At 61.7% G+C, this 109,799-nt stretch carries 86 protein-coding genes, 3 tRNA genes and 3 pseudogenes; 49 read left to right on the plus strand and 43 right to left on the minus strand.

From position 1 onward, the window contains the following. The first annotated feature begins 111 nt into the window (after positions 1 to 111). Positions 112 to 1,365 carry a Glu/Leu/Phe/Val family dehydrogenase gene (locus BGC09_RS07285; RefSeq protein ID WP_069803312.1) on the plus strand — a complete coding sequence of 418 codons (1,254 nt, stop codon included), beginning with the start codon at positions 112 to 114 and terminating at the stop codon, positions 1,363 to 1,365. An 80-nt stretch (positions 1,366 to 1,445) separates the two neighbouring features. Here the strand turns inward: BGC09_RS07285 and recJ are convergent, their stop codons facing one another. The 6 genes and pseudogenes from recJ to rpsF all read right to left on the minus strand — a co-directional run bounded on the left by recJ (position 1,446) and on the right by rpsF (position 8,291). Further along, on the minus strand, positions 1,446 to 3,260 hold the full coding sequence (gene recJ, locus BGC09_RS07290) for a single-stranded-DNA-specific exonuclease RecJ (RefSeq protein ID WP_069803239.1): 1,815 nt from the start codon (positions 3,258 to 3,260) through the stop codon (positions 1,446 to 1,448). Between the two features lie 28 nt (positions 3,261 to 3,288). After that, complete coding sequence (hemW, locus tag BGC09_RS07295) at positions 3,289 to 4,515, minus strand: radical SAM family heme chaperone HemW (RefSeq protein WP_176728868.1); 1,227 nt, start codon at positions 4,513 to 4,515, stop codon at positions 3,289 to 3,291. A 178-nt stretch (positions 4,516 to 4,693) separates the two neighbouring features. Further along, positions 4,694 to 6,151: a peptidylprolyl isomerase gene (locus BGC09_RS07300; protein WP_069803240.1), complete on the minus strand. Its 1,458-nt coding sequence runs from the start codon at positions 6,149 to 6,151 to the stop codon at positions 4,694 to 4,696. A 454-nt stretch (positions 6,152 to 6,605) separates the two neighbouring features. Continuing rightward, a pseudogene (gene rpsR, locus BGC09_RS07305) lies at positions 6,606 to 6,830 on the minus strand (30S ribosomal protein S18); the annotation flags it as partial. A 252-nt stretch (positions 6,831 to 7,082) separates the two neighbouring features. Then, positions 7,083 to 7,490 carry a single-stranded DNA-binding protein gene (locus tag BGC09_RS07310; protein ID WP_069803241.1) on the minus strand — a complete coding sequence of 136 codons (408 nt, stop codon included), beginning with the start codon at positions 7,488 to 7,490 and terminating at the stop codon, positions 7,083 to 7,085. A gap of 177 nt (positions 7,491 to 7,667) precedes the next feature. Further along, positions 7,668 to 8,291, minus strand: coding sequence for a 30S ribosomal protein S6 (rpsF, locus tag BGC09_RS07315; RefSeq protein WP_069803242.1), 624 nt, complete (start codon positions 8,289 to 8,291; stop codon positions 7,668 to 7,670). A gap of 987 nt (positions 8,292 to 9,278) precedes the next feature. On the opposite strand from rpsF, the gene rpmI reads away from it, so the two are divergent. The 4 genes from rpmI to BGC09_RS07340 all read left to right on the plus strand — a co-directional run bounded on the left by rpmI (position 9,279) and on the right by BGC09_RS07340 (position 11,461). Continuing rightward, the gene (rpmI, locus tag BGC09_RS07325; protein ID WP_069803244.1) at positions 9,279 to 9,485 is read left to right on the plus strand and encodes a 50S ribosomal protein L35; all 207 of its coding nucleotides are present in this window, start codon (positions 9,279 to 9,281) and stop codon (positions 9,483 to 9,485) included. Between the two features lie 117 nt (positions 9,486 to 9,602). Beyond that, positions 9,603 to 9,986 (plus strand): 50S ribosomal protein L20, encoded by a 384-nt coding sequence (rplT, locus tag BGC09_RS07330; RefSeq protein WP_069803245.1) that lies wholly within the window; start codon positions 9,603 to 9,605, stop codon positions 9,984 to 9,986. 153 nt (positions 9,987 to 10,139) lie between these two features. Continuing rightward, the gene (locus tag BGC09_RS07335; protein ID WP_069803246.1) at positions 10,140 to 10,994 is read left to right on the plus strand and encodes a TrmH family RNA methyltransferase; all 855 of its coding nucleotides are present in this window, start codon (positions 10,140 to 10,142) and stop codon (positions 10,992 to 10,994) included. A 248-nt stretch (positions 10,995 to 11,242) separates the two neighbouring features. Beyond that, positions 11,243 to 11,461 carry a hypothetical protein gene (locus BGC09_RS07340; protein WP_069803247.1) on the plus strand — a complete coding sequence of 73 codons (219 nt, stop codon included), beginning with the start codon at positions 11,243 to 11,245 and terminating at the stop codon, positions 11,459 to 11,461. Positions 11,462 to 11,512: 51 nt separating this feature from the next. Here BGC09_RS07340 and BGC09_RS07345 read toward each other — a convergent pair whose 3' ends face one another. The 4 genes from BGC09_RS07345 to rny form a co-directional block, all read right to left on the minus strand. Next, positions 11,513 to 13,831 (minus strand): methyl-accepting chemotaxis protein, encoded by a 2,319-nt coding sequence (locus BGC09_RS07345; RefSeq protein ID WP_069803248.1) that lies wholly within the window; start codon positions 13,829 to 13,831, stop codon positions 11,513 to 11,515. 685 nt (positions 13,832 to 14,516) lie between these two features. Next, the gene (gene lepB, locus BGC09_RS07350) at positions 14,517 to 15,104 is read right to left on the minus strand and encodes a signal peptidase I (protein WP_069803249.1); all 588 of its coding nucleotides are present in this window, start codon (positions 15,102 to 15,104) and stop codon (positions 14,517 to 14,519) included. Positions 15,105 to 15,259: 155 nt separating this feature from the next. Then, positions 15,260 to 16,147: a PHP domain-containing protein gene (locus BGC09_RS07355; protein WP_069803315.1), complete on the minus strand. Its 888-nt coding sequence runs from the start codon at positions 16,145 to 16,147 to the stop codon at positions 15,260 to 15,262. Positions 16,148 to 16,282: 135 nt separating this feature from the next. After that, positions 16,283 to 17,848: a ribonuclease Y gene (rny, locus tag BGC09_RS07360; RefSeq protein ID WP_176728869.1), complete on the minus strand. Its 1,566-nt coding sequence runs from the start codon at positions 17,846 to 17,848 to the stop codon at positions 16,283 to 16,285. Between the two features lie 256 nt (positions 17,849 to 18,104). Here rny and BGC09_RS07365 point away from each other — a divergent pair, with 256 nt between their 5' ends. Then, complete coding sequence (locus BGC09_RS07365) at positions 18,105 to 18,575, plus strand: NUDIX domain-containing protein (protein ID WP_084658102.1); 471 nt, start codon at positions 18,105 to 18,107, stop codon at positions 18,573 to 18,575. A 62-nt stretch (positions 18,576 to 18,637) separates the two neighbouring features. On the opposite strand, the gene BGC09_RS07370 is transcribed toward BGC09_RS07365, so the two are convergent. After that, on the minus strand, positions 18,638 to 20,203 hold the full coding sequence (locus tag BGC09_RS07370) for a bifunctional ADP-dependent NAD(P)H-hydrate dehydratase/NAD(P)H-hydrate epimerase (RefSeq protein ID WP_069803250.1): 1,566 nt from the start codon (positions 20,201 to 20,203) through the stop codon (positions 18,638 to 18,640). Positions 20,204 to 20,431: 228 nt separating this feature from the next. Here BGC09_RS07370 and BGC09_RS07375 point away from each other — a divergent pair, with 228 nt between their 5' ends. After that, on the plus strand, positions 20,432 to 21,394 hold the full coding sequence (locus tag BGC09_RS07375) for a TRM11 family methyltransferase (RefSeq protein ID WP_141727675.1): 963 nt from the start codon (positions 20,432 to 20,434) through the stop codon (positions 21,392 to 21,394). 42 nt (positions 21,395 to 21,436) lie between these two features. Here the strand turns inward: BGC09_RS07375 and BGC09_RS07380 are convergent, their stop codons facing one another. From BGC09_RS07380 to BGC09_RS07395, 4 genes are all read right to left on the minus strand, one after another. After that, entirely contained in the window at positions 21,437 to 22,576 is a 1,140-nt protein-coding gene (locus BGC09_RS07380) for a LolA family protein (protein WP_141727676.1), read from the minus strand. A 205-nt stretch (positions 22,577 to 22,781) separates the two neighbouring features. After that, on the minus strand, positions 22,782 to 23,213 hold the full coding sequence (locus BGC09_RS07385) for a FixH family protein (protein WP_069803253.1): 432 nt from the start codon (positions 23,211 to 23,213) through the stop codon (positions 22,782 to 22,784). Positions 23,214 to 23,228: 15 nt separating this feature from the next. Then, positions 23,229 to 24,176 carry a QcrA and Rieske domain-containing protein gene (locus BGC09_RS07390; RefSeq protein ID WP_069803254.1) on the minus strand — a complete coding sequence of 316 codons (948 nt, stop codon included), beginning with the start codon at positions 24,174 to 24,176 and terminating at the stop codon, positions 23,229 to 23,231. A 57-nt stretch (positions 24,177 to 24,233) separates the two neighbouring features. Further along, complete coding sequence (locus tag BGC09_RS07395; RefSeq protein WP_176728870.1) at positions 24,234 to 24,806, minus strand: RNA polymerase sigma factor; 573 nt, start codon at positions 24,804 to 24,806, stop codon at positions 24,234 to 24,236. Between the two features lie 967 nt (positions 24,807 to 25,773). On the opposite strand from BGC09_RS07395, the gene sdhC reads away from it, so the two are divergent. From sdhC to BGC09_RS07420, 5 genes are all read left to right on the plus strand, one after another. Next, positions 25,774 to 26,154 carry a succinate dehydrogenase, cytochrome b556 subunit gene (gene sdhC, locus BGC09_RS07400; RefSeq protein WP_084658106.1) on the plus strand — a complete coding sequence of 127 codons (381 nt, stop codon included), beginning with the start codon at positions 25,774 to 25,776 and terminating at the stop codon, positions 26,152 to 26,154. A gap of 424 nt (positions 26,155 to 26,578) precedes the next feature. Then, entirely contained in the window at positions 26,579 to 26,998 is a 420-nt protein-coding gene (sdhD, locus tag BGC09_RS07405; protein ID WP_069803319.1) for a succinate dehydrogenase, hydrophobic membrane anchor protein, read from the plus strand. Positions 26,999 to 27,014: 16 nt separating this feature from the next. After that, on the plus strand, positions 27,015 to 28,751 hold the full coding sequence (gene sdhA / locus BGC09_RS07410; protein WP_084658109.1) for a succinate dehydrogenase flavoprotein subunit: 1,737 nt from the start codon (positions 27,015 to 27,017) through the stop codon (positions 28,749 to 28,751). Positions 28,752 to 28,796: 45 nt separating this feature from the next. Next, on the plus strand, positions 28,797 to 29,504 hold the full coding sequence (locus BGC09_RS07415) for a succinate dehydrogenase iron-sulfur subunit (RefSeq protein ID WP_069803256.1): 708 nt from the start codon (positions 28,797 to 28,799) through the stop codon (positions 29,502 to 29,504). A 283-nt stretch (positions 29,505 to 29,787) separates the two neighbouring features. Continuing rightward, on the plus strand, positions 29,788 to 30,696 hold the full coding sequence (locus tag BGC09_RS07420) for an alpha/beta fold hydrolase (RefSeq protein WP_218103986.1): 909 nt from the start codon (positions 29,788 to 29,790) through the stop codon (positions 30,694 to 30,696). A 15-nt stretch (positions 30,697 to 30,711) separates the two neighbouring features. On the opposite strand, the gene BGC09_RS07425 is transcribed toward BGC09_RS07420, so the two are convergent. Continuing rightward, entirely contained in the window at positions 30,712 to 32,352 is a 1,641-nt protein-coding gene (locus BGC09_RS07425) for a molybdopterin-dependent oxidoreductase (protein ID WP_069803257.1), read from the minus strand. Positions 32,353 to 32,800: 448 nt separating this feature from the next. Here BGC09_RS07425 and BGC09_RS07430 point away from each other — a divergent pair, with 448 nt between their 5' ends. The 12 genes from BGC09_RS07430 (at position 32,801) to BGC09_RS07485 (ending at position 44,589) form a co-directional block, all read left to right on the plus strand. Next, positions 32,801 to 33,871 (plus strand): ROK family protein, encoded by a 1,071-nt coding sequence (locus tag BGC09_RS07430; RefSeq protein WP_084658111.1) that lies wholly within the window; start codon positions 32,801 to 32,803, stop codon positions 33,869 to 33,871. A gap of 96 nt (positions 33,872 to 33,967) precedes the next feature. Next, positions 33,968 to 34,717, plus strand: a complete 750-nt coding sequence (locus BGC09_RS07435) for a TlyA family RNA methyltransferase (RefSeq protein WP_069803258.1) — start codon at positions 33,968 to 33,970, stop codon at positions 34,715 to 34,717. 546 nt (positions 34,718 to 35,263) lie between these two features. Next, positions 35,264 to 36,880: a benzoate-CoA ligase family protein gene (locus BGC09_RS07440; protein WP_069803259.1), complete on the plus strand. Its 1,617-nt coding sequence runs from the start codon at positions 35,264 to 35,266 to the stop codon at positions 36,878 to 36,880. 149 nt (positions 36,881 to 37,029) lie between these two features. Further along, entirely contained in the window at positions 37,030 to 37,881 is an 852-nt protein-coding gene (locus tag BGC09_RS07445) for a Clp protease/crotonase-like domain-containing protein (RefSeq protein ID WP_069803260.1), read from the plus strand. Further along, positions 37,878 to 38,486, plus strand: coding sequence for an NUDIX hydrolase (locus BGC09_RS07450; protein WP_069803261.1), 609 nt, complete (start codon positions 37,878 to 37,880; stop codon positions 38,484 to 38,486). Before BGC09_RS07445 ends, BGC09_RS07450 begins: the two co-directional genes overlap by 4 nt. A gap of 313 nt (positions 38,487 to 38,799) precedes the next feature. Then, on the plus strand, positions 38,800 to 39,561 hold the full coding sequence (locus tag BGC09_RS07455; protein WP_069803262.1) for a response regulator: 762 nt from the start codon (positions 38,800 to 38,802) through the stop codon (positions 39,559 to 39,561). After that, positions 39,558 to 41,168 (plus strand): sensor histidine kinase, encoded by a 1,611-nt coding sequence (locus tag BGC09_RS07460; protein WP_069803263.1) that lies wholly within the window; start codon positions 39,558 to 39,560, stop codon positions 41,166 to 41,168. Before BGC09_RS07455 ends, BGC09_RS07460 begins: the two co-directional genes overlap by 4 nt. A gap of 318 nt (positions 41,169 to 41,486) precedes the next feature. Further along, entirely contained in the window at positions 41,487 to 41,906 is a 420-nt protein-coding gene (locus BGC09_RS07465; protein ID WP_069803264.1) for an FAS1-like dehydratase domain-containing protein, read from the plus strand. A gap of 55 nt (positions 41,907 to 41,961) precedes the next feature. After that, positions 41,962 to 42,043, plus strand: a tRNA-Leu gene (locus tag BGC09_RS07470). A gap of 132 nt (positions 42,044 to 42,175) precedes the next feature. Then, positions 42,176 to 42,257: transfer RNA gene (locus BGC09_RS07475), tRNA-Leu, on the plus strand. 85 nt (positions 42,258 to 42,342) lie between these two features. After that, positions 42,343 to 42,416 (plus strand) — tRNA-Val (locus BGC09_RS07480). A 523-nt stretch (positions 42,417 to 42,939) separates the two neighbouring features. After that, positions 42,940 to 44,589 (plus strand): acetolactate synthase, encoded by a 1,650-nt coding sequence (locus BGC09_RS07485; RefSeq protein ID WP_069803265.1) that lies wholly within the window; start codon positions 42,940 to 42,942, stop codon positions 44,587 to 44,589. Positions 44,590 to 45,125: 536 nt separating this feature from the next. Here the strand turns inward: BGC09_RS07485 and BGC09_RS07490 are convergent. The 3 genes from BGC09_RS07490 to BGC09_RS07500 form a co-directional block, all read right to left on the minus strand. Further along, positions 45,126 to 45,776, minus strand: a complete 651-nt coding sequence (locus tag BGC09_RS07490; RefSeq protein WP_069803266.1) for a LysM peptidoglycan-binding domain-containing protein — start codon at positions 45,774 to 45,776, stop codon at positions 45,126 to 45,128. Positions 45,777 to 46,267: 491 nt separating this feature from the next. Further along, a complete protein-coding gene (locus BGC09_RS07495; RefSeq protein ID WP_084658113.1) occupies positions 46,268 to 47,437 on the minus strand; it encodes an ABC transporter ATP-binding protein in 1,170 nt (389 codons plus the stop codon). Positions 47,438 to 47,835: 398 nt separating this feature from the next. After that, positions 47,836 to 48,123: a helix-turn-helix domain-containing protein gene (locus BGC09_RS07500; RefSeq protein WP_069803267.1), complete on the minus strand. Its 288-nt coding sequence runs from the start codon at positions 48,121 to 48,123 to the stop codon at positions 47,836 to 47,838. 627 nt (positions 48,124 to 48,750) lie between these two features. Here BGC09_RS07500 and BGC09_RS07505 point away from each other — a divergent pair. The 16 genes and pseudogenes from BGC09_RS07505 to BGC09_RS07580 all read left to right on the plus strand — a co-directional run bounded on the left by BGC09_RS07505 (position 48,751) and on the right by BGC09_RS07580 (position 67,494). After that, on the plus strand, positions 48,751 to 49,995 hold the full coding sequence (locus BGC09_RS07505) for a Gmad2 immunoglobulin-like domain-containing protein (RefSeq protein WP_069803268.1): 1,245 nt from the start codon (positions 48,751 to 48,753) through the stop codon (positions 49,993 to 49,995). A 313-nt stretch (positions 49,996 to 50,308) separates the two neighbouring features. Beyond that, positions 50,309 to 51,160 (plus strand): sulfurtransferase, encoded by an 852-nt coding sequence (locus tag BGC09_RS07510; RefSeq protein WP_069803269.1) that lies wholly within the window; start codon positions 50,309 to 50,311, stop codon positions 51,158 to 51,160. Between the two features lie 379 nt (positions 51,161 to 51,539). Then, the gene (locus tag BGC09_RS07515; protein WP_069803270.1) at positions 51,540 to 51,896 is read left to right on the plus strand and encodes an NADH-quinone oxidoreductase subunit A; all 357 of its coding nucleotides are present in this window, start codon (positions 51,540 to 51,542) and stop codon (positions 51,894 to 51,896) included. Positions 51,897 to 51,964: 68 nt separating this feature from the next. Next, a pseudogene (locus tag BGC09_RS07520) lies at positions 51,965 to 52,373 on the plus strand (NADH-quinone oxidoreductase subunit B); the annotation flags it as partial. Between the two features lie 311 nt (positions 52,374 to 52,684). Further along, entirely contained in the window at positions 52,685 to 53,302 is a 618-nt protein-coding gene (locus BGC09_RS07525; RefSeq protein ID WP_069803272.1) for an NADH-quinone oxidoreductase subunit C, read from the plus strand. Between the two features lie 465 nt (positions 53,303 to 53,767). Then, a complete protein-coding gene (gene nuoD / locus BGC09_RS07530) occupies positions 53,768 to 54,928 on the plus strand; it encodes an NADH dehydrogenase (quinone) subunit D (protein WP_369695677.1) in 1,161 nt (386 codons plus the stop codon). Continuing rightward, positions 54,925 to 55,449 (plus strand): NADH-quinone oxidoreductase subunit NuoE, encoded by a 525-nt coding sequence (nuoE, locus tag BGC09_RS07535; RefSeq protein WP_069803274.1) that lies wholly within the window; start codon positions 54,925 to 54,927, stop codon positions 55,447 to 55,449. Before nuoD ends, nuoE begins: the two co-directional genes overlap by 4 nt. A gap of 48 nt (positions 55,450 to 55,497) precedes the next feature. After that, positions 55,498 to 56,796: an NADH-quinone oxidoreductase subunit NuoF gene (gene nuoF, locus BGC09_RS07540; RefSeq protein WP_069803275.1), complete on the plus strand. Its 1,299-nt coding sequence runs from the start codon at positions 55,498 to 55,500 to the stop codon at positions 56,794 to 56,796. A gap of 59 nt (positions 56,797 to 56,855) precedes the next feature. After that, positions 56,856 to 59,024, plus strand: a complete 2,169-nt coding sequence (nuoG, locus tag BGC09_RS07545) for an NADH-quinone oxidoreductase subunit NuoG (RefSeq protein ID WP_069803276.1) — start codon at positions 56,856 to 56,858, stop codon at positions 59,022 to 59,024. Next, on the plus strand, positions 59,017 to 60,282 hold the full coding sequence (nuoH, locus tag BGC09_RS07550) for an NADH-quinone oxidoreductase subunit NuoH (protein WP_069803277.1): 1,266 nt from the start codon (positions 59,017 to 59,019) through the stop codon (positions 60,280 to 60,282). Before nuoG ends, nuoH begins: the two co-directional genes overlap by 8 nt. A gap of 219 nt (positions 60,283 to 60,501) precedes the next feature. Then, positions 60,502 to 61,158, plus strand: a pseudogene (nuoI, locus tag BGC09_RS07555) (NADH-quinone oxidoreductase subunit NuoI); the annotation flags it as partial. Further along, the gene (locus BGC09_RS07560) at positions 61,155 to 61,691 is read left to right on the plus strand and encodes an NADH-quinone oxidoreductase subunit J family protein (RefSeq protein WP_069803279.1); all 537 of its coding nucleotides are present in this window, start codon (positions 61,155 to 61,157) and stop codon (positions 61,689 to 61,691) included. The pseudogene nuoI and the gene BGC09_RS07560, both read left to right, overlap by 4 nt. 43 nt (positions 61,692 to 61,734) lie before the next feature. Next, the gene (gene nuoK, locus BGC09_RS07565; RefSeq protein ID WP_052890597.1) at positions 61,735 to 62,043 is read left to right on the plus strand and encodes an NADH-quinone oxidoreductase subunit NuoK; all 309 of its coding nucleotides are present in this window, start codon (positions 61,735 to 61,737) and stop codon (positions 62,041 to 62,043) included. Between the two features lie 4 nt (positions 62,044 to 62,047). Further along, the gene (gene nuoL / locus BGC09_RS07570; protein WP_069803280.1) at positions 62,048 to 64,108 is read left to right on the plus strand and encodes an NADH-quinone oxidoreductase subunit L; all 2,061 of its coding nucleotides are present in this window, start codon (positions 62,048 to 62,050) and stop codon (positions 64,106 to 64,108) included. Positions 64,109 to 64,114: 6 nt separating this feature from the next. After that, positions 64,115 to 65,665 (plus strand): complex I subunit 4 family protein, encoded by a 1,551-nt coding sequence (locus BGC09_RS07575; RefSeq protein WP_069803281.1) that lies wholly within the window; start codon positions 64,115 to 64,117, stop codon positions 65,663 to 65,665. 77 nt (positions 65,666 to 65,742) lie between these two features. Beyond that, a complete protein-coding gene (locus BGC09_RS07580) occupies positions 65,743 to 67,494 on the plus strand; it encodes an NADH-quinone oxidoreductase subunit N (protein ID WP_069803282.1) in 1,752 nt (583 codons plus the stop codon). A 301-nt stretch (positions 67,495 to 67,795) separates the two neighbouring features. On the opposite strand, the gene BGC09_RS07585 is transcribed toward BGC09_RS07580, so the two are convergent. From BGC09_RS07585 to BGC09_RS07620, 8 genes are all read right to left on the minus strand, one after another. Continuing rightward, positions 67,796 to 69,190 (minus strand): pentapeptide repeat-containing protein, encoded by a 1,395-nt coding sequence (locus tag BGC09_RS07585; RefSeq protein WP_069803283.1) that lies wholly within the window; start codon positions 69,188 to 69,190, stop codon positions 67,796 to 67,798. Positions 69,191 to 69,250: 60 nt separating this feature from the next. Further along, positions 69,251 to 70,561: a pentapeptide repeat-containing protein gene (locus BGC09_RS07590; RefSeq protein ID WP_069803284.1), complete on the minus strand. Its 1,311-nt coding sequence runs from the start codon at positions 70,559 to 70,561 to the stop codon at positions 69,251 to 69,253. A gap of 81 nt (positions 70,562 to 70,642) precedes the next feature. Beyond that, the gene (locus tag BGC09_RS07595; protein ID WP_141727678.1) at positions 70,643 to 72,184 is read right to left on the minus strand and encodes a hypothetical protein; all 1,542 of its coding nucleotides are present in this window, start codon (positions 72,182 to 72,184) and stop codon (positions 70,643 to 70,645) included. 12 nt (positions 72,185 to 72,196) lie between these two features. Further along, entirely contained in the window at positions 72,197 to 72,718 is a 522-nt protein-coding gene (locus BGC09_RS07600; RefSeq protein WP_069803286.1) for a hypothetical protein, read from the minus strand. Between the two features lie 502 nt (positions 72,719 to 73,220). Continuing rightward, positions 73,221 to 73,529, minus strand: coding sequence for a co-chaperone GroES (gene groES, locus BGC09_RS07605; protein ID WP_069803287.1), 309 nt, complete (start codon positions 73,527 to 73,529; stop codon positions 73,221 to 73,223). A gap of 182 nt (positions 73,530 to 73,711) precedes the next feature. Further along, positions 73,712 to 74,515 carry an ABC transporter permease gene (locus BGC09_RS07610; RefSeq protein WP_069803288.1) on the minus strand — a complete coding sequence of 268 codons (804 nt, stop codon included), beginning with the start codon at positions 74,513 to 74,515 and terminating at the stop codon, positions 73,712 to 73,714. A gap of 22 nt (positions 74,516 to 74,537) precedes the next feature. Continuing rightward, positions 74,538 to 75,338, minus strand: coding sequence for an ABC transporter ATP-binding protein (locus BGC09_RS07615; protein ID WP_069803289.1), 801 nt, complete (start codon positions 75,336 to 75,338; stop codon positions 74,538 to 74,540). Then, positions 75,335 to 75,907 carry a MarR family winged helix-turn-helix transcriptional regulator gene (locus BGC09_RS07620; protein WP_069803290.1) on the minus strand — a complete coding sequence of 191 codons (573 nt, stop codon included), beginning with the start codon at positions 75,905 to 75,907 and terminating at the stop codon, positions 75,335 to 75,337. The genes BGC09_RS07615 and BGC09_RS07620 overlap by 4 nt, the downstream gene beginning before the upstream one ends. 578 nt (positions 75,908 to 76,485) lie before the next feature. Here BGC09_RS07620 and BGC09_RS07625 point away from each other — a divergent pair. Together BGC09_RS07625 and radC are read left to right on the plus strand one after the other, a co-directional pair. Beyond that, the gene (locus tag BGC09_RS07625) at positions 76,486 to 78,858 is read left to right on the plus strand and encodes an ATP-dependent helicase (RefSeq protein WP_069803291.1); all 2,373 of its coding nucleotides are present in this window, start codon (positions 76,486 to 76,488) and stop codon (positions 78,856 to 78,858) included. 455 nt (positions 78,859 to 79,313) lie between these two features. After that, entirely contained in the window at positions 79,314 to 79,973 is a 660-nt protein-coding gene (gene radC / locus BGC09_RS07630; RefSeq protein WP_218103987.1) for a RadC family protein, read from the plus strand. A gap of 206 nt (positions 79,974 to 80,179) precedes the next feature. On the opposite strand, the gene lon is transcribed toward radC, so the two are convergent. Then, positions 80,180 to 82,999: an endopeptidase La gene (gene lon / locus BGC09_RS07640; RefSeq protein ID WP_218103988.1), complete on the minus strand. Its 2,820-nt coding sequence runs from the start codon at positions 82,997 to 82,999 to the stop codon at positions 80,180 to 80,182. A gap of 74 nt (positions 83,000 to 83,073) precedes the next feature. After that, entirely contained in the window at positions 83,074 to 83,556 is a 483-nt protein-coding gene (locus BGC09_RS07645) for an Hsp20/alpha crystallin family protein (protein ID WP_081838977.1), read from the minus strand. 1,303 nt (positions 83,557 to 84,859) lie between these two features. Between BGC09_RS07645 and BGC09_RS07655 the strand changes: the two genes are divergently transcribed. Next, positions 84,860 to 85,447, plus strand: a complete 588-nt coding sequence (locus tag BGC09_RS07655) for a hypothetical protein (protein ID WP_141727679.1) — start codon at positions 84,860 to 84,862, stop codon at positions 85,445 to 85,447. Positions 85,448 to 86,023: 576 nt separating this feature from the next. Here BGC09_RS07655 and BGC09_RS07660 read toward each other — a convergent pair. The 9 genes from BGC09_RS07660 to BGC09_RS07700 all read right to left on the minus strand — a co-directional run bounded on the left by BGC09_RS07660 (position 86,024) and on the right by BGC09_RS07700 (position 94,150). Beyond that, the gene (locus BGC09_RS07660; RefSeq protein ID WP_069803295.1) at positions 86,024 to 86,482 is read right to left on the minus strand and encodes a hypothetical protein; all 459 of its coding nucleotides are present in this window, start codon (positions 86,480 to 86,482) and stop codon (positions 86,024 to 86,026) included. Positions 86,483 to 86,848: 366 nt separating this feature from the next. Further along, positions 86,849 to 88,108 (minus strand): 1,4-dihydroxy-2-naphthoate octaprenyltransferase, encoded by a 1,260-nt coding sequence (menA, locus tag BGC09_RS07665; RefSeq protein ID WP_069803296.1) that lies wholly within the window; start codon positions 88,106 to 88,108, stop codon positions 86,849 to 86,851. Between the two features lie 227 nt (positions 88,109 to 88,335). Beyond that, positions 88,336 to 88,989 (minus strand): translin family protein, encoded by a 654-nt coding sequence (locus BGC09_RS07670; protein WP_069803297.1) that lies wholly within the window; start codon positions 88,987 to 88,989, stop codon positions 88,336 to 88,338. 218 nt (positions 88,990 to 89,207) lie between these two features. Then, on the minus strand, positions 89,208 to 89,606 hold the full coding sequence (locus tag BGC09_RS07675) for a hypothetical protein (RefSeq protein ID WP_141727680.1): 399 nt from the start codon (positions 89,604 to 89,606) through the stop codon (positions 89,208 to 89,210). A gap of 343 nt (positions 89,607 to 89,949) precedes the next feature. Next, entirely contained in the window at positions 89,950 to 90,315 is a 366-nt protein-coding gene (locus BGC09_RS07680) for a translation initiation factor (RefSeq protein WP_069803299.1), read from the minus strand. A gap of 62 nt (positions 90,316 to 90,377) precedes the next feature. Beyond that, positions 90,378 to 91,268 carry a metal ABC transporter permease gene (locus BGC09_RS07685; protein WP_069803300.1) on the minus strand — a complete coding sequence of 297 codons (891 nt, stop codon included), beginning with the start codon at positions 91,266 to 91,268 and terminating at the stop codon, positions 90,378 to 90,380. A gap of 39 nt (positions 91,269 to 91,307) precedes the next feature. Next, positions 91,308 to 92,186: a metal ABC transporter permease gene (locus BGC09_RS07690; protein ID WP_069803301.1), complete on the minus strand. Its 879-nt coding sequence runs from the start codon at positions 92,184 to 92,186 to the stop codon at positions 91,308 to 91,310. Positions 92,187 to 92,249: 63 nt separating this feature from the next. After that, positions 92,250 to 93,107: a metal ABC transporter ATP-binding protein gene (locus BGC09_RS07695; RefSeq protein WP_218103989.1), complete on the minus strand. Its 858-nt coding sequence runs from the start codon at positions 93,105 to 93,107 to the stop codon at positions 92,250 to 92,252. A gap of 107 nt (positions 93,108 to 93,214) precedes the next feature. Further along, on the minus strand, positions 93,215 to 94,150 hold the full coding sequence (locus BGC09_RS07700) for a metal ABC transporter solute-binding protein, Zn/Mn family (protein WP_069803302.1): 936 nt from the start codon (positions 94,148 to 94,150) through the stop codon (positions 93,215 to 93,217). 418 nt (positions 94,151 to 94,568) lie between these two features. On the opposite strand from BGC09_RS07700, the gene BGC09_RS07705 reads away from it, so the two are divergent. The 4 genes from BGC09_RS07705 to hemH all read left to right on the plus strand — a co-directional run bounded on the left by BGC09_RS07705 (position 94,569) and on the right by hemH (position 99,032). Further along, positions 94,569 to 95,708, plus strand: a complete 1,140-nt coding sequence (locus BGC09_RS07705; RefSeq protein WP_069803303.1) for a dipeptidase — start codon at positions 94,569 to 94,571, stop codon at positions 95,706 to 95,708. Between the two features lie 39 nt (positions 95,709 to 95,747). After that, positions 95,748 to 96,533: a class I SAM-dependent methyltransferase gene (locus tag BGC09_RS07710; RefSeq protein WP_069803304.1), complete on the plus strand. Its 786-nt coding sequence runs from the start codon at positions 95,748 to 95,750 to the stop codon at positions 96,531 to 96,533. 200 nt (positions 96,534 to 96,733) lie between these two features. Continuing rightward, positions 96,734 to 97,825, plus strand: coding sequence for a uroporphyrinogen decarboxylase (gene hemE, locus BGC09_RS07715; RefSeq protein WP_084658119.1), 1,092 nt, complete (start codon positions 96,734 to 96,736; stop codon positions 97,823 to 97,825). A gap of 220 nt (positions 97,826 to 98,045) precedes the next feature. After that, a complete protein-coding gene (gene hemH / locus BGC09_RS07720) occupies positions 98,046 to 99,032 on the plus strand; it encodes a ferrochelatase (protein ID WP_069803305.1) in 987 nt (328 codons plus the stop codon). A gap of 430 nt (positions 99,033 to 99,462) precedes the next feature. Here hemH and BGC09_RS22810 read toward each other — a convergent pair whose 3' ends face one another. The 4 genes from BGC09_RS22810 to BGC09_RS07740 all read right to left on the minus strand — a co-directional run bounded on the left by BGC09_RS22810 (position 99,463) and on the right by BGC09_RS07740 (position 103,532). After that, positions 99,463 to 100,128 (minus strand): TolB family protein, encoded by a 666-nt coding sequence (locus BGC09_RS22810; protein ID WP_176728871.1) that lies wholly within the window; start codon positions 100,126 to 100,128, stop codon positions 99,463 to 99,465. 434 nt (positions 100,129 to 100,562) lie between these two features. Next, positions 100,563 to 101,921: a hypothetical protein gene (locus BGC09_RS07730; RefSeq protein ID WP_069803307.1), complete on the minus strand. Its 1,359-nt coding sequence runs from the start codon at positions 101,919 to 101,921 to the stop codon at positions 100,563 to 100,565. Positions 101,922 to 102,039: 118 nt separating this feature from the next. Next, complete coding sequence (locus tag BGC09_RS07735; protein WP_069803308.1) at positions 102,040 to 102,384, minus strand: hypothetical protein; 345 nt, start codon at positions 102,382 to 102,384, stop codon at positions 102,040 to 102,042. 407 nt (positions 102,385 to 102,791) lie between these two features. Next, the gene (locus BGC09_RS07740; protein WP_069803309.1) at positions 102,792 to 103,532 is read right to left on the minus strand and encodes a hypothetical protein; all 741 of its coding nucleotides are present in this window, start codon (positions 103,530 to 103,532) and stop codon (positions 102,792 to 102,794) included. Positions 103,533 to 104,095: 563 nt separating this feature from the next. Between BGC09_RS07740 and BGC09_RS07745 the strand changes: the two genes are divergently transcribed. Further along, positions 104,096 to 104,347: a helix-turn-helix domain-containing protein gene (locus BGC09_RS07745; protein WP_084658121.1), complete on the plus strand. Its 252-nt coding sequence runs from the start codon at positions 104,096 to 104,098 to the stop codon at positions 104,345 to 104,347. A 29-nt stretch (positions 104,348 to 104,376) separates the two neighbouring features. Here the strand turns inward: BGC09_RS07745 and BGC09_RS07750 are convergent, their stop codons facing one another. Beyond that, positions 104,377 to 108,387: an Eco57I restriction-modification methylase domain-containing protein gene (locus tag BGC09_RS07750; RefSeq protein ID WP_069803311.1), complete on the minus strand. Its 4,011-nt coding sequence runs from the start codon at positions 108,385 to 108,387 to the stop codon at positions 104,377 to 104,379. Between the two features lie 410 nt (positions 108,388 to 108,797). Here BGC09_RS07750 and BGC09_RS07755 point away from each other — a divergent pair. Further along, positions 108,798 to 109,799, plus strand: a 1,002-nt coding sequence (locus tag BGC09_RS07755) for a serine/threonine-protein kinase (RefSeq protein ID WP_176728872.1), incomplete at its 3' end; no start/stop codon positions are given.

Genomic DNA, 109,799 nt, shown 5'->3' on the forward strand with positions numbered 1-109,799 from the left:
GAAAGGAAGGAAGGAAGAGGCGCAGCGCAGCATAGGCTGGCTGGCCTGGCTGACGGGCTGGCAGCGGTCTCTCTCCTGGCCGGGCGCATTTCAGAGGAGGTTCCAAACACAATGGCTGTTGACATCCTCAACCCTTATGAAGTAGCGGTTGCTCAATTTGACGAAGCCGCCGAGATCCTTGGCCTCTCGCAGGCCATGCGGGCCATTCTGCGCAAGCCCAAACGAGAACTCATTGTCAATTTTCCCGTGCGGATGGATAACGGTGACGTCCAGATGTTCACCGGCTACCGTGTTCAGCACAATATCAATCGTGGTCCCGCGAAAGGCGGTATTCGCTTCAGTCCCGAGGTCTCCCTGGATGAAGTGCGAGCTTTGGCCATGTGGATGACCTGGAAGTGTGCGGTGGTGGGCATCCCCTTTGGCGGCGCCAAGGGGGGGGTCGTCTGTGATCCACATAAGCTCTCGCGCAACGAGCTAGAGCGGCTCACGAGGCGCTACGCAACCGAAATCTCCATTCTGATTGGCCCCAATAGCGATATCCCGGCCCCCGACATGAACACGAATCCCCAGATTATGGCCTGGATCATGGATACCTATTCCATGCATCGCGGCTATTCGGTTCCCGAGGTCGTGACGGGGAAGCCGCTCTCGATCGGGGGGAGCGAGGGGCGCCTGGAAGCGACGGCGCGCGGTGTGCAGGTTGTGACGCGCGAGGCCCTGCTGAGTCTGGGCATGCAGGTAGAAGGAGCCAGGGTAGTCATCCAGGGCTTTGGCAACGTGGGAGGCAATTCGGCCCGCCTGCTGCAGTCCCTCGGCTGCAAGATTGTCGGCCTGAGCGACATCAGCGGTGGCGTTTATAATCCCAACGGCATTGATGTCATGCGCGCGCTACGCTACTCACAGGAACATGGTGGCCTGCGTGGTCTGCCCGACAGTGAGCAAGTGACCAATCAAGAGCTGTTGGAATTGCCCTGTGATGTACTGATCCCGGCTGCCCTGGAGAATCAACTGACGGCCCAGAACGCGCCGCGTGTCAAAGCGGGTCTGATCATTGAAGCCGCCAATGGTCCAACGACGCCCGAGGCCGACCGCATCTTCCAGGATCGGGGTATCACGGTGGTGCCTGACATCCTGGCCAATGCTGGAGGCGTAACGGTCAGCTATTTCGAATGGGTCCAGGATTTGCAGCGCTTCTTCTGGTCGGAGGACGAGATCAATCAACGCCTGGAGCGGATCATGGTGCGTTCGTTCCAGGCAGTGCAAGACCGGGCTGAGCGTCAGCGCACCAGCCTGCGCATGGGGGCTTACCTGCTGGCTGTGGCGCGTGTCGCCGAGGCCACCGAAGCGCGTGGTATCTATCCCTGAGCTGGAGGGGCAGGAACCCTTTGGCCTGGCTGGCGGGCTGACTAACGGGCCGGCCAGCTCTTCCGTTCGAGGCAGGCAGCTCAGGTTGAGGGCGAGGGTGTGATAGCAAGAATCTTGAGCGTGATCTCGCGCGTGCTCTCGCCCTCCTGGGGACTCCAGGCTGGTTCGATGCGGAAAATCACGTCGACGTGTGATGCGCCGTTGAGAGCGCTCATGTGGGTAGCTCCACGCACGAAAGTTCCCATGACCTGCAGATTGCCGATGCCGAGGCGCACCCGCAAGTTGCGTCCTGCCGGCCCACTGCTCCAGTAGTTGAGCAGGCGCATCTTCTCGGCTTTGAAGACCGGCTCAGGATTAGCGGCTCCGAAGGGGCCAAGCTGGCGAATGCGGCTATAGGTTTGGTACTGGAAATATTCGGGGCGGCGCAGCACCAGATCGACCATGAGGCTATGGGCAGGGGGTGGGGGCGTGCTCTCCTGCTCGGCGAGGGGGGCCCTGGTCTCGCTCGGTAGCAGGGCCGACTCCAGGCCGCTGCCGTTGCTCTGGCCATCGTGCCAGTTCAGCAGGTGCTGGTGGAGGGCTTCCACATAGTGGTTGGCGATCGTAAAGCCAGCGGCCTGAGCATGACCGCCGTAGCGCTCGAAGAGATGGGCGCAGCCGCGCAAGGCTGCAATCATATTGAAACCCTCGCGACTTCTGGCCGAGCCACGGCTGAAGTCCTTGCCGCGACTCAGGACCAGCACAGGGCGGCGAACCTCCTCAGCCAGCTTGCTGGCGACCAGACCAATGATTCCTTCGGGCCAGTTGTCGCCGCTGACCAGGACCACAGCGTCATCCGGGCGGCGCGCTGCCTCCTCGCGCGCCAGACTCATCAGCTCCTCAGTCTGAGCCTGGCGCAGGTGATTCAGGTGCTCCAGGCGGGCGGCGTAGGTCTGAGCCTCAGCCGGGTCGTCCGTCATCAGCAGTTCGCAGGCCAGACGGGCATCTTCCATGCGTCCAGCGGCGTTGAGGCGTGGCCCCAGGACAAAGGCAACGTCGCGCTCGCGGACCTGGCCAGGCTGCAGCCCGGCGCTTTTCATCAGTGCCAGCAAGCCTGGACACCTCGTCTGATTGAGACGCTCCAGTCCCAGCCGTACCAGCGTATGATTCTCGCCGAGCAGCTCGGCCACGTCGGCGATCGTGCCGATGGCCACCAGATCGAGCAAGGCCAGCTCCTCCTCGCGTGGCAGATCAAAGGAGCGGTAGAGCGCCTGCACCAGCTTAAAGGCCACTCCGACTCCACAAAGCACACGTTCGGGATACGTCGAGTCAGGACGCCAGGGGTTCACCAGGGCATAGGCTGCTGGCAGCTCATCCGGGGGGCGATGATGATCGGTAATAATCACATCGATGCCGAGAACCTCGTGGGCATAGCGCACCTGAGCCACGTCGGAGCTGGCGCAATCGGTCGTAATCATCAACGACGTTCCCTGACGCTTGAGCCAGTCGAGAGCGCCAACATTGAGGCCGCAGCCCTCATCGATCCGTGACGGAATGTAGTAGTCGAGGGGAGCCTCAGCACGCTTCAGCCGGCGCAAGGCCCGCATCAAGAGCGCGGTGGCAGTCACCCCATCGGCGTCGAAGTCGCCATAGACCGTGATGTGCTCGCCTGCCAGCAGTGCGCGGCGAATGCGCTCCAGAGCGCGCGGAAGGTCGATCAGCGTCAGAGGATCAGGCGTCTGCTCATACCGTGCCTCCAGGAAAGCCTTCATCTCCTCTGGCGTGCGCAGACCCCGGTTGTAAAGCAATTGGGCATGCAGGGGTTCGATGCCCGCCGCCCGGAAACGACGGAACTGACTGGCACTTAACAGCTCACAGACACGCCAGCCGAGGCGTGATACTCTCTCCGACTCCACGGGTATATCCTTCTCTCTCCGCTCTCAGCTAATCTTCGTCGGGAAGCAGGCACAGAAAGACCTCGTTGCCTAGCAGGCGCCCACGTTTGCTCAGGCGGAGCCAGGTCCCATCGTCGTACTCCAACAAGCCGGCCTCAGAGACATGGCGCAGGCGCTGCCCGGCAAACTGCCAAAAGTCCAGGCCGAAGCGCTCGCGAAAAGAAGGGAGATGGAGACCGCGAGCGGTGCGCAGGGCCAAAAAGGCTGTTTCGGCCATCTGCTCCTCAAGGGAGAGCGTTTCGCTCTCCGCCTCGGGGCGCTGACGGGAAGCGAGGAGGCGCATATACTGGCGTGGCTCGCGCACATTCGAAAAACGGCGTCCGGCAAAGCAAGAATGGGCGCCGGCGCCCAGGCCCAGGTAAGGGAGATTGAGCCAATACGTCAGATTGTGACGGCACTCGTGACCGGGACGAGCCCAGTTCGAAATCTCGTAGTTCGCATAGCCCGCCTCCTGCAGCAGCGCGTCGGCATACTCATACATCTCAGCGCAGAGATCCTCATCGGCAGGGGCCAGCCGTCCCTCCTCTACCCAGGTAAAGAAGGGCGTTCCCTCCTCCACGATCAGCGAATAGAGTGACAGATGATCGGGTTCCAGCTCCAGCGCCCGCAGCAGGGTCTCGCGCCAGTGAGCCATCGTCTGCTCTGGCAGACCGAACATCAGATCGAGATTCAGCGAAGCGAAGCCAGCGGAGCGGGCTGCTCGTACGGCCTGCTTCACATCCTCTGGAGAGTGGGTGCGCCCAAGCAGCTTCAGCAGGTGAGGGTCGAAGCTTTGCGCCCCCAAACTCAGGCGGTTGACCCCTGCTGCGCGCAGGGCCTGCAGGTGCTCGCTGGAAAGTGTGCCTGGGTTAGCCTCCAGCGAGATTTCTGCCGCCGGATCAACGGCAAAAGCCGCCCGGCAGGCAGCGAGCAATCGGCGAATCTGCTCAGCGCTCAAGAGGCTGGGAGTGCCTCCACCGAAGTAGATTGTTCGGGCGCGGCGCGGGCCGCCTGAGACTGGGCGGACCATCTCGCCTGCCAGCTCAATCTCGGTTTGTAAGGCGCGCACGTATGGCTCACGAAGCGACAGCAGACCTGCATACGTATTAAAATCGCAATAGTAGCAGCGCGTATGGCAGAAAGGGATATGCAGGTAAAGTGAAACGCTCTCCAGCAAAGAAGAGAGCGGTTCGTCGAAGAGTACCGTATCTGGAGCGCTGCAGAGAGAAGCTGACATACTTTCCTGCCTACTTGAGAGAGAGAAAGCGCCAGACCAGGACAGTCCTGGCGCTGCCATCCTCCTCTCCAGCATTGAGAGAAGGAATGGAAGGGAGCTGCCGGCCTGATCGCTGCTTGCTGGTCTGGATAGGCCAGAGCCGGCCAGCTCCCTGATAATGACACAGCCTTTGAGACGACTACTGGCTCGGTGCCGTCAAGCCGCTGCCGTTCTGGGAAGGACCGCTCACAGGCAGCTCAGTCGGCATATTGATTGGATCAAAGAGCCGGTTCTGATCGGCGGGTGTGATATGGGTTGTTGGCAAGGCCCGGATCTCAAGGGACCAGTTCGAGAGAGCGTTGTCCTTCAGGGTCTGAAGGGTGCTCTTATCCAAGGCACGGGAAGGATCGATCCCGAGGATCTGGACGATATGGTAAGAGCCATTCTCCATAATGATGGGGCTGATCTCATTGACAGTCCGGGCGGGGTCGAAGAGCCAGTTATCGATGTAGGCTTGGCCCTCCTGATGGGCATACTGGCCGCGGGCCAGCCAGCCGAGGTAACCGCCCTTCGTATTGGTCGTCGTATCGACCGACTTCTGGCGAGCCAGAGTAGCGAAATCGGCGCCCTTCTTCAGCTGATCCAGGATCTTCTGGGCATCGGCCTTAGTACTGAGCGTTATGGTACGGGCCAGCACCTGGTATGTCGGCGACGTAATCTGCGAAGCCAGATAATTCTGCATATTGTCGCGGCGCAGCTTTAGCGCCATCATCTCATGCATATCGGCATCAGTGACGCTGTCCTGAGAGAGCATCTGCTGATAGCTGCGCGCGTACTGGCCTGATTTCGGCATATTGGCCTTCAGATCGTTAAGGGCACGCTCGACCTGAGCGGCGGTCGGCTCGATGCGGGCGCGGATCGAGGCGGGCTGTGTTTGAAGCCACTCGCGGATCAGCTCATCATCCTGGAGCCAGGTCGCGCTATCGTTACCGATCTGGGACTGAGTGAAAGGACCTTGCTGCTCGAAAGGAATGGTATTTTGGGTCAGATCGTTCAGCTGGGATTGCAGCTTATCGTGCTGGGACTGAGCGTTAGCGTAAGCCTGCTTGGCCGCGTTCAGCTCCTTGGTCAGCTGAGTGCGCTGGGGACTGGAGCCAGCGGGTAACTTACTGAGTTGCTTATTGAGATCGTCGATCTGCTTGGAAGCGTTATTCATCGCCTGCTGTTGCTGAGCGATCTGCTTTTCGAGATTGGTGCGCTGGGCGAAGAGGCCATTTGGTCCGTAGAGCTTATTGATCTCCAACTGTGTCTGCAGGACCACCAGCTTGTGGTACTCGGACTGGGGGATGTCGTGGCCATTGACCGAGGTAATCGGCAAGCTTGGCACGATCACGTTGATGTTGATCCAGAAACCGATGAGAACGCCGACGATGGTGAGCAAGATAAGGACCGTGAGAGCCCAGGTAGCCCGAACGCGGATACGGTTTTTCTCGCTCTGAGAGAGGTGGCTACCCCAGCCGAAGATCAGGGGTTTGCCATCTCGTCGGGCCGCCACAAGGGCAGTCTGGCGGACATAGCGCCTGGACTTGGCCTTCTCCGGGCGGCTTGCTCGCGTTGACCGCTGGTTTTGGGGTTCACGCGCTGTTTGACTCGTCATAGTGGAAGAACCCTTTCCTGCCTTCAGCAATGGCTGCTCATGGCTCCATGATACACAGGAACAGTCTATGAGACAAGAGGGCAAGCCTCGACTCAGCTTTCAGGCTTCTTGTCCCCCTATTCTCATGGCTGTATCCCCCTCGCTGTATCCTCGGGCGGATCGTTGGCAGAGGCGCCCAGCCCGACTGTGACCGTGCCAGTCGCCGTTTGCCTCTCCTTTCTCCTTGCCACTCTGCTCTGCCACTTTGGCGTTGCTTGGCCCAGAGTAGCAGGAGCGGAGAGATGGAGAGCCGGGCGAGCCTCCATCTCTCTCGTCCCTCTCTGGTTGACAGCCTATCTGTCTCTCTGCCACCCGGGCGAGCGGCGCAACCATTTCGCAGCCATTGCTGGCAGCGAAGCGTGCCTCTTGCTTGCTTGGGCTAAGCTGAAGGTCTTGGTCTTGCTCGCTACATGCTGCGCATATGCTCTGCGGTATAGGGCAGCAGAGCCATAAAGCGGGCCTGCTTGAGCGCGCGGCTCAGAGCGCGCTGGTGCTTGGCGCAGGTGCCCGTCTTGCGGCGGGGCTCGATCTTGCCGCGATCGGAGATGTAGCGCTTCAGGAAACGGGCGGCATCCTTATAGTCGATCTCGCGCACGCGGTCGTGGCAGAACTGGCAGACCTTGCGCCGGGGGCCACGGATGCCCTCGCGGCGAGGTGGGCGAGCGCTCGTCTGGGGCTGAGCAGGCGCCTGGCCCTGGCCCGGGGCTTGAGCGCTGGCGCCGCCGGCCTGCGCTGCCTGGCCCTGAGTATTCTGCTGGGCGGCTGGGGCTGTTGACTGGTTTGCCGCTTCGTTACGCTTTTGCACGGATTGTCCTCTCCTCCTTCGAACACACAACGGAGTATGTCTCGTTAAGGGGGCGATTCGCCAGCTCTTCTGCCCTGGAGGGAGGGATTAGAAGGGCTGAGAATCGTCCAAATCTTCAAGGAAATCACCGCTGTCGGTTGGGAACTCGTCCGAGACATCGGCCTCTTGTGGCTTAGGCGAGAGGAAGCGCAGATCGCTGGCGATCACATCGAAGGCGGTGCGTTCGACACCGTTCTTATCGGTATACTTGCGCTGTGCGACTCGCCCTTCCACATAGACCTTGCTGCCCTTGCGCAGGTACTGATAGCAGCGCTCGGCCAGCGAGCGCCAGGCGACCACATTGAACCATTCAGTTTCCTCGCGCTTCTCGCCGCTGGGGGTCTTGTAGGTACGGCTGACTGCCAGCGAAAAGCGAGTGACAGCTGTCCCATTATCGGTGTAGGACATTTCCGGGTTACGGCCCAGGTTGCCGATCAGCATGATTTTGTTCAGCATCGCTTAGATCCTTTCGTCGCACTGGGAGACGCCGCACCATCCTTCGCTGAAGCCAGATGGGAGCAGGGCTGACCCTCTCCTGACTGTGTCACTGGCTGGCTGCTCGCCGGTGTTCTGGTGGAGCGAGCCATTGTCTCGTTGGTCGTGTGCTCATTCCCGAACCGATCGCTAGAGCGCCTAGGCTTGCTCAGCCTCGGAGGCTGGGGCTGGCTGCTCATCGAGGGCGGGAGGGGCACTCTCCATCTCCTCATGCGAGACGGCGGGCGCCTCTTGCTCTCCTACTGCTGATTCTGATGACTGTGATTCCGAAGATTCTTCTGATGACTGGGTAGCTGCTTCAGAGGCGTCGGCAGGAGCCTCGGCTCCCGCTTCGGAGGTGCTGCCTGCTGTGGCCTCGGCCTCCGCGCTGGCGCCGGCAAGCTCTTCGCTCGCGACGCTGGCAGGGGCCGGGGCCGGGGCAGCTCCGGCGGCGCTGGCGGCGGCGTAGGCCTCGCGCTCCTTCTGTACCACCCGCGGATCGCGTCGTTTGATCAGATGCCGCAGCACCTCCTCTGATACCTTGAGGGTGCGGTCCAGTTCCGGGAGGGTCTCAGCGGAGACACTCATATCAACAAAGATATAGATGCCATCGCGTTGATGCTCGATGGGGTAGGCCAACCGTCGCCGCCCCCAGTAGTTCACCCTGACAACCTGGCCGTCATGCGCGGTGACGATCTGCTCGATCCGTTCAAGAATAGTACGTGTTCGCTCTTCACTGACTTCGGGATGGAGAATAAAGCCAAGCTCGTAGTCTCTCCTCACGAAGCCACCTCCTTCCTATGGGTTTGCTCGCGGTCAGTCGCGGGTATGGGTGCTTGTTTTGCTGCCGGAGCAGGTGGAGTATGGCGATCTCTATTTTCGCCATCCGCTCTGCCGCTGTCTTTTGCCCTCTCTTGCTCTTGCCAACCAACCACTCTTGCTCTCGTCCCTTCTCACGTTCACCAGGGAGCAGCGCGGTGCCTGGGTCCCGCCTGAGAAGGTCGAAGCGCTCTCTGCTCGTTGGGCGGGCAGGCGTGGCCTCTGTATGGCTTTTGAGAGAGTCGCTGTCGCTATAGTGCCCCGCTATTATAGCATTGTCCTCCCTCTCTGGCAAGAGAAGGCTCGTCTTGCTAAGTGGTGGCTCTCCCTTCCGCGCAGCGGTGCGCTGACAGGGCGACGCAGCTGGACGGGACGGACGGGCGAAGGCCGTTCCCCCTTCACCAGAGCGAGGGCCGCGGCCAGTACCAGGGCGGCTCTGCCTTCCGGCCTGGCTCTGTCTGGGCCTCTTGTCTATCTCTCCTGCTTTTCTATTCTTGGAACTGCCCGCCAAGGTGGAAATTGACCAGAGCAGAGGCCAGCGAGCTCGCTTCCTTTTCCGCTCGCTCGGGCTGCCAGATAAGCAGGTAGTCTCTGGCTCTTGAGCCAGAAGACCCAAGAAGGGCCGTCTCCTACTGGACAGCGGGAGCAATCTGTGCTATACTCGCAGACGGCATGCGGGGCTTCTTCGCTCTTGAAAAAGGCTTCTCTGCGCCTTCGATGGAGCCGCTCTTCTCTAGAATGCTGTGATGCGCGCCATCAGTGGCTGGCATGGCAAGCTCGCCAGTCCAGGTCGCGCCGGGCGCACAAGCTCCTCTCTCGTGTGAGTCGACCGCCTCGTCTTTCGTTGGTCTCGGTCTCCCTTTGTTCCCAACAGGCGGACCGGCAGGGAGAGGTCAGTTGCTGCGTTACCCACTGCCCCGCACGAGAAGAAAGAAAGAGAGTGTGTATCTCATGAAGCAGAAACTGAAGACGCACAAGGCCATCTCTAAGCGCGTTAAGATCACGGCTACTGGTAAGCTTTTGCGCCGCAAGGTTGCGATTAGTCACCTGCGCCGTAACAAGTCTTCTCGCTCGGTTCGTGCTGCTGACAAGGCTTTTGCCCTGGCCCGGGGTGATGCTCGTCGCGTTCGGCGCCTGCTCCCCTATGCCGGTCGGTAGGCGCCTGGCCCTCTGGCTGGCGGCTGGCTGGTCGGCAGCGGGGGGTCTTGACTGCACAGACTGCATCGACTTCATAATCTGCCAGGAAGAAGAAGAAGAAGGAAGGATGAGGACGCTATGCCAAGAGTGAAGCGAGGCGTTACGGCGCGTCAGAAGCATAAAAAGGTATTGAAGTTTGTGGAGGGCCATCGTGGCACACGCCGCCGTCTGATCAAGAAGGCGCGTGAATCCATGATGCATGCCCTGTCCTATGCCTATCGTGATCGACGCAACCGCAAGCGTGATATGCGTCGGCTCTGGATCACACGCATCAACGCTGCCGCTCGCATGTTCGGCGTGACCTACAGCCAGTTGATGCATGCGATTCGTGTAGCCAATATCAGCGTTGATCGTAAGATTCTGGCTGAGATGGCGGTCAACGATCGGCCTGCCTTCGCTGAACTGGTGAAGACAGCCCTGGCTGCAGCCCAGAGTCAGGATCAGCCTCAAACGCAGGCATAAGGCTAGCAACAAAGCTGGTGCTCTGTTCGAGCTATCCCTTCTGGAAAGCCGAGGTGACAGCCGGTTTGGCCAGGCGGGACAGCCCAGAAGCAGGGTAGGGGCGACTGCTCCGGCGGTCGCCCCTTCTGCATGATAAAGGGAGGTGACGCTCCCATGCCGGTCATTAGCAGCCCGCTGAATCCCCGTATTGCTCGCCTGCGTGAGCTACACACACCGCGTGGACGTAAGAAGCATGGCCTCTTTCTCATGGAAGGGCCGCATTTACTCAAAGAGCTGCTTGACCGGGCCGTGACGCCGCTCGAAGTCTACTATCAGCCCGACCTGCTGGCGCGTACGGCTGAGGGGCAGGCCCTGTTAAAGCGGCTATTGAAGGGGGAGGTGGCGGAGCGGGCGCTGGTGCAGGTCAGTGTGCGTGTCATTGAGGCTTTAGGCGAGGTGCAGACCTCCCAGGGGGTTGTGGCCGTGCTGCCGCTTGCGGCCTTCAGCTATGAAGAGGTGGCGGCGCGCCGGTCTCCGGCTTTACGCCCCACGCTGCTGATTCTCGATCGGCTGGCCGACCCGGGCAACCTTGGGACAATCCTGCGCACAGCCCTGGCGGCAGATGTGGCGGCGGTCCTGTTGACGCCAGGCTGTGTGGACGCCTTTAGTCCCAAGGTCGTGCGGGCGGCAGCTGGGGCCCATCTGGCCTTGCCGCTCGCAGAGGAACAGCCCTGGGACGAGATTGCGAGGCGGGTGAGAGAGCACTGTGGTCCCCAGCTGCGTCTCTTTCTGGCTGAGGCTGGGGCGCCGCAACTCTATTATGAGCAGGATCTGTCTCAGCCGTTCGCCCTCATCATTGGCAACGAGGCCCACGGTCCTTCAGAGGCAGCTCGCGCCCTGGCGACCAGTTCTGTGAGTATCCCTCTTGCCAACGGGGTTGAGTCGCTCAATGCGGCGATGGCGACTGGCATCTTGCTCTACGAAGCCGTGCGCCAGCAACGCCAGGGGGGCTCTCATCGCAGAAAGTGACGGATCTGTCTGGATAGAAGAACAGAGGCGGCAGGGCCTACGGCGCCGACGCTCGTCGTAAGCCCTGCCGCTTCTGCGGGTAAGAGGGGGCAGTGTCGTTAGCCAGAGAAGAAGTAGTCTGCAAGAGGTGGTCGGCAGTCTGCCGGCTCTCGCTAACTATAACCTACATCATCAGTCTAACAGAGGAATTAGACGCTTGTCTATGAAAAAAGATAGAGGTTGCGGATACTATCTATAACAAAAAAGTTATGAGAGGGAGGGAGGGAGAGAGGGAGAGCGAGGAAGAGAGCCAGGTCGCAGAGCGGTGGGGTGGGGGACTGAGTGCGCTCGACCTGGCTGGTCCCAAAGACCAGAGGGAGCAGGAAGCAGTTCCTCGGAGCCGCTTCCTGCTCCCTCTGCCGGTTGATCTCCTGCCCATCTTTCCATCCGACTATCCCGACTATCCCGACTATCCGACTGTCTATTGATTGCTTCAGATTGGTTGCTTCCTTGGGAAGCACTGGTCTGGCGAATAGTGCTTATGGGCGACCGCTGCCGTTGCTGGTCCCGGGGTTCCAGGGGTCGTACGGCGACTGCTCGAAGGGGGCGGCCTTGGGGCCTGGGGTCGGAGGGAAGCCCGTTGCTGGCGGCGAGTAAGGCCAGCCTGACTGCGGGCCACCGCCTCCGGCTGGCATCGAAGGCAGCGGCTGGCTCCACTCGCTATTGCTCGTGGGGGAGGGAGAGGGCGAGAGCGGCTGGAAGGATGAAAAGCCCTCGGGGCTCGGGCTGGCGCCTGGCTGGCGGGCCGGGGGGAGAGCATTATAGATCCCGGCGGGGGTTGGCGTTGGCTGAGCCTGAGCGGTGGCCGTGACTGTACGGAAAGCGCCGCTCAGAGACTGCTGGCCCTCTGCGCCGTCCTGGATCGTCAGCGCATCGGTAAAGCCTGTAGTAGACAGGTAGCTCTGGTCCTCATTCAGCTTGAACGCCTCCACCGAAGCACGCAGGCGCTCGACCAGGCGAGCCAGGCGTCCCATAGCCTGGGCGGACTCGCGTGTTGTCGTGCTGCTGCGCTGGGTTGCCTCCGAGACACTGTGCATGATCTGCACCACGGAGCTAGAAGACTCCAGCTGCTGATTCGCCATCTGGTTAATCGTTTCGATTTCGTGGGCCTGTTGCTCGATCACCGCAAAGACTGTCTCCAGAGCGCTGCCGGCCTCCTGAGTCAGGCGTGCTCCGGCCTCCGTCTCGCGCTCTGTATCCTGCATGGCCACAGCCACCGCCCCGATGTCTTCGCGGACGCTGCGGACGATGCGTGTTACATTGCTGGCCTGCTCTTTAGCGCGCTCGGCCAGGCGGCGGATATCGGCGGCGACGGCTCCGAAGCCTTTGCCGTGCTCGCCGGCCATTGCGGCCTGGATAGCGGCGTCGAGCGCCAGACGGTTGGTCTGATGGGCGATGCTGGAGATCGCCTCCACGATATTGTTGATCTCGCGCGAGCGATCGCCGAGCACCTGGACCTTCTTAGCGGTCGCCTGCACGTTCTCGTGAATGCGGCCCATCCCAGCGACGGCCATCTCCACTGCCTCACGGCCCCCTTGGGCATCTTTGCGCGCCTCCACGGCGACGTTGTGGAGCAGCTGGGCGCGCTCAGCCACGCGGCGGCTGGCCTCGGCCATCTGCTCGACCTCGACCGCAGCCTCGCTGATCTGGCGGATCTGCATATCATCCTCTTCCACTAGTTGGGTCATGCCATCGATCAGCTGGCTTGTCGTCTGCTCCACCTCGCGGGCCACCGTCTTCACGCGGATCACCAGATTCCCCAGCTCCTCGACCATGTAGTTAAAGGAGTCCGCGAGCACGCCGAGGGCATCAGCCGTCACCTCGGCCTGCACGCGCAGGTCGCCCTCACCGACGCCACTGACCTCGCTCACCAGCTTCTCCACCTGGGCTTGCAGGTTATCGCGTTGGGCCTGGGTCTCCTGGATCAAGCGCACGATGTTATCGAGCATGTTGTTCATCGAATTCGCCACAATGTAGATCTCATCGCGGCTATTAATCTTGACGCGGGCCGTGGTATCGCCCTTGCTGATGCGCTTGGTCAGGTTGGCGAGCTGGCGCAGGGGGCGGGTGATTGTCAGGTTAATGATATAGCCGATGGTGATCACCACCATAGCCGTGGCCAGGATAGCGATGACCGTTCCCAGGGTGATCATCCCAATCTGATTAGAGCCGATGGTGGTCACCTCATTGCTGATCGTTTGGGTGGTGGTCACAAGCTGCTGCCAGCTTTTGAGGAGCGAGGCGTACCTGGTGTTGGCCTGTTCGAGGAGGCTGTGGGTCTGGCCGTGCGGGAGATTGGCTTTCAGCGCTGTCAGCTCGGCGTCCTGGGCCTGCTTATAATCCGACCATTGCTGACTGGCCATGTGGAAGATCTGGGCCTGGTTGGCGACCAGGGTATTGATATCTCCCGGGAGGCTCCGGCGCACGCTGTCCATGTTAGGAGACGACCCCAACATGAAATTCTGCTGGTAGGTGCTCAACTCGTTGCCGAAGCTATGCTCCAGGTCGAGGATCTCGGTCTCGGCAGAGGTGGCCATGCGGGTCATGGCGCTATTGTTGAGGCCGTAGGGACCCTCGTTGGCATAGAGCGTTGAGTGGTACTGGCCCAGCAGCGCATTCATGCGCTCAAGGTCAGACATGGCCTGCATGGAGACCGTCGTCGCCTGGTTGGCTACCTGCATGGCCTGGCCGTGGACGGTCAGGGTATTCAAAAAGAAGGTTCCCAGCACAATAATCACGATGGCGGGAATGATCGCAGCCAGCGCGAAGGCCAGGAAGAGCCGGAGGAAAATAGGCATTCGCGTAATTGCTCTCATGACAGCTCTCGCCCCCTCTAAGAAGGTACGCAATGATCTGTATTGCTGAAAGGAATGGACCTTGCCGTTGCCAGCCTGTTGTTGATGTATGGGCAAACGTCAATGAGACCTGGAACAACCTGACAAAAGACTCCCAAGGTAGTGTACTCCACCCTGGGCAATTTTGAAACTCTCTTATGAGAGAGTACCCTCTTTTTCCTAGATGCGTGGCGCCGACAGCCTGGGGGTAGAAAGCGATCAAGCTCTGCCGCCAGAGAGGCGACGGAGGTGGGCGAACCGCTGCCTGCGCTACACTGTATTAACGATAGCCGAAAAGGCTGCTTCCAGCAAGCACCCTCCCCTCATAGGGTGCTTGCTGCTGGCTGCCGCGCCTCCTTCCTTCTGGCGAGCTCCCTTCATCTCGGCCCAGCCGTTCCCTTTTTGCCCATGAAGAGCAGCAAGGGGCTATCTGGCTCTTCCTCCGGCTGTGGGATTTCCTGCTGGGGCTGTGCTTGCTCGGGCATGTGACCCCAAAAAAGCCAGTGGCAGAGGAGCCGCAGGCTCTGTCATTCGTGGGGGGGCAGAACCGGTAGCTCCTCTGCCAGGGATCAGCGGCGGCGGCGGCGGGCCTGGCTTGTGCGTGGGGCCTGCATTGCCTGTGGTTCACGGCATGGGATCTGTCGCCTCTTCATTTAATGCCGGCAAAGACGCTGCTCTCGTCGGGTAGCAGGCCGAAGTTATTGGCTCCCAGCGGCCAGTAGACCAGGGTAGCCTTGCCGACGATGTCCTGTTTGGGCACGGTCCCCCATTGACGCGAGTCGGAGCTGTCGCCGCGATTATCGCCCATCACGAAGTACTGGTCGGGGCCGATTACCAGGTTGCGAATCGGCGGATAGACTGCCAGACTGGCTGGATCGTCGGGATTCGTGTACGGTTCGCGCAAGGTGACCCCATCGACAATGACGGTCTGGCCGATGACAGTGATCGTGTCGCCGGGAATGGCAATAATCCGCTTCACATAGTCTACGCTCGGGTCGCGTGGGTAGTGAAAGACAATGATGTCACCGCGCTGAGGCGGATGAAAAAGGTAGGCGAGTCGATCGACAAGGATATATTCCTGGTTGTGCAGTGTCGGCTCCATGCTTGGTCCATCGATATAGTAGTGCTGGACCGTCAGGCGTACCACGAGGAGTAACAGTAGCGTCAATGCCACCGTTTCCAGGAGGTCGCGCAGGAGCCGACGGCCCCGCTCCTCTTTCTCTGGTTTCGCGCTCAAAACCCTTGCCTTGCCTCCTGTTCTATCGTAAGGTCGAGTCGATGCTGGCTGGGTGATCTTGCTGGAAGAAGGGTCGCCAGGGGAGGCCCTTCTTCCCTGGTCCGCTAACAAAAAAGAAAGCGTGCCTGTGGGCGTTGGGAAGGTGGCAGCCAGACTTAGTCAGCAGCTGATTCCGGCAACCTGAATGGGGGCGGCGTCTGCTGGCTGCGAGCCGCTGCTGCGTCTTTTAAACGCGCCACGCTCTCGGCAGGCACGGGGTGGCCCCCCAAGGGCGTCGGATGGATGCCAGGGCCGTGGTAGTCGCTGCCCCCTGTGGGGATGAGATCGAACTGGCGCGCCAGGGAGAGCAGCAGCTCCTCCTGCTCGGCGGTATAAGGGCCATAGTAGACCTCCAGGCCCACCAGCCCTAGCGCGCATAGCTCAGGGAGCCACTGCCGCAGGATCTCAGGGCCTGGTAATTCCAAGGGGTGAGCGATTACTGGCAGACCCCTGGCGCTGACAATGAGGCGCACCGCGTCCTGGGGCGACAGCTTGTAGCGCGGTACATAGGCCGGGCAACCTTTGCTGAGGTAGCGCGCAAAGGCTTCCTCAATGCTCTGAACATAGCCGGCCTCGACCAGGGCCTGGGCCACATGAGGCCGTCCAACTGCTCCCTTGGCCAGCTCGCGCACGCGCTCCCAGCTGATGGCGATACCCTGCTCGTTGAGCAGCTCGACCATCCGTTGGCCACGGCGCTGGCGGGCGTTGCGCAGAGTGCGCAGAGCCTGCTGAAAGGCCTCCTGCTGGTAGTGTAGAAAATAGCCAAGGATATGGACCTCGCCCGCGGGGGTTTCGGTGTTGATCTCAATGCCTGGGATGAAATCGATGCCTAGCTGGGCGGCAGCCTCCGCGGCCTCCGCCACTCCTTCTGTGCTGTCGTGATCGGTGAGGGCCAGCACGTGCACCCCCACCTCGCGAGCCTGCTGGACCAGGTCCCGCGGCGTATAGAGGCCGTCCGAGGCGGTTGAGTGCGTGTGCAGATCAATGGCGGCGTAATCGGTCATATCTCCTCCAGCCTGATTGACCCGGCGTGATCGCAGCTGAGGGCAGCGAGCAGACCACAGCTGTGGTCTGCTCGCGCTCGCCGCTGGCCACATCAGGCGCTTTCCTTGCTCCTGGTTTCGAGCAGGCCAGGCGATTTACCTGGCATAGTCAACGGCGCGCGTCTCGCGCACCACACAGACCTTAATCTGGCCGGGATAGTCAAGGCTCTCTTCGATCTTGTGAGCGATCTCGCTGGCCAGACGATTGGCACCGTATTCGTCGATCTCTTCGGGCTTGACGATAATGCGCACCTCGCGCCCAGCCTGAATGGCAAAGGACTTCTCGACGCCGGGGAAAGAGTTAGCAATGCTCTCCAGGGCCTCGAGGCGCTTGAGATAGAGATCGATGGTCTCACGCCGCGCCCCGGGCCGGGCCGCCGAGATGGCATCGGCAGCCTGGACAATAGCAGCCTCCAGGCTCTGAGGCTCCATCTCGCTGGCATGGTGGGCCACCATCGCATGAATAATCTTGGGCGACTTGCCGAAACGACGGGCAATCTCACCGCCAACAACAGCGTGCGGCCCCTCGACCTCTTGATCGATGGCCTTACCAATGTCGTGTAGCAACGCAGCGGTCTTGCAGACGTTGACGTCGGCCCCCAGCTCGTGGGCGATGGTGCCCGCGAGGATGGCCACTTCGACCGAGTGCGCCAGGACGTTCTGACCGTAGCTGGTGCGGAAGTGGAGCCGGCCCAGGATCTTGAGCAGCTCGGGCTGCAGGCCGTGAACATTGGCCTCCATCGCCGCCCGCTCGCCAGCCTCACGGATGATAGTATCGACCTCCTGCTGGGCCTTGGCTACGACATCTTCGATGCGCGTGGGATGGATGCGCCCGTCGAGGATCAGACGGTTAAGGGCCAGGCGCGCCACTTCGCGACGCACAGGATCAAAGCCCGAAAGAATGACCGCTTCCGGTGTGTCGTCAATAATGAGATCAACGCCGGTCGCGGCCTCCAGGGCGCGAATATTGCGACCCTCCCGCCCAATGATGCGCCCCTTCATCTCTTCATTGGGCAGGGGGACAACCGAGACAACGGCTTCTGAGACCTGGTCGGAGGCGCAGCGCTGGATGGCCAGGGTGATGATCTCGCGCGCCCGCGCCTCGGCCTGCTCGCGCGCTTCCTCTTCAATGATGCGCGCCCGCCGCGAGGCTTCGGTCCGAACCAGGGCCTCCATGCGACTCAAGAGCAGCTCGCGGGCCTCCTCTTCGCTCAGGTGGGAGATGCGCTCGAGCTCGACCTCCTGCTGGCGCTTCAGCTCGTCGACCTCCTGACGCAGCTCCTCGACGGCTCGCTCGCGCGCCTGCAGCCGCCGCTCGCGTTGCTCCAGCGCCTCGATCTTCCGCTCCAGGCTCTCTTCCTTCTGCTGCAGTCGCCGCTCCTGACGCTGCAGCTCGGTCCGCCGCTCGGCGTTTTCTCTCTCAATGGTAGCGCGGAAACGGGCTGTCTCTTCTCGCGCCTCACGCAGGGCCTCTCGCTGTTGCTGCTGCATTTCGAGGAGAAGACGCTCGCTGGCCTCTTTCTCCAGCCGGAGACGCTCCTCAAACTTGCTTTTATTTCGTGCCTCCCCTAAACGGTATCCGATGACGAGTGCGATCCCGGCTCCAAGGAGCGCCGCCAGGATAATGCCCGCTGCGAGGATGGCGATGATGGTCGGCGTCACGTTAGCCTACCTCCAGAGTGATAAAGGGCAAACAGGCCCGCCTGCCGGGCTTGTGGTGACCGAGTGCTATGTTCCATCGTATCGAGAGACGGTATATGCTAAGTATACTATATAGAAGGCGTATAGTACGCCAAGCATACTATATAAGAGCGTTGAGAGGCTGTCAAGAACGCTCAATTGAGAAGATCGATTGTTTCTCTAGCAGGTTCGCAGCCTTTTCTAGTTTCGTGCAATCAATCTCTACGGGAGTCACATCATGACACAGCAACCAGCGGAGTCCACTGCTCCCCTGCGTCCCACGCCCGTTGTCACCAGCTTCCTCCTGCGTTTCGACCAGCCTGGGGGGCCCCGGCTGCTGATCGTCCAGCGCAGCCAGCGGGTTGGCAGCTATCAAGGACGTTGGGCCGGCATCAGTGGCTTTATCGAGCCGGGGGTCAGTCCCGAGGAGCAGGCTTACACGGAGATCCGTGAAGAGACCGGCCTGGGGCCGCAGCAGGTGCGTCTGCTGAAGCGTGGAGCGACTATTGAGCATCGCGATCAGGAGCTGGGCCGTCACTGGATTATTCATCCGTTCCTCTTCGAGGTCTTGACCCCCGAGGCCATTCGGACTGATTGGGAAGCGGTGACCATGCGCTGGATTCCCCCGGAGGAGCTGGAGCACTATGAGACGGTGCCCCTGCTCAAAGAGGCCTACGCATCGGCGCAGCAAGGTGAGGGCCAGCCCTGAGCAGGGCCAGGGACTGGCCCGCCGTTGTGACTCTCGATCTCGATCGAGATCTGCCCGCGGGCTCAGGTGGGCTGGAGCAGTCGCAGGCGAGCGGCAGGGATCTGCGGCAGGAGATCTGAGGCCAGCAGACCGGCGTCGCCGCAGTGCTGGCTGACCAGCTGGGAGGCAGCCACATGCAAGTAGACGGCCAGGCTGGCGGCGTCAAAGGGAGTGAGGCGTTGCGCCAGATAACCGGCGATCATGCCAGCCAGGACATCGCCGGTACCAGCGCTAGCGAGGGCCGGGTTGCTGTCCCAGTTGATGCGCAACCGCCCTGCTGGCTCGCTGACCAGCGTACAGGCCCCTTTGAGGACAAGGGTGACGTTCCAGGTCTGGGCGCAATCGCGCGCGATCTGCAGGCGGTCGATGCCGCCGCCTGAGACCCTGGTCCCGCCCAGCAGACGGCTCATCTCGCCCGGATGGGGGGTGATGACGGTGCCCGGCGGCAGCCGCTGCCACCAGCTCTCAACGTCGGCCAGGTTGTTGAGGCCGTCGGCGTCGATGACCAGTGCTGGGCGCTCGCTCTCGGGCAGGCTGCGCAGACCGTCGAGCAGCGTCAGAAGAGCGCTGCGCATGGCCGGTGTGCGACCAAGGCCGGGCCCGACCAGCAGGGCCCGGTAGCCGCTCAGGTGCTCTAAGAGCGCACGGGCCTGCTCCTGGCCGGGTTGCTCGCTCGACTCTCCGGTGGGCAGCAAGACGTACGTGGCCTCGTGCAGCGAGGAGGCGTAGATGGGCAGCAGATCAGGCGTGACAGCCAGCGTCACTAAGCCTGCGCCGACCCGCAGGGCGGCACTGCCGGCCAGGTAAGCCGAGCCTGGATAAGGGGGTGAGCCGCAGAAAAGCATGACGCGCCCAAAGGTTCCTTTATTGCTTTCTAAAGGTCGCGGCGGCAGCAGCCTGCGCGCCAGGGCTGCATCCAGCATCTCATCGCTGAGATCGCGCTCCAGGGTCTCGGGAAGACCAATGCTGCCGACGAGCAGCTCGCCGAGATAGGCACGGGCGGGAAAGAAGAAAAAGCCCTGTTTGGGACAAGCCAGGGTGATGGTGAGGTCGGCGCGGATGGTGCCGGGATCGACTTCGCCAGTGTCAGCATTGACGCCGGTCGGCAGGTCGACTGCCACGACAAGTAGCTTGCCTGGGCGGCGGGCGCGCTCCTGCTCAACACGGGCCAGCAGAGCACGCATGTCGTCGGGCAGGGGACGCGAGCGCCCGGTGCCCAGCAAGGCGTCAATGACGTAGCCGACGCGCCCCAGCACAGCCTTTAGCTCTTCCTCTACCTGCTCTGCTGGCACCTCACGGCCCTCGCGCGTCAGCCGGCGCTCCTTCCAGCGGTAGAGGGTGATGTGCGCTCCCTCGGCCTCCAGATGGCGGGCCATGACCTGGCCATCGCCGCCATTGTTCCCAGGACCGATGAGGAAGAGCAGCTCGCACTCGCTCAGCGAACGCTGCTGGCGCTGGCGAATATAGCGGGCCAGCAGCTCGGCGGCGCTGCGACCGGCATTCTCCATCAAGATGGTGGTGTTTAGGCCGTATTCTCGGTCCGCCCGCATCTCCAGTTCGCGCATGCGGGCAACGTCAACGATATGCATGGTTCTCCTCTCCCTGCTTTCTGTTCTTTATTCTACATGGCGGCGCCGGCCCTGTCACGCTCACGCGGCAGTGGAGTCCGCGGGCGAGAGGAGGCGCCGGCGCCAAGGAGAGAGACAGCAAAGAGAATCGCTCAAAGAGGCGCGACAATGGCTCCATAACCTGCTATACTCCATTCCATGAAACTGGCACTCAAGATCAGGCCGCAGCGCAGCAATCAGTACAGCAACATGGTCGAGACCCTCGCTGAGCCGGAGCTGCGTGCCAGTCCCCTCGGCCCGGCGATCGGCGAACTGCAGCGCGCCCTGCTGGGCGGGCAGAGCTATCTGCTGGTGGACATAGAAGATGGGCGGCTCGACCGCCAGGACTGTTTACGCCTTCTTGCTCATCTGGGGACGATCAGCGAGGTTTACGAGTATTTTGCCGAGGTCGGTGGCATCGAGGGTCCCTTTCTACGTCCGCTGGCCTTGCCCTGGCAGCCCTTCATCTCGCCGGAGATCGCTGAGGTGCGGCGTTACAAAGGCAAGACCAACGAGATCTTTACGCGCGTCCTCCTGAACGCGGCCCTCTTCGCCGGCGCCTATGCCAGCAGCCGCGAACGCCTGCGCATCCTTGATCCTCTGGCTGGCGGAGGCACGACGCTCTTTGTCGCCCTGGCCGCCGGCTACGATGCCTTTGGCATCGAGGAGAAGCGCCAGGATGTTGAGACGACGGCAGTCTTTCTGCGTCAATACCTCAGCGGCGAAGGAATCACCTTCAAAGAGATTTGCGAGCATCGTCGCAGCGGCAAGCGTTACCAGTTTGAGGTCAGGCCAGGGGACAAGAGCGGCGAGGCGCGCCTCGTGGTATTGGTTCATGGCGACAGCAGCGAGGCCCCGCTGCACCTGAGTAATCTGCCCGGGGGGCCGCGCGTCCATGCCATCGTGGGTGATCTCCCCTACGGCATCCAGCATCCAGGTGAGATCGGCAAGCTCCTGCGCCAGGCCCTCCCTGCCTGGGTCGAGCTGCTGCTGCCAGGGGGCACCCTGGCCCTGGCCTGGAATGCCACCCGCCTTCCGCGCGAAGAGATCGCTGCTCTGGTCGAGCGCTACAGCGGGCTGCAGACGCGCAACGATCCACCGTACACGCAATTTGCGCACACGGTGGATCGCGTCATCAAAAAGCGCGACCTGCTCGTCGCTGTCAAGACCTGAGTGGCGCGCCACGCGGCCAGGACCCCCTGGCCTCTGTCCCATTTAGCTGAGCAGGTTGGCGATGGCAATGGCCTCCTGCTCGTCGAGATCGCCGCTGATGCGAATGCCGAGACCCTGCTCTTTCCAGGACAGGGTGGGGTTATCGCTGCCGGTTGAATAGGTCGCTGTAGTGCCGCGCAGGGTGAGCGTTGTGCCGCTGGGCAGCGGCTCGTTGGCCAGAGCCTTGCCTTCGAGGATCGAGAAGCTCTGGTCTCCTTTCAGATAATGGAGCACAAAGACCTGTCCACTGGCGGTCGAGAGCACATCGACACCCTCAAGCTGGTAATCGCTCTGCGAGGAGGGGATGCTCAGCAGATGGTAGCCGGCCAGTTGCTCCGCCTGGCCAAGGGTCAGCGTGCCGCTGGTGGGTGTGGCGCTGGCTTGCAGCAGCGGGGCCACCTGGGCATTGGCGGGTGGAGTGAAGCTAAAGAGACTGTCGGCCAGAGAGCGATTCAGCTCCAGCGTGGGCAGCTGCAAAGTCACCTGGGCGAAACCCTGTAGATTGAGAACCAGCTTGAGAGGGAGATCGCTGCTGCGATCCAGATAGACATCGCCGCTATAGTCGGGGCCAGCCGTGGCCGATTGCTGAGAAGTGACATGGACGATGGTAGCGCTGTGGCCGTCAACCGTCGCCGACTGCGGTGCCACCGTCGCCCGACTCTGGCTGAAGATAGGATCAATGAGGTTGAGCGTCAACTGATTGGCCGGGTTGGAACTGCTGCCGAAGAGCGCCGAGCCGTCCTGGCTGTTGACGTTCCCAGTGTAGACAATATGGCGCACGGGATTATAAACCCAGAGCTTCCCCCCGTTGCTGACCGTCAGCTCGCCAACGGGAAAGTCACTCAGCGTCGAGCGCAGAATCAGACTGCGGCTCCTGGCCGGGGCTGCTTTCCAGATCTCGCTTGTCAACGTTCCCTGGTAGGTTTCGCCATCAATTTGAATGGTGACCACGGCGTGCAGTGTCCGCGCCGCCGTCAATTGCTGCTCACTCTGCTGTAGCAACTGTTGAGCATTTGCGCTGCTGGCGCTGGAAGACGTCGGCTGTTGGGTCTGGCCACTGTTGCAGGCAGCCAACAGGAGCAACATCACGGGCAAGAGCAAGAGAGAAACAGAGCAGCAGCATCTTCTCATGAGGGTAGACATAGAGAGCCTCTCCGTTGCAGAATGATACATCTTTACATAGGAATATGTAAGTCAAGAATTTTAGGTGAAAGAGAGAAGCATCGTAAGCAAAGATGCCTTCCTATTCTACGCTCTTGAGGTCCCAGGGGCAAGGAGATAGGAAGGTGAGAGCAGAGAGCTGACGGGCAGGGCAGGCGGCAGGCGGCAGGCGGACGGAAGGCGAACCTTAGTGGGTAGTGACCTGGAACAGGGCTGCTGCCTCTGGGTGGGCAGTGCGCTGGATAGTCACGCGCAGCTGCCAGAGGCCACTCATGGCGAACTGCAGGCGTGCGCGATAGAGGCCATCGCTGCTCAGGCGGGCGGTGACCGTGGGCAGGCCCATATTCATCTCCGGCATCGTGCTTTCTACCTGGACACGGGCATCGTTGACAAGCGAGCCGCTGGCGGCTTCGGCAATGCGCAAAGCGATAGTAGCTGGTTGGGTACTGAGCGGCGGGTCGGGGCTCAGCTGGAGAGTGACCTCATAAAGGCCGGCGCGTGCCTGCTGTGACCCTGACTCCGCTGGGGCTGGTGGAATGCTGGCCACCAGGCCCCCCAGCCAGGTCAACAGGGCCAGGAAAAGCAGGCCGAGCAGAATAACGAGCAGATTACGTCTCATTCTCTTTGCAGACCCTCAAGAAGGTGGCGCGCTTACGGGAATCCTCACGTAGATCTTACCATCCTCGATGCGGATGTCAAGCCGCGGCAGAGGGGCCAGATAGCGCAGGTGCCCGGCGGTCGGATCTGCCGCCCCGCTCGCGGTGAAGACGCCGCCGTGGCAGGGACAATGGAACTTGCCATCGCTCTCCTGCCACTCGACCAGGCAGCCCATATGTGTACAGGCTGCGGAGAAAGCGATGATCTCCTCTCCGGTGGAGGGGGTCTCAGTCCCATCGCCGGCTGGCCAGTTCCCGCCACCGTACTCGTTGCTCGTGCTGGGGCCGTGCTCCTGACGAATCACATAGCCAGCGATGGTCTCGGTGACAAAGCGCACGGGGCGCTTGCCGAGGGCCGAGACCTCAGCAACGAAGTGCCAGCGCGATGGAACCTCGGCCCCGATCAGAGCCGGATAGGCTGGGGGCAGGGGCGTGCCAGTTCCCACACTCGTGCTGGTAGGACTCGGGGCGGTCTGACCTGTCGCCCCATGAGGGCCGCCGCTGGCCTCCTGAAGGGCGCGGTCAAGCCCAACGCCAGCGACGAGGGAGGCCGCGGCCACCGCGCTACCGGCCAGGAGACGACGACGCGAGAGCCGTGAGCGTCTCTCTCCAGCCGCTGAGGAAGAGAGGGATGGAGCAGCGGCGGGCAAGGTCGCTGGCTCTGTGGCCTCCTCTGACTCGCCCGGATCTTCCCCGGAAGCGGCCAGCTCACGCTCCAGGCGCGCGCGCAGCTCGGCCACAAACTCCGGGCGAGGTTCTGCGGCGCCGGGAGCTGCTGCACGCAAGAGCGCCGCCAAGCGATAGAGCCGCGCCTGGGTCGGCGTCAACTCCGCGGACAGCGGCGGCCTGCGGTCCTCCTGCAATGCTGCAAGATAGTGCTCCAGCTCCAGATAGTCCTCAAAGCGTTCCTGGTCTCCCTCGGGCATAAACCTCGCCTCCCTTCCGGTCCGTTACCTTTACTGGATGCCTCCAGACTCGTCAGGTTAGCCTGTCACAACGCTCTCTAATTCGGCGGCGCGCTTGAGCGCCCGGAATTGAAGCACCTTCACGTTGGCCTCACTCAACCCCAGGCGGAGGGCGGTCTCCTTAATCGAGAGATTCAAAAGGAAACGGCAGATCAAGACCTCGCGGTAATGGGCGGGAAGAGCCTGCAGGATACGCTGGACGCGCTCAACTGGCCGCTCATCGGGGCACGAGAGCGACAACTCCTCGCTTGGTCCCTGCCAGCCAGCATCGAGCAGCTCCTCCAGAGAATCGAGAGGGAAGCGATAATGATTGCGCCAGTAGTCAGCCAGCGTGGTCCTGGCAACCTGGAAGAGCCAGCGCTGCCAGCTCGGACTGCCAGCGCCGCGCTCGCTGCTCAGCATGCGCACGGCTTTCATGAAGATCTGCGAGGTCAGGTCCTCGGCCTCTTCACGATTGCCGACTTTGCTATAGACATAGCGATAGATGAGATGGAGGTTATCCTCATAGAAGCGTTGAAATGCTTGCACATCCACGGCATCCTGTCCTGTCGCAAGATTTCGCTCCTGATTGCTCTGGCGTGCAATATTCACATTGGCCCTCCTCGCCCTGCCTGCGCATAGGCCGAGGCCCAAATAGCTACGTCGGTCAGTTACAGTCTATCTCAGAGAATCACCTACCTATTACGTCAGTGGGTTACAGCCGGCAAGTGGGCGGCATGAAGGAAGAACTCGCCGCTTTGGCGGGGGAGTGTCAGAGTAGGAGAAGAGAGCAGGGCTGGTCTCCCTCCTGGGGAGGCTGGCGAATGAGCGAGCGGGCGGGCGAACAATCAAACAAGCAAGCAAGCAAGTAGTGGAAGCAGGGGAGCGCCAGGTTTGCGCGACGCTGGCAACTGCAGTATAATAGGCAATGCAACAGGAGCGTCGGCGCACCCACCCAGCGAGGGGCGCCGCGGGGAGCACTGCTGCGCGCAAGAAAGCGCGTCATGGGGAGAGAGAGGCGGCCAGGCGAAGCAAGCGAGAGAGGGCGATCTGATCAGCTTGCGGGGCCACCGAACGAAGCGCCAGGGATGCGCGCCTGATCCTCCCGTGCGCTCTCTCCGGGCTGACCGGGGGGGCATCGACAGGCAGAAGATAGCGAGCGAGGCGGCACGCCCTGGCTGTCTGACTGCTTGCTGAGCGGCTAATCTCGTTCAGCGCTCGCTATCAACGAAGCAAGCAAGCAAAGCAAAGCAACAGCACAACATTACGACAACATCAGAGGCGGGAGCGGTGGGCAAGTGCAGTTGAAGAAGAGGTTATCCTGGATGGCCTTCCTATCGGAGATCAGCAGGCAGGTACGGCGTTGCTAGCCAGACATCCCGAGGCTGGGGGATAGTGAGCGCGGAACCCGAGTGTGGGTGGGACCGCGCCCCGGTACGCCTTGCGAGCGAGATGGGGGGAAGGAGGAAGGGAAAAGGAAGGAGGCGTTGCTCCCGGCTCCCACAGCTTTATCATCTCTCGGCCCGCCCATGCAGCGCTTTCTCCCCCCGCTTCCGCCTGATGAGAATCGAGGAGCGGCATGTATAAAGGACAATCTGGAATGTGGTCCTGGCTGCTGCATCGCGTGACAGGACTGGCGGTTCTTCTCTTCCTGCTTGTGCACATCGTCGATATTGGGTTGCTCTCCTTTGGCCCGGATGTCTACAACGAAGGCATCGCCCTCTTTAGCACTGGCATCGTGCGCGTCATCTCGCTCGGGCTGATTGCCTCTGTACTCTATCATGCCTTCAATGGCGTGCGCATTATTTTAATCGATTTCTGGCCACGAGGTGCTCGCTACCAGGGGGTCATGTTTGCGGTCGTGATGATCCTCACCATTCTCTGTTTCCTGCCGATGGCCTACTTTGTGGTAGCGCCTATCTTCCAGCCCGGAGCCTCTGCCGTGGCGCTGCCCATGTAAGAATGGTGGGATGGGGATGGGCGACGAGGTCAACCGGGAGAAGCGCTAAGAGATCTCTCCTTGGGCCTCTGGCCTGCATCTCGCTTGCGGCCTGCCGGTCTGCCCTGCCCTGTCTGTCAGCGAGCTAACCGAGCAAGCTCGCCGAGCTGGCGAGAGATGAGATGAACCTGTGCAATCTGGCTCCCCGACAACTCCCTGGTGAGCGCGGCGGCGACTGAGTGCCTGTGGAAAGGTCAGTGAGCAAGAGCTCTCGACACCGTGCTGAGAGAGACCCGCGAGAGGCCTGGTAGCTGACGAAGCGGAGGATGAACAGGCGAGAAGAGACAGAAACGAGGGCTTGCTGACCAGCCTGCTCCTGTGGCGCAGTGTCGCGCCTGCCCGCTATGATGACGATCTTGCTCTCGTGAAGAGGAGTGCTGCAACTATGTTACGTGTTCCCAGTGGCTATGGCCCGCGTCCCACGGGCGGCGGCTTTGAGACCTTTTCCTGGTACTTCTTCCGTATCTCCGGGGTAGCACTTATTTTTCTGGCGATCATCCATCTGATCCTCATGCACGTCACGACCGACGTCGCCTGTACCAGCTATCAGTTCGTAGCCCATCGCTATCAAAATCCGTACTGGCGCCTGTATGACTGGCTACTACTGACTCTGGCGCTGCTGCATGGCATGAATGGCCTGCGTGTGGTGATCGATGACTATGTGCGCAGTCGTGGCTGGCGCCTGTTCTTGCTCTCGCTGGTAGGGCTGGCGACGCTGGCGTTCTTCCTGCTTGGAACGATTACGATTGTGACCTTCCAGCCTGTGGCCAGTGGATTGCAGGGTGCCTCCTGTGTGACCCACTAGAGAGAGGGGAATAGCTATGTACCAGAAATTTGATGTGGTCATCGTCGGCGCTGGCGGCGCCGGGCTGATGGCAGCGATGCAGCTTCCCAACGCCAGCGTGGCCGTTCTCTCGAAGGTCTATCCCACGCGCTCCCATACGGGGGCTGCCCAGGGGGGAGTTGCGGCAGCGCTGGGCAATCTGGAGGAAGACCACTGGAAGTGGCACATGTATGACACCATCAAGGGCGGCGACTATCTGGTCGACCAGCCAGCGGCAGAGATTCTGGCCCGCGATGCCATTGACGCCATCTACGAACTGGAGCATCGGGGCCTGCCTTTTAACCGCACGCCGGATGGGCGCATCGATCAGCGCCGCTTTGGTGGCCATACGCGCAACTACGGCGAGGCACCAGTACGCCGCTCCTGTTACGCCGCCGACCGCACAGGTCATATGCTGCTCCAGACCATGTACCAGAACGCCATCAAGAACCAGGTGCGCTTCTTTAATGAGTTCCTGGCCCTCGATCTGTTGGTCAACGAAGGGCGGGTCTGTGGCGTCGTGGCCCTGGAGATTCGCACGGGCGAGATCCATACCTTCCATGCTAAAGCGGTCCTCTTTGCAACCGGCGGTTATGGCCGTGCCTGGCGCGTGACCAGCAATGCCTTCGCCTGCATGGGCGATGGTATGGCCATCGCCTACCGCCGCGGTATCCCCCTGCAAGATATGGAGATGTATCAGTTCCATCCGACGGGCCTCTATAAGGTGGGGGTGCTGTTGAGCGAGGGCGCCCGCGGCGAGGGGGCGCGCCTGCTCAATGGCAAGGGCGAGTACTTCATGGAACGCTACATGCCCACGCTCAAGGACCTGGCGCCGCGCGATATCGTCTCCCGCTGCATCATTAAGGAGGTCAAGGAAGGGCGTGGCGTCAACGGCGAGGACTATGTCTATCTCGACCTGCGCCACCTCGGCGAGAAGGTGATTACGGAGAAGCTGCCCGATATCACCGAGTTCGCCCGCAATTACCTGGGCGTGGAGCCGATCCGCGAGCCGGTGCCGATCCAGCCGACAGCCCACTATGCAATGGGAGGCATCCCCACCGATAACGATGGGCGCGTGGTCATTGATGAGCAGTGGACGCCGCTGCCGGGCTTCTACGCCGCCGGCGAGGTGGCCTGCGTCTCAGTCCACGGAGCCAATCGCCTGGGTACGAATTCGCTGGTCGATCTGATCGTCTTCGGGCGCCGCGCCGGTAAGCACATGGCCAGGTTCATCGCCGAGAACGATCACGTTCCTCTGCCGCCGCATCACGAAGACTTTGCCCGCGAGATGGTCGACCACCTCCTGACCTCCAAGGGGGGCGAGTCGGCGGCGCGCATCCGCAATGAACTGCAGGGCGAGATGCTGGAGAACGTCTTCGTCGAGCGTCAGGAGAAGGGCCTGCAGCATGCAATGGACACCGTTGCGGGTCTGCAGGAGGCCTATCAGAAGGTCCAGCTTCAGGATAAAGGCAAGACCTTCAATACGGAGCTGGTCGAGGCCATCGAGCTGGGTTTCCTGCTGGAGTGCGCCGCTGCCACCGTTCATGGGGCCCTCGCTCGCAAGGAGAGCCGCGGCGCTCACTATCGTCTCGATTATCCTGAGCGCGACGACGTCAACTGGCTCAAGCACACCTTGATCTATAAGGGAGATGGAGCCTGCAACGCCCGTCTTGCCTATAAGGATGTCATCCTGATCGATGACCCAGTCTTTAAGCCCAAGGAACGCAAATACTAGGCGCGTCCCAGCTTCAGGGAGACGCTCTAAGACAGGTGAGGTGCTATGAAAGTTACCCTGCGCATTAAGCGCTTCGATCCCGATAAGGATGCGAAGCCCTACTGGGCCGAGTATACGGTTGAGGCCAGCCCCGTCGACCGCTTGCTGGACGCGCTCAACACCATTAAGTGGACGATCGACGGTACGTTGACCTTCCGCCGCTCTTGCGCGCATGGAGTCTGTGGCTCGGATGCCATGCGCATCAACGGGCGCAACCGTCTGGCCTGCAAAGTGCTGATCCGCGATGTCGGTGAGAAGGTGACGGTTGAACCAATGCTTGGCTTCCCGGTGATCAAGGATCTGGTGGTCGATATGGACCCCTTCTTCCACAAGTACGAGTCCATCAAGCCCTATCTGATCACCTATGATAATGAGCCGGGAACCGAGCGCCTGCAGAGTCCCGAGGAGCGGGCGCGCTACGACGAGGGGACGAAGTGCATTCTCTGCGGGGCCTGTACTGGCTCGTGTCCCTCGATCTGGGGGAACCCCGACTGGGTCGGGCCGGCGGCCATTGTCAACGCCCACCGCTTCATCTTCGATAGCCGCGATCAGGGCACGGCGGAGCGTCTGGCGATCCTCGGGCAGCGTAACGGTGTCTGGCGCTGCCGTACGATCTTTAACTGCTCCGATGCCTGCCCGCGCGGCATCCCGGTCACCGATCTGATCGAGCAGGTGAAGCGGGCCATTATCTACGGCGATCGCAATATTGACTGAGGAACAGCGCTAGCGCTGGGTGTGGTGTGAGATCACTTCGTCCAGCGCTCTGGCGACGGACTACACTGGTCCTGAGAGAGGCGAGAGTGAGGAGGCCAGCGCCAGGGAGGGCCCGGCCCGGCAGACCCCGGGGGCCAGCCGCCCTCGGGCCGTCCGAGCCGGGCTGCTCTGTCCTCAAAGGAGGGAGGAAGGTGCTGCTCCTGCGACTCTCGGGCCTGCCGCTCATGCCGCCGGGGCCTGGCCTGTCGGTGCTAGCGCCAGGTGAGCGAGGAGTGTTGACACTATGTCCTCTGCCATGATTGACGAAGAACGTGCCTCGTGGGAGCATCGCTTTATTACGGCCAACGGTATCCGGCTCCATTATGTGACTCAGGGGCAGGGGCCGCTGGTGCTCTTGCTCCACGGTTTCCCCGAGTTCTGGTACTCCTGGCGCCATCAGATTCCTGTGCTGGCCGAGGCTGGCTACTGCGTTGTAGCCCCCGACTTGCGTGGCTACAACGAGAGCGAGAAGCCGCTTCGAGGCTATGACCTGCGCACCCTGGCGCGCGATGTGGCGGCCTTGATCATGGCACTGGGCTATGAGCGGGCGGTCGTCGTGGGTCACGACTGGGGTGGGGTCATCGCCTGGCAAGTAGCGATGCGCTATCCCGAGCTGGTCGAGCGCCTGGTGATTATGAATGCTCCGCATCCGGCGGCGATGCTGCGCGAGCTGCGTTCCCTCAAGCAGCTGCGCATGAGCTGGTATGTTTTCGCCTTCCAGCTCCCCTGGCTGCCGGAGTACATACTGAGCCGCAACGGGGCCAACGAGATCGGCAGAATGCTACGCGGGAGCGCCGTGCAGAAGGAAGCTTTTCCGCGCTCCGTCACGGCTCAGTACCAGGCTGCCATGAGCAAGCCCGGTGCTCTTCCCGCAGCCCTGGCCTATTATCGACAATTCGTGCGCGATCTGCCGCGGGTCCTCTGGCGACGTCAGTTACGGGCCTTGCCCCAGATTCAGGCCCCGACCCTGCTGCTCTGGGGCCTGCAGGATATCGCTCTCAGCACCGAGCTAACCTACGGCCTGGAGCCGTACGTCAAGCAACTGCGCGTCGTCTACCTGCCCGAAAGCGGCCACTGGGTTCAACAGGAGCAGCCTGAGCAGGTCAATCGCCTGCTGCTCGACTTTCTGCGAGGGCCGGAGACAGACGAGTAAGGCGGGCACCTGAGATCAGGCGACAACGACAGTAATTGTATGATAGCCGGAAGCGCCATCGGGCAATGGCGGCGCCGGACGAGGGTCCTGGACGTTGCCTTGCAGATCGACGGCGCGCGCTGTGATGGTGTAGCTACCGGCCTGAGAAGGCGCGCGCCAGGGCAGTTCCCAGAGAACCCAGGTCAGGGCCGACAGGGGACGCTTGAGGGTCGCGCGCTGCCAGCTCTGCCCAAGGTCAAAGCTTACATCGACCTCGCTGATGCCACGCTCCCCCGAAAAGGCCACGCCGGCAATATAGGTCAGACTGCCCGCTGCCAGGCGGCTCCCGTCAAGAGGGGTATCAATGCGCGTCGTCATGCGGATCTGGGCCTCGTCGCTCCAGCCGCGCTGTTGCCAGTAGCCCTGGTAGTCGTAGTTCACCACCTCGATACGTGTGATCCACTTGGCGTGCTTCATACCATAAATGCCGGGAACCAGGAGACGCAGCGGATAGCCGTGGCGCTCCGGCAAGGTCTGGCCATTCATCCGCACGGCGAGCAGCGTCGTTGGCTCCAGGGCCTTGGCGAGATGGATGCTATCGCTATAATCATCGGCACAGTGGAAGACCACCTTCGTCGCTCCCGCTCTGGGGCGCGCCCGCTGCAGGAGAGCGGCCAGCGGCACGCCCTCCCAGAGGGCGTTGCTCATGTAGGGGCCGCCGACCTCGTTGCTGATGCACATCATCGATTCGTACTGGCGGCGCATAGGCAGCGTCAGCAGCTCGGCATAGGTCAGCGTGTAGGGCTCCTCAACCTGGCCGCCGATCGTGAGGCGCCAGCTCTCGCCGTTGACCACAGGATCAGCCAGCAGATTCTTTGAAACCACATAATATTGATCGTTTGGCGTGATTTCTGAAGAAAGATGAGAAACGGGCACGATAGGGCCGTAGTTCGGTTGGGGAGGTGGGACGATGCGGCTCTTGAAGCCGCGCAGCGTGACTGTAGGGGCGTGGGCGCCCTGGGTAATAAAGCGGAAAGCGAAGGCGGCCAGCAGACCCACCCCAGCGAGGATCAGGCCGCGGCGCAGCAGGGTTTGACGCTGCTCACGCACCTCGGCCCGGCGCTGCTCCTCGCGGATGCGGCTGGCGGTCAGCCAGTGATAGGCGGGCGGGAAGAGCACGGCGAAGACCAGGCCGCTGACGGCCAGGCTCCACATGCTATTGACCCAGCCAATGCTCAGAGAGGTCCCAAAGAGGCCGGCCCCGGTCAGCGGGAGCAGCACCAGGCCGGCGAAAAGCCAGAGCGAGGCCGCCAGCAGGAGGCCGTCCCCCAGTCCTGGCCCCCGGTCGGGCTTGGGCAAGAAGCGCCGGCGGGCCAGCAGGTAGAGGCCACCGCTGGCGGCGAGGACCAGGCACTGGCCCAGGATGACGCAAACCAATAAGTAGCGCTTCGCCTCGTCGCCGAGCAATTGCTGCAGCAATTGGAAGAGCGACAGGGGCATCAGCGCCGTAATGGTTGCCCCGACCTGCTCGGGCAGAGACACGCCATGAGCAAAGGTACTCAGCAAGAGCATACAGCCCGAGGAGACGAGTCCCGCCAGCAAGCCGGCGCCGCTGCCGGCAAGGAAAGCCTCCTGAGTAGAAAGCCTCGGAGGCGAAGAGGTCTCAGGCGAAACCATTGTTGACGAAACAGCCCTTTCTAGCGCGAGCCTGAAGGAAAAGAAGAAAGCCGGGCGGCCTCAGTAGATCAAGATCAGCTCCGCGCCATCTTCATCCCATTATTGTAAGTCAGGCCACATCATCAATGCTACACGCGGGAGCAAGGCTTCTTTGACAGGCCGATCGTGGGCATATCCTGCGAGAAGGGCGACAGGCTCAAACAATCAGGCGCAGAGGGAAAGCGAGCTCAGGAGAACGGTCACTTGTTGCTTGCCTGCAAATGGAGTATCATCTATGCCGAATAGCGCTCCCCTTGCCTGCCGAGGCCGCATCTGAAGCGTAGCGTGCGTCCCGCTCGCTGGCTGGTTGGAGGCGCTGGAGCGCACACAATCGGCAGTCGCCCCTCTCTTGCGTCCAGGACAGAAGGACGCCACTAGTAAAAGACCATCTGCGAGGAAGCCGAGACTTATGCCAGAAGACCAAGTGATCACAGCTACGACGACAGCAGCGACGACAGACACTGCGCATCTCCCCCTGGCCGTCGGCGTTGATCTGGGAGGAACGCAGCTACGGGTAGCGGTGCTGCGCGGGGCCACCCTGCTCTCGCGCGTGGGCCTGCTGACCGGCGAAGACGCAACGCCTGAGCGTCTGATCCCGCGCATTTGCGACGCGATTCGTCAGGCGCTCTCTGAGGCGCGGGTTGAGCTCGGGCAAGTGGCTGGTATTGGCTTAGGAGCGCCAGGCCCGCTCAACAGCCAGAGCGGCGTCATCTACTCGCCGCCCAATCTCCCGGGATGGGAAAACGTCCCCATTCGCGATATCCTGCAGAAAGACTTTCCGGTGCCGATCTACATCGAGAACGACGCCCATTGCGCGGCCCTGGGCGAATACATGTTTGGGGCCGGGCGTGGCAGCGAAGACATGGTCTACATGACCGTGAGCACGGGGATCGGCGGCGGTATCATCTGCAAGGGCCGCTTGTTAGAAGGAGCGGGGGGAACCGCTGGCGAACTGGGGCATATGACCATCGACCTCAACGGGCCCCGCTGTAACTGTGGCAATATCGGCTGTTTAGAGGCCATTGCTTCGGGGACGGCCATTGCCCGGCGGGCCAATGAGGCTATTGCTGCTGGCCAGGGAGCCGAGCTACTCGCCTTTGCGCGCTCGCTCGATGAGCAGACGGCCCGCCAGCTCCATCTGCCTGCTGGCACGGAGAAGGAAAGCATCGAGCGAGTCAATGCTCGCACCGTCGGCGAGGCAGCGCGTGCTGGCATCGGACTGGCGCGGCAGATCATTGGCGAGGCGGCTCGTGGGCTGGGCGTGGGACTCGTCAACGTGATCCATATCTTCAATCCGCGCAAAATTATTCTGGGGGGCGGCGTTATGCAGCTCGGCGACCTGGTTCTTGGGCCAGCCCTCGATATTGTCGAGCAGCGCGCAATGAAGGCTCCGCGCTCCATCGTGAGCATCGAGCTGGCGCAACTCGGCCCCAACGTCGGTTTGATCGGGGCTGGCACCCTGATCTACTATCATGCCTGATCCCTCCGCTCGTCCGGGCTGGTCCCAGCCGGCGGGCGAGCCGGCGAGCTGGTGGAAGAGAGGCCAGGCAGGAAAGCGACAACAGTCAGGCTGAAGATGGTGACAAAGAAGAAGGAACGTCTCGACGTTGCACTGGTGCGTCGCGGCCTCGTAGCCAGCCGAGAGCGTGCCCAGGCCCTGATCATGGCTGGGCGCGTCTATGTGGGCGAGCGACGCCTGGAGAAGCCCGGCGCCCAGGTGCCCGACGATGCCGACATCCGCCTCGATCTGGCTGCGCCTGAACTGCGCTACGTCAGTCGCGGCGGGTTGAAGCTCGAAAAAGCCCTCGATGTCTTCGCTCTCGATCCGCGGGGACTGATCGCTCTGGATGTTGGCGCCTCGACTGGCGGCTTTACCGATTGTCTACTGCAGCGGGGGGCGGCCCGCGTCTATGCCGTTGACGTCGGGCATGGACAGCTTGCCTGGAGGCTGCGCAGCGACGCGCGCGTCGTCGTCATGGAAGGGGTCAACATCCGCTACCTGGAGACCTTGCCGGAGAGGCCGCAATGCGCGACTATCGATGTCTCCTTTATCTCGTTGCGCCTCGTTCTACCGCCGGTAGCGCGCTTGCTGGCCTCTGGCTCCTGGGTGGTGGCGCTGGTGAAGCCGCAGTTTGAGGCCGGGAAAGAGGAGGCTGACCGGGGCGAGGGCATTATCCGCGATCCGCGCGTCCATGAGCGCGTCCTACGCGAGCTGTCAGCCTGGATTCCCGAGCATACGCCGCTGCAGCTGCGCGGTCTGGTCGAGTCCCCCATTGCCGGCAGGGAGGGCAACAAAGAATTTCTGATGTACCTTGTCCTTCCATAGGGGACATCCCAGACAAGGAAGCTCTGGGGGTGCGCGCACTCACTGGCGAGGCAAAGGAAGGCCCGCCGGGAGCCGGTGCTCTTCCAGCGACCTGTGCTCTGGCTCTGCGGCTAGCGAAAGGGGTCGAGGTGGGGGGGAAGAGCCTTAGCGGGCAGGCAGCGCAGAGCAAGGGGCAGGAAGAAACAAGGAGGAAGAGCAAGCTGGCTCGTGGGGCGAGGGAACGCCATCAGCTTTGCGCTGTCTGCTGGGGATTGCCCAGCCGGCGGCCAGGCCAACAGACTGGGAAGGTCGGGCTACAATCTGGTACAATAACAGCAAGGTAGAGGTAGACCGTTCCTGGGGTGACGCGCCAGCTTGCTCCTCCTGGTGGGCCTTCATGTCTCGGGGGCGTGGCCGAAGGCGAGCGCGCTCGTGCCGCAAGGGAGCGAGCCGAGAGGTGAGAGGAGGGACCGGGCGGAGCGGCCAGGAGAGACGAGACGGGAACGGGGCGCGTCAGCCGGGGGTCAGCCAGGCGCCGCCTGCAGCAGGCGAGAAAAGAGGAAGATCATGGAGATTCCAACGGTCAACGTGCCCGACCAGTTCAATGCGGCCAGCGCCTTTCTTGACGCGAATCTCGCACAAGGGCGCGGTGGCAAAGTCGCCATCTCTTATGAAGATCAAACCTTTACCTATGCACAGGTGGCCGAGATGGCCAATCGTGTGGGCAACGGCTTACTAGAACTCGGCGTCGAGATGGAGCAGCGGGTGGCCCTCCTGCTGCTCGATTCCCCCCAGTTCGCGGCCTCCTTCTTTGGAGCCATCAAGATCGGCGCGGTTCCTATTCCTATGAATACCATGCTGCGCCCCAACGACTATGTCTACATGCTCAACGACAGCCGGGCCAAGGTCCTGCTCGTCCATGCCGCCCTCTGGCCACCACTGCGTCAGGTACTGTTCCAGTTGCGTTTTTTGCGTCATGTGGTCGTAGTTGGTCTGGAAGCGGGGGCCGCCGGTACGACGCTGCTGGCGGGCCGTCAGCGTGTGGTCCTGCACGATTTCGAAGGCTGGATTGCCCGCGCCTCACCCTCGCTCAGTCCTGCCCCCACCAGCAAAGATGACAGCGCCTTCTGGCTCTACAGCTCTGGCAGCACAGGTTTCCCCAAAGGCTGTGTACATCTCCAGCACGACATGACGTTTTGTCTGGAGTGTTACGCCAAACCTGTGCTAGGCATCACCAAAGACGATGTTACCTTTTCTGCGGCGAAGCTCTTCTTTGCCTATGGGCTGGGCAACGCTCTCTATTTCCCCTTTGGGGTTGGGGCCAGCACCGTGCTCTATCCTGGGCGCCCCCTGGCTGAAGACATGTTCAAGGTAGTGGAGCGCTATCGGCCCACCATCTTCTACGGTGTGCCGACGCTCTACGCCAGCATGCTCAGCGTGCCCGAAGCCGAGAAGCGCTTTGACTTCTCATCGGTGCGTGTCTGTGTTTCGGCGGGCGAGTCGCTGCCGGCGGATATTTTGCGTCGCTGGGAAGAGAGATTTAAGGTCCCCATTCTTGATGGGATTGGGAGCACCGAGATCCTGCACATCTTTATCAGCAACCGTCTCGGCGACATCAAGCCGGGCAGCTCGGGCAAGCTTGTGCCGGGCTATGAAGCGAAGATTGTCGATGAGGAGGGTCAGCCGGTAGGTCCGGGCGAGATTGGTAACCTGCTCATTCGGGGAGACAGCATTGCCGCCTATTATTGGAACAAGCATGAGAAGACCAAAGATACCATTACTGGGCACTGGATTCACACCGGCGACAAGTATTATGTAGATAGCGAGGGCTACTATTGGTACTGCGGACGTGCGGACGACATGCTCAAAGTCAGTGGTCAGTGGGTCTCGCCCGTGGAGGTCGAGAATGTCCTGATCGAGCATCCCGCCGTTCTGGAGGCGGCGGTGGTGGGGGCCTACGATAGCGATCGCCTGGTCAAGCCCAAAGCCTTTGTCGTGCTCAAGCCTGGCCAGGAGGCTTCCGAGTCCCTGGTTAGCGAGCTACAGAACTTTGTCAAGGGTCGACTGGCGCCGTTCAAGTATCCCCGCTGGGTGGTCTTTGCCTCGGAGCTCCCCAAGACAGCGACTGGCAAGATCCAGCGCTTCAAGCTGCGGGAGACAGGGGAGACTGCCCCTTTGGCGTGAGCTGACCTGAACGAAGGCCGGAGAGAGCGGGAGCGGCACGGCTTGCCTGGCTCAAGGTCAAAGTACTGAGTGAGGAGAAGGCCGTTGGGTGGCAGGCTGGTCGGGTCTGCGCCTGCCGACGGCCTGGCGTCCCTACTACGGAGGAGAGAGTGCAACAGGCTTATCGTGCGCTACGTATTCTGGCTGAGGCGCAGACGGTGCGCCTGATGGTGACACCCGAGCCTTGTGCGCTGCTGCTGGACGAGCTGGCGAGCGCCTGTGCGGCCCTGCAGAGTGGGGGTGCTGGCCTGACCTGCGTCATCCTCGATTTCGGGGCCTCTCCACGGCAGGCTGAAGTGGGTGGGAGTCCCATCGTAGCAGGCTGCCGTCCGGGCGCGGGAGAGGCGGCGAAGCTGCGCAATGAAGCTGAGCGCGCAGCGGCGCTCGTGCGAGCCGTGCCGCAGCCGGTGCTGGCCGTGGTACGTGAGGCGCTGTCGGAGGCGGCCTCGCTCCTGGTGCGAGCTGCCGACCTGGTCCTGGTCGCACGCGAGGCCACTGTTGTGGTTCCGATCAGCGGGGCGCGTGGCCTCGAGCGTCTCCCTGGTGAGCAGGCTGTTCGGCTAGGCCAGGCCACCTGGTGTGCGCCGGCTCGTCAGCTTGACAGGCGGCTAGAAGAGGTGCTGGCCTTGCTGCGTCGCAGTAGTGCCGCGGCCCTGCGCCAGGCGAAGGCCGCTGTGCGACTGGCGCAGCGCTGGCTCCCACCTGGCGGGGGCCTGCCCACATCGCCGTGGTTAGAGCCAGGCAGCTTTTCCCTGCCGCTGCCCACTGAAGAGGAGGATGAAGAAGCCCGCCGTCTGCGCGAGAGCCACGGGCGCCTGGAGGCACTCCGCCGCGTCAACAGCTTCTATCTCAGCGAAGTGTCGCGCTCGGTGGATGCTCAGGAGGGCCTGCGCGCCTTTCTGGAAAAGCGGGCGCCGCGCTGGCAGCAACAACAGGAGCAACGGGAGCGCGAGAGAGCATGACCACAGATCACCAGACTGCCCGGCAGCAGGAGCCGTCGGGGCTGCGGCCCTGGGTGACGCGCGCCGCCGAGCGGGTATTAGATACACCCTATCTCAAAGTGCGGCGTGAGGAGGTGCTGCTGCCGGATGGCACCCTGATACCTGACTACTACATTATCGAAAATCGGGGCTGGGTCGGGATCGTCCCCCTTACCTCCGATGGACGTTTCTTGCTCAATCGACAGTATAAGCATGGCATTGGGCTGGAGGTGCTGGAGTTTCCCGCCGGCGCCATCGATCCTCATGAAGACGATCCTCTGCTCACGGCCCATCGCGAGCTAATGGAGGAGACGGGCTACAGTGTGGCTGCTGAGAAGATCGAGCTGCTGGCTCACATGTATGCCAATCCCACTGGGGCCCAAACGCGCATCTGGTGGTATCTGGCGCGTGACGTCGAAAAGACCGGCGAGCAGAAGGTGGACCCACGCGAGGTGATTGAGAACCTGCTCGTCACACCACGCGAGCTGCTCGCCCTGATCCATAGCGGGCACTTCGCGGTCCAGGGCCAGATCGCCGCCGCCTACATGGCTCTGGAACGCCTGGGTTATCTGCGCGCCTCCTTCTAGCTCAGACAGGCGAGCGCTGCTGCAGAAGTCTGGTCGCACGCGCACGGGCTACCCCCAGTGCTCGCCATGTTGGCTGGCTGGCTGCCTGCACTGTGCCCTGTGGCAGAGTCTCTGCACGGGGCCTCTCCCCGGCCTCTCCCTGCCACCTGGCTCTCCTGGCTGCGTCCAGGCCGGGCCTCGCCTGCCCCTGACCTTACAAAATCTTTACAAAAGGTTGCAGGTTTTCTCACCCTCCGGCGCTATGCTCTATATGCTATAACTGAGAGGATACTTCCTACCTGTTAATAGAAGGACAGGACAGGACAGGTGGGTCATGAAAATCCTGATTATAGAAGATGAAAACAACATTGCACAGCTCATCCGCCTTTATCTGGAGCAGGCTGGCTATGAGGTAGTCATAGCTGGAGATGGGGTGGCGGGGCTGGAGCTACATGCACGAGAGAAGCCCGATCTGGTGATTCTCGACCTGATGCTGCCAGCTCTTGATGGGATGGAAGTCTGTCGCCGCATCCGGGCGTGGGCGGATACACCCATCCTGATGCTGACGGCGCGGCAGGGAGAAGAGGATCGCATTGCCGGGTTGGAGCTGGGGGCAGACGACTACCTGGTCAAACCGTTCAGCCCGCGCGAGGTCGTCAGCCGGGTGCGAGCCATCTTGCGGCGCACGGCTCTGGCTGGGGCTGGGGCCCATCGAGCGGGGGCTGCGGGAGGAAACGGCAGCGAAGGAGGTCAGAATGAGCAGACTCGGCAAGGAAGCGAGCGCGAAGAGCTGCGCTTTCCGGGCCTGGTCATCAACATCCCGGCGCGGCGAGTCGAGGTCAACGGGCAGCGCGTCGCCCTGACCGTCAAAGAGTTCGACCTGCTGGTCGTCCTGGCCTCCTCGCCAGAGCGCGTCTTCACGCGCGAGGTCTTACTCAACAAGGTTTGGGGGTATGACTACCTGGGCGACGGGCGCACGGTCGATGTCCATATTGGCACGCTACGCAAGAAGATCGAAGCGGTGCCTGGGGCGCCGCGCAACATCAAGACTGTCTGGGGAGTTGGCTACAAGTTCGAGCCAGAGGCGCCCGCATGAATGAACCGGCGACTAATCCTGCTCATGTGCCTCCTGTTGCCCCAGAGGAGCAAGGGGCCACTGGGCTACTGTCCTTGAGCCTGCGCAGCAAGCTGGTGCTCAGCTACCTGGCGGTCGCCCTGGGGGCGATCGTCGTGCTTGCCATTGCCGTGATTGCGGCTGTCTACAACTACTACTACACGGCCCAGATCCGGCAGTTGCAGGATACCGCCCAGACCTATGCTCGTGGCATCGAGGACTTCTACACCTACCAGCTTGGCGGGCACTGGGGTCCTTTTTCGCTGCGTTTTCCTGTGCCTGCTCTCCTGGTGATCGTTGACCAGAGTGGTCATCAGCTCCTCTGCAATCCACCCGCTGGTTTTGATAGCCAGTTCTGCTCTGAGGCGGCCATCACGCAGTCGGCGGCCCAGGCCCTGCAGGGCAATGAGGTTGATGGACATCTGGAGAGCAGTGGTTTCAAGGGCCTGTACGTCAGTGTGCCGCTCTACGACGAGAGCAGCGGCAGTCATCAGCTCATTGGGGCCTTGCTGATTGCCCAGCCGGAGGCCTCGCCGCAGCGCTTCCTCAGCAATGTGACACAGGCCATCCTGCTAGCGGGCCTGCTCATCGGCGTCGCCGTGATCATCTTCAGCCTGCTGCTGGCGCGTCGTTTGACCCGTCCGCTGGAGTCGCTGACCGCCGCCGTGGAGCGCATGAAAGAGGGCGACTATTCGCAGCGCGTGGACCCGCCCCCAACTCAGGATGAGCTGGGCCGTCTGGCCCAGACCTTCAATGCTATGGCTGATCGCATTGAGGTCGACGTGGCCGAGCTGCGCCGCCAGGACCAGATTCGGCGCGATATGATTGCCAACATCGCTCATGATCTGGCCACACCCCTGACGGCCATTCAGGGCTTCAGCGAGGCCCTGGCCGACGAGGTTATTCAGGAGCCAGGAGCGCGCAAGGAGACGGCCCAGCTCATCGCGCGCGAAGTTCAGCGCCTGCGTCGTCTGGTAGCTGATATCCAACATATGACCTTGCTGGAGTCGGGGCGGGCCCGGCTCGATCTGGCACCGCTCGATCTGGCGGTGCTTGTCGATGAGACGCTGACGGTCATCGAGCCGGAGTGCACACAGGCTGGCATCACCCTGCAGAACGCCATTGACCCACGGATGCCTCCAGTCCTGGCCGATAGCGACCGCATTACTCAGGTGCTGCTCAATCTCATCGATAATGCGCGCCGCCATACACCTGCCGGAGGCACCATCACAGTGGGAGCCAGGCATCTGGGGCGCATGCTGGAGGTCTGGATACGCGATACGGGCGTGGGAATTGACCCGATCGATCTTCCTCACATCTTTGAACGCTTCTATCGCGCCGATCGGGCGCGCAGCGGGGGACGTGGTGGGAGTGGTCTGGGCCTGACCATTGTGAAGGCCATTGTGACCGCCCACGGCGGGGCAGTGGCCGCTGAGAGCACGCCAGGTAAGGGAACCTGTATTCGCTTTACCTTGCCGCTGGCCCCCAGCCAGGAGGAGCAGGGGAGCCCTGCCGGGTCGAAGCCGGGGCGCGATCGCCGGGAGAAAAGTGGGAAGCTTTTGCCCCCCACATGGGGATATAATACATAGAAGAGCCACCAGGACCCGGCACGGTATGGCGACGACGGACAGCGGCGCTAGAACGGGCCGATCTGCCATACTCTGCCGGGGGAGTGGTGCCTCGTCAACTGCTGACGCCAAACCTGCTCAAGCATGCTGACAGGAAACAGGTCTCTCATTGAAGAGGCCAGGCGCTGCTGGACAGCCAGTCCTCCCTTCCTCGTTGTGGCAGGCTCACAACGAGCCAGGAAACTGCTGGCTGACAGAAAAGGATCGGTGTGGCGTCTTGAGAGCGAGGGCGTCAGAAAGCAGTGAACGCAGAGCAGAGTAGAAAGGAGCGCCTCACTCATGGCGATCGATCCGAGCGTGATTGGCAAGACCTCGGCCCCCCAGACCTTCGAAGTCACGGAGGAGGCAGTGCGACGCTTTATGGAGGCGACCGGCGACCCCGCACTGGAGCGGCAGACTCCGCTCGTCTATGCCCCTCCTACTTTCCCGACGACGTTCCGCGTCCGCCCTCCAGAACTGCAGATCGATCCCTCGCGGATGCAGCTGCTGCATGGCGAGCAGAGCTATCGCTATCTGCGCCGCCTGCGCGTCGGGGAGCAGGTGACCTGCGTGGCCCGCGTGGCCGATGTGCGTGAGCGCAGTGGGCGCTCCGGCCCCATGACCTTCGTGATTCTAGAGACTGAAGGACGCGACGCTAACGGCCAGCTGCTCTTTACGGCAGAAGGTACCCTGATTGTGCGTGCGAAAAAGCACGACTAACCGTTGACAAATCTTAGGGGTCAGTATACAATACAATGCGGAATCTATGAGAGATGCCCTCGTGGCGGAATGGTATACGCAGCAGGTTGAGGGCCTGTGCCCGTAAGGGCGTGGTGGTTCGAGTCCACTCGAGGGCACCCTCATGAGCGCTGCTCATATCCGCCTGGCGAGCGGCACGAAATTGAGCGGCGCCGCTCGTCGGCGGATGCTGAGCTTCCTTCTCTCCTCTTCTCTTCTTTCTTTGCTGCTGAAACAGCAAGCACAACGATGCCCTCGTGGCGGAATGGTATACGCAGCAGGTTGAGGGCCTGTGCCCGTAAGGGCGTGGTGGTTCGAGTCCACTCGAGGGCACCGCTCTGATGGTGGTTGGAAGAGGCGGCCAGGCCATGCAGGTCCGTCTCTTCCGCCTCCTTTGTCGGCTAAAGATGGGTCACATGGGCGACTAGCTCAGTTGGGTAGAGCGGCTGCTTTACACGCAGTAGGTCAGGGGTTCGAGTCCCTTGTCGCCCATTCTCTTTCTTCTCCTGTATGCTTTCCTCTCTTGCTCCCTCCCTCCCCAATGCGGATACGTGTGCTATCCTGCTGTCTCTTGCTGCCACATGCCACAGCAGTGTGAGCGCAGCAATCGGTCTGTCTACGCCCGTTTGAGCGAAAAAGCGGCCCAGGCTGTTTGGGCTGCTGTCACCAGAGCAAAAGCAGGCCTGGCTCGCTGAGCGCGAGGAGCTGTTAGCGTGCTACATTGTCAGCTGAGAGAGCGGACGCTATCATTCATCATAGCAGCGCAGGCAAGCGAAGCCGCGTCCGTCACTGTCCTGTCAGCGGTGTCACAGTGTCATAGTGTCAGCCGGCCCAGCTCTCCTCTGTTGTGCTTGCCTGTCTAGGGGAGGCTTGTCTCTTTCTTTGCTTGCTGGGGCCAGGCTTCTCATGTCCGGCCAGGCGACAGGAGCGGGCGAGCCAGTGGCTGGCTGACGGGGGCTTCCGCTGGCAGAGAGAAGCAACTGAGCAAAGTTGCTCAAGACAAAGGAGGCGAAACGTGAGTATCACGCATGGTGGCTGGCTGGTTGCCAAGATCCTCAAGCGCGAGGGCGTCGAAGTGGTCTTCACATTGAGCGGGGGGCACATCGCAGCCATCTACGATGGCTGTCTCCGTGAGGGCATTCGCGTCGTCGACACTCGACATGAGCAAGCGGCAGTTCATGCTGCTGAGGGCTGGGCCAAGTGTACGCGCCGGCCAGGAGTAGCCTTGTTAACTGCCGGTCCAGGGGTCACCGATGGAGTGACCGGCATTGCCAACGCTTATCTGGCGGGCAGCCCAGTGCTGGTCATCGGCGGAGCGGCGCCGCTGAGCCTGTGGGATCGGGGCGCCTTGCAAGAGATGAACCAGATCGATCTACTGCGCCCCATCACCAAATGGGCGCGCACCGTCCACGAGACCGGGCGTATTCCCGAGTATGTGGCTGCCGCCTTTCGCCAGATGCTCAATGGCAAGCCTGGCCCCGTCTTCCTTGAAATCCCGATGGATATTCTCAACAACCTGGCCGACACCGACAACGTCACAGACCCCGGCGAGCCGAGCAGCTACCGCCCGGCGGGACCCGTACAGCCGACGCCGGACCAGGTAGAGAAGGCTGCCGCTCTCCTGGAGCAGGCTGAGCGTCCAGTCATTATGGCGGGAAGCGCCGTCTGGTGGTGCGATGGCGCCGAAGCCTTGCGCGAGCTGGCCGAACGCATTCAGGCCCCGGTCTATCTCAATGGAGCCGGACGGGGATGCCTGCCTCCTACTCATCCCCTCTTCTTCAGCGCCTCCCGACGTAAGGCCCTGGAGGGCGCCGACACTATCCTGGCCATTGGGACGCGCATGGACTTCCGTCTCAATCATGGACGACCGCCGCTCATTCCCGCCGAGGCACGCCTGATCTGGTTCGATCTCGCGGGCGAAGATATCGGGGTCAATCGCGGGGCCGAGGTGGGACTCGTCGGCGATGTCGGCCTCGCCATGCACCAGGTGGCGGCGGCCTGCAGGCCGTATAGTGGTGAGCGCGCCTGGCTACGCTTCATTCGTGAGGCAGAAGCCAAAGCCTGGGAGCGCGACGCGGCAGCACTCAACTCCGATGCGGTACCCATTCATCCGATGCGCCTCTGTAAGGAGATTCGCGACTTCATCGACGAAGAGACCACCGTCATCGGCGATGGAGGCGACATCGTCAGCTATGGCGGACGGGTGATCAACGTCTCTCGCCCTGGCTATTGGCTGGATGCCGGTCCGATGGGAACGCTTGGCACCGGCACTGGCTTCGCTATGGCCGCCCAGCTGGCGCGCCCTGGCAAGCGCGTGCTGATTCTGCATGGAGACGGAGCCTTCGGCCTGAATGGAATGGAGTTTGAGAGTATGGTGCGCCACAAGCTGCCAGTGGTTTCGGTGATCGGCAACGATGGGGCCTGGGGCCAGATCAAGCATCCCCAGAAGGCCCTCATTGGTCACGCCACAGCGGCAGAGCTGGCACCGGGTATCCGCTACGATAAGATGGTGGAGGCGTTGGGCGGCTATGGCGAGCTGGTAGAACGACCCGAGGAGATTCGCCCGGCCTTAGAGCGGGCCTTTGCCTCTGGGCTGCCGGCCTGCATCAATGTGCTGATTGACCCCGACAAGCCCTACAGTCGTTCCACTAACGTTGCGGTCTAGCAGACCTCAGCGCCTCTCTGGTCCGCACCGCGCTGTTTACTTAGCCTTAGCGCTGGCCTGACCCCAGCAAAGCCAAAAAAGCCGGCGACAGGATACGAACGAAGCGACGGGGACGACGCCGGTCGAACGTTGATCAAACCGGCGCCATCTCCGTCGCTCTGCATCGTGCTGAGGAGACGGGCGCGGCCCAAACCCTGGCCGGCTGGCTGGCTGAGAACGGTCCTGTACGAACCAACACAACACCCCTTTCACGTCGGGGAAGGACCAGCCAGCACGCCAGGCAGGCGCGCCGCGCCTGTGAAAGATACTCCTCGTGTTGTGAGCGCTCTGTTTGGGAGACGGACGAATCCGAATTCTTGCTTCTCTCGGACTGACCTCTACCTCTTTCAGGCCGGCTGCTCAAATCGCCTGCGCTGCAGCGCAGCTAGCTACGCAGGCCGGCGATACGGTAGGGCCTCCAGGTCTTCTCTTATAGCTATGCTATGCAGCCTATCGCGCTGCCTGTCGAGCTGAGTGAGGCGTCGGCCTGGACCAAACTAGGGCTGGCAGGACCATTCACGCCAGGTGAACCCGTCACGGGCAAAGACCTCGTAAGCGGCACGAATGTTGGCCGCCGCATTGTAGGGCGAGTAGGCCGCCTGGGAGGTGGTGGCCCAGGTGCTCGGCAGGAACTGGAAGAGACCTGCCGCTCCCGATGAGCTGTTGGTCGCATACGGGTTCAGGCTCGACTCACACTGGGCGACGCTCAGGGCCTGCGCCCCATAGGAACCGAAAACCTGATAGATCATCTGCGGAATCGAGCCACTCACGCTCTGAGAGGCGGTCGAGGCCGCGCTGCTCTGAGCCGGCTGGCTCTGGACACTCACCGAGGTCGCGCTGCTATTCCCCTGACCGGGAATGCACACTTGCTGCCCCGGGAAAATCAGGTTCGGGTTGGCAATGTGATTATAGGAAGCCAGCGTCTCCCAGCTGGTCCCGTAACGCTGGGCGATGCCACTCAAGGTGTCGCCCGAGACGACAGTGTAGCAGCCACCGGCAGCCTGAGCGTGGGCCCCCTGGCTGCTCAGGGTAAACAGGGCGCCGGCCAGCGCCAGGGCCAGCATGAGGCTGGCGGCAAACTTCTTGAAGAGACGACCTCCCTTGTTCTGCTGTTCGCACTTACGAACGTCCGTATGTAGTAACTGCATGTAACCCCTTCTGACTAAACCTACAAGTCTCCCCAAACAGCGGCCTCCGACAGGCAAGATAGCTGTGCTGAGCGACTACCCTCGCGCTTTGCCCCCCACCAGGGTGGCAAAAGCGGCCAGGCCAGATCGGCCCGCTCAGCAACCCGCCAGAAGCTCTGGCGTTCCCTCGAGCCGCAAAGATGCTCCCTGTAAGCGGCAGCCGAGCGGCGCGGGAACACGCATATGATAGCATGAGCTAAATTGGAACATGCAAATACTCTTTGAAACATAGCCAAAACTGGCTATTGTAGTGTTAAAGCAAGCGTGCGTAAGAATGATGGGAAGACTATAGATGATAGGCCGACTATTTATGCAGAAGCCAGGGGGCAAGAAGAACCTGGATTATCAACGAACGGGGAGGGGGGAGCGTTTCAGGCGTGGGGGGGTGGTTGAGAGCCTGGGGGAAGGAAGGCAGTGCGGGGGGTGTTCTCTGGCGCTCTCGACTGTGCAGATCACAGATAGGCGCGGGCCTCGGTGGCTTTGAAGCTGGCGTAGATCTGGCGGCCCTCGTGCAGTGTCAGGCGCTGGAGCGACTCTTCCGTGATCTCAGCGGTCAGAGGGGGGAGAGCGGGATCGATCTTGATGCTCACACGCACGCGCCCATCGTGAGCCGGGCTATGGCTGGCGCTCAGTGGTAAGATCTGCACGATCTCGCCGGCGAAGACATTGCGGGCCGAGCCTTCGGGTGGCGCGGGGTAGAGCGTGATGCTGCGGGGGTCGATGACCACGCAGGCCTCGTGCGCATTGCCAGGGTCCGCTATTGCGTCCTCGTCCAGGGAGGCGCTCACCAGCAAGGGGCGGCTGCTGCCGCTGATGGCCAGAGTACAGAGGGCGCTGGCCTCGCGGGCCACCACTTGCCCGCGCCAGAAATTCAGTCCCACCAGCTCAGCGATGTAGGCCGAGCGAGGACGCTCCAACAGCTCGCGTCGACTGCCCTGCTGGATCACCTGGCCGTTGTCAAGGACCACAATTTGATCGCCGAAGAGCAGCGCCTCCAGGTGGCTATGGGTCACAAAGATGGTTGTAATCCCAATCTCGCCCAGCAGGCGGCGCAGTTCCTGGCGCACCTCGCGCTGAGTCTGCACATCGAGGGCGGCCAGCGGTTCGTCGAGCAAGAGCAAGCGGGGCTGCAGCACGAGGGCGCGAGCCAGCGCAACGCGCTGTTGCTGTCCACCCGAGAGTTGGGCTGGACGGCGCGCGGCCAGACCGCTGAGGCGCATCTGCTCGATGGCGGCCTCTGTGCGCCGACGCACTTCCTGTCCACGCAGGCCCTGGGCTCGCAGGCCGAAGGCGATGTTTTCGAAGACCGTCAGGTGCGGGAAGAGCAGGTAATCCTGGAAGACGTAGCCGATGGGCCGCTCCTGGGGAGGGACGAAGAGAGCACGCTCGCTATCAAAGTAGCAGATGCCGTCAAGGGTCATCTGCCCGTAGGTAGGGCGCAACAGGCCGGCCAGCAGGCGCAGCACCGTCGATTTGCCTGCCCCACTCTCGCCGAGTAAGACGGTGGTACGGCCAGCCTCCGCGTGCAGTGTGAGCTGGAGGTGAAAGTGGCTTCCCTGTTCTGATGACGAACGCCGGCCAGGCTGGCCTGCGAGATCAGCCTCAAACGTAGCGGTCAACATAGCTGTAGCTAGTATAGGCGAAGGTCTGCTCTTCTGCAAGCGTTCTGTCTCGTGGAGTTCGGCACGGCACAAAACATCGGTCCAGCTGGTTGCGAGCAGTGCCTCTTACAAGAAAGGCCCAGAAGATGAATATGATATGATGTACAATACTAACTTTCTCCTGGCTCAGAGAAGAAAATCGATAAGAATGGCCCTATTGTAATAAGAAGATGAGCCGATACTAAAAAGTAGAGAGGGGGAGCGTCCGAAGTGTCCGGTGAGCCGCTGCCACTTCTCTCCTCTCCTCAGCCTGTGCCTCCCGTGTCTCTCGACCAGCCCGAATCGATCCGATCCCCCAGGACGCTCCCCACACTCTCAGCGGGAAGGGGCCATACGACCCCCTTCCCGCTTTCTTCTGGTCAACAAGAATCGCCAGGCCAGTACTTGATGGGCTTGGGATAGCCCAGCTCTTCCGGCGTCACCTGGAGCACCTGGCAGACCAGCCAGAGATTGGGCACTACCCGAGGGCATTGCTCTCCCCGCTCCCAGCGGGCCACGGTGCTGATGTCTGGCGCCTTCCAGCCCTGGTTGCCTTCGTTGGCGAGCCTGTCCATTTGATCGATAAGCTCATCGCGTGTGAGGCCGCGCTCCTGGCGTTTCTGCTTCAACCTTTGTCCAAAGAGCTTGATTGCTGCGGTGTCTTCCATCTTTTCCTCCTGTATGGAGGTGATAATTGTGTAAATACATAAAGATAGTGAGTGGCTGTATTTAAGGAAAAGTGCAGCCCTGTGGCAAAATTGACCTGAACGTATGTTCGGACTCGATATCATATACTCCTCTCCGACAACAATGCTATTCACATTGTGAGTTGCATTGTTGTCACATGAAAACGACAAGTAAAAGCTTGGATGGGAGAATCCTATAGCAGACGGAGGGTTTTTTACAGTGCGTTTTCAAGCGGCGGTTCGATGGTGAACAAAAGAGCGAGAAGCAATCTTTTTATTAGTGTGGTCACGGCTCTGCGCTTCTGGCTTCAGTGGCCTTCTGGGAGCGAGCTTCTCAACTTATTATGGAGCGCTATTTTGGCTGTAATTAGATGGAGGAAGCAAACGTTAGGAGAAAGGTACCGGAGAAGAGCGTCGAAGGAGGGAGCGAGCGAACGGGCGAGGGTGAGCAGCCAGCGGGGTGGCTGACCAGCAGAGGCAGGTTATAGTTTCGATGTTGCTGAGCTTCACATGGTTCATATGAGCTACCTCACAGCGGTTCTTGCCGAGCCATGTTATGCTAATCCTGCAGTGGGGACGAGCGCAGTCCCTTACACGAGGAGAAAGCCCATGCTGAACCGCTTTTGTCTGCCCACCAAGCGGCCCAGAGATCCGAAGCAATCATCCTGGTCTCATCGTCAACGAAGCACCACCTTAAGCGTCATGGTGCTCTTGCTCTGTCTCAGCTTGGCGGCCTGCGCCTCTCCTTTTGGGGGGGGAAGTCAGGCCACGCCGACTGCAGGAGCCGGGACGCCGGCAGCGGGGAGCGTCACCCCCACAGCCTCGCCGGTTGTGCTTCTTGGACCCCGGCCCTGTCCCACGGCGGTCCAGTCGCTGGCCTACTGGAGTGGCATTGTCCACGCCGTTGCTGGCGTCACCAGCGTTGCGCGTGTCCAATGTGGCAACCTTATGGGCACACCGGCCTTGCAGGCCCTGGTTACCGTAGCTCATCAGGGAGGGCATGCTGTAGACGTCCACGTCTACAGCAACATCACCAATCCCGACCCCCAGCAGATCTTTCAACTGCTCAACCTCTATGACGGTGATGCTGTCATCAGCGGCTACAACACCGTGCTCACTGCTGAGGTTGATCAGAACTCGGCTCTCAACCGGGGGCGCAGCTCTGCCAACTACCAGCGTGACCTCTTCCGGGAATTCAAGTGGTCGGACGCCCAACAAACCCTGGTCCAGATTGCCTTTCCGGGCTTCTTCCCCGATCTGACGCGCTATCAGGCCGAAGCGGATCAGGCTGCGGTCAACCAGGGGCATGATCCCTGGAAGCTCGATGCCGTCAAAGTGGCTCAGGCGCTGGCCGCCTCATCGACCCTCTTCAACTGGGGAGCGGACGCCCCGGCTCGCCTCATCAGTGGCGGAGGCCAGCACGATCTCAACGCCGTCGTCGAGGTCAAGAGTCCCCATCCTGGTGGGAGCACCATCCGCATCAGCATGAGCCGGCTGGAATCCAACACCAACGGGGGCATCTGGGAAGTGACCGAAGTCAGCAGCCCCACGCTCACTATCAGCGCTCCTGCCGCCCTGGCCCGGCTGCACAGTCCCACGACCGTCACGGGGAGGGGCAACGCCTTTGAGGGCGTCATCGGCAGCCTGCGCCTGCTAGACCATCTCTACAACCAGGTTGGCCAGGCCCAGGTGCGCGGTGCCAGCGGCAACGGCTCCACGACCTTCTCGACCAGCCTCACCTACACGACCGATTTCAGCGCCGGAGCCCAGGAGGGCCTGCTGATGCTCTTCACACCGAGCCAGGCCGACGGCTCGATTGCCACCGGTACTTTGCTCAAAGTGCTGCTCACCTGAAGAAAGGACGCTCATCACTGGCCAGGAGAGAGGAGCCAGGACGCCTGGAGTCTGCTGCCAGCGCCTCCGGAGCCCCGCTCCTCTCCTGCCTGGTTTGGCCCCGCTCTGGTCCCTGAGTGCCTTCTGCTGCTTCCTTCCCACTTTCTGAGAGCCTCCCCCCTCTCGCCAGCTCTTTCTCCCCGGTGCAACAGATTCTGCTCTTAGGTGGAATAAAACTGGTCACCTTGACCGTTACTAATAAGAGAAGAGACTTTGTTGAGTATGTCGCTCAACAAAATCAAAAATATTTCAGGCAGCAACACGGAGGAGATTGATGGCAGAAAACAAAGGCTATGCCCATCCTGAAGTCCTGGTAGATGCTGACTGGGTTGAGGCGCATCTCAACGATCCCAAAGTGCGTCTCATTGAAGTGGATGTTGACACCAGCGCTTATGAGCAGGGTCATATTCCTGGGGCCATTGGCTTCAACTGGCAGAAGGAGCTACAGGACCAGGTTGTTCGTGCTCCTATCAGCAAGGAGCAGCTAGAGGAGTTGCTCAGCCGGTCGGGGGTCAGCAATGACACCACCGTTGTTCTTTACGGAGACAACAACAACTGGTTTGCCGCCTGGGCTTTCTGGCTGCTCAAATACTACGGCCATCAAGATGTGCGTCTGCTTGATGGAGGGCGAGCCAAGTGGGTAGCTGACAAGCGGCCCCTGACCACCGAGGTGCCAAGCTACCCGCGTACTGAGTATCGTGCTGAGGAGCCGCACCGCGAAGTTCGAGCGTTCCGCGACGAAGTCCTGAGCAAGCTGGGGAACAGCCAGGTGGCCCTGGTTGACGTGCGTTCGCCGGGTGAATACAAAGGTGAGCTGCTGGCGCCCCCCAACCTGCCGCAAGAAGGGGCCCAGCGAGGTGGCCACATTCCTGGCGCCAAGAACGTCCCCTGGGCCAGTGCCGTGCGCGAGGACGGAACCTTCAAGTCTGCGGATGAACTGCGTGCCATCTACGAGGGTCAAGGGATCACCGGCGACAAAGAAGTGATTGCCTACTGCCGCATTGGCGAGCGTAGCAGTCACACCTGGTTTGCCCTGCGCTATCTGCTGGGCTATCCCAACGTGCGCAACTACGATGGCTCCTGGACCGAGTGGGGGAGCCTGATCGGCGTGCCCATCGAAAAATAAAGCCAGACAAACTGCTAACACACGTCCCTCCTGTATCCAGAGCTGGGACCGCGGGGGCCGTCGCAGCGAGGCGGCGGCCAGGCCACGGTCCCACCTTTTTCTCCTTTTCCTCGCCTCTCGTCGCTTCCCTCTTTCCCTGATCAAGAGAAAAAAGTCTTTCCATTCGCTTATTGTTGCTTCTGTCATCATAGCAATGGAGGGGAAGGGCGGTGGAGACAGGCCCAGCGTAGCCGGTCGGTGAGGACTGGTGCAAGTGTTTGACAGCCTGGACATGCTGTGCTACCATACAAACTGAAGTAGTGTATAAATGACACCAGGTACCAGCGCCGGTACCCGTATCAACGCGCAGAGTATTTACCGAAAATAAAGGATATCCACGATGAGCGGTCCTCTCCCCATTTTTCTCATGGTGGCGCTGGCGCTCCTCTTTGGCCTGCTGGTCATGGCGGTGACAGCGATTCTGGGGCCGAAGAAGCCGACACCGGAGAAGCTGGCGCCCTATGAATGTGGCATCCAGGAGATTCAGGCGCCGAAGCGGCGCTTTCCTGTCAAATATCTCCTGACAGGGATGCTTTTTATTGCCTTTGATATTGAAATTGTCTCATTGTATCCCCTGGCCGTTCTCCTGAAGGATCAGCTGAAGACCCTGGGGCTGATCGAGCTGCTCATCTTCTTCGTGATCCTGATGATCGGCTACGTTTACGTCTGGCGAAAAGGGGCATTCACATGGGAGTAACCAATCCCTGGGAACCGGTACAGACCTTTTCCAACACGCAGACGCCGCGTCGTCCGCGCCAGTTGCCGATGCGCACTGGCGAATTTGGCATCTTGACGACGCAGGTCAGCAAGCTTATCGAGTGGGGGCGAAGCTCATCGCTCTGGCCGGCGCTCTTTGGTCTGGCCTGTTGTGCTATTGAGATGATGGCCACCAGTGCCGACCGTTTTGACATCGCGCGTTTCGGGGCTGAGGTCTATCGGGCCTCGCCGCGCCAGGCCGACCTGATGATTGTAGCGGGCCGCTGCTCGATCAAGATGGCCCCTGTGCTGCGCCAGATCTATGATCAGATGCCCGAGCCGAAGTGGGTTATTGCAATGGGGGCCTGTGCTTCCTGTGGCGGCGTCTTCAACAACTATGCGATCGTCCAGGGTGTGGATAAGATCGTCCCGGTCGATGTCTACATCCCGGGCTGTCCGCCCACACCCGATATGCTCCTCTATGGTTTTAACGAGCTGCAGCGTAAGATTCGCGAAGGCATCCCGAATCCGCCCGACCCGCTCAAGGAGAGCGGCCTGAAACTGCCTGGCCCCAGCGAGGAGCGGCCAGGCTGAGAGCGAGCAGACCCCTCCTTCCTGGCTCGTTCTTCACTTGCTGCTCGCCCGTCGGGCTGGGGTTAGGTTGGGGTGGGTTGGGTGGCCACCGCGACGGAGGGCGGGCGAGAAGAGGGAGAGAGCAAGGCGTGCAGAGCGGGGGGACTGGGAGCATGGGAGCAGCGCGGGGAAAGCGAGGCGAAAGAAAGAACAATCATGGATACATTTGCCGAGGCTGCCGTAGCAGCCCTACGCGAGCGTTTCCCCCAGGCGGTGGTGGAAACCGTCGAGCACCGTGGTGAGCTGACGGTTGTCCTGACCACCGAGCACCTGGTCGCTGTTTGTGACTATCTTAAGCGGCACCATCACTATACCTTTCTCTCAACGATCACCGCTGTCGACTGGCTGGAGCGCGTGCCCCGCTACGATGTGGTGTATCAGTTGCTCTCGCTGCCGCGGCGCAGCACGCTCGCGCTCAAGGTGCGCGTGGGTGGCAAGCGCGAGGAGCACCCGCAGGTGCCATCGGTGACCGGCGTCTGGCCGGCGGCTAACTGGTATGAGCGCGAGGTCTATGATCTGTTTGGCATCATTTTTACTCATCATCCCGACCTGCGCCGCATTCTGATGCCGAGCAACTGGACCACTCACCCGTTGCGCAAGGATTATCCGCTGACCGGCTTCGATCTGCCTGAGCCACACTGGGGCGGTCAGGTTCCCTATGACGTGGACCCCGGCGTTGGCCGCCAGACCCTCCGTACCCCCCAGGGCCGCGAGCTGAACGAGAGTCGCAGCGCCTTTACTACCAACCCAGAGCCGGGTACCCCGCGAGCGTGAGCTGAGCACTTGACCAGCTGCCTTTGCCTGACCTGCTCAGACTCGCGCTCCCTCTGTCGGTCTGGTCTGTACACGCTGCTTACTCCTACTGGAGCACAGACAAGATCAAGGCGCGAGTCTCTGCGCAGCGCCAGACCTACCACCTGAACGGACGCGGAGGCAACAGGTGCAGGAGGGAGGGAAGGAGGCAGCAGCCCTGGCCGACCAGGGCCGTAGAAGCGCCAGGAGCGGAGCAGCGGGGAGCAGCAGACCATACTCTGCCGCGTCTCTCTCGGAGAGGCTGAGCTGGCAGGCGCAAGGCGACCAGAGCAGGGCTGGGACCTGCTGGGGCTGGTTGATCCGCTCGCTTTGGAAGTGCAACGGCTGACATGCAGCGATGAGGGCTTGCTTATGCAACAGGAGCTAGAAACGCGCTATACCATCGAAGAAGGCCAGGTAACCGAGAGCGGTCAGCGCCAGGATACCATGACCATCAATATGGGGCCGCAGCACCCGAGTACCCACGGGGTGCTCCGCCTGCTGCTGACCATCGAGGGCGAGACCGTGGTCAAGGCCGAGCCGGACATCGGCTATCTGCATACCGGCATCGAGAAGACCGCTGAGTCGAAGTCCTATCATCAGGCGCTGGTGCTGACGGACCGCATGGACTATCTGGCCCCGCTGTGCAATAACCTGGGCTATGCGCTGGCGGTGGAGAAGTTGCTGGGGATCGAAGACGAGATCACCGATAAAATTAAATATGCGCGAATACTGCTGGCCGAGCTGCAGCGCATCGCCAGCCACCTGGTCTGGCTGGGCACGAGCGCGCTCGACCTGGGAGCGATGAGCGTCTTCCTCTACTGCTTCCGCGAGCGCGAGATGATCCTGGATGTCTTCGAGTACGTCTCAGGCGTGCGCATGATGACCAGCTATATCTGTCCCGGTGGCCTGCAGGCTGACCTGCCCCGTGGCTTCGACGAGAAGGTGCGTGCCTTCACGCGCGTCTTCCCCGATCGCCTGGCCGAGTACCACGACCTGTTGACCAACAACCCGCTCTGGCTGGAGCGCACCAGGGGGGTGGCGATACTCAGCAAGGAGGATGCCATTGCCTATGCTACCAGTGGTCCGACCCTGCGCGGCAGCGGCATCGCCTGGGACATTCGCAAAGCCTTCCCCTACAGTGGCTACGAGCAGTTCGACTTTGAGATCCCGGTCGGCAGCAACGGCGACGTTTACGACCGCTACATGGTGCGCATGCTGGAGATGGAGCAGAGCCTGCGCATCGTCAATCAGGCGCTCGATGGCATGCCGCCCGGTCGCTATCGTGTGGCCAATCCCAAGGTAGCGCCGCCGCCCAAGTGGCAGATCACTGGCAGCATGGAGGCCTTGATCCACCACTTCAAGCTCTACACCGAGGGCTATCGTCCGCCCGCCGGCGAGGTCTATGTGCGCACGGAGTCGCCCAAGGGCGAGCTGGGCTTCTTTATCGTCAGCGACGGCTCCGCCCGACCCTACCGCATGCACGTGCGCGCGCCGTCCTTTGCGAATCTGCAGGCGCTGCCGAAGATGATCCAGGGAAACCTGCTCTCGGACGTAGTGGCCGCTATCGGGAGCATCGATATTGTGCTCGGTGAGGTTGATCGATGATTTCAGAACAGGCGAAGCAGCGCATGCGCGAGCTGGCAGCTCGCTATCCGGTGGCCCGCTCCGCCGTGATGCCGGCCCTCTACATTGCGCAGGCGGAGGAAGGCTACGTCTCCCGCGCGGCGCTGGAGGCGGTGGCGGAGGTCTTGAATATGACGGTCGACGATGTCGAGAGCGTCGCCACCTTTTATACGATGTACTATCAGCGCCCGCCCGGCAAGAAGGTGATCAAAGTCTGCAATAGCATTTCATGCTACCTGCGCGGCTGCGACGCGCTGGTCGAGCAGCTCGAGCGCCGTCTGGGTATCAAGCGGGGCGAGACCAGTCCCGATGGCCGCTATACCCTGTTGACGGTGGAGTGCCTGGCCTCCTGTGGCACGGCCCCGGTGCTCCAGGTCAACGATGCATTCGTCGAGAATCTGACGCCTGAGCTGGTCGATCGCCTGGTGGATCAGTGGGAAGCTGAGTTTCAGGCTGAGGGCCAGAGCCAGGGCCGGAGCCCGGCAGGCGCCGGAGGCTGCTGACTGACCTGCCTGCTGGCCTATGTTGTGCTGGAGTGAAGGAAGCGTGTTATGCCAGAGCTGATTATCACGAAAAATATCGATGTGCCTGGAATCGATCGCCTGGATGTCTACCGCCAGCATGGCGGCTATGAAGCCCTGGAGAAGGCGCTGCGCGAGTACCAGCCGGAGGAGATCGTCGAGCTGGTCAAGAAGTCTGGCCTGCGCGGACGCGGCGGGGCTGGTTTCCCAACCGGCATGAAGTGGGGCTTTCTGGCCAAGAACGAGCCGCGCTATTTGTGCTGCAACTGCGATGAAAGCGAGCCGGGCACCTTCAAGGATCGCATGCTGATGGAGAAGAATCCTCATCAGCTGGTCGAGGGGGTGATCATTACCAGCTACGCCTGCCGCGTCTCGACGGCCTTTATCTATGTGCGCGGCGAGCTGGCCTACGCCGCCCGCCAGGTGCAGCGGGCGGTCGATGAAGCCTATGCCGCTGGCTACATCGGCAAGAATATTCTGGGCAGCGGCTATAGCCTGGACGTGATCGTCCACCGCGGAGCTGGAGCCTATATCTGTGGCGAGGAGAGCGCCCTGATGGAGTCGCTGGAAGGGCGCCGTGGCTACCCACGCCTCAAGCCGCCCTTCCCGGCAGCGGTCGGCCTCTACGGCGGGCCGACGGTCATCAATAACTGTGAGACGCTCTCGACAGTGCCCGCCATTGTGCGCAACGGGGCCGACTGGTACGCCTCCTTCGGCACGGAGAAGAGCAAGGGGACGCGCATCTTCTGCTTGAGCGGCCATGTCAAGAAGCCGGGCAACTATGAGCTGCCCCTGGGGACGCCCCTGCGCACCCTGATCTACGACGAGCAGTACGGCGGTGGTATCCTCGGCGACAAGCAGCTCAAGGCAGTGATCCCCGGCGGCTCCTCGACCTTCATCCTGGGGGCGGATAAGATCGATACTCCTCTGGACTTCGAGTCGGTGGCGGCGGCTGGCTCAATGCTCGGCTCCGGCGGCGTCATCGTGATGCATGAGGATACCTGCATCGTCGATGCCGTTCTGCGGATGACCGAGTTCTATCGCGATGAGTCCTGTGGAAAGTGCACGCCCTGCCGTGAGGGCACCTATTGGCTGGTGCAGCTGTTGGAGCGTATCGAGCACGGCCACGGTAAAATGAGTGATATCAATCTCTTGCTGGATATTTGCGATAATATCAGCGGCAAGTCGTTCTGCCCGCTGGGCGATGCAGCGACCTCTTCGATCACGAGCAGTATCAAGCTGTTCCGCGAGGAGTACGAATATCACGTGCGCGAGGGATGCTGCATGGTGGGACCAAAGGCGCGCAAGCCGGTTGCCGCCGCGCTCTAGCCTGGTGTGGCTGGCGATGGCTGATTGGCGGCGTTCCCGCGTGAAGGATAGAAGAAGCTATGGCTGAAGAGGCAAAAAACGACGGACTTGTCCATCTGACCATCGATGGCATCCCGGTGGCCGTACCCCCCGGGACGCTGGTCTGGGCGGCGGCGAAGCAGGCGGGCATCGAGATCCCTATCTATTGTTATCATCCCAAGATGCCCCCCCTTGGCGCCTGCCGCATGTGCTTTGTCGAGATCGAGAAGATGCCCAAGCCCCCGCAGACGGCCTGCACGACGCCGGTCAGCGAGGGCATGGTCGTCCATACGAAGACCGAGAAGGTGCTCAAGGCGCGTCGTGGTACACTGGAGTTCCTGCTGATTAACCACCCGCTGGACTGTCCGATCTGTGATAAGGGCGGCGAGTGCGATCTGCAGGATTTCACCCTGCGCCACGGTCCGGGGGCGACGCGCTTCGATCTGCGCAAGCGTCATTATCCGAAGCCGATTCCGGTCAGCGACCGGGTGCTGCTCGATCGCGAGCGTTGCATTCTCTGCCAGCGCTGCACGCGCTTCTGCTCCGAGGTCTCGATGGATAACGGGCTGGTCATGATCAACCGCGGCTATCGCATGGAGGTTGGTACAGCCCCGGGCGAGGCCTTCGATTCGATCTTCTCAGGCAATACTGTGGAGATCTGCCCGGTCGGCGCCCTGACCTCGGCGAAATATCGCTTTAAGGGGCGCCCCTGGGAGTTGAAGCGCATCCCGAGTGTCTGCAATAATTGCAGTGTAGGCTGCAACGTGCGCATCGATGTGCGCGTTGACAAGATCATGCGCCAGATGTCGCGCTGCAACGATGATATTGACGATGGCTGGCTGTGCGACCGCGGGCGCTGGGACTTCGATTATGTCAACGATGCGCAGCGTCTGCGCACGCCGCTGGTGCGTCGGCAGCCGGGCGGAGTCCTTGAGCCGGCGGGCTGGGGTGAGGCTCTGGGAATGATCGCCGAGCGCCTGCGCACTATCAAGGAGCGTTATAGCGCCAGCGCCATCGGCGGGATCGGTTCGACGCGCACCACCAATGAGGAGGCCTATCTCTTCCAGAAGCTGCTGCGCGAGGCTCTGGGCACGCCCAACGTCGATCACCATCATGGCTTCTTCCCGGGCCTGCGCGATCCGCTCACCGGGCGTCCCTGGATGCTGACGACGGCCATCGCCGACTTTGAACGAGCCTCGCATATTGTCCTGGTGGCCTCCGATCCTTACGAGCGCCAGCCCATTCTGAACCTGCGTATCAAGAAAGCGCTCAAGGCCGGAGCCAGGATTTACGTTGTCAACGAAAGCCCGACCGAGCTGGATCGCCTGGCGACGCGAGTCATTCGTCTGCCGCAGCACGGAGCGGGAGCGGCGGCGCGCCTGTTGTTGGAGGCCGCTCTGCGCCAGGAGGAGCTGCGGAACCCGCGCGAGGAGGTGCGGGCCCGCGTTCTGGGAACGCCCCAGGAGACGCGACAGGCCGAGGCGCTTTGTGGCGTAGAGGTGGCGGAGGCCCTGCGCGAGCTGGCGCGCGAGATCGCAGCGGCGCCCGCGGCTCTCATTCTCTACGATGAAATGGCGACTCTGGCCCCCGGCTGTGCCAATCTGGCCCCCGACCTGCAAGCGCTGGCAGTGGTGACTGGCAACATCGACCGCCCTGGCGCCGGGGTGGGACCGCTCTTCGAAGATGCCAATTCGCTGGGGGCGCGCGACATGGGCCTGCTGCCCGATAGTCTGCCTGGCTATCGTCCGACCTCGCCGGAGGGCCTGAGTTATCAGGAGATGCTCAGCAGCGATGCGGTCAAGGCCCTCTACATCATGGGAGCCAATCCGGCCCGCCATCTGACCGATGGCAATCTGCGCCGGGGCAAAGAATTCATCGTCGTCCAGGAGATCCTGCTGACCGAGACGGCTCAGCAGGCCGATGTGGTCCTGCCGGCCCTGACCTATGCCGAGAAGGACGGCAGCATGACCAATGTCGACCACCATGTGCAGGCTATTCGCCGGGCTTTGCGTCCTCTGCCGGGAGCGCGGGCTGACTGGGAGATCCTGATGGACCTGGCGGCCCTGTTGGGCCATCCCTGGCCCTATGAGGGACCGGAGGATGTGCTCCTGGAGATTGCCGCTCAGCATCCGCTCTATCGGGGACTGACCTGGGACGGTCTGGGCCTGCAGGGGGTACGCACGGGCGAAGTGGAGGTGGCCCATGCTTAATGATACCTGGCTGCTGGTGATCGCCTCGCTTGTCAAGAGTGCCATTCTAATCGTCATCCTGTTGACGATCTTTGCCTACATGACCTGGATCGAGCGGCGCGTGGTGGCGCGCATTCAGGGCCGCCTGGGGCCGAATCGCGCCGGCCCTTTTGGGGCCTTGCAGCCGCTGGCTGACGCCATCAAGATGGCCTTCAAAGAGCAGATTATCCCGGCCCAGGCGTACAAAGTCATCTATCTGATCGCGCCGGTGATCTCGGTCGTGGTGGCCCTCAGCGCTTTCGCCGTGGTGCCGATCGGCAATAGCTGGACGCCAGGCCACCCAAGCGTCTGGGACCCGTGGGTTGGCGATATCAACGTTGGCCTGCTCTGGATTCTCTCGATCTCGTCGCTGGCCGTTTATGGCATCGTGCTCGGCGGCTGGTCCTCGGGCAACCGCTATTCGCTGCTCGGCTCGCTGCGCAGCGCGGCTCAGATGATTTCCTATGAGACCAGCCTGGGGCTTGCCCTCAGTGGTACACTGATGTGGGCCGGCACCCTGAGCATGGTCAGCATCGTCCACCAGCAGACGCTGCAGGGTCAGGGAATCTGGTTTATTGTGGCTCAGCCCCTCGGCTTCCTGATCTACATCATTGCCGCCGTGGCTGAGGTCAACCGCGCCCCGTTCGATCTGCCGGAGGCCGAGCAGGAGCTGACCGCCGGCTACCTGACGGAGTACAGCGGTCTGCGCTGGAGCCTCTATCAGATGGCCGAGTACATCAATATGGTCACGGTCAGCTCGGTGGCGACGACCCTCTTCTTTGGGGGCTGGAGCTTCTTCGGGCTGGAACGCATCCCAGTGCTGTCGATCGTGATCTTCGCGGTCAAAGTGGCCTTTTTCCTCTTCCTCTTTATCTGGTTGCGTGCCACGCTGCCGCGCATCCGCTACGACCGTTTGATGCGCCTGGGCTGGCAATTCCTGCTGCCGCTGGCGGTCCTGAACGCGGTAGTGACTGCGACCTGCGTGGCCCTGGGTCTGCCGTGGTGGGTCAACGGCCTGATCGGGCTGGTGATCATTGGGGCGGTCCTGGCTATTACCTGGCTGCGCAGTCGCCAGACGCGCTTTGCTGTCAGCAAAGCTGGCGCCGAGCTTTTGCCGCCCTCGGTGCGCCTGGTGAAGACGATCGAGCCAGAGCTGGGGCTGGTCAACGGCGGTGAGGCTGCCGTGGCGGGCATTGAGAGACAGCAGGCCCTCTTGCAGGATGGCCGCGTCCAGGTCTGAGGCGAGGCGGTGAGCAGTCGGCCAAGGCTGCTGAAAGCACAGGAAAAGAGGACGAACGCCGGAGTTCAAGAGCTGCCAGACCTGAAGGAAGAGAGTGGGCGTGTGAAGAAGTGAAAAGGAGGCGGAAGAGGAGAGGAGTCTGGCAGCTCCTTCGAAGCCTGCGAGCGAGAGTGAGAGAGTGAAGAGACGAGGCAAACACGTCTCACGGAGGCAGCGAGAGAAATCATGTCTCTAGATATTCTCAAAGGGTTAGCCACTACCCTCAAAAATATGGGGCGTAAGCCGACCACAGTCTCCTTCCCGGAGCAGGAGCGCGAGCTGCCGCCGCGCTTTCGCGGGCGCCACGTCTTGCACCGCTATCCCAACGGGCTGGAGCGCTGTGTCGGGTGCTTCCTCTGTGCGGGCGCCTGTCCCGCTGATGCCATCTATATCGAGGCGGAAGAGAACACCGAAGAGCATCGCGTCTCGCCGGGCGAGCGCTATGCAAAAGTGTTTGACGTCAACCTGCTGCGCTGCATCTTCTGTGGCTATTGCGAAGCCGCCTGTCCGACCGGGGCTATCACTTTGGAGCGGGAATACAAGCTGGCGGCCTACTATCCCGAGGATATGGTGTACCACAAGGAGCAGCTGCTGGAGCCACCTGGGCAAGCGACAGTGGGTTCAGCGGCCTATTGGTTTGATCCGCCGCCGCTTGCAGAAGAGGCCCCGCAGCCGGTACCGCAGGAGGCCCGTGTCTTTGACGGCCTGGAGGCCAGCGCGGCAGCGGTGGGCCTGGGCGATGCCCAAAAGCAACCGGAGGTTCTGCTACGCAACGAGGAGCAGGACGAGGATCGGCGCAAGTTTTTGCAGGCCGACGAGGAGGGCAGACAAGCATGAGCGGGGTAGCGCTGATCATCTCCTTTTTTGTGCTGGCCGTGGCGAGCGTGGCCTCGGCCCTGGGTGTGATTCTCTTTCGCAACGCGGTTCATAGTGCCCTGAGCCTGATTTTGACCCTGCTCTTTCTGGCCATGTTCTATCTGCAGCTCGGGGCCATGTTTATTGCCATTGTACAGATCTTGATCTATGCCGGCGCCATTATGGTGCTCTTCCTCTTCGTCGTGACGATGCTGGCCGCTGACCCGCGTGATCCCGATCTTCAGGACCGGCTGCCATGGCAGCGGGGGGTAGCGGTGGTGCTGGGGCTGGTCCTGGTGGGAGCCCTGAGCTATCTGCTGCTCAGCGGTACGCCGCTCAACGAGGCAGCGCGCGCGCATGGCGCTGACGCGCTCTCGCAGGTGGTGGCTCAGCAGGGCAACATTCAAGCCTTCGGCCAGGCGCTCTTCCACGGCTTCTCGTTCGCCTTCGAGGTGACCAGTCTGGTCATCGTGGTGGCGATCCTGGGGGCTCTGGTCCTTGGGCGCAAAGCCTGATGAGGAGAGAAGAAGGCGCGGCGCGGCGAGGAGGCTGACAACCATGACAACGATACCGGTATCCTGGTATCTGATTGTGAGCGCATTGCTCTTCACCATTGGCACCATTGGCGTTCTGGTGCGGCGCAATCCGCTCATTATCTTTATGTCAATTGAACTTATGCTTAACGCGGTCAATCTGGCCTTTGTCACGCTCTCAAGCTATCTGGATTCGGCGGATGGCCAGGTCTTTGTCTTCCTGGTGCTCACGGTGGCCGCCGCCGAGGTGGTGGTCGGGCTGGCGATCATCGTCTCGATCTTCCGAACACGGCGTAATATCGACGTGGACGAGATGAACCTGTTGCGAGGGTAACGCAATGGCAAGTCTTCTTCTCTGGGTGCTGATCCCGCCGCTGCTGGGCTTCATCATCCTGGGGCTGCTTGGCAGGACATTGCCGCGCTCGGCGATTCTGACCGTGGCCTGGGGCTCGGTCGCTCTCTCTTTCCTGTTCGCTTTGAGCGCCTTTCTGTCGCTGCTGGGTGTTCACCCGGATAGCCAGCGCGTGAGCGATGCGACGGTCTACACCTGGGCGATCGCCGGCGACCTGCAGGTCCACTTTGGCCTCTTGCTTGATCCGCTCTCGGCGACGATGCTGCTGGTGATCACCGGGGTCGGCCTCTTGATCCATATTTATTCGGCGGGCTATATGGCGGATGATCCGGGCTTCTGGCGCTTCTTCTCTTATATGAACTTCTTCATCTTTGCGATGACGTTGCTGGTGAGCGCGGATAATCTGCTCTTCCTGCTGGTGGGTTGGGGCCTGGTGGGCCTGGCTTCCTTCTTGTTGATTGGCTTCTGGTATCAGCGCCCAACGGCGGTAGCTGCCGCTCGCAAGGCGCTGGTGATCAATGTGATCGGCGACTTCGGCCTGATGCTGGCCATTTTCTTGCTCTTTAAGCACCTGAATACGATCGATTATGGCTATGGCGGCCCGAACTGTATTCCGGGCACCAGCGGCTACGGGGTGCTGACGGCTGCTTCCTGCCAGCAGCTTGGCTCGCTGATCTCGCTGGCGATTCCCCTGCTGCTCTTTGTGGCCTGCGCGGCGAAGTCAGCCCAGTTGCCGCTCTATATGTGGCTGCCCGACGCGATGGAAGGCCCAACGCCGGTCAGTGCCTTGATCCATGCGGCGACAATGGTGACCGCCGGTGTCTATCTGGTGGCACGCACGCATGTCCTCTTTACGCTCTCGCCCTATGCGCTGCCGATTGTGGGTGCGATCGGCGGCTTGACGGCCCTCTTTGCAGCGACCATTGCCCTGACGCAGCTCGATATCAAGCGCGTGCTGGCTTATTCGACGATCAGCCAGCTCGGCTATATGTTCATGGGTGAGAGCGCGGGAAGCTATAGCGCGGGCATTTTCCACTTGACGACCCATGCCTATTTCAAGGCCCTGCTCTTCCTGGGGGCGGGGGCTGTCATTCATGCCCTGGGCGGCGAGCAGGATATGCGCGAGATGGGGGGCCTGCGCTACCGCATGCGCATTACCTTCTGGACCTTCCTGGTTGCCGTGTTGGCGATCAGCGGTATTCCGCCCTTCGCTGGCTTCTGGAGCAAGGATGATATTCTGGGGGCCCTCTTGACCCAGGCGACCAGCGTGGATGGGGCTGTGCGCTACCTGTACTATGGCCTGTGGGGCCTGGGCGTCCTGACTGCCGGTCTGACGGCCCTCTATATGTTCCGTCTCTTCTATGGCATCTTCATGGGCAGCTATCGCGGGGCTGGCCCGTTGAAGCATGGGCATGCTGGTTCTGAGGAGGAGGAAGAAGAAGAGGAGGAGGAAGGGCTGGTCACGGCGACAGGGCGGCACCGTCGTGGGGAGTCGGCCATCTATGAGATCTACGAGGCGCCAGCAGTGATGACGGTGCCTCTGGTGATTCTGGCGATTCTGTCGACAATTGGCGGCCTGGTTGGTTCGTTCGCACTCTTCAACTACAATCGCTGGCAGCCGCTGAATGCTTTCTTAGAGCCTGTGCTGGGCAGCGCGCCGGAGGGAAAGCTGGGCCTGCTCTGGCTCTCGACTGGGGCCAGCCTGGTCTTTGCTCTGCTTGGGTTGCTGATTGCCTGGCGACGCTATGGCCAGGGCTTTCTCTACAAGGAAAGCCGCAATCCTTTCTATCGCCTGGCCTACAACAAGTACTATGTTGACGAGATCGGCATAGCGCTCCTGATCAATCCTTTGCTGTGGTTGGGGCGTCAGGCTTCAGCCCTGTTGGAGGGTGGGCTGCTGGATGGAGGCAGCCGGCTGGTGGGGAGAGCCTTCAGCCTGGTGAGTGCAGGGGGACGCCGTTTGCAGACTGGCTATGTGCGTAACTATGCGCTGGCGATCTTGATCGGCGTGGTGCTGATTATTCTCTACTATGTCGTGAGGGGGTAAGCCGGCATGTTCCCGATGTTATCGACGATCATCTTTCTCCCGCTGCTGGGCGGCATTGTCGTGTTGCTGCTCCCCCGCGAGCGTGTCAATGTGATTCGCTGGACGGCGCTGGGGGTGGCCTGGCTGGATCTGCTCCTGGCGCTCGGCGTGATGCTGGCCTACGCTCAGCCGCATCCGACGGCCATCACGGTCGGCACGGTCCCGGTGGTGGTGGGTGAGGCCTCGCCAACGGTGGCCAGTGTCACCTTCCTCTTGCAGGAGCATCTGAGCTGGCTGCCGGCTCTGGGTATCAATTATAGCCTGGGGGTGGATGGCGTCAGTGTGCTGCTGATGGCCTTGACCACGCTGCTGACGGTGGTCTGCATTGCAGCCTCGTTCCGCGTCGAGCAGAAGCTGCGCACCTATCTGGCCTTTATGCTCTTGCTTGAGAGCGGTCTGCTGGGGGTCTTTCTGGCGACCAATCTCTTCCTCTTCTATGTCTTCTGGGAGTTGATGTTGATCCCGGCTTACTTCCTGGTTGGTGGTTGGGGTGGCCCACGGCGCGTTTATGCGGCCATTAAGTTCGTGCTCTATACGGCAGTGGGCAGCTTTCTGATGCTGGCCGGGATCATTGCCCTGGGCTATTATTATCGCGCAGGCGGGCATTATACGCTCGATCTGACGACCATTTTGAATAGCTCGACGCATCTGAGCAGCACGGTCCAGCTCTGGCTCTTCCTGGCGTTTGCGGCGGCCTTTGCGGTCAAGGTGCCACTGGTGCCCTTCCATAGCTGGCTGCCGGATGCCTATAGCGAGGCGCCGGCGCCGGTGACGGCCATGCTGGCGGGGGCGATGGCCAAGGCTGGAGCTTTTGGTTTTCTGCGCTATTGTCTGACGCTCTTCCCGGATGCGGCTCATCGGCTGGCGCCGCTGATCAGCACGCTGGCGGTGATCGGTATTCTCTACTGCGCGCTGCTAGCCCTGGTGCAGAGCGATATGAAGCGCTTGCTGGCCTATTCGAGTATCAGCCATCTGGGTGTGATTACCCTCGGCGTCTTCGCGCTCAATGCGCAGGGGATGGCCAGTCAGCAGGGGATCGATGGCGCTGTGTTGCAGATGGTCAACCACGGCATTACGATCACGGCCCTCTTCCTGGTTGTGGGCTTCCTGGAGGCGCGCACGGGAACGCGACGCCTGGAGGACTACGGCGGGGTGGCGCGGCGCTTGCCGATTATGGCCAGTGTTTTGATGATCGCCTGCCTGTCGTCGCTGGGTCTGCCTGGCCTGAATAGCTTTGCCGGTGAGTTCCTGGCCCTGTTGGGAGTCTTCCGCAATAATGCAGTCTTTGGGGTTCTGGGCACGCTGGTGGTGGTGCCGGCGGCCTGGTATATGATCCGGCTGGTGCAGCATGCAATGATGGGGGTGCGCCCGGCTGGCGGCCCCGTGGTAGCAGCTGAGCGCAAGGGAGGTCTGCCTGATCTGGATATTGGTGAATTCCTGGTACTGCTGCCGTTGCTGGTGTTGATCTTCTATATTGGTGTGCATCCGCTGCCGCTGACGTTCTTCGTGGAGCATTAGGATGGCTGGGGGGCGAGGGAGCCAGGAAGAGCGGCGGCGGAGGGGCGCGGGAACAGGTTTTGTCGCGAGGTTCTGCTATGTCGTTTACGTACATCGCATCGGCTGCCGACTGGGCACGCATTGCGCCTGAGCTGGTGCTGGCCGGGGTAGCGCTGCTGGTCCTGTTGGTCGATCTGCTCTTGCCTCAGACGGGGTCTGTGCCTCGTGAGCAGGGGGCGGCCAACTTCTTTGTGCTGCCGTTTCTGGCCTTGCTGGGAGTGCTTGGCGCGCTGGCGGCTACCATCGTGCTCTTCGTGGTTGGCGATGGCCAGCGGGCTTTCTTTGGCCTGGTCGGCTCTGATTGGGGATCGCTCTACGCCTATCTGGCAATCTTGAGCGCTGCCGGTTTAGGTATTATCTTCTCTCCCGCCTATCTGAAGCGTTTGAAGCTGGTCCATCAGGGCGAGTACTATGCGCTCTTCCTGACGGCGGCGCTTGGGATGATGCTGCTGGCGGCGGCGACCAGCTTTATGACCTTGTTCTTGGGGCTGGAGACCTTGTCGCTGGCACTCTATATTCTCTGCGGCTTTGTGACGCGCCGACAAAGCTCGCAAGAGGCCGGGATGAAGTACTTTCTGTTGAGCTCGTTCGCCTCGGCCTTCTTGCTCTATGGGGTGGCGCTGATCTATGGGGCTACGGGAACGACGCGCTTCGGGGCGCGGGGAACGAACGCTTTCCCGGGCGTGTTACAGTTTTTGCAGGCTCATCCGCAGAGTACGGCGCTGTTGCTCATCGGGATCGGGCTGCTGACGGTGGGCTTTGCCTTTAAGGTGTCGGCCATTCCGTTCCAGATGTGGACGCCGGATGTCTATGAGGGGGCGCCGGCACCGGTGACAGCCTTTATGTCCGTGGGCACAAAGGCGGCGGCCCTGGTGGCGTTTGCGCGGGTCTTCGTGGTGGTACTGGCGCCGGTGGTGGCAGACTGGCAGGCGGTGGTTTGGACCCTGGCGGTGCTGACGATGGTCGGTGGCAATCTGCTGGCGCTGGTGCAGCGCAATGCGAAGCGCCTGCTGGCCTATTCGAGCGTTGCTCATGCCGGCTACCTGTTGATCGGTGTGGTGGTGGGGGGCGCGACTGGCCTGGCGGCTATTCTGTTCTATCTGCTCTGTTATGCTTTCCTGAATGCGGGGGCCTTTGGGGCACTGAGCGCGCTGGAGCGGCTGGATAACAGTGGCTGTGATAGAGAGGATCTGCGCGGGCTCTGGTTCCGGCGGCCCTGGCTGGCAGGTTTTCTGGCCTTCTTCCTGCTGGGTCTGGCGGGCTTCCCGCCGATGGCCGGGTTCGCGGCAAAGTATTATCTGTTCCTGGCGGCGCTGCAGGGGGGCCATCCCGAGCTGCTGCTGATCGGTGTGCTGACCAGTGTGCTGGGTATGTATTATTACCTGCGCCTGATTGCGGCGATGTTCATGGAGCCGGCGCGTGAGGCCCAGGCGGAGTCGCTGGAGGTGACTCCGACCCTGGCGGTGGCGGGTGCAGCGGGTACAGGCTCCAGCATGCCACGAGTCTCCGGGCCTTTGGGGCGGACTGCGTCGCCGCGCGGCGGGGGCGCAAGTAGCGGTGCAGCTGGCCCGGCGGTCGCGGTGAAGGTTGCTCCTCAGCCGGCGACCAGGCGGGCGCCGGCTCCTGCAGCGAGCGAGCAGCTTGCCGAAGAGGAAGGGCTGCCTGGTCGCTCGCTGGTCTGGACGACCTGGCTGGGTCTGGGACTGGCGGCACTGGGTGCGCTGGCGCTGGGGACAGTCTTGCCATTCTGGTTAGTCGATCTGGCGCTGAAGGCGGCGGCTGCCCTCTAGATCTGCTTTTCGTGGAGAGGGGGAGGGGCGGAAGGGGCCTGTCGACTGATTGGCGCCTTTGTTGGCAAGGCCATAATTTCTGCTGCGGGGGCAAACAGACGGGCTGGTGGATCCGCTAGGAGGAAAGAGGCGGTCCACCAGCTCTTGTTTTCTCTTTTTTTGCGGGCCGGGGCTGGCATGATTAAAAAAGAAGCAGTGGGCTACTAGCGCTAGCCCCGGATGAATCTAGAGGCTACAGGCATCCTCTCCCCTCCTGCCAGTTCTGGCGAGGCGTCCATGCGGTGGGGGAGGGCGCAGGGAGTCAGGGGGAGGGGGGAGCCGAGGCGGCCTGCAAGAGCCAGCGGCGGGCGGCCTCCCCGAAGAGGGGTTTAGGCTGGTCGAGCGGGCCGACGTCGAGCCAGTCAGCGCGGACGGACTCCAGGCCGATGGCACCGAAGAAGGAGGCGCCCCAGAGGCGGGCGCCGGTGAGATCAGCGCCGGTGAGGTCGGCGTGAGTGAAGCAGGCGTGCTCTAGCTGGCACTCGCACAGGCGAGCCTGAGTCAGGGTGGCGTAGGAGAAATCGACCTGGGAGAGCTGAGAGGCTGTCAGATCGGTGCCGGAGAGATCGGCCAACCAGAAAGAAGCGTGTGAGGCGTCGAGGCGGCGGAGGGTGGCCTGTCGGAAGCGGCTTTTCCAGCAGAGGGACCAGGAGAGGTTGGCCAGGTCGAGGGAGGCGTGCAAGAAGGAGCAGGAGGCTAGATAAGAGCCGTCGAGCTGGGTCTGGCGGAGAAGGGCGTGGTTGAAGTTGGAGGCGGGCAGGAATACCCTGCTCAGACGGCGATGGGAGAGATCGAGGCCATGCAAGTCCAGGCCGCCATCGACGAGGCGCAGCTGGTGGTGCCATTCGGACTCAGCGATCCATTGCTCGTGCTTCTGGAGGCGCTCCTGCCAAAAGGTGGTCTGGTGGGAGGCCACCCACTGGAGCCAGCGGTGGACGCTTTCGCCAGTGAGGCGATCACGACCGAATTCCAAGCGACTTTCTAAGATTTTGTCAAACAGGAAGCTCAGCTCAGGTTCGCTGTCGCTAAGAATGAACCAGTCCACCCAGTTAGGGGCGGCGCTGTCAGAGGAGGTAGACTCGCTGGGTAGGCTCAGATCGATCCAGTCGGCGCGGACGGACTCCAGGCCGGTGGCACCGAAGAAGGAGGCGCCCCAGAGGCGGGCGCCGGTGAGATCAGCGCCGGTGAGATCAGCCTGGAAAAAGGAGGCTTGCTGCAGATTGGCCTGCCGGAAGGAGGTGCCCAGGAGGCGGGCGTGGTCGAAGCGGGCCAGGCGCAAGGAGGCCTCAGAGAGGTCGGCCTCAGAGAGGTCGGCCTCGGAGAAGTCGGCGCGCTCAGCCTGCAGGCGGTGGAGCATGGCCCCGCGCCAGAGGGTCTGCCAGCAGAGAGCCTGGGCGAGGGAGGCGTCGGGGGCCTGAGCCTGCAGGAAGTGGGAGGAGGAGAGGACGGCCCCGGAGAGGTTTGTGTGAGCGAGCAGGGAGCCGGCGAAGGAGCAGGAGCGCAGGAAGGCTTCCTGGAGGGGGCGACCGGAGAGGTCGAGCTGGGAGAGATCGAGGCCAGTGGCCTGCCAGCGCTGGCCCTGCTTATGAGGAGGAACGAGCCAGCGCTCGTGGTCCTGCAGGTGGCGCGAGACAGCATCAGGCAAAGGTCGGGTCATGTGCCATCCTCACTTTCTGGGTCAGGGAGATCAGAAGCATCAGCGACGTCTGGCTCATGGTCACTCCTGTAGGGCCTCGAGGCCAGGAGGAAGGGGCGAACTGGCAGCCCAGCGTAGCCAGCGGTGGGCTGCCTCCCCGAAGAGGGGTTCAGGCTGGTCGAGCGGGCCGACGTCGAGCCAGTCGGCGCGGACGGACTCGAGGCCGATGGCGCCGAAGAGGAGGGTCCGCCAGAGGTGAGCGCCGGAGAGGTCGGCGCCGGAGAGGTCGGCGCGGGCCAGGATGGTGCGGCGCAGCTCGGCGCCGCGCAGGCAGGCGTGCTGGAGGCAGGCCCAGTAAAAGTCAGCGCCGGAGAGGTCGGCCTGAGAGAGGTCGGCCTGGGAGAGGTCGGCCAGCTTGAAGGAGGCGCCATTGCCGACCAGGCTGCGGAGGCTGGCCTGCCGGAAGCGGGCTTTCCAGCAAACTGCTTTCGCGAGGCGGGCTTCATCGAGGGTGGCGCCGTTGAAAGAGCAGGAGGCCAGCCAAGCCTCTGCGAGATTGCAGCCGCGCAGGAGGGCGCCGTCGAAGGTGGAGGAGGAGAGGCGGGCTTCAACCAGCAGGTGGCCAGAGAGGTCAAGGCCATGCAGGTCGAGGCCCTTGGAGTCGAACTGGTCCAGGATGGGAGAGCGCTCGCGTCCGTCGGTTTGCTGCCAGTGCTCGTATGCTCGGAGCCAGTCGAAGAGTTGGGGAGGACGGGAATGCGCGGGGGCCTGCAAGAGCCAGCGGCGGGCGGCCTCCCCGAAGAGGGGTTCAGGCTGGTCGGGCGGGCCGACGTCGAGCCAGTCGACGCGGACGGACTCCAGGCCGGAGGCATGCGAGAAGACGGCGCGCCAGAGGCGGGCGCCGGTGAGATCAGCGCCGGAGAGGTCGGCGCCGAAGAAGGAAGCCTGGTGCAGGGTGGCCTGGCGCAGGCAGGTCTGGCGCAGGCGGGCGTGGTCGAAGCGGGCCAGGCGCAAGGAGGCCTCAGAGAGGTCGGCCTCGGAGAAGTCGGCCTCGGAGAAGTCGGCACGCTCAGCCTGCAGGCGGTGGAGCATGGCCCCGCGCCAGAGGGTCTGCCAGCAGAGAGCCTCGGCGAGGGAGGCGTCGGGAGCCTGAGCCTGCAGGAAGTGGGAGGAGGAGAGGACGGCCCCGGAGAGGTTTGTGTGAGCGAGCAGGGAGCCGGCGAAGGAGCAGGAGCGCAGGAAGGCTTCCTGGAGGGAGCGACCGGAGAGGTCGAGCTGGGAGAGGTCGAGGCCAGTGGCCTGCCAGCGCTGGCCCTGCTTATGAGGGGGAACGAGCCAGCGCTCGTGGTCCTGCAGGTGGCGCGAGACAGCATCAGGCAAAGGTCGGGTCATGTGCCATCCTCACTTTCCTAAAGAAGGAGCAGAAAGCTCCTACCTCACGCTCTCTCTTTATACCATATCAGCCTATAGGGTTCAAGCAGCGGAAGCAACAGCAACCCTGACATATGGGGCCGAAATGTCGGGTATGCCTGGCGGTGCTGGCGGATGAGGATACCATAGAATCCGATTCTTCCAGCCCGGATCTGCTTGCTGTAGTAGTTGCTCCAGTTGCTGCAGGTCTTGTAGCTTGAGGTTGGGGTCGGAGCAATCAATAATGACATTCTCTTTGGTCCTTTTAAGCTCGTCGCTAATATTACTAAGCCACTGTGTCACAGTCTCTCTGCTATCAAGGCGCTTCACGTCCCATTCCGTGCCAGTTCCGTCTACGAAATCGGCCCCGCTGTGATCGCTTCGCCAGATAGGCAGAGGAAGCTTCCCCTGCGCAGCTAAACCAAGGGCCACCCTCGCCTCGCCGTATTGGAGTTTATTCGGCCCTATGTCATAAACAAGGGAGAGAATCCAGATCTCGAACGCCTCAGGGCTACCGGCCACTGGTTGCAGCTGTTGAAAGGCCTGTTCAAGGGCCTTGATTTGGTTCCAATCAACTGGCAAGGAAGCTGCCTTATCGGCTAGCGTGATTATCTTTTCCCAGATCTTGTTGACCAGGTCCTGTTGGCCTTTCAAATCCGAGATGTTCAAGCGTTGTTTAAAAGAGATGTAGAGAGATGTAAATGCAAGAAGCAGCTTAGTGTCATCGTTGCCTAGAGATGAGATCTGTAGGAGTGAAAAGGGTAATTTTCCCTTAATCTTGTTTATTAGCATTAAAAGTTCTGTAACTGTCAGATCCCCGTACTTCTGCTGAAGCTCTCGGAGCGAGCTTTCGGAAATGCCCAAGCGCTTGGCAAGCTCTGCGATCTCCTGGTCTGACAGGTCTTTCAGCTTGGCCGAGGCATTGTAGGGAATAACGGAAGGTAAATCAAGAGTCACAGCTGAAGAGATCTGGTCGGGGTCACCTGGCAGTGGCGGCAGAGGCTCATTGGCCAGCCCTACCATGTTCCTCTGCCAGGCTACCAGGGCATCGTAAGCAGGTGCAAGCTGCTGAGCGGATTCTAGCCCTACTCGAGAAAGCCACTGCAGGACATAGGAAACGAGGGTCGGACCAAAATCCAATGGAGGGGAGAAAGGGGGCAGCTCCGGTGCAGGTGCCGACACAGGTGCAGGCTCGGACACGGGGGCCTCAGGAGCTGGAGGAGCCTGTGGTGGCCTCTCCAGAATGCTAGTGTTTCCCTGGGAAATCTGTAGGCTGACATTGTGGGCCCAGGAGATCAGCTGATCAAGAAGGTGATCACTGTTAGAAAGCGTCGAGCCGACGCGTGGTGAGGGTCCTGCATCTTGCCAATCGCACAGGCTACGCTCCGTCTGCAGATAGCGATTGACCAGATCAAAGAAAGCATCGGCGGCTCGGCCTCTGAATAAAGCGTCGCCACCCAGGAGCGGCGCAAGGGCATTGGCAAAGTCACGGACAGCCTGCTTATAGGTTGCATCGAGGGCCCTAATGGCATCTTGAGGCAGCAGGGCTAAAGGTTGGACAACATAGGCATCAAACTGTTGGAAGAGATCCATATATCCGCTCATCCTGCTCCTCCGTTAGAAAGCGGTGGGGTTGTCAGAAGAGGGGGCATAACCGTGCGCAGGCTGACTGGTCTGGCTGCTCTGTTGGAAGCGAGACTGCATCTGCTGATCCAGGTCCCCGACTTGCTGAATGAGATCAAAGAGAGCCTGAGCTAGCTTGATCTGCCAGTCATAAGCAGCGCGCAGGCGCCTGGCATACGGGACCAGGACACTCCTGAGATACGAGCGGACTTCTATCGTAGAGAGGCGGCTTTGATGTTGCTCATACTGGTACTGAGCGGGATTAGTAGGGCTATCGTCCCACCAGCGATCAACAGCGCGATCAATGACTCCGGCTGGCGTCGGTGGGGGATAATAGCCATCCGGGCTCTCCTCATCGAGCCAGCACTGAACGCTGGCCCAGCTCTGATCGTGCTGGTCGCGTGCTAACGATGCTTTTACAAGGATCGTCGCAGCTGCATTGCGCAAAGCATCGAGAGGATAGAGTACCCAATCGCTGGAGCGGTTGGCTGGATCATCTGGCCGAGTAAAAGGCATCGTCCCCTCCTCTGAGCTGGTATACTACGCCAATAAGCAGTAAGCTATCCTCGTCTTATTAGCGATCTGTCAGCGCTTCCATACTAGCGGCTTGCTACCTAGTATAATTTCTCATGCTAACTATTTCAATATTACTATTTTACTAATATGTAACACGAATGCCTGCTAAGAAAGTGCAGAGTCGCTTACCTTTAGAGTGGTCTGCTCTGCTCTGGAAGAAAGACTCAGATTGCTAGGGCCAAATTAGCTCAAGCAAGAAAGTTTCTTTGAGTCTTCAATATCTTCAAGAGCGCTAGGAGCCGGGAGCAGCGAGATGACAAAGCGATCTGATCTGGTCAGGCGAAGCAGGGATAGAGACAAATAAAAAAATTCCAGTGCCGTACGCGCTCATAGGCACTGGAATCGCCGCATCTGATAGTGATACCGGGGCACAATAAAAGAAAGCAACGAAAGGGGTAAAGAAAGAATAAAGAGGAGTAGAGCGAGAGAGGCCGCCAGCCGCCTACTCCTCCTCGACCACGCCCATCACATCGCTTTCGCGCAGGATCAGCAGCTCCTCATCGTCGATCTTAATCTCGGTACCAGAATACTTGGAGAAGAGCACATGATCGCCGACATTGACCTCCGGCTTCACACGCTGACCATTATCGAGCAGCTTGCCGGGGCCAACCGCCAGGACCAGCCCCTGCTGTGGCTTCTCCTTGGCCGTATCGGGGAGCACGATGCCGGTCTTCGTCACCGACTCGCGCGTCACCGGCTTCACCAAAACACGATCAGCCAATGGGCGAACCTTCTCACCTGCGGTCGACATAGACTCTACCTCCCTTGCAAAAAACAGATAGCATCGTCAGCGCAGGTCGCCACCGCGCTCGCCTCCGGTGAGCTTCGCGGCGTGGCGTGGCGCCTGGCCGATTAGCACTCTCGCGAAGAGAGTGCGAACCGGCTATTATCATACACCAGGGCGGGCCACATCGCAAGAGGGAAAAGGCGCCCTTACAGCACAATCGACTGATAGGTTGAAGCGGCCAGTGCCTGTGCCACAATGACCGCCAGCAGCAACACGCCCCAATCCAGCAGTGCATCGGGGACCGTGCCGACCACGAGGAAGCCGCGCAGCAGATCCACGGTATAACTTAGCGGATTAATCTGGGCCAGAATGCGCAACCAATCGGGCATAATGGCCAGCGGATAAATGGCATTGCTGGCGAAGAAGAGCGGCATCGTCAGGACCTGGCCGATGCCCATGAAGCGCTCGCGCGTCTTCACCAGAATAGCGATCAACATGGAGAGCGTCGAGAAGAAGCTGGCCGCAATCAAGACCGCCAGCAGACTCCCGATAAGCCCGACCAGGCTCCACTGCAGATGCACGCCCAGCAGCAGGGCCAGCACGAAGATGATCACCGCCTGAGTGAGCGAGCGCACAGCGGCTCCCAGTCCCTTGCCGGTCACAAAGCTGGCGCGCGGCACCGGCAAGACCAGAAACTTCTGTAAGATACCAGCATCGCGCTCCCAGATGATGCTCAGCCCGTAGAAAATCGAGACGAACATCAGCGACTGTGCCAGAATGCCCGGTGTCATAAAGGTCAAGTAGCTCACCGAGCCAGTAGGGATAGCGCGCAGGCGCGAAAAGGCTTCTCCGAAGATTACCAGCCACAGGGCCGGCTGCACCGCGCGCGTCAGCAATTCCGTAGGATCGTGGCGCAGCTTACGCAGCTCGATCTCTGCCACCACCAACACGCAACGCACATACGTCACAATGGTCTCCCAGGGCGAGGGTGGGCGCAGCAGAGCTTGCAAATCTGCCCCTTGCCGCTGGGATTTATCCGAAACGCTGAGCGCGCCGACGTAGCTGTCTGACTTCACGATAACTGCCTCCCGATTCCAGAGTATTGCCTGTCACCGACGTAAAGACATCCTCAAGCGTGGCGCCAGGCCGATTCAGGCTGGCCTTCAGCGCTGCCGGCTCACCGATGGCCGCGATGCGCCCATGATCCATGATGGCCACGCGCTGGCAGTAGGCATCAGCCTCCTCCATATAGTGGGTTGTCACCAGCAGCGTAATCTGCTCCTGACTGCGCAGCAGCTCCAGCGTCTCCCAGACCGAACGTCGGGCCGTCGGATCGAGGCCGATGGTCGGCTCGTCCAGGATGAGAATGCGTGGACGGTGCAGGATGGCCTGGCCGATCTCCAGGCGCCGGACCATGCCGCCCGAATAAGTGCGTACCAGGCTGTGGGCCGCGTCGCGCAGATTGAGCAGCTCCAGCACCTCCCAGGTGCGCCGCTCGCGCTCCTGGCGTGGAAAACCAAGCAACTTGGCGACCACCAGCAGGTTCTCGTAACCGGTCAGCGAGCTGTCCGCCGAAAGCGACTGCGATACGTAGCCGAGCAGGCGCCGGATGACCATCTTATGGCGTTGGACGTCCAGTCCCGCGATGCGCATCTGGCCGCTGGTCGGCGGGATCAAGGTGATGAGCATACGAATGGTGGTGGTCTTACCGGCCCCATTGGGGCCGAGTAAGCCGAAGGCTTCGCCCTCCTGAATGGAAAAGCTGATGTGGTCAACGGCGGTCTTGTCACCAAAACGCTTGACGAGATTCTCGACTTCAATCATCGGCCTCATTCGGCCTGTCCTCCCTCTCCTGCCTGAGTGACTGTCATTGCCGGAGTGGTGCTTGCTTTCTCTCCTGGGTCTGGCGCCGACCGCTCCGGCTCAGGCCCCGGGGCAGCCCCTTCCTCGCCTCCACTGGCCTTGCCGCTCACTTCGACGGCGCTCTCGGCGGCTGCCAGCACCCGCTCAATGAGTCGCTGCAGCTCATCCTGCTCGTCAGGAGTCAGCGGCTCCAGCATACGCGAGAGCACTGCGCGCCGCTCCCGCTGCCAGGCCGCCACCTGCTCGGTGCCGCGCGCCGTCAGCTCAACCAGCACCACCCGCTCATCGCCTCCATCGCCCTGGCGCACTCGTCGCACCAGGCCGGCCTTCTCCAGGCGCTTGCAGGCGCTGGTCACAGAGCTGCCGCTCAGGCCCAACGCACTCGCCAGCTCGCCGACGCTGCATGTCCCCCGCCGGCTCAGGCTCTTGAGCAGCCAGTATTGCTCGGGCGTCATTTCGGCCCGCCTCACCGGGTGAGTGCTGCGCCTCAGCAGCCGCCACAAGGCCAGCAGGTCTTCTACCAGGCGTTCGCTGGCCATGACTCGCCTCGCCCCCTTCCTTTTTACAGACTAATATTTTTACTATCAAATATATTGATAATACAGTTTCTGGAAGCTGTCAAGGGGCAAAGTGCGAGGAGTGTGCTCCCTTGCGGACGCAGCTGGAGGGAGCATCTATTCAATGACACTCCCCGCTCTCAAGGCACAGGGCGGCTTCTTCTTTCAGCCAGTCACCTTGAGGAGAAGCCAGGAGTCGGTGTCTGTTCAGAAGCGTGGCGCCTCCTCTGAGAGGGGCGGGCCCGATGGCTCACACTACGGCTGCGTGCTCTGACGAGTATATTGATTGATGGTCGCTTGCATGGTGGTCAGGGTCAGGATCAAGCACCGGCTCGCAGCCAGGGCAGCAAAGGGTGAGGCGGAGGCCAGAGCCAGAAGTCACGGAGGTCCTGGCCATGCTTGTGCCGCTGGGCAGAATGCGCTACAATAGAAGCCCGATGCGCTGATATTCACAGGGCCGGGCGCCAGTCGTGGCGCTCGTCCAGTAAGGCAACCACAGTCAGCGCCCGCCGATCACGATCACATCAAACTCGCCTGCGCGACAGAGCTGGATTGTACTGATGCCTGAGCATACCGACCTGGAACAGGAGCTACTGGCCGGCCTCAACGGGCCGCAGCGGGAGGCCGTTACCACTACCGAGGGGCCGCTGCTGATCCTGGCTGGTCCCGGCAGCGGCAAGACGCGCGTCATTACCCATCGCATCGCCTATCTGGTGCGCTGCCGTGGCGTGCGGCCCTGGCATATTCTGGCCGTGACCTTTACCAATAAGGCTGCGCGCGAGATGCAGGAGCGTCTCGAGAAGCTGGTGGGCCTGAGCGAGGCCCGTGAGATGTATATTGGCACCTTCCACGCTATCTGCGCCCGCGTGCTGCGCGCCGAGGCAGATCTGCTGGCGCCACTCGGCCTGACGCGCTCCTTTGTCATTCTCGATACCGATGATCAGGCTGCGCTCGTCAAGCAAGCTCTGCGCGACCTCGATCTCGACGAGAAGCAGTATCGCGTCTCGCTGATCCACGCCTTGATCTCGCGCGCCAAGAACGCCATGCTCTCCCCTTACCAGATGGCCGAGCAGGCTCGCCGCTATACCGAAGAGGTGGCGGCCCGGGTCTACCGCCGCTATCAGCAGTTGCTGCGGGCCAATAACAGCGTCGACTTCGACGATCTCCTGATGCTCACTGAGCAGCTCTGGCGCACAGAACCCGAGGTCCTGGAGCGCTACCAACAGCGCTGGCGATATATTCATGTCGACGAGTTTCAGGACTGCAATGTGCCGCAATATAAGCTGATTCGCCTGCTAGGGCGGGGCAGCTACGAGCGGCCCGGCGGCAGTGGCAATGTCTGCGTGGTTGGCGACGATGACCAGATGATCTATAGCTGGCGCGGCGCCAGCGCCGAGAACGTTCAGGCGTTCGAGCGCGACTTTCCCGAGGCGCGTATCATTCTGCTGGAGCAAAACTATCGCTCGACGCAGCACATTCTCGATGCCGCTCAATGCGTCGTCCGGCGCAACACGGTGCGCAAGGAGAAGCGGCTATGGACCGCCCTCGGCCAGGGTGAGAAGCTGATCTACCATGAGGCATATAACGACGAGGCCGAGGGGTTGTACGTTGCCGATGAGATCCTCAAGCTGCTGGCGCGCGGGGTGGTAGCCCAGCGCAGCGAGATCGCTGTCATGTATCGCACCAATGCCCAGTCGCGCGCCCTCGAAGAGCAGTTTCTGCGGGCCAACATCCCGTATAAAGTCATCGGCAGCCGCAAATTCTACGAGCGCAAAGAAGTCAAGGACATGCTGGCCTACCTGCGCCTGCTTCTTAATCCCCACGACGACCTGAGCCTGCAGCGCATCATCAATGTGCCCAACCGGAAGATCGGCCCGAAGTCACTGGGCGAGCTGCAGCGCTGGGCCCGTGAGGAGCAGCGTTCGCTCTATGATGCCCTGCAGCGGAGCGAGGACCACCCAACGCTGGGGCGCGCCGCCAAAAACGCCCTCCAGCAGTTCGCTCAGCTCTTGGAAGAGCTACGCGCCTCGGTGGCCGAGCTGCGCTTGCCAGAACTGCTGGACCGTGTAGCAGAGCGCACGGGCTATGGTCCCGAGCTGCGCGCTTCTCCCGAGGGTGAGGAGCGCTGGAGTAACATCCTGGAGCTGCGCCGCGTGGCAGAGGATTATGCTGAAATCGAGACCTCGCTGGCGCTGGAGCTGTTCCTGGAGAACGTGGCCCTGGTCGGTGGGGCCGACGTGGCCCAGACAGGCGAAGAGGGCACCCTCCTTCACGAAGAGGACCAGGATGCCGTGACGCTGATTACGCTGCATGCAGCGAAGGGCCTGGAGTTTCCGGTGGTCTTCATTGTGGGACTCGACGAGGGCATCCTGCCACATGGGCGCTCCATCGATTCGCCCGAGCAGCTGGAGGAAGAGCGTCGCCTGGCCTACGTCGGCTTCACACGGGCCATGCGCCGCCTCTATCTGGTACGTGCCCGCCGCCGCTCGTATTTCGGCGATGTGGTCTATACGGAGCCGTCGCGCTTTCTCGCTGACATTCCTCCCGATCTCTTTGCAGCCAGCTCCGGCATCGGACCGTTGCCGGCCCGTGGCTCGCTGCACCAGCCCTCAACCTGGGAGCGCTATGAGAGTTACGAGAGCTATGACCAGGACTCCCGGGGCCTCTCCAGTGGCGCTGGCCCCCGTTCCCGCCCACGCCGCTCCACACCCGCGGACACAACCTTCGCGCCAGCTTCCTCCGATGTTTCGGTGACACCGGCGGCGCCTCGCTTCCAGCCCGGCGATCGCGTGCTGCACCATCTCTTTGGGCAGGGCATCGTCCTCAAGAGTGAGCTGGAAGGCGGCTCTGAGTTTGTCGAGGTGCAGTTTCAGGGGAAGCATGGCAAAAAACGCCTCAGCCTGGATTATGCGCGCCTCGAACGCCTCCCCTGAGCCGCTCGCCCCGCCCCAGTGGGAGAACAGACCGGCACCAGCCTGAGCGGCCCCTCTTCTGTCTCTCTCTCTCACTACTGCAACCAGGAAGCCGCAAAACAGAAAACCAATGAACTCCCAGAAGCAAGGAGGGCCGGCTTCAGGGATAGAATAACCAATCGCTCTTAAGACCGTGTGCGTATCAGTAATCCATCTGTAAAGGGACTCCTTTCTCGTTTTCCCCTTTCCCATTCGTAGTAAGCAAGCAGTGAAGTGTCGCATCTCAAAAACCGCCTGCTTCCAAATATGGCTATTGCTTGAGTAAATAGAATCATCTATCATAGATAAGCCTTTTATTCTTATAGCTTTGTCAACAGATTGAGAAAGGACCCTGGTCGCAAAAACTGATGGAGAAAAGGCGCTTCAAAGAGGAGAAAAGTGGAGAGAGAGTAGCGTACCACATTACTATTCACGATATGCCTAGTAGTGAACGTCCGCGAGAGAGGCTGCTGCATTACGGGCCGCAAGCTCTCTCGACAGTCGAGCTACTGGCTATCGTGCTGCGCACGGGAACGAAGCGCAGTAATGTGGTAGAGCTGGCGGCCAAGCTGCTCGTGCTCTATGGTGGCCTGGGTGGTCTCATGGGGGCGGACCTGGCCAAGCTCTGCCATGAGCATGGGCTGGGTGCCGCCAAGGCGGCCCAGCTCAAAGCCGCGCTGGAGCTGGGCCGGCGTCTGCAGCTAGAGCAGCCGGAGGCTCGTTATCGCATCACCTCGCCGGCGGATGCGGCCCGGCTGGTCATGATGGAGATGGCCTATCTGGAGCATGAAGAAATGTGGATTCTCTTACTAGATACCAAAAATCAGGTGGTGGCGATCGAAAAACGTTACAAAGGGACGGTCAACAGCTCGGTCCTGCGCGCGGCGGAGGTCTTTCGTCCCGCGGTCCTGCGCAATTGCCCGAGCATTCTCATTTGCCATAATCATCCCAGCGGCGACCCGACGCCTTCCCCGGAGGACGTTGCCGTCACCGAGCAGCTGATCGCCGCTGGACGCCTCCTTGACACCGAGCTGATCGACCATCTTGTAATCGGCAAGCAGCGCTATGTCAGTCTCAAAGAACAGCTCCGTTGGTAGTGCTGATTGAGTGACTTAAGCTGCAGGGAGGAGAGCAAGAGACAGAGAGGCAGAAAAAGCCGGCGTTGGAGGGAAGGAAATGACCCAGGCCAGAGGGAAGCGGACAAAACGGCTGCGATGGGAGGGGGTCCTTCCTTCCTTCCTTGCCTTCATTGCTTCGGAGTGCTTCCCATCCATCGCAGCCGTCTGGAAGCGTAAGAGCGCGCTCATGTGGCGCGGACGACGGCCTCCTCCGCGGCCTGTGGGCCGGTCTGGTCCTGGCTGCGGTCCTGGTCGCCCTCTTTCTTGCCCGAAATGCTCTCAGAGCGAGGAGCGGGCAGGCCACCCTCCAGGGCCACATCCAGCACCTGCTTGATATCATCGACAAAGACAAACTCCATCTGCTCACGCAGCTCGCGCGGCAGATCTTCCAGCAGATCCTGCTCGTTCTTGCGTGGCAGAATCACCGTGTGGATGCCGGAGCGGTAGGCGGCCAGCACCTTCTCCTTGACGCCGCCGATGGGCATCACGCGCCCGCGCAGCGTAATCTCGCCCGTCATCGCCACATCCGAGCGCACCTTGCGCCCGCTGGCCAGAGAGACCAGGACCGTTGCCATCGTCACGCCCGCCGACGGTCCATCCTTGGGGATAGCTCCCGCGGGAACGTGGATGTGCACGGCCTGATTCTCGAAAACATTGTTGGGCAGACCCAGCGCGGCGGCGTTCGAGCGCACGTAACTGAGAGCCGCCATAGCTGACTCCTTCATCACATCGCCCAGTTGTCCTGTCAGGATCAGCTGACTCTCCTTGCTGGGCATCACTGCGGCCTCAACAAAGATGATCTCGCCGCCGACAGGGGTCCAGCTCAGGCCAGTAGCGATGCCGGGCCGGTCGATGCGCTCGGCGGCCTCCTCGAAGAAGCGCCAGCGGCCCAGATACTCGGTCAGCTGCTCCGTCGTGATATGGATCGGAGCCTGGCGCCCCTCAGCGATCTGGCGCGCAGCCTTGCGGCAGAGCGTCCCGATCTCCCGCTCCAGATTGCGCACGCCTGCCTCGCGCGTATAGCCGCGGATAATGTGGCGGATCACCTCATCGTCGACGATCAGCTCATCCGGGCGCAAACCGTTAGCCGCGATCTGCTTGGGCAGCAGATAATTGCGGGCGATATGCATCTTCTGTTCCTCGGTATAGCCCGAAAGCTCCAGGATCTCCATGCGGTCCCGCAGCGGCGCGGGGATCGGCTCCAGCGAGTTGGCCGTCGCGATGAAGAAGACCTTCGACAGATCGAAAGGCAGGTCCAGATAGTTATCGCGGAAATTGTAGTTTTGCTCTGGGTCAAGCACCTCCAGCAGAGCAGAAGAAGGGTCGCCGCGCCAATCGGCCCCGACCTTATCGACCTCGTCGAGCATAATCACTGGATCATTGGTTTCGACGCGACGCAGAGTCTGGATGATGCGCCCGGGCATGGCCCCGATATAGGTGCGACGGTGGCCGCGGATCTCGGCCTCGTCGCGGATGCCGCCCAGGGACATACGCGCGAACTTGCGTCCCAGAGCGCGAGCGATCGACTGGCCCAGGGAGGTCTTGCCGACGCCTGGTGGACCGACGAAGCAGAGGATTGGCTCACGGTTGAGCTGACGATTGGCCTCGCCCGAATGCAGCGGCTGCGTTGGGCGGCGCTTATCGGTCTCGCCCTCCGCCGCGGCCTCGGCGGCCTCCTCCTCGCGTCTGGCTCGCTCGGCCATGCGCTCCTCCTTCAGGCGGCGCACGGCCAGGTATTCCAGAATGCGCTCCTTGATCTTCTCCAGATCGTAGTGGTCCTCATCGAGGACCTGGCGCGCCTTCTGGACATCGATCGTCTGGCCAGTGCTCTTGCTCCAGGGGAGGCTGACCAGCAGCTCAAGGTAGGTGCGGATAATGCTGTACTCGGGCGAGACCGTGGGCAGCTTCTCCAGACGCGACAGCTCGCGGTTGGCCTCCTTGAGGGCCTCCTCGGGCATTTTGGCCTCTTCGATTTTGGCGCGCAGCTCATTGATGGTAGCCTGCTCTTCGCTCTCCTCGCCCAATTCACGCTGAATGGCCTTCAGCTGTTCGCGCAGGAGATACTCGCGCTGCATCTTATTCATCTCTTCCTGGGCCCGGCTCTGGATCTTGCGGCCCAGTTCGAAGATCTCCAGCTCGTGGGCGAGGAAGCTGCTCAGCTCCTTGAGTTTGGCGCGCACCGAGTCAAGCTCCAGCAGCTTCTGACGGAGCTGCAGGTCCATCTGGACGAAGGTCGCGATCAGGTAGACCACCTGGCGCGGCTCTTCCAGGTTGAGGTTAGCGGCAGCGGCGGCCTCCGGCACATTTTGGACCAGAGCGACCATGCGCTGGAAGTAGCTGACCACATTGCGCTTGATGGCCTCGGTCTCAGTGTCGTTCTCCTGGATGTCAGGTCGGAGGGTCACACGCGCCTTCAGGTAGGGCTTTTCCTGAACGAACTCGCCGATGGTCACACGCTCCAGCCCTTTGACAATGATATGGATCGTGCCATCGGGCATGCGAATCATGCGTTCCACGCGCGAGACCGTACCGATCTTGAAGATGTCATCCGGCCCGGCCTGCTCGATTTCCGCCGATCGCTGAGCCACCAGTACGACCAGGCGATTGCCCGGCATGATATCGTTGATCAAGCGAATCGAGCGCTCCTGACCAACCGCCAGCGGCTGCATGGCGAAAGGATAGACCACGACATCTTTCAGGGGAAGGACCGGCAGGATTTCAGGGATCGAGAGCCGCTCCTCGTCGTCGTCCTCCTCCCGCTCATCGTAGTAGTGGTGATGGTGGGAGCGTTCTTCGCGGGAGGGTTCGAGATCGTCATCGATCGCGCGCCGCTGACGCCGCCGCGGCTTCTGGCGTGTGGAGGGCGAGCTGGCAGTGGCCTCTCCTCGCCTGCCACGAGCCGGGCGCCGCCGCGCAGGAGCACTTTTCGCCTGAGTCTCCTCTTCGTCTTGTCTCTCCTGAACCTGTTCTTCCTCTTCTTCTTCTTCGACCGCCTGCTCAGGCATAAGCCCGCGCTTCTTCTGATCCTTTTCCATAAACCTTTCTCAGTCAGTAGTTCGTTCGGTTCATTCGCTAATTGCTACTTCTCCGTGGCACTCTGCCGAACCTGGACGCGCTGAGGCTCGCTGCGGGTCGCGGGCAGCTTGGGCAACGTGACCCAGAGAAAACCATTTTCATAGCGTGCCGTCACTGCCTCGCGATCGATAGGCGAGGGAATGAAGACCTCGACGCGAAAAGGTCCATAGCGGATCTGCGCCTCCTGATAGGAGAGGTTCTCGCGGTCCTCATTGTCATCTCGCCGCTCGCCGCTGACCACCAGCGCATCTTCGTAGAGTGTAACGTTAATCTCATCCTCTGACATTCCGGCAAGCTCTATCTTCACGACGACCTGCTCCGCCGATTCGCGTATATCAGCAGGAGGGCGCCAGACCTCCGAGTGTTGGAGAAGCGCCTGCTGGCTCTGCCAGAGAACTTCCTGCAACAACTGGCGATAGTGGCGTTGCAGTTGTTGCCCCGACCCATCGATATAGCGATAGGTCACCGAGCGGTAGCGCATCCGCATACTGGTTACCTCGTTTCACTCTCCTCAAACGGATCGTGAGGCGTGACCTACATGCAACGTCCTTGCGTGTTAGTGACGACTGGTGGACGTCGTCAGGCTCTGTGTCGATTCCTGGCCGTCTGTCCCTTCGTCCAGCCGGTCGCCTGTCCTGGTCTGGCTCCCTCCATCCCGGGTTGGCTCTCGGTTTCGTGAAGTGCTCTCTCTCTGAGCTTGCGTGTCGCTGACTGGTCGGTTGCTGGTCTGCCTGCTAGAAGGGTCAAGCGAGCCAGGCAAACTGACGGTCAACCGCGAGCGAACTGGCAGGTTTGGCTCCGCCTCGCGCCTTGCCTGTCCTCGTCCCAGAGCAGGGAGCCTGGCTTTCTGCTTCGGCCCTGGCCTTACTCGCTCGCTCCCGTTGCCTTCTCCCTCCCTTCCCCCCTTCCTCCTTCCCTCTCCTGGTCACCGATGCTGCTGACTTGTTGGCTCGATACCTGCCGACCTGTTTGACTGACTGACTGACTGACTGACTGCTTGTTTGATTGATGCCCCACCTGTCTGCCTGATTGGCTGGCCTGGCCTGGCCTGGCTGGCTGGCTGAGCATCCCGCCCGGCCCCTGGTTGTTATAATCTGCTCTGCGATCCTATCTCTCGGGCGAGGAAGATGGAGAGGGGAAGAGCGAAGATGTCCCGTTCAGCCCCGTAGACGCTACTCATGCTGACTACAGCAGAGGAAGATCTTTTTCGCCGCTGGCCAGCGCCTTCTGACACTCCGGGCAGAGGTATTCATATTCTGAATGGCTCTCTGAGAGGACGTCGCTCTGGATGATGCGCGCGTAGCGCAGACGTGTTGCCTTATTACACCTGGAGCAGTTGACATATGTATCCGATATTGCAGTCCTTCTGGTCCCAAGGATGTCTTCCTGCATGACCGACACATGCCTTTCTTTCTGCTTCAAAGGTCACAATCACCCGGTAGCAGCGTGGGCCAGGGCTGCGTGGCGCACAGCTGTCGGCTTGGCTCTGCGCTCTTGGCCTGACCCCCTCACGGGAGCGGAGTGTGTGCGTATGGGCAGGCGTGCCTTCCCATCTGCAGGCCAGGGCAGTCGTTCTGGCCGCCTGGCCTTTTTGATTATGGCATGCGGGCGCGAAAATTGCAAGGTGGTTTGACGTCTTCATGGCGATATGCTACTATGTCTCTTAGGCTTCATTTATTTTTCGTGCGTTTTCAAAAGGTTAGCAGGCAACTCAGCAGCTATCAGGCGCGTCTTTCCTGGTTGGTTAGCCGGGCGCGGCCAGCGCCCTGATATGAATAGAGGGCACTCCCATGATCGCGCGAAAACTCTCTCAATGGCTGGCTCGATTGTTTGCATGGTGGCCCGGGAGAAAACGGCGCTCCCAGATGGTGGCGGCGGAAGCGAGTGGGGCCTCCAGCGCTCACGCACTGACGCCGCGTCAGCCTCCGTTGCCGGGCACGCCCACCTCCACTTCGCCGTCGGCGCCGGCCAGTGGTTTGGCCTCGCAAGCCGGTCCTTCGTCTCGCTACTCGTTCCTTCTTGAGGGCCAGGATCTCTTCTTGCCGCCGAAGCTGACAGCTCCGCCCGGTGCGCTCGGTGGGTTGCCGTCTCTTGATTATAGCCTGTACGGTTTCCCCTCTCCTCTGGCTGATCCTCATCGCTCCCTGAGCGAGCGTCTTCGGTGGATCTGGGAGAACGATCCCTTCTCCTCCGGTGAGGTCTCAGCAGAGGAGGAGACTCAGACGGGGGCAGAGGGCGGTGAGCTGGGCGACTCCTCTCCTGCTGCCCTCCTCCAGCAGCGCCGTCTGGAGTTCCTGCGCTATCTGGTGAAGCGCGGCCTTGTGAACGAGGGCTTTGATCAGGAGAATCTCCCCGAACAGTATCGTGGTCTTCCCTGAGCCGGGCCGGGCCTGCCTGCTCTTGCCAGGGAAAGTGCGGGTACCTGTTCCTCCCTCTCTGCACCAGGTGTTGCAGGGTGGCAGAGTGTGGTGATTGGTGATCTGGGCCTGGCTCGCCGGCCCGGCAAGGGTGCTGTTTGCCCGCGCCGCAGGGGCCAGCGGAAGGAGAAGATGGTCTGAATTGCGCTGGTAGTCCTCTTCTCTTCTCCTCCGCAGAGTCTCAGGCTGCTCTTTGCTGGTCCAGTCCAGTTGAGCTGCGGGGCTCGATGGGCGCTCTTTTTCCTCTCCAGCCAGGGGTGGCAGACTGCTGGACTCCAGATTCTGGCTGCTACTCTACGCTTGCTGATGATACTGGTGAGATGGCGGAGGCTGGCGCCGCGCGGCGAGCACGCGGCTGGCGCAGATGGTCTGCCAGGTGGTGAGTGGGTAGCAGGACAGCAGGGCTGCAGGATGGCACATGAGTAAGCGAGCGATCGCTTTGTCAGCTGTCGGAGAGCAGAGGTCTGCGATCAAGATCGGACGGACCTCGCTCCCTGGGTTGGCGGCGTGGCAAAGCGGTCGCGTGCTTCTTTCGGCTTAGTCTTCGATGGCTGTCTCGCTGAGGCGCAGGACCAGGCGACAGAAATGGAGCATCGCCGCGGCGAACTCGAGATAGGTCTCATCGCTGGGTGCAGCGTGTGGACCAGGTGAGGCGCGTCGGCGTAAGGCCCGGAGCACAACCATGACGTCTTCCTTCAAGGAGGCATCGAGATCCCCGCTCTGCATCAGACGGATGACCTGGGCCACAATGGAGTCGACTTCACGGCGCATCAGGCGCAGTTCTGTTAGCCAGGCATCCTCGTCGGCGGGTGGGGGAGCATCGTCGTCCCATGTGGGGACCGGCAGGGTCTTGCTCTCCTCATTGTCCTGTCTGACCTCGCTGTAGCTCGCACGTTGGTTGGCCTGGAGGTGAGTATGGGAGTCCAATGCTGCGCCTTCGAGCGTTACCCCCAGCTCACGCAGTAGCTCGGCTAGTTCTTGTTCCCAGCCAGCCATGGGACACCTCCTTCTGAAATAACCGCCAGGACGTCCTTGACACAACCAAAGTGTAGCACAGTGTATCACCCCTGTAAATGGGTTGAATGGGCTGAGGCGCTGAGGTGCTGAGACACTGAGGCGCTGAGGTGCTGAGGCACTGAGGCACTGAGAGACGGAAGAGAGTTGCGAGCCGTGCCGGGGTGGGCGGAGCCTGCTTCGAGACTTGAGAGGCAGCAGCGGAAGATGGTGGGGGAGAGGTGAGGAAGGCAACGGCTGGCTGGCTGGCGAAACTGTGGAAGAAGAGCAGGCTGGCGCCGGGTTCGCTTCGTCCCTGGCTCGGAAGGAGGGAAGAAGGGAGGAGGGGAACCCGGCGCCCGGACCGGCTCAGGGCAAGGCCAGAGAAGGCACCTGGGGGAGAATGGGCAGGATCGCGGAAAGGAGCAGGGCCACGACGAGCAGGGCGACAAACCAGGCCTCTAACTTGAGCATGTCACGGAGAACAAGATGGAGGCCGGAAGCAAGATCGGTGCGCAGGATACCGCTCACTACAACAACCAGGATCGGCAAGGTCCAGAGGGCGATGAGAACCAGGTGAGGCGCGTTGTGAGGGAGACCGATGAGGAGCAGGACAAGATAGGCGCCTCCCAGGAGGGCCAGGAAGAGGGTCCGGTTAAGACCAAGGCCCAGGGTGTTGGCCAGGGTGTGCTTGCCGGCCTGGGCATCGTCCTCAACGTCGCGCATGTCGTTGACGTGTACGAAGGCGGCGGCCAACAGACCCGGCATCAGGCTGTAGAGAAGAGCCTCGCTGTTAAGCTGGGCCTGCTGCAGGTAGTAGGCTCCCAGGGTGATGAGTGGACCATAGATACAGAAGGCGACCGGCAGGCCGAGCATGAGTGAGGAGAGGGCTCGCTTCGTGGCGCTGTAGAAGTAGGCGGCCAGCAACCCCAGCAGACCGAAGAGGAGCAGCGCCCAGCCAGAGGCGAGGGCGAGCAGCAGGCCCAGCAGCGCGCCACCAGCCAGAAGGACCAGGCCAAGGACCAGGACGCGCGTGGGCTTGATTAAACCTTGCTGGATGAGCTTACCCGGCCCCAGGGTGTTGCTGGTGTCGATCCCGCGCAAGTAGTCGTAGTAGTCATTGATGAGATTGGCCCCAAGCTGCAGGAGCACTACAGCCAGCAATCCCAGCAGGAGACGCTGGGGATGCCATTGCCCCAGCCCTAAAAGCCCACGCAGGCTAAGAATGTGCGCCAACGCGAGAACGCCGCCCAGCAGGAACGGCATGACGCACAGGACGAGATAATGGGGACGCATGCCTTCCCACCAGAGGCGCAACCACTCGCTGACACTGCGCCGATACTCCGCCGGCTGCGCCACCAACGGGGTCGGCGTGCTGACCGCTTCGCCAGCTTCGACCGAGTGCACCGAGACCTCGGGCTGCAGGGTGCTGAGGGTCTGTAGCGACCCCAGGGGAATGGTGGGAACCTCTTCTGCCTGCACCGACTCGGCAGTCACGATCTGTGAACTGGCTTTGACTTCGTTCTCGCGTTGTTTCCCTTTGCCATTGCTGATAGAATCGCTATGCTGCTCTGCAGTCTCTAGCTCTTTTGCAGGCTGCTCTTTGTTCGTAAGCTCTTGCTGCGACATATGCCCCCCTTTTGCTGCGCACGTGCCACTGGCTCCGGCGGCGCACCATCGGGTCTCTTATTAATATGAAGAAAAAGACAGAAAGACGATAGACGATAACAGCTGCTATAGAAGATGGCTGCTCTCGGTCTGGCTGCTCAGTTGCTGTAGGCGGAAAGGCGGCCTGCAAGCTGAGCCGGTGACGCCTTCGTCACTGTTAGTATACAACCTGCCGGCCAATCGGCACATCACGAAGGTGTCGTCCCGTTCTTGTGGAGCGCGACCAATAGCTCGCTGATCTTTCCCTCAAGCTGCGCCTGTCGCACTGCGACGGTGAGGTCGCCGCGCGTCTTCTCTAAGATCGCGCGTGCGGTGTCGGTGGTACGGCGCAGGCCACCGGTGATGGCATCGGGGAAGTCGATGGTGATCAGCAGGGCGTAGATGTCGTCCATGTGCTGCAGGAGCTGCTCACATTCGGCAAGCCAGCCGTGGCGCAGGCGATCCAGGACGTAGCGCCGCAGCTCCCCGACGGCCTCTCCCAGGCCATTGAGATAGGGCGCCCAATCGATCTTGAGGCTCTGCGGATGGGGCAAGGCTCTCCCCTGGACCAGGGCCAGGAAGGCCGCGGCCTCGGCATATTCTTTCTGGGCATCCTGGACGAAGCCGGCGTAGAAGACATCCGGTTGCTCTCGCAGATCCGTGCCGATCTGGGCGAGTAGCTCCGCCGCCCTGGCAAGCAGCTCCTCGGCAGCGGCAAATTCCCGCCGGTGGGCCGCACGGATGCTGTTGGCGCAGTAGCGGATCAAGGTGCGCGCACGCGGCAGCGCTTGCTCACGCGCGGTGTTTTTCTGGCTGAGATAGTTGAGCGCTTCTTGACCAAGGGTCTCAAGGTTCTCTATCATGGCGTTTCCCTTTGCAGACCTCTTTTCGAATATTGCCAGTGTACCATAGATCGATATGCCTGGCATCTTCTCGTGGTTGCAGAGAGCAAAAAATCCCACTCGTCCAGCCTCTGCGGCCAGGCGAGTGGGCTGCTGTCTCAGGCGACGATGCTCGGTCTGCTCTGCCGCCGCCGCTCCAACCAGGGCGCGCGGGCCTGCCGTCTCCGCTCCGTCGCTGCCTAGACCAGGCGGGTCACTTCGATCTCCGGGGGAAACCGCATCTGGTCCAGGTCCCCGGCCCAGAAGAGTTGCTTCATGATCTCGGCTACGGCGTAGAGGAGGTGCTGCTGGCTGACCTCGCGGTTGCGCTCGAAGGTCGCGCTGCCGCGGTAGCTGGCGAGGTTGCGAAACCAGGTATTGATACCTGTCCGCCCGCTCAGGCGCACCAGGTAGACTTCCATCTTCAAGGCCCCGTATTCGACGGGAACGATGATGCGCAGCTGCGGCTCGTGCTCAATGATGTCCAGGCGATAGAAGACGCCGTAGTGATCGCGCGATGCCTGGAAGATGGAGACTTCGGGCACCTCGCTCTCTGCCCCTTCGTGCTCCTCATAAGGCTCCGGTTGCTGCTGTTCCATGGTCACTCCTAGGTTGGCCAGCAAACTCTCCAGCTGTTCGTGAATGTTCATGGCTATGCGCTTCCCCTTCCTCTTTGCAGCATACTCATTCGGCAATGGCGCGCTCGGACGTCCTTGGGCGCGGCGGCTGGCTGCGCGCTCTCTCTGATTCTGAGATTCTGAATTGAGACCGCCTCGCTTACTCTCTTTTTCTTTGAGGCTGACGCAAAAACGGAACTCGCTTTGACACGCTGCTCTCGGTGCTTGAAAAGCTCTTTATGCCACTCTTGACGCTACGCTGGCCGGCAAGGAAGGGGGGGAGGAGCAGACAGGGCTGTGGGAATGCTCTCCCCAGGCGGGAAACTTAGCCGCCGGCCCGTTTGGCGCGGTAGCCGAGCTGTTGCAGGTGCGCCAGGATCTTGTCGCGGTGATCTCCCTGAATTTCGATGGTGCCGTCCTTGACGGTTCCCCCGGCTCCGCAGAGGCGCTTGAGGTCGCGGGCGAGCGTCTCTAGCCCGGCCTGACTGACGGGCAGGCCACGGATCACGGTGACCGTTTTGCCGCCGCGCTGGGCCCGTTCGCGACTGACATGGACGCCTCCGCCGCTGGGAGCGCTGGTCGAGGCTGCCTGGTTCCCGCTCTCGCAGCGGCACTGGCGATAGGGCTGGTGGCAGACGGGACAATGGGTGACTCGTCCGCCGTCGGTGCTGTAGACGAGACGATCTGGCATGGCTCTTTACTCTTCCTTTCTTGTCTGGTCTTACTGACTCGCTGCTGTTTCTGGGGGGCCTCTCAGGCGGCGGTGCGTCGTCCCTTGCAGGGATGGGCGGGCTGGGCCGGAACGCGGGGGGCACGACGCTGGCGCAGGTGGGCGATGAGGGAGGCGCCGGCATAGCAGCAGGTGGCCAGGGTGGCGATGCAGAAGCTGGCTGGCAGGCGCTGGCCTGGTCCCAGGAAGGCGATGAGCAGTCCGCCCCAGGTGCAGCCCAGGCCCAGGAGGGTGGCCAGCAGGAGGGCGCCCACTGGTGAGGAACTCAGGCGCCCGGCGGCGGCGGCTGGGGCGACCAGGAGGGCGAAGACGAGCAGGACGCCGATGACGAGCACGGAGATGGCTGTGGCCAGCGCGAGGAGCAGCAGGAACAGGACGGAGAGCAGGCGCACAGGAACGCCTCGCGCCGCAGCGACCTCGGGATCAATGGAGGCAAAGAGCAGCGGTCGGTAGAGGATGAGCAGGGCCAGGCTACACCCGAGGGTACAGGCCAGGCTGAGCCAGACGTCCTCACGGCTGACGCTGAGGATGGAGCCGAAGAGAATGCCGACCCCAGCGCTGGCATGGCTACCGCTGCTGGATGCGTAGAGGCTGAGAAAGAGAACTCCCAGTCCCAGGGCAAAGGAGAGCACCATGCCGATCTCGATGTCGCGTCCGCGCAGGCGCTCCCCCAGCAGGCCAATGATGAAGGCCGCCAGCAGGCTGAGGACGAGCATGCCGGGCAGGGGACTGAGGCCGAGCAGGGCGGCCCCTGTGGCTCCTGTGAAGCCGATGTCTGTCAGCGCCTCACCGGCGAAGGTTTGGGCTCGCAGGATGAGGAAATAGCCAACCAGAGCGGCGGCAATGGCGACGCAGCCGCCGGCCAGGAAGGCGTTCTGGATAAATTCATGCTGCCAGAGCGTGACAATGTTCATGTTCTTGATGCTCCTCTCTCTTGGCGCTGGTGCCTTGCGTTACCGCGCGCTGGCCTGCTGTGAGAGGCCCGCGCCGGGGGCCGGGGCCGATAACGAGTCAGGCCGCAGCCGCCGTCGCTGCCAGCGCGGGGCGATGAGGCGCACGGGGAGATAGATGATGAAGGAGAGGAAGGCGATGAAGAAGCTGACGGGAATGGTGCCGCTGAGCACAGCCAGGAGGATGCCCAGCCAGGTGTAGAGCAGCCCCAGGAGGATGGCCAGCAGGATGACCGCCCCCGGTCGCAGGGCCAGTCGCCCGGCAGTGGCCACCGGGCCGACGAGCAGGGTGAAAACGAGCAGTGCGCCGACGATCTGGACGGCGATGGCGATGGCCAGGGCCACGAGTACAAGGAAGACGACTGCGAGCAGGCGTACGGGAACGCCGCGCGCTTCAGCAACTTCGGGGTCGTAGGAGCTAAAGAGGAGGGGTCGAAAGAGCAGCAGGATGCTGACCAGGATCAGCAGGCTTACGCCAAAACTGAGCAGGACGTCGAGACGGCTGATGCCGAGGATGGTGCCAAAGAGGATACTGTAGACGCGCTCGGCGTAGCCGCTGTAGAGGGAGAGGAAGAGCAGGCCCAGGGCGAGGGCAAAGGCCATGAGGATGCCGATGGCCAGGTCGCGCTCGCGCAGGTTGCGCCCGAGCAGGCCAATGCCGATGGCTGCCCCAATGGTGAAGGCGAGCAGGCCCAGAAGCGGGTCGAGACCGAGCAGAACAGCGCCAGCGGCTCCCGCGAAGCCGATGTTGGGCAGGGCGTGACCGGCAAAGGTCAGGCCGCGCAGCAGCAGAAAGTAGCCGGTGACGGCAGCTACAATGGCGATGCAGGTCCCGGCGAGAAAAGCATTTTGGATGAAAGGATAGCTCAATAGACTGACCATGACGCTTCCACTCCTTCTGTCCTTAGTTCCTCCGCTTGTGCTTGCTGCGTGCTGGCCGCTGGCTTAAATGTCAACGCCGACGACAAAGAGCCGCCCCAGGGCCTCGACGACTTCGACGGGGGCACCATAGAGGGCGCTCAGGGTGGCGCTGGTGATGACCTGCTCCGGTTTACCGATGGCGGCATGCCCGCGCGCCAGATAGAGGACGCGGTCGATAACCGGCAGCAGGGGATTGACGTCGTGAGAGACGAGTAAGACGGTCATGCCGCGCGTGCGACAGAGCCGGGCGATGAGGGCGATGATCTCCTGCTCGTGGCTGAGGTCGAGGTTGGAAAGGGGTTCGTCGAGCAGGAGCAGGCGCGGCTGACTGAGCAGGGCCTGGGCGATGAGCAGGCGCTGCTGCTCGCCGCCCGATAGGTAGGCCACGGGCATGTCGGCCAGCTCGCGGGCGTCGACCTCGGCCAGGGCTTCCTCGATGATGGCCTGACGCCTGCGCCCGCCGGAGGTGAGCCAGCCCGGCCCCCAGCGGTGGCCGTCGAGGCCGAAGCCGACGAGGTCACGTGCGCGCAGACTGAGGGCCCCCTCAAGCGTGCGGTGCTGGGGGGCGTAGCCAATGAGCCGGTTGCCGCGGCGCGGCGCCTGCCCAAAGAGGCGGACGCTGCCCGCATTGGGCCGGACCAGCCCGAGCAACACCTTGAGGAGGGTACTTTTGCCGGCCCCGTTCGGCCCCAGCACCGCAATGAATTCGCCCGGGCTGATGCTAAAGCTGACCTCCTGCAGAATGCTTCTCCCTCCCAGGCAGACACTGACCCTCTCCAGTTCGATGACGGGTCCGAGGATCATCTCCTGACTCTCCCTCCCTCTTGAGGAAGAGGCCTGCGGCGCCAGGCCAGGACGCTGGTCGTACTGAGTGCTGCTCACTGTGCGCTCCTTTCCTGTTCTATTCCACTTTGCCTGATCCACTGCTGACTCCGGCGCTCCGGCCATGAGCCGAGATGGGCCGGGCTCATGACGGCTCGCCCGCTCGCTTAAGCCGCCTGGGCCTTCTGCAGAGCTGTCTCCAGGGCATTGAGCTGGTCAAGCATCCACGTCTGATACGTTTTGCCTGGCGGCATGGTCTCGCTCACCGGAACTACGGGAATCTGATGCGCCAGAGCTTCGCTGCGCACCTTTGTCGTGATGGCCGTGGCGGTCTGTTCATTATAAATCAAAACTCTGATGCGATGCTGCTGGATCTGGCTCTCGACGGTGACAACGCTGCTGGCCGGGGGATCGTTGCCTTCGGCGATGGCCTTCTGAAAGTCAATGGGGGTGAGGACGTTGAGGCCCATGAGTGTGGTCTGATAGAGAAAGATGGTTTCGGTGAGGCCGATCGGGGTGCCAGCGTAGCGCGCTTTGATTTCGGCAAGTTTGTTGGTGATCTGCTCGAGCGAGCTGAGGAACTGCTGCAGGTTCTGCTTGTAGTCGCTGGCGTGGGGCGGATCAAGCTGCTGCAGGGCTTGGGCAATGGCGCGCGCGATGGCGGCGATGTCAGTAGGACTGTACCAGACATGCTCGTTATCTTCTAACTTGATGGGCGCCAGCTCGTAGCCCTTGAGGACGATGCGCCCTTGTTGGGGCGCTGCCGCCAGCAGATGATCGATCCAGCTGTCGTAGCCGCCGCCGTTGGCAATGACGAGCCTGGCCTGTGCCACGGCTACGGCGTTCTGAACGTTGCTTTCGTATTCATGCGGGTCGATATTGGGATCGCTGAGAATGCTGGTGACGGTGACATGATCACCGCCAAGCTGGCGCGCAATATCCCCGTAGAAGTTCTCCGCCGCTACGACGGCGAGCTTGCCCGCGCTGTCCCCGCTGCTGCCGCTGAGGGTGCCTGCGCTGCAGGCGCTCCCCAACAGGCTGATGAGTAGAAATAGTCCGACGGCGAGCAAAAAGCGCGCCGCGCGGCTCCTGGTCTGATGCATGCCGCTTGCTCCTCCCTCACCACAAGCCCTCGGCGAGCTTGCGGCGTTATTGATACAGCATCTCTCTTACTGAGGAGCATACCACAATGAAGAGATTGCTGTCAATGAGATAGTGTCTCAACAAGCGGGCGCTGTGGCGGGAGAGGCGGCGGAGCAGGTGGGCGAGAGCTGCTGCGCCAGCGCCAGTGCCAGCGCCAGGGCGGCCTTGCTCTGCTGGGGGCCAGGCTTGCTTCTCGACAGCGCCGGCTGGTGTAGCGTATCATGAGGCCGTGGCCGAGAGCGATCCTGTCCTGTCCGGCCCGGCCCTGCCCTGGGCGCTGTTCCTGACGGGGGGAGCGGGGGTCTGTCTGGCGAGAGGCGCGCAGGGGCTGGACTGCTCGGCCAGGTTGCTACATTGGAGAGGAAGCGAAAGCGAGTCATGTTCATTGTTGATGCGCATCAAGACATTGCCTACAATGCTCTGGAGTGGGGGCGTGATCTGCGGCGGTCGGTGGCCGAGACGCGGGCGCTGGAGGCACGCGAGCACCCCGATTACTGTCGCGAGGATGCCCAGGGGGGCATCTGCATGGTGGGCTTGCCGGAGCTGCGTCGTGGCGGCGTCGCTATTGTCTTCGGTACCCTCTTCGCCTATCCCCTGGTGGGGGTGGGCAAAGGCGTTAATCCGCGCTATCGGCTCACCCAGAGCTATCGTGATCCAGATGGAGCCTGGCGGGTGGCGCGTGAGCAACTGGACTACTATCGCCGGCTGGCGCAGGAGGCCGGGGTCTGGTTGCTGCTCACTCAGGAGGATCTGGAGCGCTTCATTGGGGCCTGGTCGCAGAGCAATGGGGCTGATCCGCAGCGTCCCTTTGGTATTGTGCCGTTGATGGAGGGAGCCGATGCGGTGCGCCGGCCCGAGGAGGCGGAGGACTGGTTTGCGGCGGGTCTGCGTGTGTTGGGTCTGGCCTGGGCGCATGGCTCGCGCTACTGCGGCGGCAATGGGCGGCCTGGCCCTTTGACGCCGGAAGGGCGCCGCCTCTTGCACCACATGCAGCGCGTCGGGCTGGTGCTCGATACTAGCCATCTGGCCGAAGAGAGCTTCTGGCAGGCTTTGGAGCAGTTCGAGGGGACGGTCATTGCCAGCCATAGCAACTGCCGCGCTTTGGTCGATAGCCCGCGCCATCTCAGCGATGCCATGATTCGCGCTATTGCGGAGCGCGGCGGCGTCATTGGCATTGCGCCGATCAATCCGTTCCTCTACACGCACTGGAAGCGCAGCCAGCCTTTTGCGGTCTCGCTGCGCCGCGTGGTGGAGCATATCGATCATGTCTGTCAGTTGACGGGCAGCGCCAACCATGTGGGGATCGGCAGCGATCTCGATGGTGGCTTGGGGCGCGATGAGGCGCCGGAGGAGCTGGAGACGGTGGCCGATTTTCCTCGCCTGGCGGAAGCGCTGGCGGCGGCTGGCTATGCCCAGGAGGATGTTGTGCGCATTATGGGCGGCAATTGGTTGCGCTTGCTGGAGCGCGTCTTGCCTCGGGCTGCTGATGCTCAGTTGCAGCCGACTGATAAAGGATAATGGTGATGGCTCTGCTTGTTGAATAGAGGAGAGACCTTGATGGGTGATCCGTTCGTCCCGGATGAAGAGCGCCTGAAGCGCTTTCAAGATTGGGGCCTGGTCAGGTACTACCATTTGCGTCCTCCTTATCCGCCGGAGACCTTCGCGATCCTCAGCGAGTTGATCGTGGATGAGCCGCGCGCGGTGCTTGATCTGGGCTGCGGCATTGGGAATCTCGCTCGCCCGCTGGCAGCCCTGGCCGCGGTGGAGCGCGTCGATGCGGTCGATGTCTCGCTGGCCATGTTGGAGCGGGCCAGGGAGCTGCCGGGCGGCGATGCGCCGGCGATTCGCTGGTTGTATGGGCGGGCGGAAGATGTGGTCCTGGCGCCGCCCTATGCGCTGGTGACGGCGGGCATGTGTCTCCATTTGATGGATTGGGGGCGGGTCCTGCCTCGTCTGGCGCGGGCGCTGACGCCGCGGGGCCTGCTGGCGGTTCTCGATCTGCAGCAGCTTTTGCCCTGGCGGCAGGAGTACCGCCAGATTCGCCGGCGTTTTGCCAGTCCGCCGTCCTGGCCGGAGCTGCCTCTGGTTGCTGAGATGGAGAAGCGCGGGCTATTTCGTCTGCTTGGTGAGCGCCAGACGGCGCCGCTGCTGATGCAGCAGACGATTGAGGATCATATTGCCGCTCAGTATGCTTACAGTTCGCTGGCGGGGCTGGATGGCGAGCAGCGGGCCGGTTTTGAGCGGGAGATGCGGGAGCTGCTGGCGCCCTTTGCGCGGGATGGGGTGCTGCGCTTCGAGGTGGTGGCGACGATTGCCTGGGGCCGACCCTGCCCTGGGGACTGAGATGGCCTCTCCCTGCTGTCAGAGGAGTTACGAAAATCTCACAATCTGGTAGAATGCGGTAGAGATTTTTGCAAAATTTGCCGCCGTCCTGTCTTTCACGCTATCATATGACATGGCAAAAAGGCGCGGGGGGGTCCCGGTCTCCCCGCTTCATCCTGGCAAGAAAGGACTCCCTTTTTTCGGGATAGCGTTAGTTTCCTATGCAGACCGAACAAGAGCATCAATCGCAGGTGGGAGGCGTGGGGCCGGCGGCCTCGACGGGTCTGGCGCGTTTTCTGGCGGCCTGTCGCAGGGAGCAGCCGGATGCCACCCCGGTCTGGTTTATGCGCCAGGCCGGGCGCTGCCTTGCCGAGTACCGCGAGCTACGCAAGCGCTACGATATCCTCACGATGGCCAAGACGCCCGAGCTTTGTGCCCAGGTGACGCTGATGCCGGTCGAGCAGCTCGGGGTTGATGCGGCGGTTCTCTATGCTGACATTATGCTGCCGATGGAGGGCATGGGGGTCTCGCTGGAGATCCAGCCGGAGATTGGTCCCATCATTCATCATCCGATTCGTACTATGAGCGATGTGGCGGCCCTGCAGGTGCGCGAGCCGGAGGAGGCCACACCTTTTGTGCTCGAGGCGGTGCGTCTGGTAGGGCGCGAGCTGGAGGGGAAGAAGGCGGTGATTGGCTTCTCGGGGGCGCCTTTTACGCTGGCCTGCTATTTGATCGAGGGGCGCCCGTCGCGCGATTATACCCAGGCCAAGGCGGTGATGTACGGGCAGCCGGCCCTCTGGCATGCCCTGATGGAGAAGCTAACCGAGGTGGTGACGCGCTATCTGCTCGGGCAGATTCGCGCCGGGGTGACGGCGGTCCAGCTCTTCGATAGCTGGGTGGGCGCGCTTGGGCCAGAGGCCTATCGACGCTATGTGCTCCCGTACAGCCAGCGCATCTTTGCGGCGGTCAGGGAGACGGGGACGCCGAGCATTCATTTCGGGACGGGCAACGCTGCGCTCTTGGAGCTGTTGGCCGAGGCGGGGGGCGATGTGATCAGCGTGGACTGGCGGGTCAATCTTGATGCGGCCTGGGAGCGCATTGGCTACGAGCGCGGTATTCAGGGCAATCTTGATCCGGTGCTGCTCCTGGCGCCCTGGGAGATTCTTGAAGAGGGGGCGCGCGATGTGCTGCGTCGGGCGGCTGGTCGGCCCGGTCACATTTTTAATCTGGGGCATGGTGTGCCTGCCGAGGCCGATCCGGCTGTGCTGCGCCGGCTCGTCGATTTTGTACATGAGGAGACGCGCCGCCGCTGATGGGAGGAGCCGGGCCGGGTATTGGCGCCTGGGGTCAGGCATTCAGCGGCCCGTTCCCCGCTGGTTGCGTTCCTGGCTGGCCCGTCGGCTGGCTGGTGAGCATGGCGGCTGGGGAATGCTTGTGGCTCCCGCTCTGGCGGGGCCGAGACCAGGTGAAGAGAGAGCTGAGATCTGGAGATCTGGAGACCTATCTCAAGAGAAGAGAGAGGAATAGACTGCAATGGAGAGCGTCAAGCGTGTCGGCGTGGTCTTGATGACCTATGGTTCGCCGGCCACTCTCGATGACGTTGAGACCTATATGACGAATGTGCGGGGCGGGCGCAAGCCTGAGCCGGATCTGGTTGAGGAGTTCCGGCGCCGTTATGAGCTGATTGGCGGTTCGCCGCTGGTTCAGATTACGCAGCAGCAGGCGGCGGCGCTGGAGGAGGAGCTGAATCGGCGTCATCCGGCTGGGCCGTGCTTTCAGGTGGTGGCGGGGATGCGCTTCTCGCCGCCGTTTGTGGCCGAAGTGGTGCCCGAGGCGGCGGCGGAGGCCCAGGCGCTGATCGGGCTGATCATGTCGCCGCAGTATTCGCCGATCATTATGGGCGGCTACGTGAGGGCGCTCAAGGAGGCGGCGGCGCACCTGGGGCGCTCCGATCTGCTGGTGAAGGTGGCTGAGGACTGGCATCTGCAGCCCGATTTTATCGAGGCGCTGGCGGGGCGGGTGAGCCAGGCCCTGGATCGCTTCCCGCCGGAGGTGCGGGCGCGGGTGCCGGTGCTCTTTACGGCCCATAGTATGCCAAAGCGCGTGGTGGATGGGGAGCCGGGCTACATTGCGGCCCTCAAGGAGACGGCGGCGGCGGTGGCCGAGCGGGTGGGACTGCCAGCGGAGCGCTGGCTCTTCTGCTACCAGAGCGCCGGCCATACGCCGGAGGAGTGGCTGAAGCCGGATTTTGCCGATGTGATGCCGGAGCTGAAGGCGGCGGGCCATACGCATGTTTTGATGGCGCCGGTGCAGTTTCTGGCCGATCATCTGGAGATCCTCTACGATATCGATGTGGGGGCGCGGGAGCAGGCCGAGCAGGCCGGGCTGCAGTTTGCGCGTATTGAGTCTCTGAATGTAGAGCCACACTTTATTGCGGCGCTGGCGTCGGTGGTAGAGGAGACATTGCAGGCGGCGCTCGATGAGCTACCGTCGGCGACGGCTCAGGCTCAGGTGGGTTGAGTGCGCTAGACTGGCTGTGTTGAGTGTGTGAGCCGGGTCGGTGGGGCACCGGAGGCATCGGGGGCATCGGGGCCAGCAGGGCGGCAGACCCGTGTTAGCCCTCTGCCTCTGCTGGTGCTCTCGCTTGACCCGGCTTTTGCGTTCATTTCTTCCTCTGGAGAAGGGATTTTCATGAGTTTTTCTCGTTCAAGCCAGGAAAGCAGCTTGCTATGAAAATGGTAAAGAAGAAGAGAGAAAGATGTTAATAGTATGATGAATGATGGTGTAGCGTGATGCATGAGAGAAGATGGAGATAGTGCAGGATAATACAGGTGAGAACGATAAGAGAAGCAGGCAAGGAAAATGCTGAAAAGGAGTATGAAGAAGGCCAAAGATGCAACGCGGGCATGCTGTCGAAGAAGAGCCGGCTGAGAGGCTGGCTCTGTCGGCGTCAAGGGGTCAAATGTTGCTGGGTCATCCAGGCGGAGACGGGGAACTGATAGAGGGTCCGCGTGCTCACCTGGGTGGCGACGAGCAGGCGACCGTCGGGAGACCAGGCAGGAGCAAAGAGCTGACCTTGCCTGTACGAAGAGGAGAGCTTGTACGATCGGCCTGAGCCGTCGGTAGCTTGCAGGAAGAGATAATCTTCGCTCTCGTAGGTGCCGTGGCGGCAGACCAGCCAGCGGCCACTGGGCGACCAGGCGACTGGTTCACTATCGCTGCTGGGGAGAGGGAGACGGCGTAGCCAGCGGAGCGTTGGCAGGCCACTGGCGCGCTGCACAAGCTGGTAGATAGTGATGGTGCTGGCCTGATCGATCACGGCGAGCTGGGTGCCATCCCAGGACCAGCTCGCAGCTGTGGCGTAGATGGGAACGGGCAGCGGGAGCTGATGACCTTGCAGGTCGCTCAAAAAAAGCCTCTCCTGATTATGAAAAACGATAAGGGCAATCAGTGGATAGCGAGGATTGGCATTGATGAAGAGCGGAATATCAGAAGAGGAGAGAGAGAGACCCAGAGGCGCCTGACTTTGATAGTGCAGGTGACCGGCGCTATCGATGGAGAACCACAGGTAGTGGCTTTCAGCCCGGTCGAGGCAGACCAGACGGTCGCCCGACAACCAGCTGAAGGTGGGACCGGGCGGGTCTAAGTCGCAGAATGCGTCAGCGTTCCATAAGCTGGCAGACTGGCCGTCGGGACGCAGGATTCGCACTTGATGGGTATCTAAAACGGCCAGCCAGTGGCTGCTAGGGGACCAGGCGCTGAAGAGGAAGGAAGAAAGGAGACTGTCGGACCCGAATTGTTGCCACTGTGCCTGAGAAGTATTGCTGCACGATAGTAGTAATAAAGAGAGTAAGACACCAGATAAATAGTATATGAAGATGTCAAGGGACAGGAGGGCCAGCCTCTGACACCTGACTTCTGGGCCAGCAGCTCGCTCCTCAAGAGCAGGGGGAATGGACTGCGAGGAGCGGAAACGCTGCCTGCGCTGCGGGGTGAGCCTGGAGGGCAGGACTCTGTGATTGTTTCTGATCATGCGTAGCCTCCTTATGCTTAACCTTCGGTGCCCCTGACAATGATAAGCGGCGCGATCAGTGGAGAAGCTCCCACTGGGTTAGCGATAGCAAGCTCAACAGTCACTTCTTGCTTGATAAAGGCTTCCGCATCTGAAAGATCATTATAATCACTGGGATAGTAGATTTGAGCGAGCAGGCCGGTAAGCTTGGAGCGAGGGCTGAAGATTGTGGCGCCATCGGGTAGGGTGGGGATAGTGTTGATGACAGTGACAGTTTCTTTGATGAAAGCCTGTTCAAGCATGCTTTCCTGACCAACAAGTCCCTTGTCGCGCGCCTGCTGGTCGCCGTAGTTGATGCTAGCGTTATGGGCTTGCCACCAGGCGGCCTCGTTCTCGGCGCGTTTGCCGTTCTCTTCATTGGCTTTCCAGTGGGTAATAAAGTTCATCCAGTTCTGGACGCGAGAATTCTGGGCCGGCTGGTGGTAAAGGGTGTTGTAGGCGGCAAAAAACTGGTCCTGGATCAGAGCGAAGTCAGTAAAGTCCCAGTAGCCTCCATGTTTGCTTAAGCGGCGAGAGCTATCCAAATACGTCCAGAAGTCTATTTCAGCCTGGCCGTAACCTGGGGCGAAGGTGCTGTAGAAATCCTCCAGAAATTGCTTTCTCAGGCTGGGGTTGGCCCGGAGAGCAGCGAGTGTATAGGTATGGGATTTCTCGCCAGGACGTAGAGGAGGGAAGGTAAGCGTGCAATCTTGATCGTTGCAGGGGGGGCAGTGCGAGGTAGCTGTCTGGAGGCTCAGGCTTAGCTGGGTCAGGAAATAGCCAAAGCTGCCCTTGGGATCAAGGGGCGAGGGCGGCAGACTTGGGAGCGGCTCCTGATCAGGTCCATTGCTCATCTGAAGCTGATAGTTGCCGAGCGTGGCCGCGACGATCTGCTCTAAGGCGGCGTTGATGCGCTGGTTATCGCTCTGGGGATCAAAGGCGGCTGAAGGATGCTGCTGTCTGTTCTGCCAGTGTTGAATGGTGCTCTGTACTTGGGAGTCCAGGTCGTCGGCGCTTCTCTCGCTGACTTGAGAGGCCAGCAGCAGGCGCCCGACGAGATCGCCTGGTATTCTTCCGGCAAGCTGCCGGCCACTCTCGAAGAACTGGCCGAAGGTGTCAGCCAGGGCATCTGCGCCGGCTCCCTGCATGAGTGGCCGACCCTTGTTGTCCTGGCCTGTGAAGAGTGCCATGAGGGTATCGGCGCAGTTCTGGGCGCAGGTGACGTGCGTGTCATTCAGTGATGCCACCTGCTGGCGAAAGGCGCGCAGCGGGCCGATGATCTTCTGCTGGATGTGCTCTTCAAGTTGAGCAGGGTCTTCACTGTCACGTTGATCCAGAGTGGGGGGAGCAGTAAGCACAGGAAACCTCCTGCAGATAGCTCATGAGAGGCCAGGGCTTGACTGGGGAGCCTCCAGTCTCAAGCAGCGATCTGGCCTCTGACTGCTTTACTGACCGTGTCACGAGCCGGTGCGGTGACTAGCGATAAGAGGCCGGCTGAAAATGCTCGCCCATCTGGCGATCGAGCTGGTCAACGAAGTCGGCGGCGACAGACAAGGCATAGGCCAGATCGGTGAGCCAGCCATAAGAGGCGCACAGGCGCTGGACATAGGGGTCCAGGCAGGTGCGCATGACGTCAGCCCATGCGGGATCAACCTCATGGTTGAGCCAGTCTTGTAGCTGGCGCCAGGTGGTGTCATGCTGCTGGGAGGCGATGCTGACCTCGGCCAGGATACGAGCGGCGGTCTGGCGCATCTGGGAGGGAGAATAGACCACCAGATCGGAAGAGGTATCAGTTGATCCAACTGGCTTGATATACCCCATAGATGCTTCTCCTGTGCGGTACCTGATGGACGGAGGCGATCCGATCTTCCTCGGGAGAAGGGATTTTCATGGGTATTTCTCGTTCAAGCTGAGAAAGCAGCTTGCTATGGAAATGATAAAGAAGAAGAGAGGCAGATGTCAATAGTATGAGAACGATGAGGGGGAGTGATGTGCTGAGAGAAGATGGAGAGGACACAGGAGGGATGCAGGTGAGAACGGTGGGCGAAGCAAGCAAGGCAACTGCTGAAGGGCACGAGAGAAGTGGGGGCGAGGGGAAAAGGGCGATGGGCTGTGACGGCTGGTGCGTAGCCGCTTCCCATCGCCCTCTGTCCAAGGGATAGAGAGGTCCAGGGACGAGATAACCCGCGGAATCGGAAGGGAAACACTGGGATGGATGGAGAAATCTGCTAGGAACTGGTCGCCTGCTGACTCCCTGACTCGGCCTCCTGAGTGAGGCCGCCCTCCGGCTGCAGGAAATAGTGCCCTTCAACCAGGCTGCCGTCGGGACGGACATGGATGAGGCCGCGATAGTGGCCGTGCGCCAGGGTCAGGCCCATGGGCAAAGGCTGCAAGGCCCGCAATTTGACCCAGGGAGCTAACAGGCGTAGCCACTCCTGGGCCAGGGCCTGTGCCTCTTCTTCATCGGCGGCATAGAAGAGATAGAGCAGGTCCGAGGTGGCTCCGGCGCTGCTGGCCAGCAGCCAGAGCGTCTTCGGCCCTTCCGGCTCATCCTCGCCGGAGGCGCCGCTCGCCTGCAGCGCCGGCAGCGGCTCCGTATCTCCGCCGGCGCCGTCGCTCACCGCTAACCCGGCCCCAGCCTGCTCCTGCTCCAGCAGGCCGTCCTCCGTCCTGGACGGAGCTCCCTCTGTCACTGACAACGCCTCCGCCGGCGCTGCTCCCTGACCCTGACTGGCTGCCCGCTCCGATAGCAGGCTCTCGCCGCGCTCAAAGACCTCAAAGACGAGCTTCAGCGCCTGCTCCGGCCCCACCAGTTCGCAGAGCCGCTGGTGACAACGCTCCATGTTGCGCATCCGCGCCTCGATGAAGGCATGCTTCGACCAGCCGCTCGCCGGCGCGTAGAGCGCCCGCCGCCCGGCGATGTACTCATCTTCCAGCCGCTTGCGCAGCTCTGCGACTTCACTTCCCATCTCTATAGCTTCTCCTTTCTCTTCTTCTCCTTCTCTCGACCTGGCCTGGCCTGGCCCGGCTTGCTTCGCCTCGCCTTGCCTCGCCTGTCACTCGCCGCCCCTTGCGGGCTGCTCACTGTTTCCAGTTCCAGCTCTTAGTATAGAACATCTTTGAGATTTTTGCAATGCTTAGGGATAACTAGGAATGAAGAGAAGTGATTAGAAAGGAATAGGCAAGCAAACGGTAACGCTTGTTTTAAAGCGGCTTCGTGGCCTATACTTAGTGAGATATAGAGAGTGCACAAGAGTGCAGAGAGCGGAATGATAATGCATGTCCGTGCATGTAGTCACGGGGTCCATAAGGGACGAACAGGGCCTTAGCTAGCTATGAGAAGGGATATGGTAAGGGAGAAGATGCCCCAATCCTGGGGCTTGAGCTGAGGGTTCCCTGTATTATTTCGGAACACACGCTGTCTGCCTGTCATGATGAGAGGCTCTCTGCATTGCCTGTAAAATCACCCGTGGATACGAGGGACTTTCTCAGCCCGCATTCTTACTGTCTCAAGAGATAGAGGGTCACACACATGTGCGAAGGGTTAATGACTGCAAAAGAGGCTGCCGATTACATGCGTGTGAGTGTGCGCACCATCCGCGATTGGGTAAAGAAGGGCCTTATTCCTGTGGTGCCTGTAGGCGCCCAAGAGTATCGCTTTACGAAGAAAGACCTGGATCACTACATTGAGACACAGCGGCAGATTTGGCAACCGCGTAGCCGTCGCAGCAGAGGCCCGAAGGAAAAAGGCAACGACAGCACTCGCGAGAAACAAGATGCTTGAAGGCTGCCTGGTCATCTGACCAGCTTTTCTCACCACTCGCCGTAGTGGTAGGCGGTTTCCTCATCGATCAGGGTGCGCTCTGTCTCGTCGAGGGCGAAGAGGTCGTAGACGGCCTGGTTGAGGGCCGTTTCCAGGCGGACGATCTCGGCGGTGAGCTGTTCGATCTCCTGGCGACGCTCGGAGAGCAGGGCCTCCCAGTCGTCGCGCTCTTTGAGGGGGATGTCGCGCTTGAAGCTGCGGCGCAGCTCTTCGCGGAAGGCGTCGAAGGAGAGCGTCCACCACTCGCTGAGGCGCTCGCTCAGCTTCTGCTGGCCGGCGCCCAGGTCCCTGATGATGCGCTGGGTGGTGCGGCGCCGCAGGCTATAGCGCCGCCGCGCGACCTCGGTGAGCTGGCGGGCCAGGTTGCCGATCCTCTGCCGCTGCTCCTCGCTCAGCTCGGGAATGGGCAGATGCTCCACGTATTGGGTGAAGAGGCGGTACAGCAGGGCGCCACGGCGCTCTGCCAGAGGTTGCGAGGTATTTATGATAATGAACCAGATAAAGCGCGAATTAAGGATACCCAAAAGATCATAGCTGTCTGAAGGAATAAAATAGCCTGTGTTAGTGGTGTAGAGTCCCGCTTCTCCCCAGCTAAAGCGTGGTCGCCGGCAGATGTCAGGCCAGAAGATTTTCGTGGTCTCGAACTCCTGATAATAGTCAATCGCGTCTTGTATCTCGTACCAGCGGTATGAGCCGGGCTTACGGCCTGGCCAGGGGCGATGCGGGTCCCAATCTGCCGGGCGTGGCTCCAGCCGCTCGCGAAACTGTTCCAGGTGGGCCTTGATTGCCGGGTAGGCCTCGATGTCGATCCCGCGCCGGGCAAAAATCAGCCAGCGGCCCTCGTCCTCCTGATACCAGGGGCGCAGGTCCTCGCCGCGCACCAGCGGCTTGAGGAGGGCCGCGCTGTCCGGGTCGGCCTGCAGCAGGCGCTCGCGCGTCGCCGTATCCACAATGAAAGCCTCGTTCAGCCCCGTCAGCACTCCACGATACATACGTCCGGCCACCACCTCCTTGAGCGGGCGCCCCTGGGCCAGCAGGCGCCCGAAGAGGCGGCGCGAGGCATCGCTGCGCAGTTGCCAGCCGCTATCGGGCTGATCGCCGATCGTCACCGCAAAGCGCCGCTCCTCCAGGCGGCGGGCGAAATCCCTGATCCCCTCGCTGCGCGTGAAGACCGCCACCTGGGCCTGGCTGCCCGGCGTCGGCGGCGCCTTGCGCACGATCTGGATGGCCGGGCTGAGGTCCGGGGCATCGGCGAAGATGCGCGTATTGCCCAGATCGATCAGCTCCTCGACCGTCATCTGCGTCCGCAGGAGATGGCGCAGGGCCGTCGCATAATTGGCCCGCAGCCAGCTATTGCTACTGATATAAGCCAGGCGGCCCCCCGGGCGCAGCAGGCGCAGGCCCTGCTCAAAGAAATAGACAAAGAGATCGGCCTGCCCGTGGTAGACGGCGTAATGCTCCTGAAAGAATGGCTTATCCTCCGCCAGCTTCTCCTGGCGCACATAGGGCGGATTGCCGATCACCACATCAAAGCCGGCCCGTTCGCCGAGCGGGTGGCCATCGGGAGAGAAAAAGACCTCGGGAAACTCCAGCTCCCAATGGAAGAAGAGGCGGCTCCGGCGCAGGGCCTCCGCCGCATCCAGCAAGCGCAGAGCCTGCCGCTCATAGAGGGAGGCCTCCGGCTTCCCCACCGCATAGGCCGTCACCCAGCCCCACCAGCCTTCCTCGACCTCCACCCCATAGAAGAGGGCCGTCGCCAGATCCAGCACCCCCTGATACTTCGCCGTAAAATGGCTATGCAAGCGCGCGTAAGCCTCCTCCTGGCGGCGCACCTCGGCCAGCGAGCGCCCTTCCGTCCCCTCGATCTCGCTCACCCACTGCAGGGCCGCCCCCAGATCGTCGCGGAAGGTCGCATCTTCCAGCAGCACCAACTGCAGCGGCGCCGGCGTCTCCTCCGGCACCTCCCCATTCGATCCCGTCCCATCGCCGCCGTCCGCGCGTGCCCGCCCCTGCGCCGTCGGAGCCGACGCGCCCCGGGCATTGCCAGCACGAGCGCGGCCCCGGCGCCCATTGGAGCCAGGCCCTGTCTCCGCCGCCGTCGTCGAGCGTCCGGCCAGCGGATGGCGTCCCGCCGCCGCCTCGGCCAGCCACGACCCCACCAGAGCATTGCCCGGGCGCAGATGGTGATCCAGAAAGCTCAGCGGATACTCGCGGGCCGCCGTCGCCAGCCAGAGCGACAGCTTCGCCAGCTCCACCGCCAGCGGATTGGCATCCACCCCATAGAGGCACTGCTGCACCACGCGCCGCTTCCAATAGACCACATCCGTCTCGCCTGTCTTCTCCTCTGGCACGGCGCCCAGCTCCACCAGCGAGCGCGCCAGAAACTCCAGCGCCTCCACCAGAAAGTGGCCGCTGCCCATCGCCGGATCAAGCACATTGATCCCCAGCACCGCCGCAATGCGCTCCTCCTGCGAGCGTGCCCCGCGCAGCGCCTCAGCGAGGACCGGCTGCAGCGTGCGCTCCACCATATACTTGACCACAAAATCCGGCGTATAGTAGCTGCCCGTCAGCTTCCGCTGGCCGCTATCGGTCACCAGATAGACCTCGCCCGGCTCATAGCGGCGGGCGACGGCGCGGCCATTAACCTGAGAGAGCGGCACCACCTCGCTCGTCGCCTGCAGCTCGGCCATCGGCTCCTCGGCCACATAGAGCGTATACTCCAGCAGCCCCTCGTAGATCGTCCCCAGGTGGCGCTCCGACAGATCGCGGTAATCGATCAGCACCTTGCGGCTGCGATCGTGCGGATCGGGCGCATAGGCCAGCAGCTCCAGGGCCTGACAGAGGGCCTCATCGCCGACCGCAAACTGCTCCAGGAACGGCGCCTTCTGCGGATCAAAAAGGCCGCCGTCGAAGACACTGACCCCCATCAGGCGATTGCCCGCATGCAGGCTCTCGAAGAGCGTCTTCAAATGGGCCCAGACCAGGGCCACGTTGGGTAGCGCCGTCCTATCGCGCAGCAAGGTCGAAACCTGCTCCGCCAGCTTCCGCAGGCTGAAGCGCTTACTATAGATCGTCCCGCTCTCCACCGGCAGCAACTGGCGGGCCTCCGCATAGAACAGAAAGAGCAGGCGATAGAGCAGGATCAGCGCATGCTCATAGACCAGGCGGCGATTCTCTGGGGTAGGAGCCAGCTCATTGCGCGGGAACTGGAAGAGGCCCTGAGCGATCAGGCGCAGCGCATCGTAGACCTGCTCGCGCAGATTCTCGCGCACGCGCTGGACTGACTCGCCGCTGGCCGTCAGCAAGCGATCCAACGAGAGCGGATCGACGGGATGGAAGGCCGCAGGTCGGAAGAAGGCATAGAAATAGAGGAACTGCGCAGGATCGGAAGTCTCCAGCAGCTCGGGCAGATCGACCTCGTAGAAGACATCCAGCTTATGGGCAGTTGAGCGGTGATAGAGGCGCCACTTGCGGCCATTGGTCAGCAGGCCCCAACTCAGGCCGCTGTGGAGTAAATAAAAGAAGATCTGCCAGGAAGGATTTTTATTCGAGAAAGCCTCTGAAGCTGAGCGGGCCATCTGATCGAGGGGGCGGTCCCAATGCTTGGCATCGCCGACGGCCAGCGCCCCGCGCTCGGAGGCATGTTCATCGAGAGGAAGGCCCTGGCAGGCCACGCGCTCCGCCTCCGAAGCGAAGAAGACATAATCGGGTTTCTGCGTGCCGCCGGGCACCTGCAGCGACGGCTGCACCGTAAAGACGTGGCCCAGCGTCTCCAGCACTGGCTGAATCCACTCATGTTCCGTCTGAGCCTCATTGGCCGTCTTCTGCAAAGGGCGGAAGCGCTCGTAGAGGCGGCGCAGCTCCTCCTGCACGCGCTGGGCCCTGGGGATCAGCGCCTGCCACTCGGACTGAGTAGGAAGCACCTCATCGAGGAAATAGTCCGAAAAGAGGCGTTGATTATTATGGCGAGCGATCAGCGGCAACTGCCTTGTCTCGGGCACCTGACCAGACCCCCTCTTGCTCAGAACTGGCGACGGAGAGGCCGCAACGCCAACCAGCGCAGGCTTACAGCTTAGTACGTTACTATAGCACAACAGAAGCGCGGAGGCAAGAAGCCGACGCCGTCTGGTGGCGCTCGCGGAACGGGACCAGCGGACCTGGAGCAGCTGTCAGCGATGCTCGGGGGGCAGAGCGCTCTCGGGCTTCTTCCAGAGGAGAACTCGTATCGCATAGGCACATCTCGCAATGCGCGAAGAAACCTTCCTTGACAGGGAAGAGATGATCATCTATAAAAGCGGTAGCGATGGGAGCCGATCCTGGCTCCTGGTGTCACCGCCACAGCCGGCGAGCAACGGCGGGGCAGAGGCAGACGAGCAGACGGGTTGTTTATTCGAGAGAAAGGAGAGCCGAGATGGCCGGATGGCCAGGCCGGCGATTGGGCAACTACGAACTGGTGCAGCTGGTGGGGCAGGGGGGCTTTGCGGAGGTGTATCTGGGCCGTCATGTGTACCTGGGCACCATGGCGGCAGTGAAGCTGATCCGGGGCAGGCTGGAGAGATGGAAGGAGGTGGAGCAATTCAGGCAGGAGGCGCAGCTGATTGCGAAGCTGAGGCACCCGCACATTGTGAGGCTGCTCGACTTTGGCTTTGAGGGGGGACAGCCATTTCTGGTGCTGGACTATGCGCCGGGGGGAACGCTACGCCAGCGGCATCCGCGGGGGACGCGGGTGGAGCTGGGGCAAGTGGTGGCGTATGTGAAGCAGGTGGCGGAGGCGTTGCAATATGCGCATGAGAGGAAGATAGTGCATCGGGATGTGAAGCCGGAGAACATGTTGGCGGGAGAGCAAGGGGAGGTGCTGCTGAGCGACTTTGGGGTGGCGCTGCTGGTAAACAGCACGCAGGGGACGACGCAGGAAGAGCTGGTGGGGACGGTGCCCTATCTGGCGCCGGAGCAGGTGGAGGGGAGAGTAGGGCCGAAGAGCGATCAGTATGCGCTGGGGGTGTGTGTCTACGAGTGGCTCAGTGGGGAGCTGCCGTTTCAGGGGAGCTGGGCGGAAGTGCTGGCGCAGAAGGTGGGACGAGAGCCGCCGGGCCTGCGGGAGCGGGGGGTCGAGGTGGGAGAGGAGCTGGAGAGAGTGGTGAGGAAGGCGCTGGCGAGGGAGCCGGAGCAGCGATTTGGGACGGTGAAGGAGTTGGCAGAGGCGCTGGAGGAGGCCGTGAGAAGGGAGGAAGAGGCAAAAACAAAGACGCTGATCGAGAAGACGGAGCCGGTAGGGCCGAGGGTGGTGGGTGTGGGGGGCAGGAAGATCGGGCGGCGCTGGCTGCTGCTGGTGGGGGTGAGCCTGCCGGTGGTGGGAGGGCTGAGCTGGCTGGCCTGGGGGAGCTGGCAGGGGAAGTCTCCTCCTGTGCAGATG

Source organism: Thermogemmatispora onikobensis, assembly GCF_001748285.1.
Classification (GTDB): domain Bacteria; phylum Chloroflexota; class Ktedonobacteria; order Ktedonobacterales; family Ktedonobacteraceae; genus Thermogemmatispora; species Thermogemmatispora onikobensis.

What these genes read in the sequence shown, in the direction of transcription:
- BGC09_RS07285 (WP_069803312.1), top strand. Translation starts at nt 112, where the DNA reads ATGGCTGTTGACATCCTCAACCCTTATGAAGTAGCGGTTGCTCAATTT.
- hemW (WP_176728868.1), bottom strand. Translation starts at nt 4,515, where the DNA reads ATGTCAGCTTCTCTCTGCAGCGCTCCAGATACGGTACTCTTCGACGAA.
- BGC09_RS07300 (WP_069803240.1), bottom strand. Translation starts at nt 6,151, where the DNA reads ATGACGAGTCAAACAGCGCGTGAACCCCAAAACCAGCGGTCAACGCGA.
- BGC09_RS07310 (WP_069803241.1), bottom strand. Translation starts at nt 7,490, where the DNA reads ATGCTGAACAAAATCATGCTGATCGGCAACCTGGGCCGTAACCCGGAA.
- rpmI (WP_069803244.1), top strand. Translation starts at nt 9,279, where the DNA reads ATGAAGCAGAAACTGAAGACGCACAAGGCCATCTCTAAGCGCGTTAAG.
- rplT (WP_069803245.1), top strand. Translation starts at nt 9,603, where the DNA reads ATGCCAAGAGTGAAGCGAGGCGTTACGGCGCGTCAGAAGCATAAAAAG.
- BGC09_RS07335 (WP_069803246.1), top strand. Translation starts at nt 10,140, where the DNA reads ATGCCGGTCATTAGCAGCCCGCTGAATCCCCGTATTGCTCGCCTGCGT.
- BGC09_RS07340 (WP_069803247.1), top strand. Translation starts at nt 11,243, where the DNA reads ATGAGAGGGAGGGAGGGAGAGAGGGAGAGCGAGGAAGAGAGCCAGGTC.
- BGC09_RS07345 (WP_069803248.1), bottom strand. Translation starts at nt 13,831, where the DNA reads ATGCCTATTTTCCTCCGGCTCTTCCTGGCCTTCGCGCTGGCTGCGATC.
- BGC09_RS07355 (WP_069803315.1), bottom strand. Translation starts at nt 16,147, where the DNA reads ATGACCGATTACGCCGCCATTGATCTGCACACGCACTCAACCGCCTCG.
- BGC09_RS07365 (WP_084658102.1), top strand. Translation starts at nt 18,105, where the DNA reads ATGACACAGCAACCAGCGGAGTCCACTGCTCCCCTGCGTCCCACGCCC.
- BGC09_RS07370 (WP_069803250.1), bottom strand. Translation starts at nt 20,203, where the DNA reads ATGCATATCGTTGACGTTGCCCGCATGCGCGAACTGGAGATGCGGGCG.
- BGC09_RS07375 (WP_141727675.1), top strand. Translation starts at nt 20,432, where the DNA reads ATGGTCGAGACCCTCGCTGAGCCGGAGCTGCGTGCCAGTCCCCTCGGC.
- BGC09_RS07380 (WP_141727676.1), bottom strand. Translation starts at nt 22,576, where the DNA reads ATGTCTACCCTCATGAGAAGATGCTGCTGCTCTGTTTCTCTCTTGCTC.
- BGC09_RS07385 (WP_069803253.1), bottom strand. Translation starts at nt 23,213, where the DNA reads ATGAGACGTAATCTGCTCGTTATTCTGCTCGGCCTGCTTTTCCTGGCC.
- BGC09_RS07390 (WP_069803254.1), bottom strand. Translation starts at nt 24,176, where the DNA reads ATGCCCGAGGGAGACCAGGAACGCTTTGAGGACTATCTGGAGCTGGAG.
- sdhC (WP_084658106.1), top strand. Translation starts at nt 25,774, where the DNA reads ATGTATAAAGGACAATCTGGAATGTGGTCCTGGCTGCTGCATCGCGTG.
- sdhD (WP_069803319.1), top strand. Translation starts at nt 26,579, where the DNA reads ATGTTACGTGTTCCCAGTGGCTATGGCCCGCGTCCCACGGGCGGCGGC.
- sdhA (WP_084658109.1), top strand. Translation starts at nt 27,015, where the DNA reads ATGTACCAGAAATTTGATGTGGTCATCGTCGGCGCTGGCGGCGCCGGG.
- BGC09_RS07415 (WP_069803256.1), top strand. Translation starts at nt 28,797, where the DNA reads ATGAAAGTTACCCTGCGCATTAAGCGCTTCGATCCCGATAAGGATGCG.
- BGC09_RS07420 (WP_218103986.1), top strand. Translation starts at nt 29,788, where the DNA reads ATGTCCTCTGCCATGATTGACGAAGAACGTGCCTCGTGGGAGCATCGC.
- BGC09_RS07425 (WP_069803257.1), bottom strand. Translation starts at nt 32,352, where the DNA reads ATGGTTTCGCCTGAGACCTCTTCGCCTCCGAGGCTTTCTACTCAGGAG.
- BGC09_RS07430 (WP_084658111.1), top strand. Translation starts at nt 32,801, where the DNA reads ATGCCAGAAGACCAAGTGATCACAGCTACGACGACAGCAGCGACGACA.
- BGC09_RS07435 (WP_069803258.1), top strand. Translation starts at nt 33,968, where the DNA reads ATGGTGACAAAGAAGAAGGAACGTCTCGACGTTGCACTGGTGCGTCGC.
- BGC09_RS07440 (WP_069803259.1), top strand. Translation starts at nt 35,264, where the DNA reads ATGGAGATTCCAACGGTCAACGTGCCCGACCAGTTCAATGCGGCCAGC.
- BGC09_RS07450 (WP_069803261.1), top strand. Translation starts at nt 37,878, where the DNA reads ATGACCACAGATCACCAGACTGCCCGGCAGCAGGAGCCGTCGGGGCTG.
- BGC09_RS07455 (WP_069803262.1), top strand. Translation starts at nt 38,800, where the DNA reads ATGAAAATCCTGATTATAGAAGATGAAAACAACATTGCACAGCTCATC.
- BGC09_RS07460 (WP_069803263.1), top strand. Translation starts at nt 39,558, where the DNA reads ATGAATGAACCGGCGACTAATCCTGCTCATGTGCCTCCTGTTGCCCCA.
- BGC09_RS07465 (WP_069803264.1), top strand. Translation starts at nt 41,487, where the DNA reads ATGGCGATCGATCCGAGCGTGATTGGCAAGACCTCGGCCCCCCAGACC.
- BGC09_RS07490 (WP_069803266.1), bottom strand. Translation starts at nt 45,776, where the DNA reads ATGCAGTTACTACATACGGACGTTCGTAAGTGCGAACAGCAGAACAAG.
- BGC09_RS07495 (WP_084658113.1), bottom strand. Translation starts at nt 47,437, where the DNA reads ATGTTGACCGCTACGTTTGAGGCTGATCTCGCAGGCCAGCCTGGCCGG.
- BGC09_RS07500 (WP_069803267.1), bottom strand. Translation starts at nt 48,123, where the DNA reads ATGGAAGACACCGCAGCAATCAAGCTCTTTGGACAAAGGTTGAAGCAG.
- BGC09_RS07505 (WP_069803268.1), top strand. Translation starts at nt 48,751, where the DNA reads ATGCTGAACCGCTTTTGTCTGCCCACCAAGCGGCCCAGAGATCCGAAG.
- BGC09_RS07510 (WP_069803269.1), top strand. Translation starts at nt 50,309, where the DNA reads ATGGCAGAAAACAAAGGCTATGCCCATCCTGAAGTCCTGGTAGATGCT.
- BGC09_RS07515 (WP_069803270.1), top strand. Translation starts at nt 51,540, where the DNA reads ATGAGCGGTCCTCTCCCCATTTTTCTCATGGTGGCGCTGGCGCTCCTC.
- BGC09_RS07525 (WP_069803272.1), top strand. Translation starts at nt 52,685, where the DNA reads ATGGATACATTTGCCGAGGCTGCCGTAGCAGCCCTACGCGAGCGTTTC.
- nuoD (WP_369695677.1), top strand. Translation starts at nt 53,768, where the DNA reads ATGACCATCAATATGGGGCCGCAGCACCCGAGTACCCACGGGGTGCTC.
- nuoE (WP_069803274.1), top strand. Translation starts at nt 54,925, where the DNA reads ATGATTTCAGAACAGGCGAAGCAGCGCATGCGCGAGCTGGCAGCTCGC.
- nuoF (WP_069803275.1), top strand. Translation starts at nt 55,498, where the DNA reads ATGCCAGAGCTGATTATCACGAAAAATATCGATGTGCCTGGAATCGAT.
- nuoG (WP_069803276.1), top strand. Translation starts at nt 56,856, where the DNA reads ATGGCTGAAGAGGCAAAAAACGACGGACTTGTCCATCTGACCATCGAT.
- nuoH (WP_069803277.1), top strand. Translation starts at nt 59,017, where the DNA reads ATGCTTAATGATACCTGGCTGCTGGTGATCGCCTCGCTTGTCAAGAGT.
- BGC09_RS07560 (WP_069803279.1), top strand. Translation starts at nt 61,155, where the DNA reads ATGAGCGGGGTAGCGCTGATCATCTCCTTTTTTGTGCTGGCCGTGGCG.
- nuoK (WP_052890597.1), top strand. Translation starts at nt 61,735, where the DNA reads ATGACAACGATACCGGTATCCTGGTATCTGATTGTGAGCGCATTGCTC.
- nuoL (WP_069803280.1), top strand. Translation starts at nt 62,048, where the DNA reads ATGGCAAGTCTTCTTCTCTGGGTGCTGATCCCGCCGCTGCTGGGCTTC.
- BGC09_RS07575 (WP_069803281.1), top strand. Translation starts at nt 64,115, where the DNA reads ATGTTCCCGATGTTATCGACGATCATCTTTCTCCCGCTGCTGGGCGGC.
- BGC09_RS07580 (WP_069803282.1), top strand. Translation starts at nt 65,743, where the DNA reads ATGTCGTTTACGTACATCGCATCGGCTGCCGACTGGGCACGCATTGCG.
- BGC09_RS07585 (WP_069803283.1), bottom strand. Translation starts at nt 69,190, where the DNA reads ATGACCCGACCTTTGCCTGATGCTGTCTCGCGCCACCTGCAGGACCAC.
- BGC09_RS07590 (WP_069803284.1), bottom strand. Translation starts at nt 70,561, where the DNA reads ATGACCCGACCTTTGCCTGATGCTGTCTCGCGCCACCTGCAGGACCAC.
- BGC09_RS07595 (WP_141727678.1), bottom strand. Translation starts at nt 72,184, where the DNA reads ATGAGCGGATATATGGATCTCTTCCAACAGTTTGATGCCTATGTTGTC.
- BGC09_RS07600 (WP_069803286.1), bottom strand. Translation starts at nt 72,718, where the DNA reads ATGCCTTTTACTCGGCCAGATGATCCAGCCAACCGCTCCAGCGATTGG.
- groES (WP_069803287.1), bottom strand. Translation starts at nt 73,529, where the DNA reads ATGTCGACCGCAGGTGAGAAGGTTCGCCCATTGGCTGATCGTGTTTTG.
- BGC09_RS07615 (WP_069803289.1), bottom strand. Translation starts at nt 75,338, where the DNA reads ATGAGGCCGATGATTGAAGTCGAGAATCTCGTCAAGCGTTTTGGTGAC.
- BGC09_RS07620 (WP_069803290.1), bottom strand. Translation starts at nt 75,907, where the DNA reads ATGGCCAGCGAACGCCTGGTAGAAGACCTGCTGGCCTTGTGGCGGCTG.
- BGC09_RS07625 (WP_069803291.1), top strand. Translation starts at nt 76,486, where the DNA reads ATGCCTGAGCATACCGACCTGGAACAGGAGCTACTGGCCGGCCTCAAC.
- radC (WP_218103987.1), top strand. Translation starts at nt 79,314, where the DNA reads ATGCCTAGTAGTGAACGTCCGCGAGAGAGGCTGCTGCATTACGGGCCG.
- lon (WP_218103988.1), bottom strand. Translation starts at nt 82,999, where the DNA reads ATGCCTGAGCAGGCGGTCGAAGAAGAAGAAGAGGAAGAACAGGTTCAG.
- BGC09_RS07645 (WP_081838977.1), bottom strand. Translation starts at nt 83,556, where the DNA reads ATGCGGATGCGCTACCGCTCGGTGACCTATCGCTATATCGATGGGTCG.
- BGC09_RS07655 (WP_141727679.1), top strand. Translation starts at nt 84,860, where the DNA reads ATGATCGCGCGAAAACTCTCTCAATGGCTGGCTCGATTGTTTGCATGG.
- BGC09_RS07660 (WP_069803295.1), bottom strand. Translation starts at nt 86,482, where the DNA reads ATGGCTGGCTGGGAACAAGAACTAGCCGAGCTACTGCGTGAGCTGGGG.
- menA (WP_069803296.1), bottom strand. Translation starts at nt 88,108, where the DNA reads ATGTCGCAGCAAGAGCTTACGAACAAAGAGCAGCCTGCAAAAGAGCTA.
- BGC09_RS07670 (WP_069803297.1), bottom strand. Translation starts at nt 88,989, where the DNA reads ATGATAGAGAACCTTGAGACCCTTGGTCAAGAAGCGCTCAACTATCTC.
- BGC09_RS07675 (WP_141727680.1), bottom strand. Translation starts at nt 89,606, where the DNA reads ATGGAACAGCAGCAACCGGAGCCTTATGAGGAGCACGAAGGGGCAGAG.
- BGC09_RS07680 (WP_069803299.1), bottom strand. Translation starts at nt 90,315, where the DNA reads ATGCCAGATCGTCTCGTCTACAGCACCGACGGCGGACGAGTCACCCAT.
- BGC09_RS07685 (WP_069803300.1), bottom strand. Translation starts at nt 91,268, where the DNA reads ATGAACATTGTCACGCTCTGGCAGCATGAATTTATCCAGAACGCCTTC.
- BGC09_RS07690 (WP_069803301.1), bottom strand. Translation starts at nt 92,186, where the DNA reads ATGGTCAGTCTATTGAGCTATCCTTTCATCCAAAATGCTTTTCTCGCC.
- BGC09_RS07700 (WP_069803302.1), bottom strand. Translation starts at nt 94,150, where the DNA reads ATGCATCAGACCAGGAGCCGCGCGGCGCGCTTTTTGCTCGCCGTCGGA.
- BGC09_RS07705 (WP_069803303.1), top strand. Translation starts at nt 94,569, where the DNA reads ATGTTCATTGTTGATGCGCATCAAGACATTGCCTACAATGCTCTGGAG.
- BGC09_RS07710 (WP_069803304.1), top strand. Translation starts at nt 95,748, where the DNA reads ATGGGTGATCCGTTCGTCCCGGATGAAGAGCGCCTGAAGCGCTTTCAA.
- hemE (WP_084658119.1), top strand. Translation starts at nt 96,734, where the DNA reads ATGCAGACCGAACAAGAGCATCAATCGCAGGTGGGAGGCGTGGGGCCG.
- hemH (WP_069803305.1), top strand. Translation starts at nt 98,046, where the DNA reads ATGGAGAGCGTCAAGCGTGTCGGCGTGGTCTTGATGACCTATGGTTCG.
- BGC09_RS07735 (WP_069803308.1), bottom strand. Translation starts at nt 102,384, where the DNA reads ATGGGGTATATCAAGCCAGTTGGATCAACTGATACCTCTTCCGATCTG.
- BGC09_RS07740 (WP_069803309.1), bottom strand. Translation starts at nt 103,532, where the DNA reads ATGGGAAGTGAAGTCGCAGAGCTGCGCAAGCGGCTGGAAGATGAGTAC.
- BGC09_RS07745 (WP_084658121.1), top strand. Translation starts at nt 104,096, where the DNA reads ATGTGCGAAGGGTTAATGACTGCAAAAGAGGCTGCCGATTACATGCGT.